Origin of the sequence: Agrobacterium sp. El2ro-1b (assembly GCF_048298475.1) — a bacterium.
GTDB lineage: Bacteria > Pseudomonadota > Alphaproteobacteria > Rhizobiales > Rhizobiaceae > Agrobacterium > Agrobacterium fabrum.
On the sequence record NZ_CP103458.1, the window covers coordinates 1526686 to 1638848 of the forward strand.

118 protein-coding genes and 1 riboswitch (2 of these 119 only partly in view) are annotated in these 112163 nt (G+C 59.6%); of the genes, 49 read left to right on the forward strand and 69 right to left on the reverse strand.

Annotated features, from left to right (window positions below):
• From sufD to NYR50_RS07650, 5 genes are all read right to left on the reverse strand, one after another.
• On the reverse strand, window positions 1-837 hold the 5' portion of the coding sequence (sufD, locus tag NYR50_RS07630) for a Fe-S cluster assembly protein SufD (RefSeq protein ID WP_418135536.1). It extends 435 nt beyond the left edge of the window; only the first 837 of its 1272 coding nucleotides appear in the window; the start codon lies at window positions 835-837; its stop codon lies beyond the left edge, outside the window.
• Window positions 838-859: 22 nt separating this feature from the next.
• A complete protein-coding gene (sufC, locus tag NYR50_RS07635; RefSeq protein WP_418135537.1) occupies window positions 860-1615 on the reverse strand; it encodes a Fe-S cluster assembly ATPase SufC in 756 nt (251 codons plus the stop codon).
• Window positions 1616-1726: 111 nt separating this feature from the next.
• On the reverse strand, window positions 1727-2068 hold the full coding sequence (locus tag NYR50_RS07640; RefSeq protein WP_418135538.1) for a GIY-YIG nuclease family protein: 342 nt from the start codon (window positions 2066-2068) through the stop codon (window positions 1727-1729).
• A 58-nt stretch (window positions 2069-2126) separates the two neighbouring features.
• Window positions 2127-3596, reverse strand: coding sequence for a Fe-S cluster assembly protein SufB (sufB, locus tag NYR50_RS07645; protein WP_003507956.1), 1470 nt, complete (start codon window positions 3594-3596; stop codon window positions 2127-2129).
• Window positions 3597-3795: 199 nt separating this feature from the next.
• Window positions 3796-4965 carry a cysteine desulfurase family protein gene (locus tag NYR50_RS07650; protein ID WP_418135539.1) on the reverse strand — a complete coding sequence of 390 codons (1170 nt, stop codon included), beginning with the start codon at window positions 4963-4965 and terminating at the stop codon, window positions 3796-3798.
• 211 nt (window positions 4966-5176) lie between these two features.
• On the opposite strand from NYR50_RS07650, the gene NYR50_RS07655 reads away from it, so the two are divergent.
• Window positions 5177-5854: an alpha/beta hydrolase gene (locus tag NYR50_RS07655; protein WP_003495402.1), complete on the forward strand. Its 678-nt coding sequence runs from the start codon at window positions 5177-5179 to the stop codon at window positions 5852-5854.
• 240 nt (window positions 5855-6094) lie between these two features.
• On the opposite strand, the gene NYR50_RS07660 is transcribed toward NYR50_RS07655, so the two are convergent.
• Window positions 6095-7216: an anhydro-N-acetylmuramic acid kinase gene (locus tag NYR50_RS07660; RefSeq protein ID WP_418135540.1), complete on the reverse strand. Its 1122-nt coding sequence runs from the start codon at window positions 7214-7216 to the stop codon at window positions 6095-6097.
• A 148-nt stretch (window positions 7217-7364) separates the two neighbouring features.
• On the opposite strand from NYR50_RS07660, the gene tyrS reads away from it, so the two are divergent.
• On the forward strand, window positions 7365-8618 hold the full coding sequence (gene tyrS / locus NYR50_RS07665; protein WP_418135541.1) for a tyrosine--tRNA ligase: 1254 nt from the start codon (window positions 7365-7367) through the stop codon (window positions 8616-8618).
• Between the two features lie 44 nt (window positions 8619-8662).
• Here the strand turns inward: tyrS and NYR50_RS07670 are convergent, their stop codons facing one another.
• Window positions 8663-12046 carry a DUF3971 domain-containing protein gene (locus NYR50_RS07670; protein ID WP_418135542.1) on the reverse strand — a complete coding sequence of 1128 codons (3384 nt, stop codon included), beginning with the start codon at window positions 12044-12046 and terminating at the stop codon, window positions 8663-8665.
• Window positions 12047-12165: 119 nt separating this feature from the next.
• Between NYR50_RS07670 and bcp the strand changes: the two genes are divergently transcribed.
• From bcp to NYR50_RS07695, 5 genes are all read left to right on the forward strand, one after another.
• Window positions 12166-12633, forward strand: a complete 468-nt coding sequence (gene bcp, locus NYR50_RS07675) for a thioredoxin-dependent thiol peroxidase (protein ID WP_418135543.1) — start codon at window positions 12166-12168, stop codon at window positions 12631-12633.
• A gap of 16 nt (window positions 12634-12649) precedes the next feature.
• A complete protein-coding gene (locus NYR50_RS07680) occupies window positions 12650-13474 on the forward strand; it encodes a ferritin-like domain-containing protein (RefSeq protein WP_418135544.1) in 825 nt (274 codons plus the stop codon).
• A gap of 89 nt (window positions 13475-13563) precedes the next feature.
• Window positions 13564-14862 carry a M23 family metallopeptidase gene (locus NYR50_RS07685; protein WP_418135545.1) on the forward strand — a complete coding sequence of 433 codons (1299 nt, stop codon included), beginning with the start codon at window positions 13564-13566 and terminating at the stop codon, window positions 14860-14862.
• A 219-nt stretch (window positions 14863-15081) separates the two neighbouring features.
• Window positions 15082-16593 (forward strand): DEAD/DEAH box helicase, encoded by a 1512-nt coding sequence (locus NYR50_RS07690; RefSeq protein ID WP_418135546.1) that lies wholly within the window; start codon window positions 15082-15084, stop codon window positions 16591-16593.
• Window positions 16594-16601: 8 nt separating this feature from the next.
• Window positions 16602-17045, forward strand: coding sequence for an NUDIX domain-containing protein (locus NYR50_RS07695; RefSeq protein WP_418135547.1), 444 nt, complete (start codon window positions 16602-16604; stop codon window positions 17043-17045).
• Between the two features lie 989 nt (window positions 17046-18034).
• On the opposite strand, the gene NYR50_RS07700 is transcribed toward NYR50_RS07695, so the two are convergent.
• The gene (locus tag NYR50_RS07700; RefSeq protein ID WP_174008714.1) at window positions 18035-18202 is read right to left on the reverse strand and encodes a hypothetical protein; all 168 of its coding nucleotides are present in this window, start codon (window positions 18200-18202) and stop codon (window positions 18035-18037) included.
• 348 nt (window positions 18203-18550) lie between these two features.
• Here NYR50_RS07700 and NYR50_RS07705 point away from each other — a divergent pair, with 348 nt between their 5' ends.
• The 10 genes from NYR50_RS07705 to NYR50_RS07750 all read left to right on the forward strand — a co-directional run bounded on the left by NYR50_RS07705 (window position 18551) and on the right by NYR50_RS07750 (window position 26116).
• On the forward strand, window positions 18551-19027 hold the full coding sequence (locus NYR50_RS07705; RefSeq protein WP_418135548.1) for a helix-turn-helix domain-containing protein: 477 nt from the start codon (window positions 18551-18553) through the stop codon (window positions 19025-19027).
• Window positions 19028-19163: 136 nt separating this feature from the next.
• The gene (locus NYR50_RS07710) at window positions 19164-20243 is read left to right on the forward strand and encodes an ABC transporter substrate-binding protein (RefSeq protein ID WP_418137272.1); all 1080 of its coding nucleotides are present in this window, start codon (window positions 19164-19166) and stop codon (window positions 20241-20243) included.
• A gap of 131 nt (window positions 20244-20374) precedes the next feature.
• Entirely contained in the window at window positions 20375-21052 is a 678-nt protein-coding gene (gene rpe, locus NYR50_RS07715) for a ribulose-phosphate 3-epimerase (RefSeq protein WP_006314101.1), read from the forward strand.
• A gap of 60 nt (window positions 21053-21112) precedes the next feature.
• Entirely contained in the window at window positions 21113-21619 is a 507-nt protein-coding gene (locus NYR50_RS07720) for a hypothetical protein (RefSeq protein ID WP_418135549.1), read from the forward strand.
• 96 nt (window positions 21620-21715) lie between these two features.
• Complete coding sequence (gene purB / locus NYR50_RS07725; RefSeq protein WP_418135550.1) at window positions 21716-23023, forward strand: adenylosuccinate lyase; 1308 nt, start codon at window positions 21716-21718, stop codon at window positions 23021-23023.
• Between the two features lie 70 nt (window positions 23024-23093).
• Window positions 23094-23657 carry an alpha/beta hydrolase gene (locus NYR50_RS07730; protein ID WP_010971907.1) on the forward strand — a complete coding sequence of 188 codons (564 nt, stop codon included), beginning with the start codon at window positions 23094-23096 and terminating at the stop codon, window positions 23655-23657.
• A gap of 203 nt (window positions 23658-23860) precedes the next feature.
• Entirely contained in the window at window positions 23861-24625 is a 765-nt protein-coding gene (gene purC, locus NYR50_RS07735) for a phosphoribosylaminoimidazolesuccinocarboxamide synthase (RefSeq protein WP_006314097.1), read from the forward strand.
• A gap of 73 nt (window positions 24626-24698) precedes the next feature.
• On the forward strand, window positions 24699-24941 hold the full coding sequence (gene purS / locus NYR50_RS07740) for a phosphoribosylformylglycinamidine synthase subunit PurS (protein ID WP_174008719.1): 243 nt from the start codon (window positions 24699-24701) through the stop codon (window positions 24939-24941).
• 19 nt (window positions 24942-24960) lie between these two features.
• Window positions 24961-25632, forward strand: coding sequence for a phosphoribosylformylglycinamidine synthase subunit PurQ (gene purQ / locus NYR50_RS07745; RefSeq protein WP_418135551.1), 672 nt, complete (start codon window positions 24961-24963; stop codon window positions 25630-25632).
• Between the two features lie 79 nt (window positions 25633-25711).
• Window positions 25712-26116, forward strand: coding sequence for a hypothetical protein (locus NYR50_RS07750; protein WP_092773276.1), 405 nt, complete (start codon window positions 25712-25714; stop codon window positions 26114-26116).
• 128 nt (window positions 26117-26244) lie between these two features.
• Here the strand turns inward: NYR50_RS07750 and NYR50_RS07755 are convergent, their stop codons facing one another.
• Window positions 26245-26550, reverse strand: a complete 306-nt coding sequence (locus tag NYR50_RS07755; protein ID WP_418135552.1) for a DUF1127 domain-containing protein — start codon at window positions 26548-26550, stop codon at window positions 26245-26247.
• A gap of 93 nt (window positions 26551-26643) precedes the next feature.
• Between NYR50_RS07755 and NYR50_RS07760 the strand changes: the two genes are divergently transcribed.
• The 4 genes from NYR50_RS07760 (at window position 26644) to NYR50_RS07775 (ending at window position 31364) form a co-directional block, all read left to right on the forward strand.
• Entirely contained in the window at window positions 26644-28062 is a 1419-nt protein-coding gene (locus NYR50_RS07760; protein WP_418135553.1) for a PLP-dependent aminotransferase family protein, read from the forward strand.
• A gap of 112 nt (window positions 28063-28174) precedes the next feature.
• Window positions 28175-28765, forward strand: a complete 591-nt coding sequence (locus NYR50_RS07765; protein WP_080808234.1) for an acyloxyacyl hydrolase — start codon at window positions 28175-28177, stop codon at window positions 28763-28765.
• A 114-nt stretch (window positions 28766-28879) separates the two neighbouring features.
• Window positions 28880-31114, forward strand: coding sequence for a phosphoribosylformylglycinamidine synthase subunit PurL (gene purL, locus NYR50_RS07770; protein WP_418135554.1), 2235 nt, complete (start codon window positions 28880-28882; stop codon window positions 31112-31114).
• A gap of 16 nt (window positions 31115-31130) precedes the next feature.
• Window positions 31131-31364 carry a BolA/IbaG family iron-sulfur metabolism protein gene (locus tag NYR50_RS07775; protein ID WP_003507909.1) on the forward strand — a complete coding sequence of 78 codons (234 nt, stop codon included), beginning with the start codon at window positions 31131-31133 and terminating at the stop codon, window positions 31362-31364.
• A 131-nt stretch (window positions 31365-31495) separates the two neighbouring features.
• On the opposite strand, the gene NYR50_RS07780 is transcribed toward NYR50_RS07775, so the two are convergent.
• Window positions 31496-32644, reverse strand: a complete 1149-nt coding sequence (locus NYR50_RS07780) for a hypothetical protein (protein WP_418135555.1) — start codon at window positions 32642-32644, stop codon at window positions 31496-31498.
• A 110-nt stretch (window positions 32645-32754) separates the two neighbouring features.
• On the opposite strand from NYR50_RS07780, the gene NYR50_RS07785 reads away from it, so the two are divergent.
• The 3 genes from NYR50_RS07785 to NYR50_RS07795 all read left to right on the forward strand — a co-directional run bounded on the left by NYR50_RS07785 (window position 32755) and on the right by NYR50_RS07795 (window position 34829).
• The gene (locus tag NYR50_RS07785) at window positions 32755-33003 is read left to right on the forward strand and encodes a hypothetical protein (RefSeq protein WP_418135557.1); all 249 of its coding nucleotides are present in this window, start codon (window positions 32755-32757) and stop codon (window positions 33001-33003) included.
• Window positions 33004-33147: 144 nt separating this feature from the next.
• Window positions 33148-33483, forward strand: a complete 336-nt coding sequence (grxD, locus tag NYR50_RS07790; protein WP_010971914.1) for a Grx4 family monothiol glutaredoxin — start codon at window positions 33148-33150, stop codon at window positions 33481-33483.
• A gap of 137 nt (window positions 33484-33620) precedes the next feature.
• On the forward strand, window positions 33621-34829 hold the full coding sequence (locus tag NYR50_RS07795) for a multidrug effflux MFS transporter (RefSeq protein ID WP_418137273.1): 1209 nt from the start codon (window positions 33621-33623) through the stop codon (window positions 34827-34829).
• A 72-nt stretch (window positions 34830-34901) separates the two neighbouring features.
• Here NYR50_RS07795 and NYR50_RS07800 read toward each other — a convergent pair whose 3' ends face one another.
• The 5 genes from NYR50_RS07800 to rpsD all read right to left on the reverse strand — a co-directional run bounded on the left by NYR50_RS07800 (window position 34902) and on the right by rpsD (window position 39220).
• Window positions 34902-35726 (reverse strand): inositol monophosphatase family protein, encoded by an 825-nt coding sequence (locus NYR50_RS07800; RefSeq protein WP_418135558.1) that lies wholly within the window; start codon window positions 35724-35726, stop codon window positions 34902-34904.
• Window positions 35727-35756: 30 nt separating this feature from the next.
• Window positions 35757-36584 (reverse strand): inositol monophosphatase family protein, encoded by an 828-nt coding sequence (locus tag NYR50_RS07805; RefSeq protein WP_418135559.1) that lies wholly within the window; start codon window positions 36582-36584, stop codon window positions 35757-35759.
• 19 nt (window positions 36585-36603) lie between these two features.
• Window positions 36604-37542, reverse strand: a complete 939-nt coding sequence (gene ttcA, locus NYR50_RS07810; RefSeq protein ID WP_418135560.1) for a tRNA 2-thiocytidine(32) synthetase TtcA — start codon at window positions 37540-37542, stop codon at window positions 36604-36606.
• 61 nt (window positions 37543-37603) lie between these two features.
• Entirely contained in the window at window positions 37604-38533 is a 930-nt protein-coding gene (locus NYR50_RS07815; RefSeq protein ID WP_418135561.1) for a glutaminase, read from the reverse strand.
• A gap of 69 nt (window positions 38534-38602) precedes the next feature.
• Window positions 38603-39220, reverse strand: coding sequence for a 30S ribosomal protein S4 (rpsD, locus tag NYR50_RS07820; RefSeq protein WP_046798221.1), 618 nt, complete (start codon window positions 39218-39220; stop codon window positions 38603-38605).
• Between the two features lie 451 nt (window positions 39221-39671).
• Between rpsD and NYR50_RS07825 the strand changes: the two genes are divergently transcribed.
• Window positions 39672-40655, forward strand: coding sequence for a TerC family protein (locus NYR50_RS07825; RefSeq protein ID WP_418135562.1), 984 nt, complete (start codon window positions 39672-39674; stop codon window positions 40653-40655).
• A 38-nt stretch (window positions 40656-40693) separates the two neighbouring features.
• On the opposite strand, the gene NYR50_RS07830 is transcribed toward NYR50_RS07825, so the two are convergent.
• The 7 genes from NYR50_RS07830 to NYR50_RS07860 all read right to left on the reverse strand — a co-directional run bounded on the left by NYR50_RS07830 (window position 40694) and on the right by NYR50_RS07860 (window position 46955).
• A complete protein-coding gene (locus NYR50_RS07830; RefSeq protein WP_418135563.1) occupies window positions 40694-42211 on the reverse strand; it encodes a helicase HerA domain-containing protein in 1518 nt (505 codons plus the stop codon).
• Window positions 42212-42339: 128 nt separating this feature from the next.
• Window positions 42340-43227 (reverse strand): EamA family transporter, encoded by an 888-nt coding sequence (locus NYR50_RS07835; RefSeq protein WP_418135564.1) that lies wholly within the window; start codon window positions 43225-43227, stop codon window positions 42340-42342.
• Between the two features lie 33 nt (window positions 43228-43260).
• Window positions 43261-43899 carry a LysE family translocator gene (locus NYR50_RS07840; protein WP_174008732.1) on the reverse strand — a complete coding sequence of 213 codons (639 nt, stop codon included), beginning with the start codon at window positions 43897-43899 and terminating at the stop codon, window positions 43261-43263.
• Between the two features lie 165 nt (window positions 43900-44064).
• Window positions 44065-44301, reverse strand: coding sequence for a hypothetical protein (locus tag NYR50_RS07845; RefSeq protein WP_418135565.1), 237 nt, complete (start codon window positions 44299-44301; stop codon window positions 44065-44067).
• Window positions 44302-44678: 377 nt separating this feature from the next.
• Window positions 44679-45500, reverse strand: coding sequence for a glutamate racemase (murI, locus tag NYR50_RS07850; RefSeq protein WP_418135566.1), 822 nt, complete (start codon window positions 45498-45500; stop codon window positions 44679-44681).
• Window positions 45484-46311, reverse strand: coding sequence for an RNA methyltransferase (locus NYR50_RS07855; protein WP_418135567.1), 828 nt, complete (start codon window positions 46309-46311; stop codon window positions 45484-45486). Before NYR50_RS07855 ends, murI begins: the two co-directional genes overlap by 17 nt.
• 113 nt (window positions 46312-46424) lie before the next feature.
• Window positions 46425-46955, reverse strand: a complete 531-nt coding sequence (locus NYR50_RS07860) for a hypothetical protein (RefSeq protein ID WP_418135568.1) — start codon at window positions 46953-46955, stop codon at window positions 46425-46427.
• 215 nt (window positions 46956-47170) lie between these two features.
• Between NYR50_RS07860 and NYR50_RS07865 the strand changes: the two genes are divergently transcribed.
• Together NYR50_RS07865 and NYR50_RS07870 are read left to right on the forward strand one after the other, a co-directional pair.
• Window positions 47171-48385, forward strand: a complete 1215-nt coding sequence (locus NYR50_RS07865) for an NADP-dependent isocitrate dehydrogenase (protein ID WP_010971927.1) — start codon at window positions 47171-47173, stop codon at window positions 48383-48385.
• 335 nt (window positions 48386-48720) lie between these two features.
• Window positions 48721-49347: a glutathione S-transferase family protein gene (locus NYR50_RS07870; protein ID WP_418135569.1), complete on the forward strand. Its 627-nt coding sequence runs from the start codon at window positions 48721-48723 to the stop codon at window positions 49345-49347.
• A 101-nt stretch (window positions 49348-49448) separates the two neighbouring features.
• Here NYR50_RS07870 and alaS read toward each other — a convergent pair whose 3' ends face one another.
• Window positions 49449-52112, reverse strand: a complete 2664-nt coding sequence (gene alaS / locus NYR50_RS07875; RefSeq protein WP_418135570.1) for an alanine--tRNA ligase — start codon at window positions 52110-52112, stop codon at window positions 49449-49451.
• 229 nt (window positions 52113-52341) lie between these two features.
• On the reverse strand, window positions 52342-53433 hold the full coding sequence (gene recA / locus NYR50_RS07880; RefSeq protein WP_174008742.1) for a recombinase RecA: 1092 nt from the start codon (window positions 53431-53433) through the stop codon (window positions 52342-52344).
• Window positions 53434-53679: 246 nt separating this feature from the next.
• On the opposite strand from recA, the gene NYR50_RS07885 reads away from it, so the two are divergent.
• Window positions 53680-54621: a carbohydrate kinase family protein gene (locus NYR50_RS07885; RefSeq protein ID WP_418135571.1), complete on the forward strand. Its 942-nt coding sequence runs from the start codon at window positions 53680-53682 to the stop codon at window positions 54619-54621.
• Window positions 54622-54649: 28 nt separating this feature from the next.
• Window positions 54650-55573 carry a pseudouridine-5'-phosphate glycosidase gene (locus NYR50_RS07890; protein WP_006314061.1) on the forward strand — a complete coding sequence of 308 codons (924 nt, stop codon included), beginning with the start codon at window positions 54650-54652 and terminating at the stop codon, window positions 55571-55573.
• A gap of 282 nt (window positions 55574-55855) precedes the next feature.
• On the opposite strand, the gene NYR50_RS07895 is transcribed toward NYR50_RS07890, so the two are convergent.
• Window positions 55856-58132, reverse strand: a complete 2277-nt coding sequence (locus tag NYR50_RS07895; protein ID WP_418135572.1) for an OmpA family protein — start codon at window positions 58130-58132, stop codon at window positions 55856-55858.
• Between the two features lie 320 nt (window positions 58133-58452).
• Here NYR50_RS07895 and NYR50_RS07900 point away from each other — a divergent pair, with 320 nt between their 5' ends.
• From NYR50_RS07900 to NYR50_RS07920, 5 genes are all read left to right on the forward strand, one after another.
• Window positions 58453-59226, forward strand: coding sequence for an ABC transporter substrate-binding protein (locus NYR50_RS07900; protein WP_269712185.1), 774 nt, complete (start codon window positions 58453-58455; stop codon window positions 59224-59226).
• Between the two features lie 112 nt (window positions 59227-59338).
• The gene (locus tag NYR50_RS07905) at window positions 59339-60142 is read left to right on the forward strand and encodes an ABC transporter permease (RefSeq protein ID WP_174008746.1); all 804 of its coding nucleotides are present in this window, start codon (window positions 59339-59341) and stop codon (window positions 60140-60142) included.
• Complete coding sequence (locus NYR50_RS07910; protein WP_418135573.1) at window positions 60139-60969, forward strand: ABC transporter permease; 831 nt, start codon at window positions 60139-60141, stop codon at window positions 60967-60969. The genes NYR50_RS07905 and NYR50_RS07910 overlap by 4 nt, the downstream gene beginning before the upstream one ends.
• A 169-nt stretch (window positions 60970-61138) precedes the next feature.
• A complete protein-coding gene (locus NYR50_RS07915; protein WP_003516070.1) occupies window positions 61139-61405 on the forward strand; it encodes an usg protein in 267 nt (88 codons plus the stop codon).
• A gap of 84 nt (window positions 61406-61489) precedes the next feature.
• Entirely contained in the window at window positions 61490-62314 is an 825-nt protein-coding gene (locus NYR50_RS07920; RefSeq protein WP_174008748.1) for a class I SAM-dependent DNA methyltransferase, read from the forward strand.
• Between the two features lie 282 nt (window positions 62315-62596).
• Here the strand turns inward: NYR50_RS07920 and NYR50_RS07925 are convergent, their stop codons facing one another.
• The 4 genes from NYR50_RS07925 to NYR50_RS07940 all read right to left on the reverse strand — a co-directional run bounded on the left by NYR50_RS07925 (window position 62597) and on the right by NYR50_RS07940 (window position 65649).
• Window positions 62597-63562, reverse strand: coding sequence for an aliphatic sulfonate ABC transporter substrate-binding protein (locus NYR50_RS07925; RefSeq protein WP_035215936.1), 966 nt, complete (start codon window positions 63560-63562; stop codon window positions 62597-62599).
• A 288-nt stretch (window positions 63563-63850) separates the two neighbouring features.
• A complete protein-coding gene (locus NYR50_RS07930) occupies window positions 63851-64339 on the reverse strand; it encodes an Lrp/AsnC family transcriptional regulator (protein ID WP_003507846.1) in 489 nt (162 codons plus the stop codon).
• Window positions 64340-64409: 70 nt separating this feature from the next.
• The gene (locus NYR50_RS07935) at window positions 64410-65063 is read right to left on the reverse strand and encodes a uracil-DNA glycosylase family protein (protein WP_418135574.1); all 654 of its coding nucleotides are present in this window, start codon (window positions 65061-65063) and stop codon (window positions 64410-64412) included.
• Entirely contained in the window at window positions 65056-65649 is a 594-nt protein-coding gene (locus NYR50_RS07940) for a thermonuclease family protein (RefSeq protein WP_418135575.1), read from the reverse strand. The genes NYR50_RS07935 and NYR50_RS07940 overlap by 8 nt, the downstream gene beginning before the upstream one ends.
• Window positions 65650-65756: 107 nt before the next feature.
• Here NYR50_RS07940 and pdhS2 point away from each other — a divergent pair, with 107 nt between their 5' ends.
• A complete protein-coding gene (gene pdhS2, locus NYR50_RS07945; protein ID WP_418135576.1) occupies window positions 65757-67292 on the forward strand; it encodes a two-component system sensor histidine kinase PdhS2 in 1536 nt (511 codons plus the stop codon).
• 24 nt (window positions 67293-67316) lie between these two features.
• Here the strand turns inward: pdhS2 and NYR50_RS07950 are convergent, their stop codons facing one another.
• Complete coding sequence (locus NYR50_RS07950) at window positions 67317-67721, reverse strand: diacylglycerol kinase (RefSeq protein ID WP_121690435.1); 405 nt, start codon at window positions 67719-67721, stop codon at window positions 67317-67319.
• An 8-nt stretch (window positions 67722-67729) separates the two neighbouring features.
• Complete coding sequence (cobT, locus tag NYR50_RS07955; RefSeq protein WP_174020484.1) at window positions 67730-68764, reverse strand: nicotinate-nucleotide--dimethylbenzimidazole phosphoribosyltransferase; 1035 nt, start codon at window positions 68762-68764, stop codon at window positions 67730-67732.
• Between the two features lie 152 nt (window positions 68765-68916).
• Here cobT and NYR50_RS07960 point away from each other — a divergent pair, with 152 nt between their 5' ends.
• The 4 genes from NYR50_RS07960 (at window position 68917) to ribB (ending at window position 71689) form a co-directional block, all read left to right on the forward strand.
• Window positions 68917-69702 (forward strand): adenosylcobinamide-GDP ribazoletransferase, encoded by a 786-nt coding sequence (locus NYR50_RS07960; protein ID WP_418135577.1) that lies wholly within the window; start codon window positions 68917-68919, stop codon window positions 69700-69702.
• 19 nt (window positions 69703-69721) lie between these two features.
• Window positions 69722-69913: a DUF1289 domain-containing protein gene (locus tag NYR50_RS07965; RefSeq protein WP_418135578.1), complete on the forward strand. Its 192-nt coding sequence runs from the start codon at window positions 69722-69724 to the stop codon at window positions 69911-69913.
• Window positions 69910-70617, forward strand: a complete 708-nt coding sequence (locus NYR50_RS07970) for a TIGR02281 family clan AA aspartic protease (protein WP_418135579.1) — start codon at window positions 69910-69912, stop codon at window positions 70615-70617. Before NYR50_RS07965 ends, NYR50_RS07970 begins: the two co-directional genes overlap by 4 nt.
• A 160-nt stretch (window positions 70618-70777) precedes the next feature.
• A riboswitch (FMN riboswitch) is annotated at window positions 70778-70927 on the forward strand.
• Window positions 70928-71047: 120 nt separating this feature from the next.
• Entirely contained in the window at window positions 71048-71689 is a 642-nt protein-coding gene (ribB, locus tag NYR50_RS07975; protein WP_418135580.1) for a 3,4-dihydroxy-2-butanone-4-phosphate synthase, read from the forward strand.
• 319 nt (window positions 71690-72008) lie between these two features.
• Here the strand turns inward: ribB and NYR50_RS07980 are convergent, their stop codons facing one another.
• The 4 genes from NYR50_RS07980 to NYR50_RS07995 form a co-directional block, all read right to left on the reverse strand.
• Complete coding sequence (locus tag NYR50_RS07980; protein ID WP_418135581.1) at window positions 72009-72797, reverse strand: SDR family oxidoreductase; 789 nt, start codon at window positions 72795-72797, stop codon at window positions 72009-72011.
• Window positions 72798-72811: 14 nt separating this feature from the next.
• Entirely contained in the window at window positions 72812-74290 is a 1479-nt protein-coding gene (locus NYR50_RS07985; RefSeq protein ID WP_418135582.1) for a sugar ABC transporter ATP-binding protein, read from the reverse strand.
• 117 nt (window positions 74291-74407) lie between these two features.
• Window positions 74408-75337 carry a sugar ABC transporter substrate-binding protein gene (locus tag NYR50_RS07990; RefSeq protein WP_418135583.1) on the reverse strand — a complete coding sequence of 310 codons (930 nt, stop codon included), beginning with the start codon at window positions 75335-75337 and terminating at the stop codon, window positions 74408-74410.
• 132 nt (window positions 75338-75469) lie between these two features.
• Complete coding sequence (locus NYR50_RS07995) at window positions 75470-76450, reverse strand: ABC transporter permease (protein WP_418135584.1); 981 nt, start codon at window positions 76448-76450, stop codon at window positions 75470-75472.
• A gap of 438 nt (window positions 76451-76888) precedes the next feature.
• Between NYR50_RS07995 and NYR50_RS08000 the strand changes: the two genes are divergently transcribed.
• The 5 genes from NYR50_RS08000 (at window position 76889) to NYR50_RS08020 (ending at window position 82034) form a co-directional block, all read left to right on the forward strand.
• Window positions 76889-77698 carry a transketolase gene (locus tag NYR50_RS08000; protein ID WP_418135585.1) on the forward strand — a complete coding sequence of 270 codons (810 nt, stop codon included), beginning with the start codon at window positions 76889-76891 and terminating at the stop codon, window positions 77696-77698.
• Complete coding sequence (locus NYR50_RS08005; RefSeq protein WP_418135586.1) at window positions 77698-78654, forward strand: transketolase family protein; 957 nt, start codon at window positions 77698-77700, stop codon at window positions 78652-78654. Before NYR50_RS08000 ends, NYR50_RS08005 begins: the two co-directional genes overlap by 1 nt.
• Window positions 78655-78775: 121 nt before the next feature.
• Entirely contained in the window at window positions 78776-80245 is a 1470-nt protein-coding gene (locus NYR50_RS08010) for an FGGY family carbohydrate kinase (RefSeq protein ID WP_418135587.1), read from the forward strand.
• Between the two features lie 20 nt (window positions 80246-80265).
• Window positions 80266-81225, forward strand: coding sequence for a sugar-binding transcriptional regulator (locus NYR50_RS08015; protein WP_174008764.1), 960 nt, complete (start codon window positions 80266-80268; stop codon window positions 81223-81225).
• 23 nt (window positions 81226-81248) lie between these two features.
• Window positions 81249-82034: an SDR family oxidoreductase gene (locus NYR50_RS08020; RefSeq protein WP_418135588.1), complete on the forward strand. Its 786-nt coding sequence runs from the start codon at window positions 81249-81251 to the stop codon at window positions 82032-82034.
• A gap of 152 nt (window positions 82035-82186) precedes the next feature.
• On the opposite strand, the gene NYR50_RS08025 is transcribed toward NYR50_RS08020, so the two are convergent.
• From NYR50_RS08025 to NYR50_RS08045, 5 genes are all read right to left on the reverse strand, one after another.
• Entirely contained in the window at window positions 82187-82948 is a 762-nt protein-coding gene (locus NYR50_RS08025) for an ABC transporter permease (protein ID WP_010971948.1), read from the reverse strand.
• Entirely contained in the window at window positions 82945-83871 is a 927-nt protein-coding gene (locus tag NYR50_RS08030) for an ABC transporter ATP-binding protein (RefSeq protein ID WP_418135589.1), read from the reverse strand. Before NYR50_RS08030 ends, NYR50_RS08025 begins: the two co-directional genes overlap by 4 nt.
• Window positions 83872-83975: 104 nt before the next feature.
• Window positions 83976-84797 (reverse strand): sulfite exporter TauE/SafE family protein, encoded by an 822-nt coding sequence (locus NYR50_RS08035; protein WP_418135590.1) that lies wholly within the window; start codon window positions 84795-84797, stop codon window positions 83976-83978.
• A 670-nt stretch (window positions 84798-85467) separates the two neighbouring features.
• Entirely contained in the window at window positions 85468-86751 is a 1284-nt protein-coding gene (locus tag NYR50_RS08040; protein ID WP_418135591.1) for an extensin family protein, read from the reverse strand.
• 349 nt (window positions 86752-87100) lie between these two features.
• A complete protein-coding gene (locus NYR50_RS08045) occupies window positions 87101-88915 on the reverse strand; it encodes a methyl-accepting chemotaxis protein (protein ID WP_418135592.1) in 1815 nt (604 codons plus the stop codon).
• A gap of 242 nt (window positions 88916-89157) precedes the next feature.
• Here NYR50_RS08045 and NYR50_RS08050 point away from each other — a divergent pair, with 242 nt between their 5' ends.
• Window positions 89158-89472, forward strand: coding sequence for a DUF1883 domain-containing protein (locus NYR50_RS08050; protein WP_174008771.1), 315 nt, complete (start codon window positions 89158-89160; stop codon window positions 89470-89472).
• A 104-nt stretch (window positions 89473-89576) separates the two neighbouring features.
• On the opposite strand, the gene NYR50_RS08055 is transcribed toward NYR50_RS08050, so the two are convergent.
• Together NYR50_RS08055 and NYR50_RS08060 are read right to left on the reverse strand one after the other, a co-directional pair.
• On the reverse strand, window positions 89577-90893 hold the full coding sequence (locus NYR50_RS08055) for a replication-associated recombination protein A (RefSeq protein WP_174008772.1): 1317 nt from the start codon (window positions 90891-90893) through the stop codon (window positions 89577-89579).
• The gene (locus NYR50_RS08060; protein WP_418135593.1) at window positions 90890-92296 is read right to left on the reverse strand and encodes a DegQ family serine endoprotease; all 1407 of its coding nucleotides are present in this window, start codon (window positions 92294-92296) and stop codon (window positions 90890-90892) included. The genes NYR50_RS08055 and NYR50_RS08060 overlap by 4 nt, the downstream gene beginning before the upstream one ends.
• 172 nt (window positions 92297-92468) lie before the next feature.
• Here NYR50_RS08060 and NYR50_RS08065 point away from each other — a divergent pair, with 172 nt between their 5' ends.
• Window positions 92469-92819, forward strand: coding sequence for a lysozyme inhibitor LprI family protein (locus NYR50_RS08065; RefSeq protein ID WP_174008774.1), 351 nt, complete (start codon window positions 92469-92471; stop codon window positions 92817-92819).
• Window positions 92820-92834: 15 nt separating this feature from the next.
• Here NYR50_RS08065 and NYR50_RS08070 read toward each other — a convergent pair whose 3' ends face one another.
• Together NYR50_RS08070 and ilvD are read right to left on the reverse strand one after the other, a co-directional pair.
• Window positions 92835-93836, reverse strand: coding sequence for a serine hydrolase domain-containing protein (locus tag NYR50_RS08070; protein WP_418137274.1), 1002 nt, complete (start codon window positions 93834-93836; stop codon window positions 92835-92837).
• A 433-nt stretch (window positions 93837-94269) separates the two neighbouring features.
• Window positions 94270-96105: a dihydroxy-acid dehydratase gene (gene ilvD, locus NYR50_RS08075; RefSeq protein ID WP_418135594.1), complete on the reverse strand. Its 1836-nt coding sequence runs from the start codon at window positions 96103-96105 to the stop codon at window positions 94270-94272.
• Between the two features lie 309 nt (window positions 96106-96414).
• On the opposite strand from ilvD, the gene msrP reads away from it, so the two are divergent.
• Both msrP and msrQ read left to right on the forward strand, forming a co-directional pair.
• Window positions 96415-97356, forward strand: coding sequence for a protein-methionine-sulfoxide reductase catalytic subunit MsrP (gene msrP / locus NYR50_RS08080; protein ID WP_418135595.1), 942 nt, complete (start codon window positions 96415-96417; stop codon window positions 97354-97356).
• 2 nt (window positions 97357-97358) lie between these two features.
• Entirely contained in the window at window positions 97359-98006 is a 648-nt protein-coding gene (gene msrQ, locus NYR50_RS08085) for a protein-methionine-sulfoxide reductase heme-binding subunit MsrQ (RefSeq protein ID WP_174008776.1), read from the forward strand.
• Here the strand turns inward: msrQ and NYR50_RS08090 are convergent.
• The gene (locus tag NYR50_RS08090; protein WP_174008777.1) at window positions 97960-98388 is read right to left on the reverse strand and encodes a DUF2809 domain-containing protein; all 429 of its coding nucleotides are present in this window, start codon (window positions 98386-98388) and stop codon (window positions 97960-97962) included. The genes msrQ and NYR50_RS08090 overlap by 47 nt on opposite strands.
• Window positions 98389-98445: 57 nt before the next feature.
• Between NYR50_RS08090 and NYR50_RS08095 the strand changes: the two genes are divergently transcribed.
• Entirely contained in the window at window positions 98446-99318 is an 873-nt protein-coding gene (locus NYR50_RS08095) for a DUF817 domain-containing protein (RefSeq protein ID WP_174008778.1), read from the forward strand.
• 153 nt (window positions 99319-99471) lie between these two features.
• Here NYR50_RS08095 and rplQ read toward each other — a convergent pair whose 3' ends face one another.
• The 24 genes from rplQ to rplB form a co-directional block, all read right to left on the reverse strand.
• Window positions 99472-99897, reverse strand: coding sequence for a 50S ribosomal protein L17 (gene rplQ / locus NYR50_RS08100; RefSeq protein WP_006313985.1), 426 nt, complete (start codon window positions 99895-99897; stop codon window positions 99472-99474).
• A 118-nt stretch (window positions 99898-100015) separates the two neighbouring features.
• On the reverse strand, window positions 100016-101026 hold the full coding sequence (locus NYR50_RS08105) for a DNA-directed RNA polymerase subunit alpha (protein WP_003516121.1): 1011 nt from the start codon (window positions 101024-101026) through the stop codon (window positions 100016-100018).
• Between the two features lie 195 nt (window positions 101027-101221).
• The gene (gene rpsK / locus NYR50_RS08110) at window positions 101222-101611 is read right to left on the reverse strand and encodes a 30S ribosomal protein S11 (RefSeq protein ID WP_003495225.1); all 390 of its coding nucleotides are present in this window, start codon (window positions 101609-101611) and stop codon (window positions 101222-101224) included.
• Between the two features lie 138 nt (window positions 101612-101749).
• Window positions 101750-102118 (reverse strand): 30S ribosomal protein S13, encoded by a 369-nt coding sequence (rpsM, locus tag NYR50_RS08115; RefSeq protein ID WP_006313984.1) that lies wholly within the window; start codon window positions 102116-102118, stop codon window positions 101750-101752.
• A 303-nt stretch (window positions 102119-102421) separates the two neighbouring features.
• Complete coding sequence (locus NYR50_RS08120; RefSeq protein WP_006313983.1) at window positions 102422-103012, reverse strand: adenylate kinase; 591 nt, start codon at window positions 103010-103012, stop codon at window positions 102422-102424.
• On the reverse strand, window positions 103009-104349 hold the full coding sequence (gene secY, locus NYR50_RS08125) for a preprotein translocase subunit SecY (protein WP_006313982.1): 1341 nt from the start codon (window positions 104347-104349) through the stop codon (window positions 103009-103011). The genes NYR50_RS08120 and secY overlap by 4 nt, the downstream gene beginning before the upstream one ends.
• On the reverse strand, window positions 104294-104461 hold the full coding sequence (locus NYR50_RS08130) for a hypothetical protein (protein ID WP_174008781.1): 168 nt from the start codon (window positions 104459-104461) through the stop codon (window positions 104294-104296). Before NYR50_RS08130 ends, secY begins: the two co-directional genes overlap by 56 nt.
• Before the next feature lie 217 nt (window positions 104462-104678).
• Window positions 104679-105158, reverse strand: coding sequence for a 50S ribosomal protein L15 (rplO, locus tag NYR50_RS08135; protein ID WP_174008782.1), 480 nt, complete (start codon window positions 105156-105158; stop codon window positions 104679-104681).
• A 16-nt stretch (window positions 105159-105174) separates the two neighbouring features.
• Window positions 105175-105381, reverse strand: a complete 207-nt coding sequence (gene rpmD / locus NYR50_RS08140) for a 50S ribosomal protein L30 (protein ID WP_003495212.1) — start codon at window positions 105379-105381, stop codon at window positions 105175-105177.
• An 11-nt stretch (window positions 105382-105392) separates the two neighbouring features.
• Complete coding sequence (gene rpsE, locus NYR50_RS08145; RefSeq protein WP_003495208.1) at window positions 105393-105962, reverse strand: 30S ribosomal protein S5; 570 nt, start codon at window positions 105960-105962, stop codon at window positions 105393-105395.
• 119 nt (window positions 105963-106081) lie between these two features.
• Complete coding sequence (rplR, locus tag NYR50_RS08150; protein ID WP_006313980.1) at window positions 106082-106444, reverse strand: 50S ribosomal protein L18; 363 nt, start codon at window positions 106442-106444, stop codon at window positions 106082-106084.
• Window positions 106445-106456: 12 nt separating this feature from the next.
• Window positions 106457-106990 (reverse strand): 50S ribosomal protein L6, encoded by a 534-nt coding sequence (gene rplF, locus NYR50_RS08155; protein WP_006313979.1) that lies wholly within the window; start codon window positions 106988-106990, stop codon window positions 106457-106459.
• Between the two features lie 43 nt (window positions 106991-107033).
• Entirely contained in the window at window positions 107034-107432 is a 399-nt protein-coding gene (rpsH, locus tag NYR50_RS08160; RefSeq protein WP_006313978.1) for a 30S ribosomal protein S8, read from the reverse strand.
• A 12-nt stretch (window positions 107433-107444) separates the two neighbouring features.
• Window positions 107445-107750, reverse strand: a complete 306-nt coding sequence (rpsN, locus tag NYR50_RS08165) for a 30S ribosomal protein S14 (protein WP_003495202.1) — start codon at window positions 107748-107750, stop codon at window positions 107445-107447.
• Window positions 107751-107783: 33 nt separating this feature from the next.
• Window positions 107784-108338 (reverse strand): 50S ribosomal protein L5, encoded by a 555-nt coding sequence (gene rplE, locus NYR50_RS08170; RefSeq protein WP_006313976.1) that lies wholly within the window; start codon window positions 108336-108338, stop codon window positions 107784-107786.
• A complete protein-coding gene (rplX, locus tag NYR50_RS08175; RefSeq protein ID WP_006313975.1) occupies window positions 108331-108639 on the reverse strand; it encodes a 50S ribosomal protein L24 in 309 nt (102 codons plus the stop codon). The genes rplE and rplX overlap by 8 nt, the downstream gene beginning before the upstream one ends.
• A 12-nt stretch (window positions 108640-108651) precedes the next feature.
• Complete coding sequence (gene rplN / locus NYR50_RS08180; protein WP_003495199.1) at window positions 108652-109020, reverse strand: 50S ribosomal protein L14; 369 nt, start codon at window positions 109018-109020, stop codon at window positions 108652-108654.
• Window positions 109021-109253: 233 nt separating this feature from the next.
• Window positions 109254-109490 (reverse strand): 30S ribosomal protein S17, encoded by a 237-nt coding sequence (rpsQ, locus tag NYR50_RS08185; RefSeq protein WP_006313974.1) that lies wholly within the window; start codon window positions 109488-109490, stop codon window positions 109254-109256.
• A gap of 11 nt (window positions 109491-109501) precedes the next feature.
• Window positions 109502-109702, reverse strand: a complete 201-nt coding sequence (rpmC, locus tag NYR50_RS08190; RefSeq protein WP_003495193.1) for a 50S ribosomal protein L29 — start codon at window positions 109700-109702, stop codon at window positions 109502-109504.
• A gap of 12 nt (window positions 109703-109714) precedes the next feature.
• Window positions 109715-110128, reverse strand: a complete 414-nt coding sequence (rplP, locus tag NYR50_RS08195; protein WP_006313973.1) for a 50S ribosomal protein L16 — start codon at window positions 110126-110128, stop codon at window positions 109715-109717.
• A 38-nt stretch (window positions 110129-110166) separates the two neighbouring features.
• Window positions 110167-110898 carry a 30S ribosomal protein S3 gene (gene rpsC / locus NYR50_RS08200; protein WP_003495188.1) on the reverse strand — a complete coding sequence of 244 codons (732 nt, stop codon included), beginning with the start codon at window positions 110896-110898 and terminating at the stop codon, window positions 110167-110169.
• A complete protein-coding gene (gene rplV / locus NYR50_RS08205; protein ID WP_006313972.1) occupies window positions 110898-111287 on the reverse strand; it encodes a 50S ribosomal protein L22 in 390 nt (129 codons plus the stop codon). Before rplV ends, rpsC begins: the two co-directional genes overlap by 1 nt.
• A gap of 2 nt (window positions 111288-111289) precedes the next feature.
• Complete coding sequence (gene rpsS / locus NYR50_RS08210; protein WP_003507772.1) at window positions 111290-111568, reverse strand: 30S ribosomal protein S19; 279 nt, start codon at window positions 111566-111568, stop codon at window positions 111290-111292.
• Window positions 111569-111583: 15 nt separating this feature from the next.
• Window positions 111584-112163: the 3' portion of a 50S ribosomal protein L2 gene (rplB, locus tag NYR50_RS08215; protein WP_003507771.1), read on the reverse strand. The gene runs 257 nt beyond the window's last position; only the last 580 of its 837 coding nucleotides appear in the window; its start codon lies off the right edge, out of view — the gene reads right to left on this strand; the stop codon is at window positions 111584-111586.

Consider the following 112163-nt stretch of genomic DNA (forward strand, 5'->3'; position numbering starts at 1 on the left):
GCCACCCAAGAGGTTGACGCCGCGGACGATGAGATCAGTGCCCTCACCTTCCACGTCGATCCGCAGTTCCTGCCGCACCAGCTTGCCACCGGCATTGATGATGAAAATGCGCACCTTGGCATCCGCGCCGATTTTCATGCGCAGCTGGCCAAGATGAATATCGGCCGCACCCTGGCTCTGCAGGATGATCCAGGTCACTTCCGCGCCGTCTTCAACGACGATGTCGCTGACGGAGGACACCAGGGCCGCATCCGAAGTCACCGAAAGGTGACGCTCGATAACGGTCGCTTTGGAACCCTTGCCGAAGCGCACCGGGAAGCGGCTGTGAACCTGACCTGCCCCATGGACGGCCTGCAATTCGATCGGCTTTTCGATCTCGGCATCGGCCGGAATGTCGAGTACCAGACCATCGCGCACGAAGCTGCCGTTGATGCGGCCGATCACGTCGTCCTTGCTCGCTTCCGCAAGGCCTGCGGCAGCCGTGCCATCAAGCAGGCTCTCGGCGAAGCTGGAAACGCTGATGTCTTCGATCTTGCCGATATTGGCCGTGCCGTGCAGCACATAGGCGACGGGCGAACCGGCGACAAGCGATGCCTGCTTGTCGATAACGGGCGCAGGCTGGTCATCCGGAATGGCGCGCAGCAGCGTTTTCAGATCGGTGTAGTGCCAAGCCTCGATGCGACGGGTCGGAAGACCGCCGGTCTTCAGATCGTCGAACAGCACGTCACGGGCGGCGACAACCGCACCATTGCCCGGCAATTCGCTAAACTTGGCGGTATAGGCGTCGATCAGCGCGGTTTCCGCTGGCGTCAGCCGGTTGGTCGTTTGAATGTTCATGGACATCACCTCCTGGCCAAACTTAGGCCGCGTCACCGATGATGTCGGCGTAACCATTGTTTTCCAGCTCCAGCGCCAGAGCCTTGTCGCCCGAACGGATGATCTTGCCCTTGTAGAGAACGTGAACGCTGTCAGGCACGATGTAATCGAGCAGGCGCTGGTAGTGGGTGATGACGACGGTGGCACGATCCGGCGACTTCAGCGCATTGACGCCATCAGCCACGATCTTCAGGGCGTCGATGTCGAGACCGCTATCGGTTTCGTCGAGAACGCAGAGTTTTGGCTCCAGGAGTGCCATCTGCAGGATTTCAGCGCGCTTCTTCTCACCGCCAGAGAAGCCGACATTCAGCGGACGCTTCAGCATCTCCATGTCGATCTTCAGATCACCGGCCGCTTCCTTGACGCGGCGGATGAAGTCCGGCGTCGTCAACTCGGACTCGCCACGCGCTTTGCGCTGCTCGTTCATCGCAACCTTGAGGAACTGCATGGTGGCAACGCCGGGAATTTCGACCGGGTACTGGAAGGCCAGGAAAATGCCCTTGGCGGCGCGCTCGGCGGCGTCCAGCTCCAGAATGCTTTCGCCGTTATAGAGAATATCACCGGAGGTGACTTCATAATCTTCGCGGCCCGACAGGATGTAGGACAGCGTCGACTTGCCGGAACCGTTCGGCCCCATGATGGCGGCGACTTCACCAGCGGCAACCTTCAGGTTGAGGCCCTTGATGATCTCGGTTTCGGTATCGGCGATCTTTGCGTGCAGGTCGATGATTTCAAGCATGTTTTAGTTCCTATCCGTATTGCGGTTTCAAGGACCGCCTCGTGGACCCCATGGGCCTGTCTCAACTTTTACATCCGTCATCCTCGGGCTTGTCCCGAGGATCTAATCACGTCAATTATAGTCGCCCCACTTCCGCGTATTCTCATGCGGCCGATAGGCGTTGGCGATTTCGTTTATGCGCTCGTAAAGGTCCATCCAGGTCGGATTTAGTTCTTCTATCAACCTGATTTTCCATTCGCGCATATAACGCTTCAAAGATTTCTCCCGCTGGATTGCCAGCACGATGTTCGGGTGGGTCTCAAACCAGACGAGGTTCTTCGCCCGGTATCTCTCTGTGTAACCCTTCCGTACCGCGTTTCGATGCTCCCATATCCGTCCACATAAATCGCCGGTGACGCCGGTGTAGATCACCCCGCGCGGTTTGTCGGACATCATGTAGACGAAGCCACCCATCCAAACATCCACCACAGCAGATCCTCGGGACAAGCCCGAGGATGACGTCGAGCAAGAGTTAACCCACAGACCCTTCCAGCGAAATGCCGATCAGCTTCTGCGCCTCGACAGCAAATTCCATCGGCAGCTGCTGGATGACATCCTTTACGAAGCCGTTGACGATCAGTGCGATCGCCGACTCCTCGGGAATGCCGCGCTGCAGGCAATAAAACAGCTGGTCTTCGGAAATCTTTGACGTCGTCGCCTCGTGCTCGAAATGAGCAGACGAGTTCTTCGCCTCGATATACGGCACGGTATGCGCGCCGCACTTGTCGCCGATCAGCAGACTGTCGCACTGCGTGAAGTTACGCGTGTTGGTCGCCTTGCGGTGGGCCGAGACCTGGCCGCGATAGACGTTTTCCGAGAAACCGGCAGCGATGCCCTTGGCGATGATGCGGCTCGAGGTATTCTTGCCGAGATGGATCATCTTGGTGCCGCTGTCGATCTGCTGATGGCCGTTAGAAACCGCGATCGAATAGAATTCGCCACGGCTGTCATCGCCACGCAGAATGCAGGACGGATATTTCCAGGTGATGGCAGAACCGGTTTCCACCTGCGTCCACGAGATCTTCGAACGGTTGCCACGGCAATCGCCGCGCTTGGTCACGAAGTTGTAGATGCCGCCCTTGCCGTCCTTGTCGCCCGGATACCAGTTCTGGACGGTGGAATATTTGATTTCGGCATCGTCAAGCGCCACAAGCTCGACAACGGCGGCGTGAAGCTGGTTCTCGTCGCGCTGCGGTGCGGTGCAGCCTTCCAGATAGGAAACGTAGGCGCCTTCTTCGGCGATGATCAGCGTGCGCTCGAACTGGCCGGTGTTCTTTTCGTTGATGCGGAAATAGGTGGAAAGCTCCATCGGGCAACGAACGCCCTTCGGCACGAACACGAAGGAACCGTCCGTAAAGACAGCCGAGTTCAGCGTCGCGTAGAAATTGTCCGTCTGCGGCACGACCGAGCCGAGATATTTCTTCACCAGATCAGGATATTCGCGCACGGCTTCGGAGATCGACATGAAGATCACGCCGGCCTTCGCCAGTTCCGCCTTGAAAGTGGTGACAACGGAGACGCTGTCGAACACCGCATCCACCGCCACACGACGGTTTTCGACGCCGGCCAGGATTTCCTGTTCCTTCAGCGGAATGCCGAGCTTCTCGTAAACCTTCAGCAGCTCCGGATCGACCTCGTCCAGCGATTTCGGGCCGGGCGTGCTTTTCGGTGCGGCATAATAATAGAGATCGTTGAAATCGATCTTGGGATAGCTGACGCGCGCCCATGTCGGCTCTTCCATCGTCAGCCAGCGCTTGTAAGCTTCAAGACGCCATTCCAGCATCCATTCCGGCTCCTGCTTCTTGGCCGAGATGAAGCGGATCACCTCTTCCGAAAGGCCCTTCGGGGCCTTGTCGACTTCGATTTCGGTTTCGAAGCCATATTTATACTGGTCCACATCGATCTGGCGAACCTGATCGATCGTTTCCTGAACCGCTGCCATGTCGTTCTCCAATCTCGCCGGAGCCAAGGTCCGGTGGCTTGTCAACGTATCAAGGCGGAAAGCCGCCTTCATCCATCTTCGGGCAAATATCCGGGCCCGCATAAACGGGGCGGAGCTTATACCCATGTAAGTGCGGGATGGCGCTTTTCACACATCCCGGCAAGCGGAAAATTGCTATTCCGCAATTCTTTGCCGCATTTTACGCGGCCTGACCGGAAAGCTTGCGCCGCCCGGCAATTTTCGTGAACGCCGCAAGCGTCCTGTTTATATCCGACTCGTCAGTCGCGTGACCGAGGGAAATCCTGAGCGCGCCGAGCTTGGGATCGTGCCCCATCGCCGTCAGCACATGGCTTTCGCCCACCTTGCCCGAGGAGCAGGCCGAACCGGCCGAGAGTGCAATGCCTTCTATGTCGAAGGCGATCTGTCCCGTTTCCGCTTTCAGGCCCGGCAGGGTGAAGAAGGTCGTATTGCCCACACGGGCCACATCCGCACCATGGATGATGACATCAGGCGCATTCACCCGCATGCCGTCCTCCAGCTTCGCCCGCAGCGCGCCAAGACGCGCCGCCTCGTCCGCCAGGTGCTCAGCCGCCACGGCAGCGGCGGCACCAAAACCGATGACCGACAGGGTATTTTCCGTGCCGGAGCGATGTCCCTTTTCCTGCCCGCCACCATGGATCAGTGGCTTCGGCATCATCACCTCACCGCGCGAGATGAGAGCGCCGGCACCCTTCGGGCCACCAAGTTTGTGGGACGAGAGAACGAGGAAATCCGCATCGAGAGCATGGATATCGAGCGGAATGCGGCCCGCCGCCTGCACGGCATCGACAACCATCAAGCCGCCGGCCGCGTGCACGAGCCGCGCGGCTTCCGCCACCGGCTGGAGAATGCCGGTCTCGTTATTGACCAGCATGCAGGCGACCATCGGCAGACCAGCGGATTTGTCATGCGACGACAGCAGCGCCTCAAGCGCGGTGAGATCGATGACGCCCGCTGACGTAACGGAAACTTCCGTAACGTCAGCCTTATCGAACCGGCCGCCTTCCCGGAACGCGGGGTGCTCGATGGCGGACACGTAAAGCCGCCCATAACGCACAGGCGCGCGCCCCATTTTGAATTCCGGCGTTAGCACCAGATTGGCAGCTTCGGTCGCCCCGCTGGTGAAGGTGACATGGGATGCCTGCGCGCCGGCAAGGGCGGCGACGTCACGGCGGGCAGCCTCCACGGCGGCGCGGGCAGCGCGCCCTTCCCGGTGCACGGAAGACGGATTGCCGGCAAGATCAAGCGCGGACACAAGGATGTCCCGCACGGCAGGCAGAAGCGGCGCCGTGGCGTTCCAGTCCATATATGTACGCGTTAAACCCGTCATAGCGGAAAAGCTTCGCTCAATCTTATATGCGCCAAAACGCATTTTTCTTGAAATTACAGTTGCGCTTGCCTTATGACACGACCCGAGTGCTTGAGCACACGCAAAGTTTCGAATTATTCTAAACTGCGTTCTAGAAAAGATGACACAGTTCGTCAAGTCTTCTCATCGGAAGAATGCGGTTCGGGAATGAAAAAACACGACCGGAGTACCAATGCCCGAAGTCATTTTTAACGGCCCTGCGGGTCGCCTCGAAGGCCGTTATCAACCCTCCAAGGAAAAGAGCGCGCCGATAGCGATCATCCTTCATCCGCACCCGCAGTTCGGCGGGACGATGAACAACCAGATCGTCTACCAGCTCTTCTATCTTTTCCAGAAGCGTGGTTTCACGACGCTCCGGTTCAACTTCCGCTCCATCGGCCGCAGCCAGGGCGAGTTCGACCATGGCGCCGGCGAGCTTTCCGACGCTGCTTCCGCTCTCGACTGGGTGCAGAGCCTGCATCCCGATTCGAAAAGCTGCTGGGTCGCCGGTTATTCCTTTGGCGCCTGGATCGGCATGCAGCTACTGATGCGCCGCCCGGAAATCGAAGGTTTCATGTCGATTGCGCCGCAGCCCAACACCTACGACTTCTCCTTCCTGGCCCCCTGCCCTTCTTCGGGCCTCATCATCAACGGCGATGCCGACAAGGTTGCGCCTGAGAAGGACGTGAATGGTCTGGTCGAAAAGCTGAAGACCCAGAAGGGCATCCTCATCACCCACCGCACGCTTCCCGGCGCCAACCACTTCTTCAACGGCAAGGTGGATGAGCTGATGGGCGAATGCGAGGACTACCTCGACCGTCGCCTGAATGGTGAGCTTGTGCCGGAACCGGCGGCGAAGCGTATTCGGTGATTGGCGGCCCGGCATCTGGGCAGGCTTGATATCCCTTCGATAGCTCCGGCGGTGTGCTTTACCCCCCTCTGCCCTGCCGGGCATCTCCCCCACAGGTGGGGAGATCGAATCGTGGCTACCTTCAGGCCATATTCAACGGTAGAATTTCAGGCGGGGAGCAGGCATCTTGCCGATCTCCCTCCTTGTGGGGGAGATGCCCGGCAGGGCAGAGGGGGGTAAGCCACACTCACCGTCCTCAAATTACGCCCGCACCAAAACCCCACCCGTCACCGGCTCCTTCACCCCCGTAGTCCCCGGATAGGTCAGCGGCAGCCCCCTCAGCGAACGGACCGCCAGATAGGCCCAAGCCTCCGCCTCCATCGCCCCGCCATCGAAACCCGCCTCTTCCGCCGCGATCACCCGCGCGCCCTGCTTTGCGGCAAGCTCGGCAAATTCCGCCATGATCACCGGATTGAGCCGCCCGCCGCCGCAGACCACATAGGTCTTCGCCGCTTCCGGCAGATAGCCCGCCGATTTGAGGATCGCCGCCCCCGTCAGATGCGCCAGCGTCCGCGCGCCATCCGCCAGCGAAACCTCACCCTTTTGCGGCGGCATGAAATCACCGCGGTCAAGCGAGCGGCGGATATTGGCCGAGAAGAACGGGCTCTCCATATAGCGCGTGACGAGCGAGGCAACGACGCTGCCACCCGCCGCCGTCCTGCCGCCCTTGTCGAACGCCTTGCCGGTATGCGCCTCGATCCACTGGTCGATCAGCATATTGCCGGGACCGCTGTCGAAGGCGGCAAGCCGCCCGCCCTCGCCGATATAGGTCAGATTGGAGATGCCGCCGATATTAACGAAGACGGCGGGCGTTTCGAACCCATCCGGCAGATTGGCTGACAGTGCCATGTGATAGGCCGGAATGAGCGGCGCACCCTGCCCGCCATGCACCATGTCATTGGCGCGCATGTCGTAAACCACGTCGATGCCGATCTCGGAGGCCAAAAGCTTGCCGTCGCCGATCTGCACGGTCAATGCCTCATCCGGCCGGTGCAGCACCGTCTGGCCATGAAAACCGATCACGTCGATATCACCGGGGGAAAGTCTATGGCGTTGGAGGAAGGATTTGACCGCCGCCGCGTGGGCAAGCGTCAGCTTGCCTTCGGCCTCCCCCAGATCGCCCGGACGTTCGCGCCGTTCGCGAATGGCTTTGGCTGTCGTGAGCGCCTTCTGCCAGATGGCCCGCAGACCCGGATCATAGGGAAAATAACCGCTCGGCCCGTGCCGGACCACGCTTTCGCCATCCGTGCGCAGAAGCGCGATATCGATGCCGTCCATCGATGTGCCGCTCATCAGCCCGATTGCCGTTTTGACCTCGCCCACGCGCCGCTCCCTTGCAATATCGAATCATGATGACGTGAATCCCGATATTCATGGCCGAAACGGGTGCACATTTCAAAAAACAATGATAAAGCCCCGGCGTTCATTGGCTTTCAATGACGGAAAAGATCAAACCAGAAAGTAAAAGGTTATGTCCAGGTTCAAGTCCGATTTCCTCCGCACGCTCGATGAGCGCGGCTTCATTCACCAGATCTCCGATGAGGCAGGTCTCGACGAACTGTTCGCCAAGGAAACCGTGACCGCCTATATCGGCTATGACCCGACGGCTTCCAGTTTGCATGTCGGCCACCTTACCCAGATCATGATGCTGCACTGGATGCAGAAGACCGGCCACCAGCCGATCTCGCTGATGGGTGGCGGCACCGGCATGGTCGGCGATCCCTCCTTCAAGGAAGAGGCCCGCAAGCTGATGACGATCGACATGATCGAGGACAACATCACCTCGCTCAAGCACGTCTTTGCCAATTACCTCGATTACGACCGCGCCGAGAACCCGGCGCTGATGATCAACAATGCCGACTGGCTGCGTGGTCTGAATTACCTCGAATTCCTGCGCGATGTCGGCCGCCATTTCTCGGTCAATCGCATGCTGTCCTTCGACAGCGTGAAGACGCGTCTCGACCGCGAGCAATCGCTGTCCTTCCTCGAATTCAACTACATGATCCTGCAGGCCTACGACTACGTGGAACTGAACCAGCGCACTGGCTGCCGGCTGCAGATGGGCGGTTCCGACCAGTGGGGCAACATCATCAACGGTATCGACCTCGGTCACCGCATGGGGACACCGCAGCTTTATGCGCTGACATCGCCGCTGCTCACCACCTCCTCGGGTGCGAAGATGGGCAAGTCCGCGTCCGGTGCCGTGTGGCTGAACAAGGACCTGCTGCCGGTCTATGATTTCTGGCAATACTGGCGCAACACCGAAGACGCGGATGTCGTGCGCTTCGCCAAGCTTTTCACCACGCTGCCGATGGATGAGATCGCACGCATCGCCGCGCTTGGCGGATCTGAGATCAACGAAGCGAAGAAAATCCTCGCGACGGAAGTGACGGCGATCCTGCATGGCCGCGCTGCCGCGGAAGAGGCCGCGGAAACGGCGCGCAAGACCTTCGAGGAAGGCGCGCTTGCCGAGAACCTGCCCTCCATCGAAGTTCCGGCATCCGAACTCGAAGCCGGCGTCGGCGTCCTCTCCCTCATCGTTCGCGCCGGCCTTGCCGGATCGAATGGCGAAGCCCGCCGCCATGTTCAGGGTGGCGCAGTGAAGATCAACGATCAGGGCGTTTCGGACGAGCGCCAGATGATCGGCACCGGTGAAGTGACCGGTGACGGCGTCATCAAGCTTTCGGTTGGCAAGAAGAAGCACGTTCTGGTTCGCCCGGCGTAAAACCAGCGTCAAACCCGCATCAAGGGCCGCGAAAGCGGCCCTTTTTATTGGAACTCGAAAATCTGCCTGAAGACACCCGGCGCAATCAGCGACAGCGGGTTGATCGTCAGCTTCGGCTGGTCCGTCTGGCCTGATAGCTTGAAGGTGATGCCGAGCAGGCCGCGGTCGCGGCCGTTGCCGAGGAAGATGCCGATGAACGGCAACTCGCCGAAGAGCCGGTTCAGCCCGTAAGCAGGCATGAAGGTGCCGGTCATCTCCATGCGGCCGCTCTGATCTTTCAATAGCCCCTGGAATGTCGCGCCGATCTGTTCACCGCGCACCACACCGTTTTCGACTGCCACCGAACCATTGACGTAAACCACCCGGGCAAAACCACGCTGGAACTTTTCCGAGCTGACATCGATATTGCGGCGCACCGCATTGTTAAGGCTTCTACCGTCCTCTCCCGTCGGCGTGGCGACAATGTCCTGCAGCTTGGCCTCGTTTACGACGGCGAAATTGCGCAGGTCGAGCGAGCCGCTCCAGTCGCTGCCATTCGAGGTCGTGAGCGCCAGATTGAGAAGACCACCGCGAATACGGCTGTAGATATTGGCAAAACGGGCAAGCGAACCGGCATCGCTGCTGGTCAGCGTGACGGTTCCAGTCGCGCCGCGATTGACGGTCTGCACAACCACCGCCTGGCCATTGCCGGTGACGCCGCGCACATCGATCGAGCGCACCTTGCCATCCCGCACGCTGACATCGGCATTGACGTTGGCAAGCACCTCGTCGTTGAAGCCATAAACCCTGTCGAACTGCGCCTTAACGGAAAGCGTGGGCTGCGAGCGGGATGCGCCGTCACCACCGCTCGAGGGGCTGCGCAGCTTCGAGATGAAGGGCCGCAGATCGGCGGATTTACCCGACGCATTGACGATATAGCCGTTCTTGGACGCAGCGACCGAAACGGCATAATTGTCGGACGGCGAGAGTTTCACGCGGCTGAGATCGGCGGAAATCAGGCCGTTCTTGCTGAAGGTGATATCACCGGCGGCGCCGAAACCGTCGCCATCGAGGGAGAAATCGCTGACCGTCGTGCGCCCGTCCGCCACTTGTATGGTGAAGGCGGCGCTGGCGGGAATGCCGATGCCCTTGCTCCAGCCAAGCCCCGGCAGGATGATCGATGCCTTGGTGAGATCGAGCTTGATGTCCTGGCTTTTCGGGTCGGCGCCGTCGATTTCGATCGCCGTCGTACCGCCAAGGACGGTGGAAAGTTCAGGCGCGAGCTTGGCGACCTGCGTCTCGTTCAAGGTGGCCTTCAGGGACAAAGTGGGAGCGACGTTGCTGTTTTTACGCACCGGCTCCGTCATCACGATATCCATCGGCACATCGTCCACCCGGCCCTTGCCCTCCAGTTTGAGCTGGTGGTCGTTCAGCGACATGAAACCGTCAAGCGCAGTCACCTTGTGGCCGGCAAAGGGTTTGGTCAGCGCAAGGTTCTTCAGGTCGAGATCGGCCGTCCACACCGGCGGCGGCGGGTTCTGACTGGAAAGCATGCCAACAGTCAGCTTCGCATTGGCCTTCACGTCGCCGGTGAAATCCTCCGGCTTGAACTGCGTATCCTTGAGCGCATTGATGGGTTTGAGCGTCGCAAGCTCCGCCACGGCATCGGCGGCACCGGACACGTTAAGCTCGAGATTTCCGAGCAGCGGCTTCTCATACACATCTGAAATGAGGAAGCGGCTGTCCTCCAGCGAAAGCGTCCGGTTGGACGGGAAATAGGATGTCGCCTGCTTGATATCGACGGCCATCTTGCCGCCGACGAGGTCGAAATGCGCATCGACGTCACGCAGCGGTGGAATATCGCCCGTCGTGTTGAGGCGCGTATCGTCGATATCGAAGCGGATCTGCATTTCGCTTTCGCCAAGCACCAGCGGGCAGCCCGGGCCGCACATCCGTCCCTGCGGAATGAAGATCGCGATTGACCCATTGGTGACGGTGCCGCCGTAGAGATTGGAGACCACCCAGTCACGCGGCTTGTGCGCCATCCAGAACGGCCAGAGCTGCTTGACGGCCGTGGCCTCCATCTTTGGAATCTGGCCGCCGAAGCTGATTTCCGGCGAACCCTCGCCAAACCGGATTTTCAGCGATCCCGCCATGTCTCCGAGCGGGCCGCTGACATAAAGCGAGGGAACATCGAGCTGCTTTGTGGCTGTCGCAAAATGCCCGTCCGCTTTCAGGTTGAAGGAAACAGGCGCCTCACCGGAGGCTTCGGAGGAAGCAACGCCGTTATCTACTCTCAGCGAAAGGCCGAATCCCTCTTCCGTATCGCTGATTTCACCGGTGACGGGAATGATCGTCCGCCCCAGCTCCACCTGCGAATTGTCGATGACCACGCTGTTTTTCGCAAAATCATAACGCGCATGCACGGTGCCAGTCGTAAAGGGCTGCGCCTCGCCGCCAATCATCAGCGTTCCATTGCCGAGACCGACCGAAACCTCCAGCCGCGGCTCCTGCGCTGCCATCGCGCGCCGGGCAACAATATTCACGCCGGTCTTGACGTTCAGGCCTTCATGGAGATTTCCGTCTGGATCGAATTTTTCGAGGAACGGGCCAATGTCGAAACCATCGATGCGGGCGTCGAAACCGTCGATCACACCACCTGCGCCGGAAGTCCTGAGCGACACGCTGGCGATTTCCCCGTTAAACAGGGTTTCTCCGTCGAGCGTATATCCGCCCTGCTGATCCGGTGTCAGCGAAAGTTCCCGCACTTCGATGGTGCGCGGCTTGCCCTGTTCGCTGGGCGGCAGGTGAACCGAAACGCTGGAAATATCGATTTCTTCGGTGCCGCTGCTCAGAAAAGCCTGCGCAAGCTTGTCGAGTTGCCCGAAGGCCGCCTGCAATTGCTGTGGCACGGCATCAAGCTTGATGCTGGCGAGATCGAAACCGTTGCCCTTCGGCAAAAGCGCCGTATCGAGTTCCATGCCGTCGGCTTCGAGGCTCTGCACCGAAACATGGCCAGCCAGAAGCGCAAGCGGATCGAGCGCCATGCCGATTGCCCGCGCCCGGCTCAGATGCTGGCCGGATTCCTTCTCGACGATATCCACGTCCTCTGCCACCAGCGCCAGCTGCAGGCCGGTGGAGAACCGGATCGCCGAGGAGCCGATCCGTGCGCTGTAATGGGGGCCGAGCGCCTTTTCCAGCGCCTGCTGCGCCTGGCTCGAAAGCGCCTTGTCGATGGAGCCGGTCTCGACCGACACGATGATGCCGCCGATGGACAGGAAAGCCAGCACGAAAAGGGCCGCAAAAATCTTGCAGAAAGCGCGCACCATGGACCGCGGCGCCGGGCAATGCACGATGATCGGGTCTTCGGCCTGAGCCGAAGGAAGCTCGTGCAGCGCAACCATATCGCGCTTGCCGAACGTAACCTTTTCACCCCTTATTTCAGCCATACGCCCGTGTTTGCCTCTAAGTAGCTTTTGTTTCGCCGCAACACTGGACGACGCGCGGTTTCGCTATATATCGAATGTGGCGACTTTCCCTCAACATCCCGGCGAAAGAAAGGTAGAATATGACAGACTTGACGATTGGCAGCCCCGCCCCCGACTTCACCTTGCCCCGTAATGGTGAAGGGACGGTGACATTGTCGAAACTGCAAGGCAAGGCCGTCATCCTCTATTTCTACCCCAAGGACGACACATCGGGCTGCACGGTCGAAGCGATCGACTTCAGTGCGCTCGGCGGCGAATTCGAGGCCGCCAATGCCGTGGTCATCGGAATTTCACCCGACAGCGTCAAAAGCCACGACAAGTTTGCGGCAAAACATTCCCTTTCCGTCATGCTCGCTTCCGACGAGGAGAGGAAGGTTCTGGAGGCCTATGGCGTCTGGAAGGAAAAAAGCATGTACGGGAAAAAGTACATGGGCGTCGAACGCACGACGGTCCTCGTTGCCCCGGATGGCAAGATCGCCGAAATCTGGAACAAGGTGAAGGTGGCGGGTCACGCACAGGCCGTTCTCGAGGCCGCCAAAAAGCTCTGAAGGCCATCCAGCCGTGATGTTCCCCGCCAAAATCATATCCCTGCGCGGCGGCGCCACGGAAGCGATCGTCAGCGCCGATCTCGACCGAAAGACCGAACTCGCGCAGGAAACCGCAACGCGCTGGTTCGAACGCCGGCTGTCGTTGCGCTCGCCGCTCGATCCGCCCCTGCCAGAGCGGCCGGGCAGGCCGGAGAAGCCGGAACTCGTTCCGCCGACCGCTGTGGAGCGGCGTTCGCTACACAGCGTCAAGGGCCGCATCGCCCTGCTGCACGCCATCGCCCATATCGAACTCAATGCCGTCGATCTCGCGCTCGATATCGTCGCCCGTTATGCCAGTGAGCCGGTGCCCCATTCCTTTTTCGATGGCTGGATGCAGGTCGCCTTCGAGGAAGCAAAGCACTTCCGGCTGGTTCGGGATCGGTTGAGAAGCCTCGGGGCTGACTATGGCGACCTGCCCGCCCATGACGGGCTGTGGCAGGCTGCGCACTCCACCCACAACGATCTGACCGCACGGCTCGCCGTCGTCCCGCTTATCCTGGAGGCGCGCGGGCTGGACGTCACGCCTTCCCTGCAGGCCAAGATGCGCGAGACCGGCGATCTCGAAAGCGCTGCGGTTCTCGACGTCATCTATAATGACGAAAAGGGTCATGTCGCCATCGGCGCCAAATGGTTCCGGTTTCTCTGCGCGCGTGAAAAGAAGGATCCGGCCGCAACCTTCAGACAACTGGTGCGCGCCAATTTCCGCGGCCCGCTGAAACCACCCTTCAACGATCTCGCCCGCGCCGAAGCCGGCCTGACACCTTCCTTTTACCGCTCACTCACATCCATCAGCCATAGCTGACGCCCAACGATACGCATCTCCGGCAAAACTTCGTTAACCTTAACGAATTATGATTTCGGTTAAGAAATCGGCCAGTCCGGAGAGAGATTGTGACTGATACGGCGGAAAATCGGGTATTTGGCAAGAAACGCGAGCCACATGTGCTCATTCTCGCGCGCGGCGAAAACGTGCGGCACATGACCATCCGGCCCTGGATGGCGGCGCTTGCCGGCTGCACGATCGGCCTGTTTTCGCTCGGTTATCTCGGTGCTACCGGCTACCTCATCTTGCGCGACGACCTGATCGGCGCGACAATGGCGCGCCAGACGCGCATGCAGAACGACTATGAAGACCGCATCGCGGCGCTGAGAGCCCAGGTGGACCGCGTCACCTCCCGGCAATTGCTCGATCAGCAGGTCGTTGAAAAGAAAGTGGAAAAACTGCTGGAACAGCAGGCCGCGCTGACCTCGCGCCACGGGCGCATGAGCGAGCTTCTGGAGCGCGCCGAAAATTCCGGCATCGCTGCGGAAGCCCCGGCCGCGCCCTCTTCCCTCTCGAATGCCATGGTTCCGGAAAAACGCGCCGACCTCTCCGGCGGCCTTTCCGCCATCGAAAAGCTGATGGCGCCGAAGCCGCAGGCGGAAAAAGCCGCCGCAGCCGACAGACGGGCCGCCTATGTGCCTGAATCCGGCGAAACACCTTCCGACCGTGCGGACCGGGTTTTCTCCAAGGTCACGCTGTCGCTGAAGGATATCGAACGCCAGCAGATATCGCGCATCGCCCGGCTGACCAGCGACGCCGAGGACAAGGCAAGCGCCATGCAGGACATCATCCGGCAGGCAGGCCTGAAGATCGAGGAAAACGGCACGGACGATGTCGGCGGTCCCTATGCCGCGCCTTTGGGCGGTGAGACCGACCCGTTCAACCTGTCGCTCACCAGTCTCGATAATGCGCTGAACCGGCTTGATGTCGTCAAGGAAAGTGCGACTGCCCTGCCCTTCGGCAACCCTGCCCCCGGCCGGGCCATCACCAGCCGATTCGGCAACCGGATGGATCCGTTTCTCGGACGTCCCGCTTTGCATACCGGCATCGATTTTCGCGCTGAAACCGGTGCGGACGTCAAATCCACCGGCGCCGGCAAGGTGACGGTGGCGGAAAACTCCGGCGGTTACGGCAATATGGTCGAGATCGATCATGGCCAGGGCGTCTCCACCCGATTCGGCCATCTCTCCGCCATCCTCGTCCGGGCTGGCGACCGGGTGGAAGCCGGCGACGTCATCGGCCGCGCCGGCAGCACCGGCCGCTCCACCGGCCCGCATGTGCATTATGAAGTGCGGCGCAACGATACACCGGTCGATCCCATGCGATACCTGATCGCCGGGGCGGAGCTGAAAACCTATCTAAAATAGCAGGCTGATTTTAACCCTTCTTTTGCTCTTTTAACGATAAATCACACAAATTGACGGTGAGGGCTTAAAAGCCCCGCCCGGAGCATCACGTTTCGCGCGCTTTTCCCGTTGTTTCCTTGACTTTCCGGCAATTTGGGCCTATCCCCGCGCCAAGTCTTTGCAAGTGCCGCAGCGGCACGCAGGTATTCTTACCGAACCAGAACGGAAAAAGTTCTTCCTTTGACAACATTCTCTGATCTTGGCCTGAGCCAAAAAGTTCTTTCCGCTATTGCAGATGCCGGCTACACGACGCCGACACCCATTCAGGCCGGCGCCATTCCGCCCGCGCTGGAAAAGCGTGATATCTGCGGTATCGCACAGACCGGCACGGGCAAAACCGCGTCCTTCGTTCTGCCGATGCTGACACTGCTCGAAAAGGGCCGTGCGCGCGCCAGAATGCCGCGCACGCTGATCCTCGAGCCGACCCGCGAACTTGCAGCGCAGGTGGCGGAAAACTTCGAGAAATACGGCAAGAATCACAAGCTGAACGTTGCCCTGCTCATCGGTGGTGTTTCCTTCGAAGACCAGGATCGCAAGCTGGAGCGTGGCGCCGACGTGCTGATCTGCACCCCCGGCCGCCTTCTCGACCATTGCGAGCGCGGCAAGCTGCTGATGACCGGCGTTGAAATCCTCGTCATCGACGAAGCCGACCGCATGCTCGACATGGGCTTCATTCCCGATATCGAGCGTATCGCCAAAATGATCCCCTTCACCCGGCAGACGCTGTTCTTCTCGGCCACCATGCCGCCGGAAATCCAGAAGCTGGCTGACCGGTTCCTGCAGAACCCGACGCGGATCGAGGTTGCCAAGCCTTCCTCTACCGCAAAGACGGTAACGCAGCGTATCGTCGCCGCGCATAATAAGGACTATGAGAAGCGCGCCGTGCTGCGCGATCTGGTCCGTGCCGAAGAAGCGGAACTCAAGAACGCCATCATCTTCTGCAATCGCAAGAAGGATGTGGCCGATCTGTTCCGTTCGCTGGATCGTCACGGCTTTTCCGTTGGCGCACTGCATGGTGACATGGATCAGCGCTCGCGCACGACGATGCTGCAGAACTTCCGGGATGGAAACCTGACGCTGCTGGTCGCTTCCGACGTTGCAGCCCGCGGGCTTGATATCCCTGATGTCAGCCACGTCTTCAACTTCGATGTTCCCATTCATGCCGAAGACTACGTCCACCGCATCGGCCGCACCGGTCGTGCCGGCCGTTCGGGCAAGGCCTTCACTCTCGTCACCAAGAGTGACGCGAAATATCTCGACGCGATCGAAAAGTTGATTGCCGAAAAGATCGAATGGCTGAGCGGCGATCTGTCCTCCCTCCCCGCGCCCATGGAAAGCTTTGAAAGCAATTCCGGCCGCCGGGGCACCAAGGAACGTGGCGGCAGAGGCCGCGACAGAAACCGTCGCGATGCACCTGCATCGCCGGTGGAAAACATCAATCAGGACACACAATCCGTAGTGGATACGGACATCGCGGCTCACGGAGAAGACAAGGTGAAGGCAGAACGCAGACCGGAAAAGACCCCGCGCAATTCCGAGCGCAACAGCCGCAACCTGAACTCGCTGCACGCCAATGACGACAACCGCGACCGTCGCCGTCATTATCGTGACCACGACGATGGCCCGACACCTGTCGGTTTCGGCGACGATATTCCGGCATTCATGCTGATCGTGGCTAACGCCAAGGCCTGACCATCGCGATGGACAATAGGACATCGACCATCAAGCCCGGCCTCGATTTTCCGGGCGTTGGCGTGGGCCTTGTCATATTGCGCGAAGGCCGCCTGCTTTTGTGCCGGCGCATGAAAGCGCCGGAAGCCGGATACTGGAGCATTCCGGGCGGCAAGGTGGATCACCTCGAGACTTGCCTCGCCGCAGCGCGACGGGAGGCCGAAGAAGAAACCGGCCTTCAGATCGGCGCTGTTGAATTTCTCTGCCACAGCGAATTTATCGATCCGCAAGACCGCCACCACTGGGTCTCGCTGATCTTCGTCACCCGCGATACGCAGGGTGAACCAGCACTAACCGAACCGGACAAGCTTTCCGCCATTGGCTGGTTCGATCCGGATAAGCTTCCCGAGCCCCTCTCCGCCTTTGCAAAAGACGCCCTGGCCGCCCTGAAACAAGGCCGCACGGGAAACTGAACCTGCGGGCGACGGCCGCTGCCAAAGCCCGTTTTCAAACAGCCACGTGGATTACGTGCCCGCGCTGGCCTTGCTCTCTCCGCGCCATATCTTTTCAGGAAAAAGGAAAATGAAAGAACGCCTTTGCGTAAGGCTATTCAAATTCAATTTTAAATTGCTTAAATTAGCTTCACATAAAAAACCGCTTCAGTTTCCCGAAGCGGTTTATACGTAATGAAAAAAATAGAATATAGAATGCAATATAGTCTGGCAGTGCTTATAATCGGAACACTTTCCGAGGCCTGATAGAGCCAATTTCAGTCGTCCCCTGAAACAACTCCATCTAAGCTAATCACTTACTTTCCGTCAAGTAAATCTTCTCGCAAATGCGAAAAAACCGTGGGGAGAAACCTTCCAACGCCATGAAGCTTTATCAATTTTGAATATATATCAGTAGCTTATGGAAGTGGAAATAAAATGTGCATTTTTGTGGGCTGCACTCTAAGAGGCACAATCAAAAACGCACACATTCCAAATCGTGTATCTACTCTACAAATATAATAGTTTTATAACGCAATACGTTCATTCCTCCAGACGGAGTTTTTTGCTCGCAGCAAGATACGCAAGCGGATTAAAGACATAGAAAATTAACGATAGAGACGCCTTCCATCATAGAGAGCCGAGTACATCTTAAAATTGAAATTCATAAAGGTGATCAATCAAGCGGCGCGGGCATTGCAAACTTTGGAATGCGGCACCCCAGACAATCCAACACGGACATGATGGGCGATCCCAATAGCTAATCCGCAGTTGGATACGCTCACAATGCCGACATAAGTAATCCGGCGCAAAAAATGATAACCGACCACATAAAAATAGAGACGACTAAAACCAGCAATAAAGACCTGCGCTTAAAGAAAATTACGATATTGTGGGCGATCTGCTCCATATTCCTCCCATGATGCACATATTTGCTGCCCCCCCTCTTTGGTCGGCTAGGAAAATTTCGTTCAATCCATCCTTTCTTCCCTTGGCTTTATTTCAGGGGAAATCACCACCATCGCCATGACGACAATCGTGAATAAGAAAAGAAGTGGATACAAAACAAGCATCGCAAGGCCCTTGGCAATCAATCCGAGCACCCTGCTCAACAATCCTGGCCTTTCAACGTGCATCATGGCCACCTTTTCGGGTATCTACGTATTCAAAAATTGTCATCGTCGCTTCAAAGTCGAACGCTCTTGACGACCGCTAACGGGCCACCACACAACGAACCACGCGACGTTTGATTTTACGCGGGAGCACGAAGCGTGCACCCTATCTTGCTGATGACTTTAACACAGTGCTAAATAACCTATTAAAACAAGTGCGTCCTGCCAGACGAGCTTCCAATTATCGATATGCGAACACAGAGAGGATTAAATTACATTTGGATTTTTGTAAACTCCATTTGTGATTTAACTTGAAAGAATTTGGCTAGGAAAGAAGTCGAGCCCAAGACAGACCTAGGAAGACGCCTCCGAGCCGTGAGGGCAGCGTTCGATATCGATGACCGGGATGTCTTCGCCAGTCGGCTGGTGATCAGCAAAAGTGGTCTGGCGCATTACGAGCGAGGCGAGCGCGTGCCCGACGCAGAACTGCTTTCCGCCTATCACCGGGAGTTCGGCGTGAACATATCCTGGCTCGTCACGGGGCAAGGAGATATGTTCGAAGGTGGGCAATCCACCAGCACAGACCATGGCTACCATCAGCTTCTGGTCGATCTGATCAATCCGCTCGGAAGGCTGATAAACAAGGTTTATCGCGACCATGACGTCAGGATAACCGACGATCAGCGCTTCGCGGAACTGACCAGATGGCACAACAATCTGACCAGTCGCGCCGGCCCTCCCTTCGCATGGAACGATCTCATGGCCCAGTTACCCTGGGTGGAGCAAAACCTTGGCGAGGAGTTGCGCTCAAAACGGGCAAGCGCTGAAAGTAACAAAAGATCGGCAAGCTGATCCTCGACAGCGAGGCCGGCACATCAGCAATGTGGTGGTTTTGCGGGAATGTCTGTGAAGCGCACGTATTTTTCCTTTGGAAAACCGGTTGTTGCCGATAAACATCAAGCCGGGACAACAGGATTTCGATCACGTCATGCTTTCACTCCGCCTGCTAACGATCATCGCCGGTTTTGCCTTTGCGGGCTCAGCAAGTGCTGCATCGATTGGCATTGTTGCTCCGCAGAATGGTCCTTACGAGCTTCTGGGGCAGCAGGTGCGGCAAGGTGCCAAGGCGGCGGCGGCCAAGCTTGGACTCGATGTCGTCGAAATCCATGAGAGCTGCGAAGATGGCAGCGGTGGCGCGATTGCCGATGGCCTGGTGGCCGCCAAGGTCAGCGCCGCGATCGGTTTTTTATGCACGGAAACGCTTCAGGGTGTCCTGCCGCCACTAAAGTCGGCGGCCATTCCCGCGATCACGCTTTCCAGCCGCGCGCCTATTCTGATGGAAGATTCCCTGAAATATGGCTGGCCGCTTTTCCGCCTCTCGCCTTCCGACAGGGCCGAATCGGACAGGATCGCCGAAATCATCCTGCGCGACTGGAAGGGACATTCCCTCGCGCTTGTGGATGATGGCACGATCTATAGCCGCGAACTTGTCGACCGCATCCGCGCGTCGCTGGAGGAAAACGGCCTCAAGCCCACCTTTGCCGATACGATGCGTCCCAACCAGGAACAGCAGGTGGCGCTGGTGCGCCGGCTGGCGCGAACCGGCATTTCCCATGTCTTCGTCGGCGCGGAGCGCAATGACGTTGCCATCATCGCCAGAGACGCCGCATCCGAAAATCTTGCTTTGATCATCATGGGCGGCGACGCCATGAATGCGGCAAACAGCCCGGTTCCCCTCACCGCCAATGTGCTGGCCGTCACGCGCCCGGCCTATGACACCCTGCCCTCGGCCCAGGCCGTTACCGGAGAGTTGCGCGCCGCCGGCATCGAGCCCGAAGGTTACGTCCTGCCGGCCTATGCGGCGACGGAACTGACGGCCGCCCTTGCGGAGGCGACACAGGCGCAATCGAAACCCGCACCGGAAATATTGGCTGGCGGCACCGTCTTCAAAACCGTCATCGGCGATCTAGGCTTCACACCGTCACACGACCTTTCCGACAACCCCTATCGCCTGCAGCGCTGGAACGGCCAGCGCTTCGAGCCGGCGGGCAGGGCGGAAAGACAATAGCCACCGCGACATCCGCGGGAATTCGTTGAAACACGGCTGAAAACCGCGGGCAAGCGCGCCGCAAGCCGTTTCAAACCCGGATACTTGATGTTAAAGGCAGCTTACGCAACGCGTCGAGAGGAGTTTGCCCCATGTCCCTGCCCATCCGCATAGCCCCGTCCATTCTGGCTGCCAATTTCGCCAAGCTGGGACAGGAAGTCGCCGATGTCACGGAAGCCGGCGCGGACTGGATCCATCTCGATGTCATGGATGGCCACTTCGTCCCCAACATCTCCTTCGGGCCTGATGTCATCAAGGCGCTGCGGCCCCACAGCATGGCTTTCTTCGATTGCCACCTGATGATCGCACCCGTCGATCCCTATCTCGAAGCCTTCGCAAAGGCCGGCTGCGACAGCATCACCGTGCATGCGGAAGCGGGACCGCACCTGCACCGCTCGCTGCAGACGATCCGCGGGCTTGGCCGGAAGGCCGGCGTGACGCTTAACCCCGCCACGCCGCTCTCCGTCATCGAGAACGTGCTTGATGACGTCGATCTTATCCTCATCATGAGCGTCAACCCGGGTTTCGGCGGTCAGAAATTCATTCCGGCCATGCTCGACAAGATTCGGGCGGCAAAGGCGATGATCGGCGACCGGCCGATCGATCTGGAAGTGGATGGCGGCGTGACGGCGGAAACCGCAGGCGCAATCATTGCCGCCGGCGCCAACGCGCTGGTGGCAGGCTCGGCTGTCTTCAAGGGTGACGGCGTTGCCGACTACCGCAAGACCGTCGCACAATTGCGCATGGCGGCGGAAGCCGGGCGGACATAACCCGCCGTCGCTGAATGCGGAAAGGCCGGGGGCGGCATAGCGGGCGTTGGGGGGATAGTCATGGAAAGCGACAGAAAGGGTTTCCGTGACACGGCTTCTGCAGCGCTGTTCCTGGCTCTCGGCGCCCTTGTCTGGGCCCTCTGCTCGGCCGCTGCCGCCACCATCGGCCTTTATCTCCGGAACCGGCTGGAAACCGACCATGCCGCCGAAATTATCACGCTTTTCTTCTGCGGCGGCCTTTTGGGCTGGCTGCTGGCGGTAGTGGCTTTGCGTTTCCTTCCCGCCTCCACTGCCCTGCCGGTGCGTTTCGCAGCGGCCTGCCTCGCCATCGCTTTCTTCACCCTTGCCGTTGCGGCGGCATTTTTTGCGTTCCAGTACCGCATCTTTTATGCGCAGTGGCACGCACCGGCCTTTTCCCGCATCTGGTTTTTCCAGCAGCTCTTCACCTCGCTCGGCGCGGTGTATCAATTCGCAGTTCTCGGTCTCGGACTTTATTTTCCCCTTGCGGCTCTTCCGCTCTTGGCCGCCGGCGCGTTCCTCTGCCGGCGTGCGCGGCAAGCGACATAGCCATGCAGCTTGATAGATTGAGATTACCGGAACACTTTGCTAAACGGGCAGCAAAATTCCTCCACTAAGAATTCCTCCACTAAGAAAGTCATTGCCATGATCCCTCGTTACTCCCGGCCGGAAATGGTCGCCATCTGGTCGCCGGAAACAAAGTTCCGCATCTGGTTCGAGATCGAGGCCCATGCCTGTGACGCGCTGGCCGAACTCGGCGTCATCCCCAAGTCCGCCGCCCAGACCATCTGGGAAAAGGGCGGCAGCGCCACCTTCGACGTCGCCCGCATCGATGAGATCGAGGCCGTCACAAAGCACGACGTCATCGCCTTCCTCACCCACCTTGCCGAATTTGTCGGTCCCGACAGCCGCTTCGTGCATCAGGGCATGACCTCGTCCGACGTGCTGGACACCACGCTCAACATCCAGCTCGTGCGCGCCGCCGATCTGCTGCTCGCAGATATGGACCGGGTGCTGGCGGCTCTCAAGACGCGTGCCTTCGAACACAAGAACACGGTGCGCATCGGCCGCAGCCATGGCATCCATGCCGAACCGACCACGATGGGCCTGACCTTCGCCCGCTTTTACGCCGAGATGCACCGCAACCGCGAGCGCCTCGTCCATGCCCGCGCCGAGATCGCCACCGGCGCAATCTCCGGCGCCGTCGGCACCTTCGCCAATATTGACCCACGCGTCGAGGAACATGTCTGCGAAAAGCTTGGCCTGACGCCGGAGCCGGTCTCCACGCAGGTCATCCCGCGGGATCGCCACGCCATGTTCTTTGCCGTTCTCGGCGTCATCGCCTCGTCGATCGAAAACGTCGCCATCGAAATCCGCCACATGCAGCGCACTGAAGTTCTGGAAGCCGAAGAGTTCTTCTCTCCCGGCCAGAAGGGCTCGTCCGCCATGCCGCACAAGCGCAACCCGGTTCTGACCGAAAACCTGACCGGTCTTGCGCGTCTGGTGCGCATGTCGGTCGTCCCGGCCATGGAAAACGTTGCCCTCTGGCACGAGCGCGACATCAGCCACTCCTCCGTGGAGCGCGCCATCGGCCCCGACACGACAGTCACGCTCGATTTCGCGCTGAACCGCCTTGCCGGCGTCATCGAAAAGCTGGTGATCTACCCGGACAACATGCTGAAGAACATGAACAAGTTCCGCGGCCTCGTGCATTCGCAGCGCGTTCTGCTGGCGCTGACACAGGCTGGTGTTTCCCGCGAAGACGCTTACCGTCTGGTACAGCGCAACGCCATGCGGGTCTGGGAACAGGGTGCCGATTTCCTGGAAGAACTGCTGGGTGACGAGGAAGTGCGCGCAGCGCTGCCTGAAGACGTGATCCGTGAAAAGTTCGACCTCGGTTATCACACCAAGCATGTCGACACGATCTTCACCCGTGTCTTCGGCAAGGCCTGATCCAGAACGCGGATAAGTTAATGCTGTCGCGGTCTTGATCGCGACGGCATCAAAGCACAGATATGGGCGCATGAAAGTTTCAGACGTAGATATCCTCATCGTACCCGGTTACACCAATTCCGGCCCCGACCACTGGCAGACCCGCTGGGAGCGCAAGCTATCCACCGCGCGCCGGGTCGAGCAGGCGGAGTGGACCAAGCCCGTGAAGGCAGACTGGGTGGCGCGGCTGGTGGAAGAGGTGAACGCCGCTACCAAGCCCGTCGTGCTGGTTGCCCATTCGCTCGGTGTGCCGACCGTGATCCATGCTTTGCCTGAGATCGCCCATAAGGTCGTCGGCGCCGTTTTTGTTGCCCCGCCCGATGTCGCCAATCCGGATATCCGGCCGAAACACCTGATGACCTTCGGCCCCTACCCGCGCGATCCGTTGCCGTTTCCGTCCATCACCATCGCCAGCCGCAACGATCCCTTCGGCACTTACGAACATGCCGACGACATTGCCAGCGCCTGGGGCTCCATGCTGGTGGATGCCGGCATGTCCGGCCACATCAACGCCGAGTCCGGCCATGGCCCGTGGCCCGAGGGTGGTATGGTGTTTGCCCAGTTCCTCAGCCGCCTGAAGACGCCCGAGACCTGACGGTGGCGGCCACGTGGACCACCTCCCCTTCGATCGGCCCCGCAGGCCGATTTTCAGGACGAAGCGGTTTCCCGGGTCTGTCACAAGAATTGAAGGGAAATATGCCAGCCGCATTGTAGAATGCAGTCTTTTCCTTTAAGGGACCGCTTCAAAGACCAAACTTAACGCCACCCGAATCGGCGTCAACCAAGAGACCTGCCATTATGAACCGTCGCCGCCGTATTTACGAAGGCAAGGCCAAGATCCTCTACGAAGGTCCGGAGCCAGGCACGCTTATCCAGTTCTTCAAGGACGATGCGACCGCCTTCAACAAGAAGAAGCACGAAGTCATCGACGGCAAGGGTGTGCTGAACAACCGCATCTGCGAATATGTCTTCACGCATCTGAACAAGATCGGTATTCCGACCCACTTCATCCGCCGCCTCAACATGCGTGAGCAGTTGATCAAGGAAGTGGAGATGATCCCGCTTGAGATCGTCGTGCGCAATGTCGCTGCCGGCTCGCTGTCCAAGCGCCTTGGCATCGAGGAAGGCGTGGTGCTGCCGCGCTCCATCATCGAGTTCTATTACAAGTCGGATGAGCTGGAAGACCCGATGGTCTCTGAAGAGCACATCACGGCTTTCGGCTGGGCCAACCCCGCCGAGCTTGACGACATCATGGCGCTTGCCATCCGCGTCAACGACTTCCTTTCCGGCCTGTTCCTCGGCGTCGGCATCCAGCTCGTCGATTTCAAGATCGAATGCGGCCGGCTTTTCGAAGGCGACATGATGCGCATCATCCTCGCTGACGAAATTTCGCCAGACAGCTGCCGTCTCTGGGACATCGAGACCCAGAAAAAGATGGACAAGGACCTGTTCCGCCGCGATTTGGGCGGGCTTGTGGAAGCCTATTCCGAAGTGGCGCGCCGTCTCGGCATCATCAATGAAAACGAACCGATCCGCGGCACCGGCCCCGTCCTCGTAAAGTGATATCGGCCTGGTAAAGTAATATCGGCCTCGTAAAGTTATATTGGCCTCGTAGGGTAAATCAGGAGAAGATCAGGTGATCAAGGCACGGGTGACTGTTACGCTGAAGAACGGCGTTCTCGATCCGCAGGGCAAGGCAATCGAAGGCGCGCTCGGCAGCCTCGGTTTTGGTGGCGTCGGCCACGTCCGTCAGGGCAAGGTCTTCGATCTGGAACTGGAAGGCGCCGACAAGGCCAAGGCCGAAACCGACCTGAAGGCAATGTGCGAAAAGCTGCTGGCCAATACGGTCATCGAAAACTACGCCATCAGCATTCTTTAAGCTCCAGGAGCCGCTGCCCATGAAATCCGCTGTCGTCCAACTTCCCGGCCTCAACCGCGACCGCGACATGATCGCGGCTCTGACGAAAATCTCCGGTCAGGCGCCCGTCACCATCTGGCAGACGGAAACGGATATTCCCGATGTCGACCTGATCGTCATTCCGGGCGGCTTCTCCTATGGTGACTATCTGCGTTGCGGCGCCATCGCCGCCCGCATGCCTGTCATGCAGGCCATTCGCGAAAAGGCCGAACAGGGCGTCAAGGTTCTCGGCGTCTGCAACGGCTTCCAGATTCTGGTCGAAGCCGGCATGCTGCCGGGCGCGCTGATGCGCAATGCCTCGCTGAAATTCGTCTGCCGTGAAGTGAAGCTCGAAGTCGCCAATAACGACACCGAATTCACCCGCGCCTATGACAAGGGCCAGATCCTGCGCTGCCCTGTCGCCCATCACGACGGCAATTATTTCCTCGATACGGATGAGCTGAAGTCCGTGGAAGACAACGGCCAGGTCGTGTTCCGTTATGCCGAGGGCACCAACCCGAACGGCTCGCTGAACGACATTGCCGGCGTCATCAACGCCCAAGGCAACGTTCTTGGCATGATGCCGCATCCGGAAAACCTCATCGAAGCCGCTCACGGCGGCAATGACGGCCGCGGCCTCTTCGCTTCGGCACTCGGTGTCATCGCAGCCTGATGGACCGGGCGGGCTTCAAGCCCGCCTTTTTTAATGCCCGCTCGCGGCTGCCGTTTCGGCCTCTCTTCTGGATGACCTGATGTCTCTTGCTTTTCGACTGAATGCCTACAAAGCTACCGGACTGATCCTCGCTGCATCAGCACTCGCCGCCTGCCAGCCGAAACCGCAGCCGGTCGCCTCCGTCTCCCGCGCGGCTTTGCCGACGATGGAGCGGATCGCGCTTGGCGCCAATGCCTGCTGGTTCAAATCGGGTGATGCGGCGTTCAAGGCCTATCGCCTCGCGCCGGAACTCAATTCTTTCTCGGGCCGCCCGCGCATCCTCCTCGTGCCGCGCAACAGCCCGGAATCGCGCCCCATGCTGGTGATCCAGGCCGAAGGCAATCCGGCAAAGCTCGATGCTTTCGGACCCGTGATGAGCGAGGCCATCTCCGGCCGCATCGCCACCGACGTCAAGCGCTGGGCGAATGGCGGCAAGGGCTGCTGATCGAGCGGAACGGCTCTAAAAACCAGCCCACATAAAAAAACCCGCCGACGCCGGTTGGGAGTGGCGTGGCGGGCTGCCGAATGGCTTGATGGCGCCGGGGAAAGAAGGCGCCGCTCTCCGACAAAAAATCAGAGGGACCGCGTCGGCCAGGAGAAAAGCTGAGATTTCGCAGCCTCCTTCAGGGCCTCATCGCGCGTTACCCCGATATCCTCCAGAAGATCGTCAGAAAGTTCCCGCAAGGCGAACCGTCCGCGCCGTTTCAGGTGCCAGTGAAACACGCCGGCAATCATGCGACCAATAAGCGTGCGGGCGATCTTGGCCGGAAACGGCGCCGGTGCGACCATGTCGCCGGCATCGCGGAACACGCGTTCCCGTTCGTAGCCATCAGGATAGAGTGTATCCGCTTTCGAGAGGTATTGATCCATCTTGCGCATATTGCACCTATTGTCTCCGTGTGCTTGATGTCGTTCAATGCAGACAATAAATACAATTGACTTGAGTACAGATACAATGCATAAATTGTCACCATGACAAATTGGCTTCCTGACATCACCGAGGGCGACGGCCCGATTTACCTTCGCCTCGCCGACAGTATCGAGAGCGCGATTTCCGACGGAATCCTGCAGGCCGGCTCGAAACTGCCACCGCAGCGCAATCTCGCTTACGATCTCGGCGTGACAATCGGCACAATCAGCCGGGCCTATGGCCTTATTCACGAACGTGGCCTCGTCAGCGGCGAAGTCGGCCGCGGCACCTATGTCAATGAACGCAAGACCCCAGCGCCCTTATCGCCCGAGGAACCGTCCGTGTCGGCATTCGGCGGCACGCGCTACGCCCTCGACACCAGCGCCGAATTCCGCCTGAACACCACCGCAGCGCCGGATGTCGGCCAGAGCGTGCTGGTCGGTAAACATGTCGAGGCCCTTGCCAGAGAACATCCGTTCGAAATTTCCAACTACACCCGCAGCTTTCCCGACAACTGGTGTATGGCGGGCGCTCGCTGGCTTTCCCAGAACGGCTGGTCGCCGAAACCGGAAAACATCGTCTCGACGCTCGGCGCCCATGCGGGGGTGATGAGCGTGGTGACCGCAATGACGGCGCCGGGTGACCGCATCGTCTTCGAGCCCGTCACCTATTCTCACATCAGCCGCAGCGCCACCCTTGCCGGGCGTCGCGTGACGCTGGTGGAAGCGGATGAAAAGGGTATCGCCCCTGATGATTTCGAGCGTGTCTGCGCCCAGCAACATCCCAAGATGATCTTCCTGATGTCGGCCGGCCAGAACCCCACCTGCGCCACCCTGCCCGAGGATCGGCGGCGGGCAATCGCCGATATCGCCCGCAGATACGGCGTATGGATCGTGGAGGACAATCTCTACGGCGCCATGACCCGCGAGCAGATCCCGCTCATTGCGGAATTCGCGCCGGATATCACCTTCGTTGTCGGTGGCCTGTCGAAATCCGTTGCCGCCGGGGTCAGGGGTGGCTGGGTTGCCTGCCCGGCGCAGTTTTCATCGAGAATACGAATTTCCCATTCGATGTTAACAGGCGGATTGCCCTTCATGCTGGCCGAACTGAATGCGCGTCTCGTCAATAGTGGCGACGCAGATGACATCCGCAAGGATTGCATCGCCGAGATCAACCAGCGCGAGGCAATGGCCAGACGTATCTTTGCCGGGCTGGAATTCAACTCCCTGCCCGATATCGCCTTCATGTGGCTGCGACTGCCCGAACCCTGGCTGTCGGGCACCTTCCGCAATGCCGCCATGAAGGAAGGCGTGCTGATCGACGACGAGGACGAGTTCAAGGCAGGCCGCTCGGAAAAGGTGTTTCACCGCGTCCGCATCAGCTTTTCCGGACCCTCCTCGCGCGAGGAACTGACACATGCCTTCGGCATCCTGCGCAATCTGCTCGACAATGGATCGGCCGGCTATGAAAGCGAGGCGTAAGCGTTGCCCGGCCGAGTCATTCCTGCAACACGATTCCTAAATCAGTAACTCATTATTTACCGCGCCGACAAATCTGCCATCCTCTCCCTACTTCGGAGCGGGGAATGATTCGATGGCAGCATTCGGTTCCACATCCATTAGGGTACTGTTCGCTCTTGCAATGGTCTTTGCAGCATTTGTGCTTGCGGATGTCACATCGGCCATCGCCGCCGACGGTACGGTATTCGACGAACTGCGGTTCGGGGTCACAACCTCTGTCACCAGCCGCGATGGCGGCGGTGAAGATGGCGCATTCCCGGCCTTTACCGCCTATTTTGATCCCTTCGCGAGCGCCTCGGCTGTCACCCTCGGCGAAAAACTCGCCCGCCCGCGTCTGCATCTGGGCGGCGAAATCGGCACCGAGGGAGAGGCAGATACCATTTACGGCGGTGTCAACTGGACCTTCGACCTCAATCCGAAGATTTTCGTCGACCTTGGCTTTGGTGGCCTGTGGCATGACGGCAGACTGAAAAACGGCCCTGGCGAAACGGGCGCGGAATTCGGTTGCCACCTGCTTTTTCATGAATATGCCGCTATCGGATATCGCTTCAACAGCAACTGGAATATTTCGACCCAGATCGAACACGCCTCCCACGCCAATCTGTGCGACGGCCCCAATGACGGGCTGACGCGTGTTGGACTTATGGTCGGCTACAAGTTCTGAATAAGCCAAGAAAGCAGCGTTTTGCCGGTAGAACTGCGCATTTTCCTGTCGCACCAATGAGCCTCTTGCGCTAAAGAACCGGAAACTTTCCTCGGCTCGAACCGCGTGAGACCTATGTCGATTTCAAACTCCATCAAGATCACCCCGGAACTCGTTGCATCCCACGGGCTGAAGCCCGACGAATACCAGCGTATCCTCGACCTGATCGGACGGGAGCCCAGCTTTACCGAGCTTGGCATCTTCTCGGCCATGTGGAACGAGCACTGCTCCTACAAGTCTTCGAAGAAGTGGCTGAAGACCCTGCCGACAACAGGTCCGCGCGTCATTCAGGGCCCCGGCGAAAACGCTGGCGTGGTGGATATCGATGATGGCGACTGCGTCGTCTTCAAGATGGAGAGTCATAACCACCCGTCCTATATCGAGCCCTATCAGGGTGCGGCAACCGGCGTCGGCGGCATCCTGCGTGACGTCTTCACCATGGGAGCCCGCCCGATCGCGGCCATGAACGCCCTGCGTTTCGGTGCGCCCGATCATCCGAAGACCCGCCACCTCGTGGCCGGCGTCGTTGCCGGTGTCGGCGGATACGGCAACTCTTTCGGTGTGCCGACCGTTGGCGGCGAAGTGGAATTCGACCCGCGTTATAACGGCAATATCCTCGTCAACGCCTTTGCCGCCGGCCTTGCCAAGTCCAATGCGATCTTCCTCTCGGAAGCCAAGGGCGTCGGCCTGCCGGTCGTTTATCTCGGTGCAAAGACCGGCCGCGACGGCGTTGGCGGCGCGACCATGGCCTCTGCCGAATTCGATGAGTCGATCGAAGAAAAGCGCCCGACGGTTCAGGTCGGCGACCCCTTCACCGAAAAGTGCCTGCTGGAAGCCTGCCTCGAACTGATGAAGACCGGTGCGGTCATCGCCATTCAGGACATGGGCGCCGCCGGCCTCACCTGCTCGGCTGTCGAAATGGGCGCAAAGGGCGATCTCGGCATCGAACTCGACTTGAACGCCGTGCCGGTGCGCGAAGAGCGCATGACGGCTTACGAAATGATGCTGTCGGAAAGCCAGGAGCGCATGCTCATGGTTCTCGAACCCTCCAAGGAAGAGGTGGCCAAGGCGATCTTCGTCAAGTGGGGTCTGGATTTCGCCATCGTCGGCAAGACCACCGACGACCTGCGCTTCCGCGTGCTGCACAATGGCGAGGAAGTTGCCAACCTGCCGATCAAGGAGCTCGGCGACGAGGCCCCCGAATACGACCGCCCGTGGACGCCAGCCAAGGTGCCCGCAGCGCTTTCGGAAACCGACATCCCTGCAGCCGACATTGCCGATGCGCTGGTGTCGCTGGTTGGTTCGGCCAACAACTCCTCGCGCCGCTGGGTTTACGAGCAGTACGACACGCTGATCCAGGGCAACTCCCTGCAGCTGCCGGGCGGCGATGCCGGCGTGGTGCGCGTCGAAGGCCATGACAAGAAGGCGCTCGCCTTTTCCTCGGACGTGACGCCACGCTACGTCGAGGCCGATGCCTTCGAAGGCGGCAAGCAGGCCGTGGCCGAATGCTGGCGCAACATTACCGCGACTGGTGCTCTGCCGCTGGCGGCCACCGACAACCTCAATTTCGGCAATCCGGAAAAGCCTGAAATCATGAGCCAGCTGGTCCATGCCATCAAGGGCATCGGCGAAGCCTGCCGCGTGCTGGAATTCCCGATCGTTTCCGGCAACGTCTCGCTCTACAACGAGACCAATGGTCAGGCGATCCTGCCCACCCCCACCATCGGCGGCGTTGGCCTGTTGAAGGACTGGGGCCGCATGGCGCGCATCCGTTTCGCGGCTGCCGACGAGGTGGTACTCTTGGTCGGCGCACCTGTCGGCCTCGGCACCCACATTGCCCAGTCGGTCTATATGCGTGACGTTCACGGCCGCACCGATGGCCCGGCGCCGCATGTCGATCTCATCGCCGAGAAGAAGAACGGCGATTTCGTCCGTGGCCTCATCACCGAAGGCCTCACCACCGCCGTTCACGATTGCTCCTCGGGCGGTCTCGCCCTTGCTGTTGCCGAAATGGCGATTTCTTCCGGCATCGGCGCAACGATCGATGCGGTTGAAGGCCATAATCCGGTTCTCACCTTCTATGGCGAAGATCAGGCCCGTTACGTCCTGACCGTCAAGAAGTCCGATCTCGACAAGGTGCAGGCGGCGGCTAAAGCGGCCGGTGTTTCCTGCCCTGTTATCGGTACTACCGGTGGTTCCACCGTAAAGCTGGGCACGGCGCGCGCAGTCGAGATTAAAGAATTGCACTTGGCCTATGAATCGTGGTTCCCTCAGTTCATGGACGGCGAAACTTTGATTGCCGCAGAATGAATTAAGGAGAAACACCATGCCCATGAAACCCGGCGACATTGAAGACATGATTAAGGCGGGAATTCCCGGGGCAAAGGTCACGATCCGCGATCTGGCCGGTGACGGCGACCATTACGCGGCGGAAGTCGTTGCGGAAGCATTCAAGGGCAAGACCCGCGTGCAGCAGCACCAGATGGTCTATGACGCGCTGAAGGGCAATATGGGCGGCGTTCTGCATGCCCTTGCCCTGCAGACCTCCGCTCCAGAATGATTGTGGCCGTGAACGTGCCCGCAAGACAGCTTCACTGTCCCGCCGACGCATAAAGGCCCCGGACTAAATCAAAGGCCCGCGTGATGCTCTCACGCGGGCCTTTTCATATCAGGCAGAAGGGAAAACGCCGCTTACAAAGCAGGCGGGCTCTGTGAATCCAGATCAGCGAAGGATGCGGCCGGCAGCGGCCCCGCTGTCAAAAGGGTGAAATCGTAACCGGATCTGCGATCCGGCCCGAGAACATATTGCCGGTGCATGCGCAGGAAATTGCGCTTGTTCTTCTTGTAGCGCTCCGATGAGAGCGAATGCTTGAAACGGATCGGCACGATCTTCGGCAGCGGCGCATCGCGGTGACCCGTCAGCGCCACCGTGTTGCAGCGATAGAGATGGATCGGATCGGTCAGGCACTGGATATCGAACCATGTCACATCAGGGTGACGCGCGATTGCACCAACGCTCTCGCGAAGCCTGTCCGCGCTCGACAGGAACGCACATTGCAGCGCGGCACCGCCCAGCGTCGCAAAAGACAGCTTGCGGCCATCCAGCGCATCCGGCTTCAGCTCCAGCACGCGGCCGATGACCGCGAGCGCGAGGCTGGCACCCATGCTGTGCGACACCACCAGAACCTCATCCGAGGGCCGTTCGAGCGCCGTCACCACAAGTGCCGCCCTCTCCTCGATCCAGTCACGGGCAATAGGTTCATCGCGTCCGACCGCGAGCGCGAAACGCCAGTCCGCATAAAGATGCAAAGTGTGAAACCGCTCCGCGAAAGGCAGGAACGCCTTCACGAAAAACACGGCGGCAGCGGGAATGCTGACCACCAGAAGCCACAGCGGCAAGCCGAAAAGCCATGGCGAGAGCGCAATGCCGGCAGCAAGCGCGCCACCGGCAAGCATCAGCAGGAACGGAAAGATGAAGAACAGCCCGAACCGCCAGGCGTGGCGCAGATAGCGTGCAGCACCGCCCTCACTGACGATGCCCGCTCCGGCCTTGAAACCCAGCCAGATCTGCCGCCACACCGAGGCATCCCGCAGCTGCGAGATGACATCGTTATGGTCATAGACGACGATATCCGAGCGCGTCCGCCAGTCGCCCGCCGAAGCCTCCACCGTGAATGCTTCGCCAGCCGGCCTGCTCTCCAGCGGCCCCACGGCATAGTTGACGTCCCACGTCTTTCCCGCCAGCGCTGCGGCGCGCTGGTAGCGCAGATGATGGGCAGCCGCATCGAGCGGATCGAAACCGGGGAAATAAAGAACAAGTCGTGACTGGACGGCCGGCATGCATAAACCTTCAGGCTGGAGACACCCGAAAGGATCGCTTGATACAGTGGGCGATGCACGTATAGTAAAAATCGCGACGGAAATATGATTTATTTAGTGGCGAGGGAATTTTGTCTGGCATCGTCGATCAGTTGCTCAATGGCGTCGTCAAGGGCGCTCTGGCTGAAGTCCTCACCAAGACCGGTATTCGCAAGACGCGCCGCGCCCGCCGGACGAAAACCACCGGCTCGCTGGCTGGCGGCATTGTCGGTTCCGTTCTGGAAGCAGCGATCAAGGCCGCCGTCAAACCCAAGCCGGCCAGGAAGCAGGTAAGCAAAAGGCGCACCGCCGCTTCCCGCAGCAGGCAGCGGTATAAATAAAAAGCAGCAGGCCGGATCTAGTCTGTCATGCCATGCCACACAGACGCATTTTTTGCGCGCCACGGGTGGAAATCGCGCCGCGACATGTTATTTAGAGGCTAACAGAAAGCAGCGGCCTTGAACCGCATGTGAAAGGATATGGCCATGAGCGGCATTCACGACATCATCGACAGCGAAGTGAAGAGCAACGACATCGTTCTTTTCTTGAAGGGAACTCCGCAATTTCCGCAGTGCGGTTTTTCCGGTCAGGTCGTACAGATTCTTGACTACCTCGGCGTCGAATACAAGGGCGTCAACGTGCTTGCCGATGCCGACATCCGTCAGGGTATCAAGGACTATTCCAACTGGCCGACCATTCCGCAGCTCTATATCAAGGGCGAATTCGTCGGTGGCTGTGATATCGTAAAAGAGATGTTCCAGTCCGGCGAGCTGCAAAGCCACTTCCAAGAACAGGGTATCAGCGTCCGCGGCGCGGCCTGATTTCGGCCGGTTCGTCCGGCCCACCCTGATTGTCAGAAATTTATGCCAGGCGTTGCTTCATGCAACGCCTTTGCCGTTCTTTTTGGGGCAATCCTGTGACAGAACTTTCACAATCCACCGCTTCGCGCGCAGGCTCGATGGGGCGCACGGAATTCATTGGGCTGGCAGCAATGCTGATGGCGCTGAATGCGCTGGCCATCGACATCATGCTGCCGGGTCTTCAGGAAATCGGCGCATCACTGGGCGTCGTCAATGAAAACCACCGCCAATACGTGATTTCGACCTATCTCCTCGGTTTCGGTATCGCCCAACTGCTCTACGGGCCGATTTCTGACCGTTTCGGTCGACGCAAGCCGATGCTCGTCGGTCTGGCCATCTACATCATCTCCGCCATTGCCGTGGTCTTCGTGCCATCATTCACCGGCCTCCTGGTCCTGCGCTTCATTCAGGGCATCGGTTCGGCGGCAACGCGTGTCATCACCATCTCGATCGTGCGTGATATCTATGGCGGCCGGCAGATGGCAGAAGTCATGTCGCTGATCATGATGGTCTTCATGGTCGTTCCGGTCATCGCGCCCGGCACCGGCCAGATCGTCCTCTTCTTCGGCGACTGGCACCTGATCTTCGCCTTCATGGCCGGCATCGCCGCCGTCGTGACGGCCTGGATGTATTTCCGCCTGCCGGAAACCCTGCATCCCGATGACGTCAGGCCTTTCACGGCGCGTTCGATCCTCGGCGGCTTCAAGATCGTGCTCACCAACCGTATCGCGCTCTGTTATACGCTTTCCAGCACCTTCATTTTCGGCGCGCTGTTCGGCTTCATCAACTCGGCTGAACAGGTTTACAAGGGCATCTACGGCCTTGGCGCATGGTTTGCGGCGGCCTTTGCCGGCGTTGCCCTGTTCATGGCCTTCTCGTCCTTCATCAATGCCAGGCTGGTCGGCCGGTTCGGCATGCGCAAGCTGTCGCACGGGTCGCTGCTCGGCTTCATCGCCATCACCTTCGTCTGGCTGGTGGTGCAGGTGCTGGGGCCGGAGCCGATGCCCTTCGCCATCTTCATCGTGTTCTTTGCGCTGGCGATGTTCCAGTTCGGCTGGATCGGCTCGAACTTCAACTCGCTCGCCATGGAACCGCTCGGCCATGTCGCCGGTACCGCCTCCTCCGTCATCGGTTTCATGGGAACCGTCGGCGGCTCGCTGATCGGCGCCGGCATCGGCCAGGCTTTCGACGGCACGGCACTGCCCATGGTGGCCGGCTTCTTCGCCGTCTCCATCATCGGCCTTATCTTCGTGCTGATCGGCGAAAAGGGCGTGTTGTTTCAGGCCCATAACAAGCCGACAAGGTAAGTTCTGACAGAAAAAAGAAAGGGCGCGGAATTCTGTTCCGCGCCCTTTTTATTGAAAACAGCTCTTGTTCGGTTAAACCGTAAAAATCTTCTCGCGCAGCAGCTCCCAGGTCTCCTGATCCGGCGCCAGCAGCAGCCCGCCATCCAAATGGCGCGGCAGGTAGGGCGAACCGTCAAGACGGGCGGCATAAGCGCCTGCTTCCTGCGAAAGCAGCGTGCCGGCCAGATGGTCCCAGGGCATCAGCTTGTTATACATCAGGAAATGCATGTGACCGCCGCAGAACAGGCGGTATTCATGCGCAGCACAACGATAGCTGGTGAACAGCCGCACATCCGCAAGGTTCATCAAGATCTTGCGGCGTGTCTCCACATCGAAATAACCTGTATTGGCGATACCGACCATCTGCGACAGGTGCGGCGCTGTCACGACAGACATCTGCGTCTGCGAGCCATCGGCGGCGCAAAGCCATGCGCCGGAGCCTTTTTCGGCAATTGCCCAGTCATTGCCCATCGGATCGAAGATCAGGCCGGCAACGGTCTCGCCCTTGGAGATGACACTCATCATCACGCCGAACAATGGCAGGCCGGAAGCGAAGTTAAAGGTGCCGTCGATCGGATCGACCACCACGGCAAGATCGGCATCGGCAAGCTTGCCGACCAGGGACGGGTCAGCCGCCACGGCCTCTTCACCGATGAACAGCGCATCAGGCATGATGTCCTGCACGCGGGCGCGGATCAACCGTTCGGCAGCCTCATCGGCCTCGGTTACGAGGTCGATAGCCTCGGACTTTATCCTGACGTCGCCTTCGCCCAGATTACGGAACCGCGGCAGGATTTCCACTGCGGCCGCCTCCTGAAGCGCATTGGCAAGAGAGGCGATGTCGAGTTCAAGAGCCATGGGCGATATCCTTCTATCTGAGCATCAATCTTATAAGGCGACGATTTCCCGCCGCAGCATCTTCCAGCTTTCCTTGTCGGGCGCCGACAGGATGCCGCCGGCCGTCTGTCCCGGCCGGTAGGGCGTATTGTCGAAACGGGCCGTGTAACCACCGGCCTCCTGATGGACGAGAACACCGGCAAGGTGATCCCACGGCATCAGCTTTTCATGGCCGATGAAATGCAGCTTGCCGGCCGAGGCAAGCCAATATTCATGTGCCGAGCAATTGATCGAAAGCGCCATCTTGATCTTCGCCATATTGGCGGCAATGACCGGACGACGATCCTCATGGCTGTGACCCCAGGAAAAGATGCCGACCATTTCCGACAATGGCGCTGGGTCCGCGACCTTGAGATTGACCTGCGAGCCGTTCTTGCGGTGGAGATAAGCCCCCTCACCTTTCAAGGCCACAATGGTATCGCCCATGACGGGATCGTGGATGATGCCCGCCACCGTCTCACCCTTGACGGTGACTGCAAGCAGCGTGCCGAAAGCGGGAAAGCCGGAAGCGTAATTGAACGTGCCGTCGATCGGATCGATCACGAAGGCAAGCGGCGCATCGGCAAGGGCTGGAATGACGGAAGGGTCCGCCTCATAGGTCTCTTCGCCGACGATATGAGCCTTCGGAAACCGCGCAAGCAGCGCGGCGGTGATCGCCTTTTCCGCCAGAACATCTGCCTCGGTGACGAGATCGATGGCGGAGGTCTTTTCGGAGATGGCGCCGGCGCTCAGGTTTCGGAAGCGGGGCATGATTTCCTGTGCGCCGGCAGCGGCGACGGTGGAAACGAGGAATTCGATATCTTTATCGGAAAAGCTCATGGCGCGGGGCACTTCTTCATCAGGGAGGGCTGGCCTCCCTACGCTCTTCAGGTGACGCGCCGGTGACAGCAAGCGCGGAAAAATCAAAAAGCTTGGGATCGAGCAGATGCGATGGGTTCACATGCGCAAGCGCCCGCAGCATCACGTCCTTGCGGCCTGGCATGCGCCGTTCGATATCCGCCAGCATCTCTTTCATCGCATTGCGCTGAAGGCCGTCCTGCGAGCCGCAGAGGTCGCAGGGAATGATCGGGAACTCCATCGCGGCTGCAAATTTTGCCATATCCTCTTCGGCACAATAGGCAAGCGGGCGCATGACCATCAGGTCGCCCTCGTCATTCATCAGCTTCGCCGGCATACCCGCGAGGCGACCGCCATGGAAAAAGTTCATGAAGAAGGTCTCGAGAATATCCTCGCGGTGATGGCCGAGCAACAATGCGTCGCAGCCCTCCTCCCGCGCGATGCGGTAGAGATTGCCGCGGCGCAGCCGCGAACAGAGCGAACAATAGGTGCCGCCGGAAGGCACCTTTTCCTTCACGATTGAATAGGTGTCGCGATATTCGATGCGATGGGGCACACCGATCTTTGCCAGATACTCCGGCAATACGTGTTTGGGGAAATTCGGCTGCCCCTGATCCAGATTGCAGGCCACCAGCTCCACCGGCAAGAGGCCGCGCCATTTCAGATCGAGCAGCAGCGCCAGCAGCCCGTAGCTGTCCTTGCCACCGGAAAGGCCGACCAGCCAGCGCTTCTGGCCGTTCAGCATGCCGAAATCTTCAAACGCCTGCCGCACATTGCGCAACAGCCGCTTGCGCAGCTTGTTGAAGGAAACCGAACGCGGAGCATTGTCGAACAGGGGATGCGAGCTGCCATTTTCTTCGGACGGGTCGTGATCTGCCCCAGCCTTGTCAGCCCCGGCCTGATCTACAAAGTCATCGATCTTGGTGAGAATGTTCATCATCAACTCGCTCCGGCACGACTGCCGTTCTTGATGCAGGCAATGCCCCCATCCGCCGGCAAGATCAAGCCCCGAATACCGACCAGCCGGTTTTCGTCGCCAGCAATTCCAGCGCCTGTGACCCGAGCGCCGAATTACCAACCTTGTTGAGACCCGGCGACCAGACCGCAATCGACGCCTTGCCCGGCGCCACCGCCATGATGCCGCCGCCGACGCCGCTCTTGCCCGGCAGGCCGACATGATAGGCGAAATCGCCCGATCCGTCATAATGGCCGCAGGTCAGCATCAGCGCGTTGATGCGCCGCGCCCGACGGTCCGAGACGACGGTATGGCCGGAGAGCGGATTGCGGCCGCGATTGGCGAGGAAAAGCCCGGCACGGGAAAGCTGGGCGCAGGTCATCGACAGCGCGCACTGATGGAAATAAACGCCGAGCGTATGTTCCACGGGATGATGCAGATTGCCGAAGGAACGCATGAAATTGGCAAGCGCGAAATTGCGGAAACCCGTCGCCTGCTCGGATTTCGCCACCGTGTCGTCAATGCTGATCGTGTCATCGTCAGCGAGGTAACGTACGAACCGCAGAAGCTCGCCTATCGCCTCACGCGGCTGGTGGCCGGAAAGAACGATATCGGTCACCACGATCGCACCGGCGTTCACGAAGGGATTGCGGGGAATGCCGTGCTCATGTTCCAGCTGAACGATGGAATTGAAAGACGACCCCGATGGTTCGCGCCCTACCCGGTTCCATACCGTTTCTCCAGCCTTGCCGAGCGCCAGCGTCAGCATGAAGACCTTGGAGATACTCTGGATCGAAAACGGCACAAGCGCATTGCCGGCCGTATAGGTCGTCCCATCGACGGTGGTGATGGCGATGCCGAGCTGGTTGGGATCGACCTTGGCGAGTTCGGGAATGTAATCCGCAACCTTCCCCTCGCCCAGTCTCGGCAGCATGCTGTCATAGATGGAATCGACGATCGCCTGAATATCCTGCATGCAAAGCCTTCCCCAGCAAACAAAAAAGCCGCCCCAAGGGGCGGCTTTCTCAATACTGAAACGCGTCGATTAACGCGAGTAGAATTCGACGACCAGATGCGGTTCCATGACGACCGGGTACGGAACGTCGGAAAGCGACGGAACGCGGGCGTATGTCGCAACCATTTTGTTGTGATCAACTTCGATGTAGTCAGGAACGTCGCGCTCAGCGAGCTGAACGGCTTCGAGAACCGTCACCAGCTGCTTGGACTTCTGACGAACTTCGATTACGTCGCCAGCCTTGCAACGGTAAGAACCGATGTTGACGCGAACGCCGTTAACCGTGACGTGGCCATGGTTGATGAACTGGCGCGATGCGAAAACGGTCGGAACGAACTTGGCGCGGTAGACGATGGCGTCCAGACGCGACTCGAGCAGGCCGATCAGGTTCTCGGAGGTGTCACCCTTGCGACGGTTTGCTTCGTCGAAAGTGGCGCGGAACTGCTTTTCGCGCAGTTCGCCGTAGTAGCCCTTGAGCTTCTGCTTGGCGCGCAGCTGCGTGCCGAAGTCGCTCATCTTGCCCTTGCGGCGCTGGCCGTGCTGGCCCGGGCCGTATTCGCGGCGGTTAACCGGGGACTTCGGACGGCCCCAGATGTTTTCGCCCATGCGGCGGTCGATTTTATACTTGGCCGATTCGCGCTTGCTCATCGTATTTCCTTCTCAAAAGGTTATGCCGGTCTGTTGCCAAACCGGTTTAAGGAAACACGCCCTCCTCTGAGGCCCGTTTCAGGGCCTCTGACAGGCTTCTCACATGCAAATGGAGAAACCACGGGACATGTCGGTGATATTGACTGCCAAACGTCAGCACTTAAACTGCAAGGCAATCAACAAAACACACCGGACATTACTGCCCGGCGTTGGGGCGGCTTCTAAACACGTTTTACAAATTTGTCAAACAAAGCCCGCCGCTTTTTTCTTGTGACCGCCCTTGAAAAGCCCGAGGGCCCACCCATCTTTCCATCGTGATCAGAACTCGGGCCCCTCTGACGTGTTACCGGACAACACGTGATGTCGAGTTTGTTAAGGTTGGGGCCCACGTATATTCTTGACACACGTCCCCCACCCGCAAAGCCAACCTCGTCCGGCTAAAGGTTGACTGATGGAGTTCCTCCTCAACGATTTTCTCGGTACCCCCACATGGATGTGGGCTGTCTTCATTTCTCTCGTCCTTGGCCTCCTGGCGCTCGATCTCGGCGTGCTGCACAAGAATTACAAGGAAATCGGCATTCGTGAAAGCCTGCTGATGTCAGGCTTCTACATCGCCATCGGCTTGGCCTTCGGCGGCTGGATCTGGTACCAGTCCGGCCAGCAGTCGGCGATGGAATATGTCACCGGCTTCGTGGTCGAAAAAAGCCTGGCGATGGACAATATCTTCATCATCGCCATGATCTTCTCCTATTTCGCCATTCCCCGCCAATATCAGCACCGTGTGCTGCTGTGGGGTATCCTCGGCGTCATCGTCCTGCGCGGCATCATGATTGCCGGCGGTGCAGCCATCGTCGAAAACTTCCACTGGGTGCTGTATCTCTTTGCGGCCTTCCTCGTCTTCACCGGCCTCAAGATGCTGTTTTCGTCCGACCATGACGAGAACGATATCGGCAATAACCGCATCCTGAAATTCCTGCGCAGCCGCCTGCCGGTGACGGAAAAGCTTCACGGTGAAAAGTTCTTCGTCAAGGAGACCGATGCGACCACCGGCAAGCTGAAGACCTTTGTGACGCCGCTTTTCCTGGCGCTCATCATGGTCGAAATCGCCGACCTGATCTTCGCGGTCGATTCGATCCCGGCAATCTTCGCGATCACCACCGATCCGTTTATCGTCTACACCTCGAACATCTTCGCGATCCTTGGCCTGCGCGCCCTCTACTTCGCACTCGCCGCCCTGATCCACCGCTTCGCTTATCTGAAATATGCGCTGGCTGCGGTTCTGGTCTTTGTCGGTTCGAAGATTTTCGTCGCCGACATGCTGGGCATCGCCAAGATCCCGCCGGCCGTTTCGCTCGGCGTGACAGTTGCCATCCTCGCAACCGGCATCATCGGTTCGCTGATCGCGACACGGAAAGAAGTGAAGGCTATCGAGTAAGGCTTAAACGGTAAGCGGCAGGGAAACCTGCCGCAACCTCACTCCGCCGCCAGCCTCGCATCATCCTCAGCCGCATCCGCATCGCCGGGTGCGGTTTTTGCATCGAGATCGGGGAACGCCACGATGCGCTTGCCGGAGAAATCGGCATGCACCACCACAAGCTCCTTCTCCTCGAAATAACCGAGAAGACGCCGCGCGCGGCGGGCGGAATGGGTGCCGTAGGCGCGGGCGATGCGGGCATCTGACGGGCAAGGCTCTTCACCAAGTGCGGCCTTGACGAGCAGCAGGAAAACCCCCTGCAGATCATCGGAAACCGACATCGACAATTGCAGCGCCTTCTCCCAGCCTTCGCTGGCCGCCATCACCGCATCCACGCCGGAGCGGGCAATCGCCACCTGTCGCCGGAAATCGGCAAGCGTCATCGGCGTGCCCGGAATGCGACGCATGCGGGCGCGCACCAGAAAATCCTGATAGAGCACGGCATCCGTGCGATAGGCAGACTGCGGATCGTCGAGAATTTCAACCAGAACCGCACCAATCTTTTCCTCACGCTCCTCCGGCGTCAGTTCCGGCTGGCCTGCACGCGGCGACTGCTCCGATGAAGGGCCAACGGCGGCGGGCGTGGAACGGGAGAGTTCTGCCAGAATATCGGTGGTCGGACGCGGCGCCGGCGGCGGGCGGCGCACGGCGGCGCGCGTGAACTCTTCCGGATCCGGCGTGAAGATCAGGTCTTCGACATCCTGCGGTGCATCCGGCAAAGGCATCAGCTTCGGCGAAGACGAGCGCGCCGAGGTTTCCACCGCCCCGATGACGATCGGCAACGGGCGACGCGACAGCGCCGGGCCGAGCGCCACGAAATTACCGCGCTGCAGATCGCGGAACATTTCCGCCTGCCGCCGGTCCATGCCGAGCAGATCGGCCGCGCGCGCCATATCGATATCGAGGAAGGTCCGGCCCATCAGAAAGTTCGAGGCTTCCGCCGCCACGTTCTTGGCAAGCTTGGCCAGCCGCTGCGTGGCGATGACGCCGGCAAGACCGCGTTTACGGCCACGGCACATCAGGTTGGTCATGGCGCCAAGCGACGCCTTGCGCGCATCTTCCGTCACCTCGCCGGCGACGGAGGGCGCAAACATCTGCGCCTCATCCACAACGACAAGCACGGGATACCAGAATTCACGATCGGCATCGAACAGGCCGTTGAGGAAGGCGGCGGCGGCCCGCATCTGCTGTTCGACATCAAGGCCTTCCAGCGTCAGCACGCAGGAAACGCGGTGCTGGCGAATGCGGTTGGCGATGCCGGCAAGCTCGGCTTCCGTCCGCTCGCCATCCACCACCACATGACCGAACTTGTCGGACAGCGTAACAAAATCGCCCTCGGGATCGATGATGACCTGCTGCACCCATTGGGCCGATTGCTCCAGCAGCCGGCGCAGCAGATGCGACTTGCCGGAACCGGAATTGCCCTGCACCAGCAAACGCGTCGCAAGCAATTCCTCGATATCGAGCTTGGCCTGCTGCCCGCCCGATAGGGTCCCCATGTCGATGCCGACCTGCAATGTTCAATTCCTCGTACTGCATCTGATACGACCGATTCCCTCAGGCGCGGCCGAACATGCTCTTTACCAAAAAATCGCCGGTTGCGTCTGCCCCATGCCGATAATGCACAGGCAATTGCGTGTTGCGCCTATGCGGGCCGGGTCCACAACCGCGACAGGGCGATGCGCCGCCCGAATACGTTCAGCACCAGCCCCAGAATGACCAGCCCGGCACCCAGCACTTCGAATATGGTAATATGCTCCGCAAAAGCGAGATAGGCGCTGATGAAACCGACCACCGGCACCAGCAGCGAAAACGGCGCCACGGTTCCAGCCGGATACCGTAAAAGCAGATAGCTCCAGATGCCCGCGCCGACAATCGTCGCCCCATAAGCCATATAAATGACCACAAGAGCCGTCGTCGCCGTCGCATTGGCAAGTCCCTCGGCAATCGCCCCCGGTCCTTCCACGACAAGCGAAAGCGCAAGCAGCGGCAGAACAGGCACAAGGCTCGTCCACGCCACGAAAGAGATCGCATTCACCTGGCCAATACGCCGGTTGACGATATTGCCGACAGCCCAGGCGATGGCCGAGCCGATGCCCATCAACAGCGGTATAAAGGCCGCCATCGTCATCCGCTCTACCCCAATCACCGCGAGCCCGCCAAAAGCGATGACCGCGCCGATGATTTGCGAAGGCAACGGCCGTTCACCGAGAAAAACCACGGCAAGCGCCAGCGTGAAAAAGGCCTGCGACTGCATGACCAAAGAGGCGAGCCCGGCGGGCAGGCCGAGCTTGATCGCCGGGTAAAGCAGGCCGAACTGAAAAAAGCCCATCGCCATGCCGTAAACGATCATATGCCGCCACGGCACATTCGGTTTCGGCAGGAAGAAAACCAACGGCACGGCCGCACAGAGATAACGCAAGCCCGTCAGGAACAAAGGCGGCATGTCGGTGACGCCGATCTTGATGGCGACGAAGTTGAAGCCCCACAAAAACACGGTGATCAGGGCGAGAAGTATATGCGGCAATGCCATGTTGTATGTCCGGTATTGGCTCTCACGAAGCCTTTACGGTGCAGCGGTCCTCTTCCACGCGAAGGCGACAAGACCGGCACCAATCAGGAGACCGCCGCCCGTGCGGTTGACGATGCGCTGAACCTTCGGTTTGCGGATCGTGTTGCGGGCGGCACTTGCCAGCAGTCCATAAAGCGCCGCATTCACCGTGGCAAGCACCAGGAACGTCGCTTCGAAAATCAGCACCTGCGGCCAGAACGGCAATGTCGGCACCAGAAACTGCGGCAGGAACGCGACGAAAAAGACGATGCTCTTGGGGTTCAGCGCCGTGACGATATAGGCATGCAGGAAGATTTTAAGTGGCCGTTCACGGCCCGTCACACCTTGGCCATCAGCGCCTTCGCCACCAACCGGCGAACGCCACAGCTTGATGCCGAGATAGATGAGGTAAGCAGCGCCGATCCATTTCAGACCGGTGAAAAGTGCGGCCGACGTGGCAAGCAGTGCGCCAAGCCCCAGCATCGAGGCCGTCATGGCGGTGAAATCACCAAGCGCCACACCCGTCACCGTCGCCGTGCTCGCTTTGCGGCCGTGGCCCAGCGCATAAGAAATCACCAGCAGGATCGTCGGTCCCGGAATGGCGAGCATGATGGCAGATGCGGCCACGAAGGCCAGCCAGTTCTCCAGCGGCATGATTTGAGTCTCCCTTGTCCAATTTGCCGAGCAAGCCACCAAAATCAGGAGGTATCAAGCTCAATCTTCGAGGATCAAGCCGCCCTGTCATCCAGCGGACGAACGGGTGGCTGCTCGTAGCGGTGCGACCTCCCCGACATACTTTGTCGAAGAGGCCGCCACTGCTCAAAACCGCGGCGCCCACGGTACCGACCAGTCCCGTCGCCGCTTCACTTGCGACGGCACAAAGCCGATATCGACCAGCAAACGGTCCGGCAGATCGGCAAGATCGGTCGGCGGCGGGCGTGGCACTATGGCCGCGACGACCACTGCTTTCAGGGTTTTCCAGACGCCGAATGTGACGAACAGACGGTCCACCGCATCCGGCAGCGCATATGCTACCAATGGTTGATCATTTTGCATGGGAAATCCATCCCGGCGCGGCAAGCGGCCAGGTCCTTTATCGATGGAAAACGACATGCCGAAACGACGGGCGCAGCACGCATGCCACGCGGACGCGCAAGTCACATGTCGGACGAAGTGAAAATGCCAAACGGCTGGGGAATCAGGCCATAAGCCTTATCGGAGGGAGATGCCTCGCATCACATAACCGCCCACAATCACGCCAAAAAGGCCTGACATGCCATTAAGGCGCATATTAATGTCATTGCTCATTCCACGCCTCCATTTAGTGCGGTTATAGACAAAATATATCTTGCATAGGAAAGCCGGCGCGACAAGAGGTCGCAATCTCGAATTGCAAAAGACGAGCAAAGGCGATGCAAAAATGCAACAGGCTTTTAACTGGCAGAAACGCTGAGGCCGAAACCCTGCATCAACCGCCGGGTGGCGAAATCCGGTTTGCCAGACGTGAAGACGGCAAAGTCGAAACCGTCAGGATGCTCCGCATCTTGCGGCAGCGGCACCAGATGGCGGGCACGCCGGGCAATCGCTTCGGCCGGATCGAGCCAGTCCACCGGCCAAGGGGCAAGCCGGCGAAACACATTGGCCATGAAGGGATAGTGGGTGCAGGCGAGAACGACGATATCGGTGCGCTTGCCGTCGCTGTCGATGAAGCACGGTTCGATTTCGGCCAGCACCGCTTCGTCGGATACCGGCTCACCCCTGATCCAGCTTTCCGCCATGCGCGCCAGATTTTCAGAGCCCACGAGACGAACATGGCATTGCGTGGCGAAGGACTGGATGAGATCGCGCGTATAGGCCCGCTTGACGGTGCCGGGCGTTGCGAGCACGGAAACGAGGCCGGAGCGAGTGCGCTCAGCGGCAGGCTTGATGGCCGGAACGGTGCCGACGAAGGTCATGTCGGGAAACCGCGCCCGAAGATCGGCTCCGGCCAGCGTGAAGGCGGTGTTGCAGGCAATGATGCAGACTTCCGGGCTGTAATCCTGCAGCAGCGTTTCGAAGAGTGAAAGAATACGCGCCCGCAGCGCCTCCTCCTCCCAGCCGCCATAGGGAAAACCGGCATCGTCGGCCACATAGATGAAACCGCGCTCGGGCATCAGCACGCGCGCCTCGCGCAGCACGGTCAGCCCGCCAATGCCGGAATCGAACACCAGCACCGGTTTCAGCACATCGGCCGCTGCCTCACTCGTCTTCAGCATTCTCCCCCATCTCCTGTGCCGGTTCTACCCTTCCGGTCTGTTTCGACCAGCGACGGGGAAAACGGTCAAGCGTATTCAATACACCACGGAAAACGCTGATTTCCTGTTCGGAAAACCCGCGCCTCGACATCACGGCGCGCAGATTGTCGACCATTCTGGGCTTTTTTTCGGGCGGATGGAAATAGCCGCGCGCATCCAGCACTTCCTCAAGATGTTCGAACAGGCCGAAAACCTGCTCCTTGGTGGAAGGCCGCTGCTCGACGGACTGGAAAAGCGTCTCGTCCAGATCGTCCATACCTGATTTCATCCACTCATAGGACATCAACAGCACGGCCTGCGCGATGTTGAGCGAGGCGAAGGCGGGATTGACCGGAAATGTCACGATCTCATCAGCCAGCGCCACTTCCTCGTTGGACAGCCCCCAGCGCTCACGCCCGAACAGGATGCCGGTCTTTTCGCCCGCACTGAATTTTGTCCGCAGCGTCGCGGCGGCGGTCACGGGCGCGCGCACCGGCTTGAAACCATAACGCTCCCGCGCCGTCGTGGCATAAACGAAATTGAGATCCTTGATCGCCTCTTCCAGCGTCTCGAACACTTTTGTGCCGTCGATGACATGGTCGGCCTTGGAAGCGGCAGCGCGCGCCTTCTCGCTTGGCCAGCCATCACGCGGATTGACCAGACGCAATTCGGAAAGGCCGAAATTGGCCATCGCCCGCGCCACCATGCCGATATTTTCGCCGAGCTGCGGTTCGACCAGAATGATCGCCGGGCCTTCCGCCACAAGTTCAAGCTCGCTGTTAGTGCCTGCCATCGTCGTTTGTCCGTGTTTGAAGCGCGGCATCGATTTTTCAACGATGCCCTAAAGCGCGCCTCACTGGCACAGATCAGCGCGAAAATCAAAGCCGGAGAGGTATAAGGCCGCCCTCACTCCCCCTTGATGATATTCGCCATCTCTTCGCGCAGCGAATCCCTGCCCTCGTCACCCACCCGGTGAATATCGCTGATGACAGGCCGGCCGTCTTCCTCGATGACATCGAAATGCACCTCGTCGACGGTCGCCTTTATCTCGGCCTCGTCCATGCAGGCCCAAAGCTTGAATTTCGCCGTCACGTCAGTCACGCCGTCCTTCACCGCACCCGGGGTCACCGAAACTTCCTGCAGCGGACAACCATCCTGGGAGTTGGTCACGACGTCATAACCGAAAGGATCGCCCTTTTCCCCGCTTTCGGCTTCGTAAGCCGGCTTCTTGGATGCTTCGCGATATTGCGTCACGAAGTCCTTGCTGAACAGGCTCGTCAGCATGTCCTCGTCGAAAATATACTTCCAGTTCTCGGCATCGCCCGACCAGTTCTTGACGGTAATATCCATCACCTTCTGAACGGGATCGGCAGGCCCGGCCGCAAGGGCACTGTGCGAAAAGAGGACGGCGGCAGTCAGAAGCAGAAATTTCCGCATGATGTGATCCCGGGATAGGCCCGACACGCGGGCGAAGCGATTCGCCTGACTGTATTCCGGCATTGTGGTTTGGCAATGCGCAAAGCGTTATTGCGCTGCGCCAAAAAAGCGCCCCCCATGGCTTTGCCTCAGACGCTCGCGATGCTATAGCCCGACCGGATATTTTTCCGACTATTAGCGTCAACAGGCGCCACAGCTTCGAAGGTGAGGAATTCATGGCAAAGATCAAGGTAGCCAATCCAGTCGTCGATCTCGACGGCGACGAAATGACCCGTATCATCTGGCAGCTCATCAAGGACAAGCTGATCCTGCCATACCTCGATCTCGACATCGAATATTACGACCTCTCGGTTGAAAACCGCGACGCCACCAACGACCAGGTCACGGTCGATGCAGCGCACGCCATCAAGAAGCACGGCGTCGGCATCAAGTGCGCGACGATCACGCCGGACGAACAGCGCGTCGAGGAATTCGGCCTGAAGCAGATGTGGAAGAGCCCGAACGGCACCATCCGCAACATTCTGGGCGGCGTCATCTTCCGCGAGCCGATCATCTGCAAGAACGTTCCGCGCCTCGTTCCGGGCTGGACCAAGCCGATCGTCGTCGGCCGTCACGCCTTTGGCGACCAGTACAAGGCAACCGATTTCAAGTTCCCCGGCAAGGGCAAGCTGACAATCAAGTTCGTCGGTGAAGACGGCACGGTCATCGAGAAGGACGTCTTCGACGCCCCGAGCGCCGGCGTTGCACTCGCCATGTACAACCTCGACGAATCCATCCGCGAATTCGCCCGCGCCTCGATGATGTACGGCCTGATGCGCAAGTGGCCGGTTTACCTGTCCACCAAGAACACCATCCTCAAGGCCTATGACGGCCGCTTCAAGGATATCTTCGAAGAAGTCTACCAGACCGAGTTCAAGGCGAAGTTCGACGAAGTCGGCATCACCTACGAACACCGCCTGATCGACGACATGGTTGCCTCGGCGCTGAAGTGGTCCGGCGGCTACGTCTGGGCCTGCAAGAACTACGATGGCGACGTGCAGTCCGACACGGTTGCACAGGGCTTCGGCTCGCTCGGCCTGATGACCTCGGTTCTCCTGTCGCCGGATGGCCGCACTGTAGAAGCCGAAGCGGCCCACGGCACAGTCACGCGCCACTACCGCCAGCACCAGAAGGGTCAGGAAACCTCTACCAACTCGATCGCCTCGATCTTCGCCTGGACCCGTGGCCTCGCCCACCGCGCCAAGCTGGACGACAATGCGGAACTGGCAAAGTTCGCAACGACGCTCGAGACCGTCTGCGTCGATACCGTCGAAAGCGGCTTCATGACCAAGGATCTGGCCCTGCTCATCGGCCCGGACCAGCCCTGGCTCTCTACCACCGCCTTCCTCGACAAGATCGACGAAAACCTCAAGACGGCGATGGCGGCCTGAAATCAGGAGGGCAATGCCCGTCTGAAATGGTGAAATAGGAAAACCCGGCGGCAACGCCGGGTTTCTTTTTTGTTCACAGTATCTTGATTAGCCATTGCACTAGGCGCAGAATTCGCTTCCACGTGCCACGGCCAGTACAACAATAAGACAAAACAAAAACAGCATCTAATTGCATATAAATTGCCCGGCACAGTCAAACATTTATCGCAGCATCACCGCGATCTTCAATAAGACGCTGATGATGCTGCGTATCGTGAAGAACTCGAAGCGCAGGCGCGAAATCCGTTCCGGTTTTCCCAAGATGCTTCGGCGATTTTGCTTGGGGAGGCAAAAGCATGAGTGAATTGATCTTTTATACCAACCCGATGTCGCGCGGGCGCATCGCGCGATGGATGCTCGAGGAAGTGGGCGTTCCCTATAAAACGGAAATACTGGGTTTCGAGACCTCGATGAAATCGCCGGCCTACCGGCTGATTAACCCGATGGCGAAGGTGCCGGCGATCAAGCACGGCGATACCATCGTCACCGAGGCGGCAGCGATCTGCGCCTATCTCGCCGATGCATTTCCCGGCGCAAATCTTGCGCCCACACCGAAGGCGCGTGGGCTCTATTACCGCTGGATGTTCTTCGCAGCAGGCCCGCTGGAAATGGCGGCAAGCATGAAGGCGATGGGTTTTGAAGTGCCCAAGGAGAAACTGCGCATGGCCGGCTGCGGCAGCTATGCCGATGTGATGAACACGCTGGAGCGCGCCGTCAGCGAAAACCGCTTTATCGCTGGTGATCTCTTTACCGCCGCGGATGTCTATGTCGGCGCCCATGTCGGCTGGGGCCTACACTTCGGCACCATCGAAAAGAGGCCGGCCTTTACCGCTTACATGGCGCATCTGACCGACCGGCCGGCCTTCAAACGGGCCGCCCAGCTTGACGAGGAAGCGGCAAAGGAAATGAACGCGACGAACTGATGGACTAAACTCTCCGCAGCAGCCACGGTCGTCAAACCATCCGTAAATGGAAATCCGGAATATAAAAGGCGGGGAAACCCCGCCTTCTCAATTCTTGCCGATCAAGCCGCCAGTGCCGCGGCCACCGCTTCGATGGCTTCTTTCGCCTTGGCGCCGTCAGGGCCGCCTGCCTGCGCCATATCCGGGCGACCGCCGCCACCCTTGCCGCCAAGTGCTGCCGAAGCGGTACGGACGATATCGACGGCGCTGAAACGGCCAGTCAGATCTTCGGTCACGGCGGCCACGGCGCTTGCCTTGCCGTCTTCGGAAACCGCAATCAGCAACACAACGCCGGAGCCGAGATTGGCCTTGGCCTCGTCGGCAAGACCCTTCAGGTCCTTGGCATCGATGCCGGAGAGCGATTTCGCCAGGAAATTGACGCCAGCAACCTGCTGAACGTCGTTTGCGCCGGCATCCGACGAACCGCCGCCCATGGCGAGCTTCTTGCGGGCATCCGCAAGCTCACGCTCCAGCTTCTTGCGCTCATCAAGCAATCCTTCGACACGCGACAGCACGTCACCCGGCTGAACCTTCAGCGACGACGCCAGCGCCTTCACACGCTCGTCCTGCTCGGCCAGATAGGCAAGCGCACCCTGACCGGTGACGGCCTCAAGACGGCGCACACCTGAACCGACGGCGCTTTCACCGAGAATGCGGATAAGGCCGATCTGGCCGGTGGCGGCCACATGGGTACCACCGCAGAGTTCGACGGAATAAGGACGGTTGGCTTTTGCGCCATGAAGGCCGGTGCCCATGGAGACAACGCGGACCTCATCGCCATATTTCTCGCCGAACAGCGCCATGGCGCCCTCGGCAATGGCGTCGTCGACGCTCATCAGGCGGGTGACAACAGGCGAATTCTGCAGCACGATTTCGTTTGCCATATCCTCAACGACCTTCAGCTCCTCAGCCGACATCGGCTTCGGATGCGAAACGTCGAAGCGCAGGCGCTCGGGCGCGACCAGCGAACCCTTCTGGGCGACGTGGGTGCCGAGCACTTCGCGCAGCGCCTCGTGCAGCAGGTGGGTGGCTGAGTGATTGGCGCGCAGGCGCGAACGGCGATCATGATCGACCGTCAGTTGCACGGCCTCATTGACCTTCAACCCGCCCTTGGAGACGGTGCCGGAATGCACGAACAGGCCTTCGCCTTTTTTCTGGGTGCCGGAAACGTCAAAGGCGCCGTTATCGCCAACGATCACGCCGGTATCGCCCATCTGGCCGCCAGACTCACCATAAAAAGGTGTCTGGTTGACGACGATATGAACCGTCTCGCCCTCGGCAGCGCTTTCTACCTCTTTGCCATCCCTGACGATTGCCTGAATGACGCCCTCGGCGCTTTCGGTGTCATATCCCAGGAATTCGGTCGCGCCGAATTTTTCCTTCAGCTCGAACCACACGGTTTCGGTCGCCTTGTCGCCGGAGCCGGCCCAATGCGAGCGGGCTTCCGCCTTCTGGCGTTGCATGGCATCGGTGAAGCCGGAAATATCGACGCCGATTTCGCGGGCGCGCAGCGCGTCCTGCGTCAGATCGAGCGGGAAGCCGTAGGTGTCGTAAAGCTTGAAGGCAGTTTCACCATCCAGCATGTCACCCTTGTGCAGGGTCGAAGTGGCATCGGACAGCAGCGACAGGCCGCGCTCCAGCGTTTTGCGGAAACGGGTTTCCTCGAGTTTCAGCGTTTCCGAGATCAGCGCCTCGGCGCGAACCAGTTCCGGATAGGCGCGGCCCATCTGCTGGATGAGCGCCGGCAGCAGCCTGTAGATCAGCGGATCGCGCGAGCCCAGAAGCTCCGCATGGCGCATGGCGCGGCGCATGATACGGCGCAGAACATAACCGCGACCTTCGCTCGACGGCAGAACACCATCGGCAATCAGGAAGGCGGATGAACGCAGATGATCGGCGATGACCCGGTGGCTGGCGCGATGCTCGCCCTCGGCCGGAACGCCGGTCGCCTCGACGGAGGCGGCAATCAGCGCCCGGAACAGGTCCGTATCGTAATTATCATGTTTGCCCTGAAGCAGCGCCGAAATGCGCTCCAGCCCCATGCCGGTATCGATCGACGGACGCGGCAGGTCGATGCGCTCTTCCTTCGTCAGCTGCTCATATTGCATGAAGACGAGGTTCCAGATTTCGATGAACCGGTCGCCATCCTCTTCCGGCGAACCGGGCGGTCCACCCCAGATATGATCGCCATGATCATAGAAGATTTCCGAACAGGGACCGCAGGGACCGGTATCGCCCATCGCCCAGAAATTGTCGCTGGTGGGAATGCGGATGATGCGGTCGTCGGAAAAATCGGCGATCTTCTTCCAGAGATTAAAGGCCTCGTCGTCGGTATGATAGACCGTGACCAGCAGGCGGTTGCGGTCGATGCCGAATTCCTTGGTGATCAGGTTCCAGGCATGGGTGATCGCTTCTTCCTTGAAATAATCGCCGAAGGAGAAGTTACCGAGCATTTCGAAGAAGGTATGGTGGCGGGCGGTATAACCGACATTGTCGAGGTCGTTATGCTTGCCGCCGGCGCGCACGCATTTCTGCGCAGATGCCGCCGTGGAATAGGGACGGCTTTCAAGACCGGTGAAGACGTTCTTGAACTGCACCATGCCGGCATTGGTGAACATCAGTGTCGGATCGTTGCGCGGCACCAGCGGGCTGGAGGGCACGATCTCGTGTCCGTTCTTCTTGAAGTAGTCGAGAAAGGTCGACCGAATTTCATTCACACCGCTCATGCCCACACACCGCTCACAGCTGGAGTCCATCACCGCCACCGCAAAGGATGGCTATATTGCAAAATCAATGGCTTTTATCGTCCACATCCGGCCCTGTCCAGCCATGGAGGCGAAGCAAGACATATAGGCAAGGAAAAAGGGCCGCACGAAGAAAAATCGCACGACCCTTTTGATCCATATCAGCTGCGCAAAGCCTCCGGGCGTTGATGCCCGGACCTTTGCGGAACGATCAGCCCTCGTCGCTGCCGTCGTCGCCGTCGCCGGCGTCCGGGCCACCATTCTGCAGGAAGCGGTCGGCAATCAGACCGGCATTCTGGCGCAGCGCCAGTTCGATCTCATTGGCCGTATCCGGATTGTCACGCAGGAAGGTCTTGGCGTTTTCACGCCCCTGCCCCAGACGCTGACTATTATAGGAGAACCAGGCGCCGGACTTCTCGACGATACCGGCCTTTACGCCAAGATCGACCAGCTCACCGGTCTTGGAAACGCCTTCACCATACATGATGTCGAATTCAACCTGCTTGAAGGGCGGCGCCATCTTGTTCTTGACGACCTTGACGCGCGTCTGGTTGCCGACAACCTCTTCGCGCTCCTTGACGGCGCCGATACGGCGGATATCGAGGCGGACGGAGGCGTAGAACTTCAGCGCGTTACCGCCCGTCGTCGTTTCCGGCGAACCGAACATGACGCCGATCTTCATGCGGATCTGGTTGATGAAGATCACCATGCACTTCGACTTGGAGATCGAGGCGGTCAGCTTGCGCAGCGCCTGGCTCATCAGACGGGCCTGAAGACCCGGCAGGCTATCGCCCATTTCGCCTTCGATTTCCGCCCGCGGCGTCAAGGCCGCAACCGAATCGATGACAAGAACGTCAACCGCACCGGAACGCACCAGCGTATCGGTGATCTCAAGCGCCTGCTCGCCGGTATCCGGCTGCGAGATCAGAAGGCTCTGCAAATCCACACCGAGCTTGCGGGCATAAACAGGATCGAGCGCGTGTTCGGCATCCACGAAGGCGCAGATGCCGCCCTTCTTCTGGGCTTCCGCGATCGTCTGCAACGCCAGCGTCGTTTTACCGGAGCTTTCCGGGCCGTAAATCTCAATGATACGCCCCTTCGGCAAGCCGCCGATGCCGAGCGCGATGTCCAGGCTGAGCGAGCCCGTCGAAACGGTTTCCACTTCAACCACATTTTCATTGGAACCGAGCTTCATGATCGATCCCTTGCCGAACGACCGTTCGATCTGGGAGAGCGCCGCTTCCAGTGCCTTGCTTTTATCCACCGATTTATCCTCTACGAGACGCAAAGAATTTTGTGCCATCCGAACCACCTTTAGGTTATTGAAGCCGCACAGGCAACGAAGCAGTATGGAAACGGTATGTACTCTATTTGTTCTAATTTCGCAAGGCTGAGCCAGCATATTGAAAACAAATAACGATAAGTAGTTTGTTCTGCTTTCGTTTTTCCGTGCCCGGCCCATCGCCGCAAACCGGATGCGAGGTCAGGAAGACGTCAGTTTAGGCCGAATCGTCCGACTTTTCCATGCGCCAGAGAGGGAAACGCAAGCGTGAAGAAAATACTCGTTCTGGGCGGCGCGCATATCGACAGGCGCGGTATGATCGAGACCGAGACGGCGCCCGGCGCCAGCAATCCGGGCTCCTGGATGGAAGAGGCTGGCGGCGGCGGTTTCAACGCCGCGCGCAATCTTTCCCGCCTCGGTTTTGAAGTCCGCATCATCGCCCCGCGCGGCGGCGACGTGACCGGCGAAGTGGTGGCGGAAGCAGCAAGGCAGGCAGGGGTGGAAGACACGCCCTTCACCTTCCTCGACCGCCGCACGCCGAGCTACACCGCCATTCTGGAGCGTGACGGCAATCTGGTGATCGCGCTGGCCGACATGGACCTCTACAAGCTCTTTACCCCGCGCCGCCTGAAGGTACGCGCGGTGCGCGAGGCGATTACGGCGAGCGACTTTCTACTTTGCGACGCCAATCTGCCCGAGGATACGCTGACGGCGCTTGGCCTCATTGCCCGCGCCTGCGAAAAGCCGCTCGCCGCCATCGCCATTTCGCCGGCCAAGGCGGTGAAGCTGAAAGCGGCGCTCGACGATATCGACATCCTCTTCATGAACGAGGCGGAAGCCCGCGCGCTCACCGGCGAGACGGCGGAAAATGTTCGTGACTGGCCGGATATCCTACGCAAGGCCGGACTTTCCGGGGGCGTCGTCACCCGCGGCGCAAGCGAAGTCGTGGCCTTCAACGGGACGGAAAAAGCGATCCTCCACCCGCCCCTCATCCGCGAGGTGAAGGATGTCACCGGCGCCGGCGATGCCATGGCGTCGGGTTATCTCGCCGCGATTGCCGCGGGAAAAACAATCAGGGAGGCCCTGAGACAGGGGGCGGCGGCAGCGGCCATTACCGTGCAGTCACCCTTCGCCACCTCCCAGGACCTATCAAAAGACAGTGTCGAAGCCATGTTGGGGCTTGTTCCCCAAGCCGAAATGCTGGCATGAACCGCTTTTAAAAACTGGAACAGATGAAATGACCCGCCCCATCTCCCCGCTCCTGCCCATCGTCTATTCTCAGGAAGTCGCCGCCGCCAAGCAGCGCGGTGCGCCGATCGTCGCGCTCGAATCGACCATCATCACCCACGGCATGCCCTATCCCGGCAATATCGAGATGGCGGAAAGCGTCGAACAGATCATCCGCGATCAGGGTGCGGTTCCGGCCACCATCGCCGTCATTCACGGCACGCTGCATATCGGCCTTGAGAAAGACCAGCTCGAGGCGCTCGCGCAGACCACTGACGCCATGAAGGTCTCGCGCGCCGATATCGCCTTTGCGATTGCCGAGCGCCGCACGGGTGCCACCACGGTCGCCGCCACCATGATCGCCGCCGCCCGCGCCGGAATCCGCGTTTTCGCCACCGGTGGCATCGGCGGCGTGCACAAGGGCGCGGAAGAAACCTTCGATATCTCCGCCGACCTGACCGAGCTTGCCAAGACCGGCGTGATCGTCGTCTGCGCCGGCGCCAAGGCGATCCTCGATATTCCAAAGACACTCGAGGTTCTCGAAACCAATGGCGTGCCTGTCGTTACCTTCGGCTCCGAAGAATTCCCGGCCTTCTGGTCGCGCTCCTCCGGCTTGGCGAGCCCACTCTCGCTCAACAGCCCGGCGGCAATCGCCAATTTCCAGGCGACCCGCGAACAGCTCGGCATCGATGGCGGCATGCTGGTGGCCAATCCCGTGCCGGAAGAAGACGAAATTCCGCGCGAGGAGATGGAGATCTACATCAACCGCGCCATCTCCCATGCAGAACGCGACGAAGTCACCGGCAAGGCGGTCACGCCTTACTTGCTCGGCGATATCTTCCGCCTGACGGATGGCAGGAGCCTCGAGACCAACATCGCGCTGGTTCGCAACAATGCGCAGCTGGCTGCGGAAATCGCCGTGGCGTTGAGCTGAGGTCATACCTGCCCTCTTCGTTCCGTTCGACAACAGATAGGCTTCGTCAAAATAAAGAAGAGCCGCGAGCTTTTGACTTCCCAGAAGTGGGAGGTCGCAAACTTCTCCTCCGTCATGCTCGGGCCTGTCCCAAGCATCTGCGACGCCTCGCCCAGTGAGACGTGATTGGATCTTCAGGACGAGCCCGAGGATGACGTCGAGTTACAGGAAAACCCGTCACCGACAATAAAAAGGCCCGGAGAGCTTGCGCTTCCGGGCCTTTGTTTTTCTTCCAGAACCCAATCAGTTCTGCGCGATCGGCTTCACCAGCGGCGTCACGCGGCGGATGGTCACGCGGCGGTTCTGCTGTTCCGGGCCGAGCGTCTGAACCTTGAGGTAACGCTCGCCATAACCCTGCGTCGCGAGATTTTCCGGCGGGATGCCGTAAACATCGGTCAGCACATTGGCGACGGAAGCGGCGCGTTCATCGGAAAGCACGAGGTTGCTTTCATCCGAACCGACGGCATCGGTGTGGCCTTCGATCAGGAAGGTTTCCGCCGGGTTCTTTTGCAGCGCCTTGTTGATCGCGTCGGCGACCTTGCGCAGCGAACGGGCCTGCGCCATCGGGATGTCGGCGCTGCCAGTGGCGAAAGTGATCGTATCGAGGTCGATACGGCGCACCTTGTCGCGGATACGGGCCGAATAACGCACTTCATCCAGCGAGTAGACACGCTCCACCGGCTCGACCGGCGGCTGCTCCAGGAAGCGATAATAATCGCGGTCGGGATCGCTTGACGTGTCGATGATGTAGTCCGTCACGGGGATGCGCAGGCGCATCGGCGGCAGGTCGAGACCCGGATCGCGATAGACGTAATCACGATCAGGATCATCCATCAGTTCCGGTGCGTAGAACAGTACGTATTCACGACCGCGATCGTCGATGCGCGAGCGCTGCATCACATCGCCGTAACGGTTGCGGATCGTCACTACCTGCGTGCCGTCGCGACGTTCCACGGTTTCGCGGACGCGACCGCCCGGCAAACGCTCATAATAGGGCTCGCCGCCATCGCGGATGAAGCGCTGATTGTCATCGCCACGCACCACGACACGGTCGCCGAATTGCAGGATGATCGGCGCATCCATGTCCCGGTCGCGCGGGCGGCCTTCGCGCGGCTGCCATTCGCGCACGCCGTCCGGCCGCTCATATTGCGGACGACGGTCGATGCGCTCGCCCTGCTGGGAGGTGATCGCCTCCAGCTTCACGGGCGGCGGCGGAGCCTTGCCTTCGGCGGCACCGGCGCGCTGCGCCTCGGCATCGGAGGTCGGGACCTTGACGTCACCGGCCTGCTCGCGCTCGCGGCGACGTTCCTCGCGGGTCTGGCGGTTGCCGGAGCGTTCCACTTCCTTGTCGCTGTCGAGAACGGCAGCACCCTTGTCGACCGGCAGGATGACGGTGTCGGCGGTCTTGGACGGGTCCTTGGCGATTGCCTTGGCCTTATCAAGCTCTTCCTTCGTCGTCGGCGGTGCTTCCGTCTGCGGAACGGCGACCTGACTGGGCACGGCTTCGCCAGCCGGAGCCTGTCCGGTCGTTGCACCGCTCGGCGGCGGCGTCGGGGCACCGGGAAGCGGCGCTGCGGGTTCGGACTTCACCGGCGGCTGTTCGGAAGGCTGCCGGCCGGGTGCAGGGTTGGGCTGTGCTTCGGGAGCCGGCGGACGCGCGGGCGTCGGTGCTTCGGTCGGAACCGGTGCTTCCTTTGCGGCGGGCTCGGGGGCTGCCGGCTTTTTCTCCGGAACGGGTTTTTCAGCCGGTTCGGCTTTCTGTTCCGGGGCTTTTTCCTCTACCGGGGGCTTCTTCGAGGGTGCCGGTTCTCGCGGCTTGGCGGGCTGCTCGGCATTTTCCGGACGCGCGGCGGGCTGCTGTTCGGCAGCGGGCTCCTTCTCCTTGCGGGGACGTTCCGGGCGCTGCTCGCCTTCGCCGGCCGGCTGTTCCGCTTTTTGAGGCTTGCGGGGACGTTCCTGCGGCTGCTGTTCGGCAGGCGCTGCTTCCGGTGCAGCTTCCCGCTGGCGTGCCGGGCGCTGTTCGCCCTCGCCCTGCGGCTCCTGCGCCCGTTCGGGTTTGCGCGGACGCTCCTGCGGCTGTTCGGCGGGTGCCGGCGCGGGTTCCGGGCGGGCTTCGCGCTGCTGGGGCTCGGGCGCAGCTTCGCGCTTGGGTTCGGGTGGAGCTTCGTGTTTGGGTTCAGGGCGAGGTTCGGCGGGAGCCGCCTCACGCTTGGGCTCCAGTTCGCGCTGCGGCTCAGGCGCGCGTTCCTCACGTTTTGGCTCGGCCTGCGGCTGCGCCTCTTCTGCCTGCTTGCGCTTCTTGCGCAGCTCTTCTTCGGGGTTTTCCGCTGCCGGTTCCGCCTGCGCCAGGATCACCTGGCCGGGAAGTGTCTGGGAGATCGGCGCCTGTGCGCGGGCTGCGCCGGCAAAGCCCGCGGCTGCTGGCTCAACCGCAATCGCGAGAGACATGAGCGGAAAAACCACCCCGGTCAGCAATGTGTTCTTCTTCTTCAGCATCAGTGCTTCCTCATCTGCCGTCATTTATGGGTCGCAAATGATGCGACATCGTGGGCCCGGCTTGGCCGCAGGCGCTGTTCAACGCCTTACACACGCTCCGGTTCCCATGATGACCAAAGCCTTGTGTACCGGAAATGAACAGATCAAGGCCTTTTCGTGGAAGCTCTGCGGCGCAAACGCGATCACTAATATTGCAGTTGCATTTTTTGACCAACCGGATGAATAATCTGATCCGCGCTGAAGGCCACAGGCGGTATCCTCCGTTCTGCCGCGCCCAGCGCCTATGGCATCCGCACTGAAAATAACAACAGACTGCGGATGAACGACCAACAGAGAGGATCGAAATGCCTATTTCCACCCGTCTGCTCGCAGCCGTATCGATTGCCGCCATCTCGCTGTTTTCAGGCGCAGCCCTTGCGCAGGACAAAATCGTCATCGGCACCGAAGGCGCCTACCCGCCCTTCAACAATCTCGAAGCCGACGGCACGCTGACCGGCTTCGACATCGACATCGCCAAGGCGCTGTGCGAACAAATGAAGGCCGAATGCACCTTCGTCACCAATGACTGGGACGGCATCATTCCCGCCCTTCAGGCCAAGAAGTTCGACGCCATCATCGCGTCCATGTCGATCACGCCGGAACGCCTCCAGAAGGTCGATTTCTCCAAGAAATATTACAACACACCGCCGGCAATCGCCGTGCCGAAGGATTCGCCGATCAAGTCCATCGACGATCTCAAGGGCAAGTCGCTCGGCGCGCAGGGTTCCACCACACACTCCAACTATGCCGAAAAGCATTTCCCGGATGCCGACGTGAAGATGTATCCGACCGCCGACGAATATAAGCTCGACATCGCCAATGGCCGCATCGACGCCGTCATCGACGATATCGTCGTGCTGTCGGAGTGGCTGAAGACCGACGCCGGCAAGTGCTGCAAGATCCTGACGCCGCTCAAGGTCGATCCCGAGATCAACGGCAATGGCGCAGGCATTGCCGTGCGCAAGGGCGACACGGCGCTGGCCGACAAGTTCACGGCCGCAATCGCCGGTATCCGCGCCAGCGGCAAGTATCAGGAGATCAACAAAAAATACTTCGATTTCGACGTTTACGGCGATTAAGCCGGTTCGATCTGTTGAAATCTCGTGGCGGAAGGCTTGCCCTTCCGCCATTTTTGTTTGAAAACGTCACTATAACAATCACGGCGGCTTAAGACCGCAGGGGAAAACTGGCATGAGCGGAGCATTTTCCGCCATAGGTGCGTTCTGGACCTATGTCTCGACACTTCTCGATCCCTTCTGCGGACCGGTCGGTCTCTTCTCGCTTTTCGGAAACGGCACTCTGGTCGCCTGCGGCGATGCGGGCTGGGGCGATGAAATCGCCTTCGGCGTCAAGGTCACGATCTCGCTGGCGCTCGCCACCCTGCCCGTCGGGCTGCTGATCGGCTTCCTCATCGCGCTTGCCGCGCAATCGGAGGAAAAGTCGCTGCGGCTGGCCGCCGGCATCTACACCACCATCTTCCGCGGCCTGCCGGAACTGCTGACGCTCTTCATCGTCTATTACGGCGTCCAGATGCTGCTGCAATCGGTGGCCGGTTATGTCGGTTTTAGCGGCCCTATCGAAATCAATGCCTTCGTGGCCGGCATGCTGGCCCTCTCAGTGGTGTTTTCGTCCTATGCGTCGGAAGTGCTGCTGTCCGCCTTCAAGGCCATACCCAAAGGCCAATATGAGGCCGGTGACGCGCTCGGCCTTTCCCGCAGCCGCACCATGGTGCTCATCATTATTCCGCAGCTTGTGCGGATCGCCCTGCCCGGCATGACCAATCTCTGGGTGATCCTCCTGAAGGACACGTCCTACGTCTCGATCATCGGCCTTGCCGATATCATCCGCCAAACCGGCATTGCCGCCCGCGTCAGCAAGGAAGCCTTCTTCTTCTACGGCATTGCCTGCCTGCTTTATCTCATTCTCGCACTCATCTCGTCGGTCGGCATCGGTTTCATTGACCGCTGGTCTCGCAAATCGGAGGCCGGACGATGAGCCATATCCAGGAACTCATTCCGCCGCAGCCCGCCCCCGTTGTCGCCGACAAGCCGATCAATCTTTCCCGAGTCTTCGGCATTGCCGTCATCACGCTGTGGCTGCTGCTCGCCGCCGGGCTGATCTTCGCGATGATCGAAGGCTGGGACTGGGACAAATTCCAGCGGTATGGCCCGCGCTACATCGACGGTCTCATCACCACCATCACGCTGGTCGGCAGCTCGATCATTCTCGGCGCGATCCTGTCGGTGCCGATCGCCTTTGCCCGCATGTCGGAAAACCGCGTCATCGGTGCGCTCGCTTATGCCTATGTCTATGTGTTCCGCAGCACGCCGCTTCTGGCGCAGCTTTTCCTGATCTACTACGGCCTCGGCAGCTTCCGCCCGGCGCTGGAAGCCGTCGATCTGTGGTGGTTCTTCCGCGAAGCCTGGTATTGCGGCCTCCTGTCGCTAACGCTCAATACCGCCGCCTATCAGGCCGAGATCCTGCGCGGCGCCATCCGGAGCGTGCCGCGCGGCCAGCATGAGGGGGCCGCCTCCCTCGGCATCTCGAAATTCATCACCTTCCGCAAGGTCATCCTGCCGCAGGCGCTGATCGTGGCACTGCGTCCCTATGGCAACGAGATCATCCTGATGATCAAGGGCTCGGCAGTCGTTTCGATCGTCACGGTCTTCGACCTGATGGGACAGACCCGTTACGCCTTCTCCCGCACCTTCGACTATCAGGCCTATCTCTGGGCCGCGATCTTCTACCTGACGATCGTCGAAACGCTGCGGCATATCTGGGCGTGGCTGGAAGCCCGCCTGACGCGACACCTCAAGCGCTGAACGGCAAGGTTGGCAGCACTCATCAACGGAGGCTGCCAACGTTTTGAAAAATATAACAAATTTGTGACGGGTCCGCGCCTTTGGCAAGCTTGGATTAACCCTGTCGTGTTCCCATGTCAGATACAGCGGCAATGCTGTAATCGCAATCATGGATACGGGAACCGCCGTCATGAACAAGGAAATGGAAATGATGCTCAGAGGCTACGGCCTCACCACCGCCCAGATATTCTATCGTATGCCGGACCATCCGCTGGTTCTCCAGACCTATGTCTGGCAGGACTATGATCTCGCCCCGGACTTCCCCGAAATGCATGGTTTCCTCAAATTCTGGCAGGAAAAGCTCGACGGTCCCCTGCATTCCGTCCGCTACGTGCACCGACAGGTGATCTCCGCACAGGAATGGCGCGCGCTGAAGGGAGAGTTCATCCTCCACTGATGCATCTGGCCACATAAGCATTGCGCCCGCCACCGTTGCGGCTTACAGCAAACGTCAACTGATGACGCTGACGGATACCGCACGATGACGAAAAACCAGAAGATTGACGAAGAGGCGCTTGCCGAGGCCTATAACCGTGCGCTGGCGCTCGAAAAGGCCGGAGATGTGGATGCAGCGGTGAAGGCCTATGAGGAAGTTCTCGCCATCGATCCTGACGATCACGGCGGCGCGGCCGTGCGCATTGCCGCCATGGGGCGTGGCGAACAGCCGTCGAAAGCGCCCGACGCTTACGTCGAAACCCTGTTCGACCAACATGCTGAAGCCTTCGAGGATATTCTTGTCGAGCAGCTGGGTTACGCCGTGCCGATGATGGTGCGCCAGCGGCTGCAGACACTGAACCTTGGTCCTTTCAAGCGCCTGCTCGATCTCGGCTGCGGCACCGGCCTCACCGGTGAGGCGCTTCGCGATATGGCCGACGATATCACCGGCATCGACATTTCCGAAAACATGGTCGAGATCGCCCATGAGAAGGACCTCTACGAGACGCTCTACGTCGCCGAAGCCGAGGATTTTCTCGAGGACAATGACGACGAGCCCTTCGACATCATCACCGCCACCGATGTGCTGCCCTATCTCGGCGCGCTGGAACCGCTGTTTTTCGGCGCCGCCGAAAATCTCAACGCCGGCGGCCTGCTGATCTTTTCCTCGGAAACCCTGCCCGCAGACATCATGGCCGGACGCCCCTATATGGTCGGCCCGCACCAGCGTTTCGCCCATGCCGAAACCTACGTGCGGGACCGGCTGGCCGCCACCGGTTTTGAGGTCATCGAAGTCACCGACATCAACGTTCGCATGCAGGACGGCAATCCGACGCCCGGCCATCTGGTGATTGCGAAGCTCAAGGCCTGATGTCGCTTCGGCATTGCATCATTAAAACGGCAATGGCTTGTCGCAGACGTCGCGGCAGATTTCTTCTCCCCGCCGGGGAGAAGGTGGCCCGAAGGGTCGGATGAAGGGGCAAGCTCTCGGTTTATCCTGACCCTTGCCCCCTCATCCCGCTGCCGCGGACTTCTCCCCGGCGGGGAGAAGAAACAAGGGGCATCGGCTCGCCCCACTTTTTAGAAACATGCCTGAATCAACCTCTCAACAACATCCGCCAGCCAGTTGAAGAGATTCAGCTTTCCGACACCATCAACTGGCCTTCGGCCGCCAGACGATATCCGTCACCTTGAGCTTCTTCGGCACGATCTTCAGATCGTAGAATTCATCCGCCAGCGCCTGCTGGTAAGCGATGGCTTCATCCGGAACCAGCGACACCCGCCCGAGATCGGCGCCCGGCCGTGTCAGCGAAACCCTCGTGACGTCCTCCGGAACACCGGTGATCGCCGCCAGAGACTTTGCGGTCGCATCGATATTGGCCTGTGCCTTGGCGCCGACATTTGCGAGTTCCTTCAGGATCAGCGGCACGAGATCGGGATTGGCCTCGACGAAATCGCCATTGGCGAGAAAATAGCTCCAGGGATCGACGATGCCTTCGGCGGTGGAAAGAACCCGCGTCGTCGGCTCTTTTTCCGCCACGGCAAAATAGGGATCCCAGATCGACCAGGCATCGATGCTGCCGCTACGGAAGGCGGCGGCGGCATCCGGAGGCGCAAGATCAACCGGCGTGATGTCGCTCAACGTCAACCCCGCCTTTCGCAGCGCCTTGACGGTAACATTATGGGCGCTGGAGCCGCGCTTGAAGGCGACCTTCTTGCCTTTCAGGTCTTCCAGCGTCTTCAGCGGCGAATCCTTCTGCACGAGGATGGCCGATCCGCCGGCCGCTGCCTTGTAAGTGCCGACGTAGCGCAGATTGCCACCGGCGGCCTGCGCGAAAAGCGGCGGCACATCGCCGGTCGGCCCGATATCCAGCGCACCCGCGCCCAGCGCTTCGAGAAGCGGTGGCCCCGAGGAAAACTCCGACCATTTGACCTCGATGCCGCGATCCTTCAACAGCGCTTCCAGCGCCCCCTGGCTTTTCGCCAGCGCGATCACGCCATTCTTCTGCCAGCCGATCCGCAATGTGGTCGTTGCAGCCCCAGCCCGGCGGATATGCGGCAGGAACACCGCCCCCGTCGCACCTGCAAGCAGTCCCAATGTTCCGCGTCGTGTGATCATATCGATATCCCTCGCTGTTGCCATCATCAGATATTAAAAGCGTAGATATTCGAGAGATTTTATCAAATTCCCATGTTGCGCGGAGACGGCGTGGAGAGAATTGAATGTGCGAGTTTGCCCGATAGGGCGGAATAAGATTGTCGTGCCTTGGCCGTGCATACCGGATGGACCTTCCGGCAGGGTCATCCCCTGACGGGCTAGATCGATGGGGAGAGGCAATCCCACAAATAAAAATGCCCTCCCCGGCGGCCGGAAAGGGCATTGCTCAAAGACAGGATGGACGGCGGATCACTCTTCGCCGGATTTGGGATTATCCAGCAGCATGTAATCGAGCGGCAGTTCCGTCGTATATTTGATCTGTTCCATCGCGAAGGCGGAGGATACGTCGCGAATTTCGATCTTGGCGATCATCCGCTTGTAGAAGGCGTCATAGGCCGCGATATCAGGCACGACGACGCGCAGCAGATAATCGACATCGCCGCTCATGCGGTAGAACTCCACAACCTCAGGAAACTCGGAAACCACTTCCGAGAAACGCTTCAGCCATTCGATCGAATGCGAGGCGGTGCGGATGGAGACGAAAACCGTGACCTTGGTGTTGACCTTGACCGGATCGAGCAACGCCACACGCCGGCGGATAACGCCGTCTTCCTCCATCTTCTGGATACGCCGCCAACAGGGCGTCGTGGAAAGGCCGACCTTTTTCGCCAGATCGGCAACGGCCAGCGTGGAATCCTCTTGCAGAATGCGCAAAATCTTACGGTCTAGGCGATCCAATGCGTCTATCCTCCTGAATTAATTTCCTTTCAATACACTAATTTCCGCAGAAAAACAGAAAATTGTTTCACTAAATCCGCATTTCCACATGTTGTCGCAGAACCGGAAGCAGTTCCTCCGTGAACCACGCGTTCTTTTTCAGCCACCCCGTATTGCGCCAGCTTGGATGCGGAAGGGGCAAAATGCCGGGGCCGGAATTGGCAGGGAGGTAGCTGCGCCAGTTCTCTACCGTTTCGGTCATGGTTTTGTGGCGCCTTTCACCGAGGTGAAAAGCCTGCGCACATTGGCCGACCGCGAGGATCAGCTCCACCTGCGGCATCGCCGCCATCACCCGCTCACGCCACAAAGGCGCGCATTCCCGCCGTGGCGGCAGATCGCTGCCCTTGTCGTCATAACCGGGAAAACAGAACCCCATGGGCACGATGGCGAAACGCTCAGGGTCGTAAAACGTCTGCCGGTCGACATCGAGCCATTGCCGCAGCCTGTCGCCGGAGGCATCGTTGAAGGGTATGCCGGTGTCGTGCACACGCAGCCCCGGTGCCTGCCCGGCGATCAGAATCCTCGCCTTGGTCGAGATCACGACCACCGGCCGCGGTTCATACGGCAGGCGATCGGTCACTCCCTTCAGCGGCGCATCACGACAGAGACGACAGCGGGCGATCTCGCCGCGCAGCTCATCCAACCCGTCATCCCGCAACCACGGGGATCGCTCCGCTTCAGCCATGATCCCACCCGAGAAAATGACGGATGACGGTCAAAAAGCCCGTAGCCGGCGTTTCCAGATCCGCTGCCCGGTGCTCACGACGCCACTCGGAGGGCTTTTCGAATTCTCCCGCCCAAATACCCCGCTCCTCCCGCCGTGCCCTCGCCTGCTCGGCGGAAAACTGGAAATAACCTGATGCGACGGCAAACCCCGCCGACACCATTTCCGAGGACACATCCTTGCCATCCGCCGTGCAATAGACGAGTTGTCGCCCGTAACGGTCCCTCGAGCTGCCGGAGCAGGAAAAATCCCGCGCCGTCACCAGGCGTTGCAGCGCTCCGCGCGCCTCCAGCCCGCACGGCCAGCTCTCACTGCTGCGCAGGCATGTCTGCGCAAGCTCCGGCGCGTCGATCCCGAGCAGCCGGAAGCGTTCGTCTCCCTTGGAAAGCGTATCGCCATCAATGACGAAGAAGCGACCGACATGGGTCTCGCTGTTGATCTGGTCGAGCTTGGCGGCAATGAGAATGCCGAGAAAAACCGTGGCGAGAAAAAGCCCGCCATCGCGCATTGCCGAAAAACGCCCGCGCCTGCCTCCATTTCGTCTCATGTCACAACAAACCCTTGTCAGAAATGGCAAACAAATCCTTTCACGGCAGCATCTTCTTAAGATTTTGGGCGTAGCCTGCAAGGGTTCATGTCACCTGCGTTGTAACAATGAGTAAAAGCGTCAGCACGTCCACAGACAAGATCATCGTCGACCGATCGAAGAAACACCGCAACAAGGCGGTTTTCGACACGGTGAAGACGACGCGTGAACGCCTGCAGCAGGGTGCCGGCGGAAACGAAGCCTATGAACGCGAAATGCTGACCATGCACATCGCCGAAGCCCTTCAGGGCGCGATGATCATGCCACTTTTCATCGTGCTTGCCTCCATCATCGGCCTTTACATCACCGGCGATATCAGCCTGATCATCTGGTCGCTGATTGCGCTGAGTTTTCACGCCATGTCGCTGGTGCTGGCAAAACGAGCCGCCAAACAGGCGATCACCGACGACAATCTCCAGCATTGGAAAAACATCTTTCTCGGCATGCAGATCCTTATCGGCTGCGCCTGGGCCATGTTCGCACTGGCCGAACCGGTGCGCAACGACCCGACGCTCGTTCTTTTCTTCAAGGGATCGACGCTGCTGATCGCCCTTTCGCTGACCGCCATGGCCAACTTCATGCTGCGGCGGGCAACCTTCATGACCTTCCTGCCGGTGCTGGCGGCGCTGTGCATGACTTCGGCGATTTCGCGCGATCCCTTCGATGTCGGTCTGGCGCTGATGTTCGGCATGGCGATCCTCTTCTGTCATCGCATCACCAGCCGGCTTTACCAGACCAGCATCAAGCTCCTGTCCTCGCAGACGGAAAAGGACGACCTGATCGCCGAACTCGAGGTCGCCAATTCTGTGTCCGACGAGGCACGACGGCGCGCCGAAGAGGCCAATCTGGCGAAATCGCGTTTTCTCGCCTCCATGTCGCACGAGCTCAGAACCCCGCTCAACGCCATTCTCGGCTTTTCCGAGGTCATGTCGTCAGAGGTGCTCGGCCCCCTCAACAATCCGCTCTACAAGGAATATTCCGGCGATATCCATCGCTCCGGCCAGCATCTGCTCGATCTCATCAACGAAATCCTCGACCTGTCGCGCATCGAGGCCGGCCGTTACGATCTTAACGAGGAATCCATCTCCATGCTGGAAATCGCCGAGGATTGCATCGGCATGATCCAGCTGCGCGCCCGCGCCAAGAACATCAGGATTTCCCAGCAGTTCGAAGCCAGTCTGCCGCAAGTCTGGGCCGATGAGAAATCCATCCGCCAGGTCATACTCAACCTGCTCTCCAATGCCGTGAAATTCACCCCGCAGGGCGGCGAGATTCTGGTGAAGGCGGGCTGGACGGCGGGCGGTGGGCAATATGTGTCGATCAGGGATAACGGCCCCGGCATTCCGGAAGATGAAATCCCCGTGGTGCTGTCGGCCTTCGGCCAAGGGTCGATCGCGATCAAGAGCGCGGAACAGGGAACGGGCCTTGGCCTGCCCATCGTTCAGGCCATTCTCGCCAAGCACGACGGCCAGTTCATCCTGAAATCGAAGTTGCGCGAAGGCACCGAAGGCATCGCCATCCTGCCGGCAAAACGCGTGCTGCAAAGCCTGCCGGCGGTGGAAGAAACCCACGCCATCCAGCCGCGCCGGCGGTCCTTCGCCTAGAGCATTTTCAGGAAACTGGAGACCTCAGAAGAACAGCGTCGTCACCAGCGAATACAGCACGAAAAATCCGTTCGCCAGCAACAGGCAGAAGACGGCAAAGGAGCCGAGATCCTTCGCATGCCGTCCGACCGAGGAAATTTCCGGCGAAATGCGATCCACCAGCTCCTCGATCGCCGTATTCAGCGCCTCAACCGAAAACAGGAGCAGCATCAGCACCGTGAAAACGAGAAGATGCGCAAAGGGTGCACCGACCACCAGAAGCAGGGCGAGCCCTACTCCGAAGGCGAGAACCTCATGGCGGAACGCCGCTTCCTGCCACAGCCGGCCAAGTCCCTGCACGGAATAACGCGCGGCGGCGAAAAGATGCCGCCAGCCCTTTTCCTTGCGGAATGCAGGCTCGGGTTGCTTCTTTTGCGGCGTCGCGTCCATCTTTGACCTCAATGCTCGGTGCGCGGGCTGATGTGGGTGTCGACACCCGCCGCCTCGAACGTCGCCATGCCGGAATGGCAGGCGGCAGCGGCCTTGACGATGCCGGCGGCAAGCGCTGCACCTGTGCCCTCACCCAATCGCATGCCGAGCGCTAGAAGCGGCGTCTTGCCAAGCTTTTCGACGGCAGCCAGATGGCCCGGCTCGCCTGAGACATGGCCGATCAGGCAATGGTCGAGCGCCGAAGAATTGGCGGCCTTCAACAGAGCGGCAGCGGCCGTTGCTACATAACCGTCGATCAGCACGGGAATGCGCTGCACGCGGGCAGCGAGGATGGCGCCGGCAATTGCCGCGATCTCGCGGCCGCCGAGGCGGCGCATGATTTCCAGCGGATCGGACAGGTGATCCTTGTGGAACTCCACCGCAGCCTTCACCGCCGCGATCTTGCGGGCCATGACTTCGCCTTCCGAACCGGTGCCGGGACCGGTCCACTCTTCCGCCGTGCCGCCATAGAGCGCCAGATTGATCGCTGCAGCAATCGTGGTGTTGCCGATGCCCATTTCGCCGACGCAGAGAAGATCGGTGCCACCGGCAATCGCCTCCATGCCGAAGGCCATGGTAGCGGCGCAGTCCCGCTCCGAAAGCGCCGGTTCGCAGGTGATGTCGCCGGTCGGATAATCAAGCGCCAGATCGAAGATTTTCAGGCCGAGATCATTGGCCACACAGATCTGGTTGATGGCAGCACCGCCGGCTGCAAAATTCTCCACCATCTGCTGGGTCACGGATGTCGGATAAGGGGTAACGCCATGCCGGGTGACGCCGTGGTTGCCGGCAAAGATCGCCACCAGCGGACGCGTGACGGCGGGCGAACGGCCGGACCATGCGGCCAGCCACATGGCGATCTCTTCCAGACGACCGAGCGAGCCGGCAGGCTTGGTCAGCTGCGCATTGCGCTCCTTGGCCGCCACCAGCGCATGCGTATCCGGGCCGGGAAGCTCACGCAACAGCGCGCGAAAATCGTCGAAGGGCAATCCGCTCATGCTCATGGTGTCGGTCTCTTTCGTAGCCGGGTTGGCTGTCGCATCGGCTCATGCGTCCGGAACTTGTGTTTTCCGGCAAATCGGTCTTTGTTGCGCCTCTCATAATCGCGGAAGCGCCGCGGAACAACCGGAAATGCAAGTGCAGCAACGGAGAGAGCATGAAGGCCGGGGATTTTATAACAGATGTCATGCATTCCGTTGCCTTTCTCAGCCGCCTGCCGGTTCCCTCGCGGTTTTTCGACAATGCCGACGGCATGTCGATGCGCCGCACCGCCCGCGCCTTTCCCGCCGCCGGCCTGCTGATCGCCCTGCCCGCCGCTTTTCTAGTTGTGATTTTCGCCACCTTCGATGCATCGCCGCAGCTCACGGGCTGGCTCACCATCGCCCTCACGGCGCTCATCACGGGCGCATTGCATGAGGACGGGCTGGCCGACATGGCCGACGGTTTCGGCAGCGGCAAGGACAAAGCCCGTATGCTTGAGATCATGAAGGACAGCCGCATCGGCAGCTATGGCACCATCGCCATGGTTCTTTCCTTCGCGCTGCGCGCCACGGCGCTCGCATCGCTGATCGAGACCCTGCCCGGAAAAACCGCCGCCGCCTGCCTGATTGCCGCGCTTGTCATGAGCCGCGCCCTGATGGTGTGGCACTGGCAGGCCCTGCCCGCTGCCAAAACCTCCGGCATTGCCGCCGGCGCGGGCCAGCCCGGAGAAAGCGAACGCAACATCGCACTGGTGACGGGTTTGCTGGTCTTCATCCTCTTCACGCTGCACGCTTTGCCCATCCTGTCGATTGCACTTGTGATGGCGGCAGCCATTCTGGCGACGGTGCTGTTCGGCCGGCTCTGCGACAGGAAGATCGGCGGCCACACCGGCGATACCATTGGCGCCTGCCAGCAGATCACGGAGATCGTTACTCTCGTCGCACTTGCTCTTGCGGCATGACGGCCTGATATAGATCATCATGGAAACACCCTGCATCCATATCTGTCGCCTCGATGTGACCCATAGCCTCTGCATCGGCTGCGGACGCACGCTGGATGAAATCGGCGGCTGGGCAGATTATAGCGACGAGAAGCGCCGCACGATCATGCGGGCGCTGCCGCAGAGACTGGCAAATTTGAGCGAGACCGCCAAGGAGACGCATACCGCATGAACAGGCTGACCATCGTTCTCCTTATCCTTGCCGTGGGCCTCGGCTTGCTTCTCATCAATCACGATGGTGGCCGCACGCTCGGCATCGATAATGATCAATTCGCACAGGCTCTCTATCTGGTACCCATTGCCGGCCTCCTGTCGGTCGGCATCCTCGCCGGAAGACGTGGCGGCTTCGGCACCGTCATCCGCCAGCTCGCCGTCTGGCTGGTCATCATCCTCGGCCTCGTCTCGCTCTATCTCTATCACTACGACCTGCAATCCTTCGGCGACCGGCTGCTGAGCGGCCTCATGCCCGGCCGCGCCGTGGTGGTGACGACGGCTGGCGGCGAACAGGAAATTGTCCTGCACAAATCGATGAGCGGCCATTTCGAGGCGAATGTCGGCGTCGATGGCAAGACCATCCATATGCTGGTCGATACCGGCGCAAGCTCCGTGGTGCTCGCCAATGCCGACGCCGCCGAAATCGGTATCGACACGGGCAGCCTGCGCTATACCGTACCGGTCATGACCGCAAACGGCCGCACGGCAGCCGCCCCCGTCACCCTGTCGGAAATCGGCATCGGCCCGATCGTGCGCCGCAACATCCCCGCCCTCGTCGCCCAGGATGGCCAATTGGGCCAGAGCCTGCTCGGCATGAGCTTCCTGTCGACGCTCGGTTCGCTGCAGATGCAGACGGATGAATTGCGATTGCGGGATCGATAAGCCGGAGGCATCAAGGGCTACGGCTCGACACTCCGTATTCGTCATCGGCCGCGGAAAGGAAATACCCGGTTTCGAACACAATCAGAATGTTCTTTTCGCACTGCCCAGTCGCGACAGAGCATTCCCCCTTGATTCCTTCCCATTTGATAATTTATGTTGGTGCTGTTCTCAGGGCGGGGTGTAATTCCCCACCGGCGGTATCGGGATTTTCCCGGAGCCCGCGAGCGCTTCCGGTCTCCAACGCCGGAAGGTCAGCAGATCCGGTGAGAGGCCGGAGCCGACGGTATAGTCCGGATGGAAGAGGACAAGGCATAAAGACGCCCGCACTCTGTGGGCTTCGCATTGCATTGTTCGCCCAAGGGATATTTGGCGCTTCTTGAAGCGCGAAAATGCCGCAAACCGGCATAACCCTTGAAAGGCTTGAAATAAAATGACTATTGCTAAAATTGAAGACGCCATCGACGCCATTTCCCGTGGTGAAATGGTGATTGTGGTTGACGACGAAGACCGCGAAAATGAAGGCGATATCATCGCCGCCTCCGACAGCATTACCCCACAGCAGATCGCTTTCATGATGAACCATGCGCGCGGGCTGGTGTGCGTCGCCATGCCGGGCGAGCGTCTGGATGCGCTCGACATTCCGCTGATGGTGTCGCGCAATACCGAATCCCTCAAGACGGCCTTCACCGTGTCGGTAGACTATATTCCGGGCACCACGACAGGCATTTCCGCCGCCGACCGGGCAAAGACCGTGCGTGCGCTGGTGTCCGAGGATTCCCGCCCGGAAGATTTCGCCCGTCCCGGCCATGTCTTCCCGCTCCGCGCCAATCCAGAAGGCGTTCTCGGCCGCACCGGCCACACGGAAGCAGCCGTCGATCTCTGCCGCCTTGCAGGAAAATTCCCGTCCGGCACCATCTGCGAAGTCGCCAATGACGATGGCACCATGGCCCGCCTGCCCCAGCTCGAAGTCTTCGCCGAACGCCACGGCCTGCTGGTCGTGACGATCAAGGACCTCGTCTCTTATCTCAAGGGCGAGGTTGTCGAGGAAGTGGTGCAGAAGCAGGTGGCTTGAACTGCGCAAACCTGTGGTGCAAATACCAAAACGCCCGGCGTAGGCCGGGCGTGAATTTGGAGGCAGACATTACTTCTTATGCGACATCGTCCTCAGACTCTACTGCTGCCTCGTTTGGATTTTCATGGAATTTGCTGTCGCCTCGAAGTAAGTGGCAAAGGACGCACATCCCCTCGACGTCATCCTCGGCCCTGTCCCGAGGATCTAAACACGTCGAATGAAATCAATACGTTGCAGATCCTCGGGACAAGCCCGAGGATGATGGCCGTGAACTTTTCAGACTTCATCAGTCGTTGAAGCTGGGCGACCATGCCAAGTCCTACCAGCAGCAGAAACCGCCATCCACCAGCAGGTCCACGCCCGTCACAAAACTCGCCGCATCTGATAGCAGGAAGATCGCAGGGCCGACCATCTCGTCCACGCCCGCCATGCGCTGCATCGGTGTCTGCTCTTCGAACAGCTTGGTCTGGTGCACCATTTCCGGCCGCGTGTTCATCGGCGTCGCCGTATAACCCGGCGAGATGGTGTTGACGCGGATGCCGCGGCCGACCCATTCCATCGCCATGGATTTCGACATGTGGATGACGCCAGCCTTCGAGGCATTGTAGTGGCACTGCATCAGGCCGCGATTGACGATGACGCCGGACATGGAGGCGATGTTGACGATCGCGCCACGGCCGTTCTTCAGCATGGCGTTGGCTTCCGCCTGGCAGGACAGGAAAACGCCCTTCAGGTTGATGTCCATCATCGTCTGGAACTGGCTTTCCTCCATCTCCTCGGCCGGATTGGCGTTGGCGATGCCGGCAGCATTGACGGCGAGCGACAACGCACCGAGTTCAGCCTCCGTGCGGGCCACGGCTTCAGTCAAAGCCTGCTTGCTGGTGACGTCGGCGGCAATCTGGATCGACTTGCGGCCGGCTCTGGCGATGAAATCGGCCGTCTGCGCCAGGCCGTCATCGGTGCGGCGGTCAAGCAGCGCGACATTGGCGCCGGACTGGGCAAGCCCCATGGCGATGCGCTGGCCGATGCCGGAACCGGCACCGGTGACGAGCGCCACCTGACCGGCAAGATCGAACAGTTTCGGCGCGTTGAGGGTGATGGTGGACATCGCTATTTCCTTCTTCAGATGGTTGCCAGTTCCATGACCGAAACGTCGTTGGCCTCGTCTCGGTTGAGGATGCCGGCCTGTTTTCCCTGCGCAAGCACGAGGATGCGGTTCGATACGCCCAGCACTTCCTCGAGATCGGAGCTGACGACGATGACGGCCACACCGTCTTTCGCCAGACCGACGATAATATCGTAGATGCCCGCACGCGCGCCGACATCGATGCCGCGCGTCGGCTCGTCCAGCACCACCACACGCGGATTGCGGGCCAGCCATTTGGCAATGACCACCTTCTGCTGGTTGCCACCGGAAAGATCCGAGGCCGGCTGTTCGCTGCGGCCCTTGACGCCGAATTTTGCGATGGCTTCCCTGGTAAAGGCACGCTTGATGCGCGGGGTTATCCAGCCGGTGCCGACACGGTCAAGATTGGCATAGATCAGGTTTTCACCGATCTCGTGCTCCACCACCAGACCCTGCAGCTTGCGGTCTTCCGGCACCATGACGATGCCTTTCTCTATCGCATCCGCAGGACTTTTCAGCGTCAGCACCTTGCCATCCAGCAACACCTCACCCGCACTTGTCGGATCGGCACCGGAAATGGCGCGCACCAGCTCGGTGCGTCCCGCGCCGATAAGACCGGCGATGCCGAGAATTTCACCGGCGCGAACGCCGAAGCTGATGTCGCGGAAAGCATTGTTAGCACCCGTCAGCCCCTTGACCTCCAACACCACCTTGTCCTGCGGTTCGGGCAGCGCCGGGAACAGGCGCTCCAGCGAGCGGCCAACCATGCTTTCGACGATGGTGCGCACCGGCGTCGCGCTGTCGGCGAACTCATGCACCCGCTCGCCGTCGCGCAACACGACGATGCGGTCGGTGATCTGTCTGATTTCTTCCATACGGTGGGAAATATAGACGATGCCCACGCCCTCGGCGCGCAGCTTGCGCACCTGCTCGAACAGCGCCTGCGTTTCCGCGCCGCCAAGTGCGGCCGTCGGTTCGTCGAGGATCAGCAACTTGGCGTCCAGCGCCAACGCCTTGGCGATTTCAATCAGCTGCTGGTTCGCGGTCGAAAGGCCACCCACCTTGCGGGTCGCGGGAATGTGGAGATTGAGGCGCGCCAGTTGCTGCTGGGCTCTGCGCACCATCTCGGCGTTGTCGACAACACCGTTCTTCATTAGCCAGCGGCCGATAAAGACGTTTTCAGCAATCGAAAGCTCCGGCAGAAGCTTCAGTTCCTGATGGATGAGCACGATTCCCTTGTCGATCGCCTCACGCGGAGAAGACGGCGCATAAGGCTGCCCAAGCCACGTCATTTTGCCTTCAGACGGCTCACGCGAACCGGCGATAATGCCCGATAGCGTAGACTTGCCCGCACCGTTTTCACCCAGCAACGCCACCACTTCGCCCGGATAGACGTCAAGATCGACGGCTTTGAGAACTTCAAGCGGACCGTAACGTTTGCTGATGCCACGGAGCGAAAGAACCGGCTCGCGCATGACGGGACCTCCCAGGGAGCATTCACAGCGGAATAGGCCGCAGCTTTGCGTCCGAATTGCGTAAAGACAAAACAATGATACCCCCGCGCATCCGACGGACGCGCGGGGGTAGAGATATTACGGATGGTTGGCGATGAAGCCTTCGACATTTTCCTTTGTCGTCAGCGTCGCATCGGAGAGCTGAACGGCGGGAACCTTCTCGCCGCCGACGATCTTGACGGCCATTTCGACAGCCATGCGGCCCATCTTCTGGGTCTGCTGCGTCGCGGTCACGTCGAAGACGCCGTTCTTCAGCGCTTCAAGCGCCGCCGTATCGCCATCGAAACCGCCAACGACGATCTTCTGCGAAGGGTTGGCAACCTTGATTGCCTGTGCCGTGCCAAGCGCCAGACCATCGGCCTGTGCAAAGACAATGGAAACATCCGGGTTGGCCTGCAGCAGGTTCTGCATGATCTGGAAGCCTTCGTCCTGGCTCCACATGTTGGACCACTGTTCGGCAACAACCTTCACGCCGGAATTGGCCTTGACCGATTCCATGCAGCCCTTGGTACGGTCAACTTCCGGCGTCGTGCCCTTCTGGCCGTGGATGATGACCATCTTGCCGGCACCACCGGCCTGTTTGATGATGTAGTCGCAAACCGACTTGGCGGAAGCGACGGAATCGGTGGCAAGGAAGGTATCACCCGGCGCGCCATCGGCATTGCGGTCGATGTTGATGACCGGCACGCCTGCGGCTTTCGCCAACTTCACCGGAACGGTGGCGGCAGCGGCGCCAGCAGGAATATAGATCAGCGCGTCGATGTTCTGGGTCAGAAGATCCTGGATCTGGTTGACCTGCGTTGGGCCATCGCCCTTGGCATCCACGGTGACGACGGCAATGCCACGCGTCTTGGCTTCGGCTTCGACGGCCTGCTTGATCTGGTTGAAGAAGTTCGCCTGCAGATTGGCGACAGCAAGGCCGATCTTCTTGACTTCGGCGGCGTTGGCCTGGCCGAGCGACAGGGCGAGAAGGGCGGCGGATGTCAGCAGAATGCGTGAAAATTTCATGATTATTCCTCCATTTGTTGATTTTTGACCCTCGGGCAGATCGAACCTCCTCCCCTCCGGTCGTTTTTCACGCCTCCCGTATCGGGAGGGTCGTTTATTGCGCGGACGGCTCATCCCCGTCCGCAGGCAAATTCAGCTTCTGCGGCGGCGCAGCGTTTCAGCGCCCACGGCCAGCACGATGACGACACCGATGATGACCTGCTGCAAAAAGGGAGAGACGTTGAGAAGATTGAGACCGTTGCGCAGCACGCCGATGATCAGCACGCCGATCAGCGTTCCGCCGATGCCGCCCGCACCACCCGAAAGCGAGGTTCCGCCGATGACGACGGCCGCAATCGTATCCAGCTCGTAACCGAAGCCGCTGGAGGGCTGCACCGAGTCGAGACGCGCCGCGAGAACAATGCCCGCCAGACCGGCCAGAACCGCACAGGCGATATACACACAGATCGTCACCAGCGGCACGTTGATGCCGGCAAGACGCGCCACTTCCGGGTTGCCACCCACCGCATAGACTGTGCGGCCTTCGGAGCGGAAACGCAGGAAAAGCCAGGCAACAAGTACCACAACCAGCATCAGCAACACGGTTGCCGTCAACACGCCGAAATGGCGCTCAATCGCCAGCATCATGAACCAGTCGGGAAAACCGACGATCTGCTGGCCATCGGTAATCATATTGGCGAGACCGCGCGCGACCGACATCATCGCAAGCGTGGCGATAAACGCTGGCACCCGGAAGGCGGTAACGAGAATACCGACGACAAGACCGCAAGCGGCAGAGGCGATCAGCGCCAGCACGATGGCCATGCCCATCGGCATGCCGGCGACATTGGCCGTCCAGCCCATGATCATCATCGACAACGCCAGAACCGAACCGACCGAAAGATCGATACCGCCGAGCAGGATCACGAAGGTCATGCCAACGGCCATGATGCCGAGCACGGTGATCTGGTCGAGAATGTTCAGGCCGTTTCGAAGCGACAGGAAGTTTTCGCTGGTGAAGGTCAGAAACACACACAGTAGCAACAGGCCCAAAAGAGGTCCGGTCGCACCGCTTAACCAGGCAAGCGGGCTTTTGGTGTGCGTGACCCCCTCATTGCGTTCAAGCGCGGACATGGCTCCTCCCGATGACTGTCTTGTCTTTTTTAAACCGATTAGAATAATTATTCATCATCGGTGAAACATGCATAAGCCAGTTAGGAGAAGCTTGTCAATAGGGCGTTAACCGCAAGGCCGTTGGCGAACGAAGACTGGAGGCGCTCGATCTTCAGCCTCCCCTCATTCCTGTGCTCGTCACAGGAATCCAGCCGACGCGCGTCTGCGCGGCGAAAAATCTCCTCTAGCCCAAGGACTTGGGCTGACTGGATTCCTGTGACAAGCACAGGAATGAGGGAGGTGGGGATGCTCTTCCGCGTGAATGCGGATTGAGCGACAGAGGGAACCCGCACGGGCCGAAACAGGAGAATTCGTAATTCGACCTTGACAGAAACGCCAAGTCTGCAATTATATAAACAGCTGTATAAATATTCACACGCATGTTTTGAAGAGGATCCCATGCAGCCCACAGAGCTAGAGCGCATTGCGCGCCAGATCCGCCTGCGCGACCTGCAGGCTGTTTTCGAAGCGGGCGCCGGCCATATCGGCGGCGAATTGTCGGCCATCGACATCATGACCGCCCTTTATTTCCGCGTCCTGCGCATCTGGCCGGATGAACCGAAGAACCCTGCCCGCGACCGTTTCGTGCTTTCCAAGGGCCATACGGCCTGCGCGCTGTATGTGACGCTTGCCAAGCGCGGTTTCATCCCGGAAGAGGAAATCTCGACCTTCCTGCAGCCGAATTCGCGCCTCAACGGCCATCCGAACTGTAACAAGGTGCCGGGTGTCGAAACCAATACCGGCCCGCTCGGCCACGGGCTGCCGGTTGCCGTCGGCATGGCCAAGGCGGCCAAGCTTTCCGGCGCGGACTACCACACCTATGTCATGACCGGCGACGGCGAGATGCAGGAAGGCTCCAACTGGGAAGCCATCATGTCCGCCGCGCAATTCAAGCTGAACAATCTGACGCTGATCATCGACCACAACCGCTTTCAGCAGGGCGCCGCCATTGCCGACACCAATGATGTCGCGCCGCTTCGCCCCAAGCTTGAGGCTTTCGGCTGGGAAGTGAGCGAGATCAACGGCAACGCCATGGCGGAAGTCGTTCCGGCGCTGGAGCATCGCGGCGATCGCCCGCATTGCATCGTCGCCCACACCAACAAGGGTCACGGCATTTCCTTCATGCAGGACCGTGTCGACTGGCATCACAAGGTTCCGAGCAAGGAACAATACGAGATTGCCGTCAAAGAACTTTCGGAGGCATTGTAATGAACGCGCCCGTAATCGCCGCCAAACTTTATGACTGCCGCGACGCCTTCGCCGAAACGCTGGAAGCGCTGGCCGCCGCCAATGACAAGGTCGTCGCCGTCTGCAACGATTCTGTCGGCTCCTCGAAGCTCGGTGGCTTCAAATCGAAATTCCCCGAGCGCCTCGTCAATGTCGGCATTGCCGAACAGAACATGGTAGGCGTCGGTGCCGGTCTTGCCAATGGCGGCCAGCTGCCCTTCGTCTGCGGCGCTTCCTGCTTCCTCACCGGCCGCGCGCTGGAACAGATCAAGGCCGACCTTGCCTATTCCAACGCCAATGTGAAGCTGATCGGCATATCCTCCGGCATGGCCTATGGCGAACTCGGTCCGACGCACCATTCCATCGAGGATTTCGCCTGGACCCGCGTTCTGCCAAACCTGCCGGTCATCGCCCCCTGCGACCGCATCGAGACGGCAGCCGCCGTCAAATGGGCGGCGGACTATGCCGGCCCATGCTTCCTGCGCCTGTCGCGCGTCGGCGTTCCGGATCTGCTGCCGGAAGGCCACGTCTTCGAACTCGGCCGCGCCAACCTGCTGCGTGAAGGTTCCGACCTGACGCTGATCGCTAATGGCACGCTGACCCACCGCATCGTCAAGGCCGCCGATATTCTGTTGAGCCGGGGCGTCAAGGCGCGCGTGCTGAATATGGCAACCGTTCGCCCCGTCGATGAAGCCGCCATCGTCGCGGCAGCCAAGGAAACCGGCGCGATCCTGACGGCTGAAGAACATTCGATCTTCGGCGGCCTCGGTTCGGCCATCGCCGAAGTCGTGGTCGACCATTCGCCAGTGCCGATGAAGCGCCTCGGCGTTCCCGGTGTCTTCGCCCATACCGGTTCCGCCGAATGGCTGCTGGATGAATTCGGCATGGCACCGGCGGCCATTGCGGATGCGGCTGAAGCGCTGATCAAGAGAAAATAAGGTCTCCTCCCAGGGTCGTCGCGTGTCTTCGGATGCGCGGCGACTTCTTTTAGTACGCACGCAGCTTCTTAAACAAAGAACACCGTGTGAAAATGACCGCCGCAGACGAGAGAACACAGTGATGCGCGCTATTCTGTCCATCGATCAGGGCACCACCAATTCCAAGGCCATACTCGTCTCGGAAACCGGAGAGTTGCTCGCGCGCGGTTCATCGCCGGTCGGCATTACCTATCCGCAGCCCGGCTGGGTGGAACAGGACCCGAACCGCATCTGGGCCTCGGTCCGTGAAGCGATCTCCGCCTGCCTCGCAGCCGCGCCCTCTGACATCGATGTCGCCGCCATCGCCATTTCCAACCAGCGCGAATCCGTGACCATCTGGGACGGCGAAACCGGCGAGCCGCTTGGCCCGGTCCTCAGCTGGCAATGCCGCCGCACCGCAAAGGACTGTGCCGACCTGATCGACAGGGGCCATTCCGAGCGCGTCATGGCGCTGACCGGCCTGCCGATCGACCCGATGTTTCCCGGCGCAAAAATGCGCTGGCTTTTGGAGCGCGCGCCGAAGGGCCGCAGGCTCCGCCTCGGCACCATCGATAGCTGGCTCATCCATTGCTTCACCGGCGGCAAGGTCCATGCCTGCGATGCCTCCAATGCTGCCCGCAGCCAGGTGCTCGATCTCAACCGGCAAGTCTGGAGCGAGGAGCTTTGTGACCTCTTCGGCATCGATATCAACGCCTTGCCTGATCTGCGCGACAGCAGCGGCGATTTCGGCGTGACATCAGGCGTTCCTGGCATCAAGGACGGCACACCGATCCTCGCGGCCATCGGCGACAGCCACGCCGCCCTTTTCGGCCATGGCGCGTTCAACCCCGGCGACGGCAAGGTGACTTTCGGCACTGGCTCGTCAGTCATGACGACGCTGCCGCATTTCATCGCGCCTGAGCGCGGCATCACCACGACGGTCGCATGGCGGCTCGGCGGCAAACCAACCTTCGCCTTTGAAGGCAATATTCTCGTTTCGGCGGCCTCCCTGCCATGGATGACGGAGATTCTCGGCCTGCCGGATGTCGCGGCCCTCGTGGAGCTTGCCGCCACCGCCGAGCCTGATGGCCCCGGTTTCGTCCCCGCCTTCGTTGGTCTCGGTGCACCCTATTGGGATACGCATGCCCGCGCATTGTTCTCCCAGATCAATTTCAGCACCACCCGCGCCCAGATGGCCCGGGCCGTCACCGATTCCATCGCCTTTCAGGTCCACGATGTCTTCGCCGCCATGCGCGCGCAGTCGCCTTCCGGCTTTGGACGCCTATTCGTGGATGGCGGGCCGAGCCAGAACCCTTTCCTGATGCAATGCGTCGCCGATATGCTGGAACACCCCGTCATTCAGCGAGACGCGCCGGAAGCTTCCGCGCTGGGTGCTGCCTATCTCGCCGGCCTGGCCCTCGGTGTCTGGAGCGATCTTAATGCCATCGCGGCGTTGAATAGCAACGGCAACACCATTGCGCCTGCAAACGGTGAAAGCCGTCAGCGGCTCGGCATCTGGCGCGACGCGATTGCCCGCTCGACCTTGCCCGTAACCTCGGGTAATGGTGAATAAAAATTCACCATGGAGGGCTTATGGGCAGGATCAACGAACTTCGGATGATATCCCGCGTGGCGCAGATGTATTTCAGCGAACACAAACGGCAGGCGGAAATTGCGCAGCATCTCAACCTGTCGCAGGCCACCGTTTCGCGCATGCTGAAACGTGCGGAGGCGGAAGGCATCGTCCGCACCAGCATCATTCCACCACCGGGCACCTATAGCGATCTGGAAGCGCAGTTGCGCGAGCGATTCGACCTGCCGGAAGCCATCGTCGTTGATTGCAGCGAGGATCGCGACGGTGCGATCATGGCCCGCATCGGCGAAGCGGCAGCGCATTTTCTCGAAGTGACGCTGTCGCAGAACGAGATCATCGGCGTATCCAGCTGGAGCCAGACGATCTTCAAGATGGTGGAAAACATCCATCCGCTGAAGGGAGCCAAGGCGCGTTACATCGTCCAGACACTGGGCGGCATGGGCGATCCTTCCGTGCAGACGCATGCCACCCAGATCACCACCCGGCTGGCGCGGCTCACAGAGGCCGAACCGAAGCTGCTGCCGGTGCCGGGCGTCTCCACATCACGCGAGGCCAAGCTTCTGATGCTGGCCGACCCGTTCGTGCGCGAAACCATCGATCTCTTCGGCTCCATTACGCTCGCCATCGTCGGCGTCGGCGCAGTCGAACCGTCAGAGCTTCTCGCCCGGTCCGGCAACATCTTCTCTGCCAAAGAGCTTGCCGATCTCGCCCAGGCGGGTGCGGTTGGCGACATATCGCTGCGCTTCTTCGACAAGGACGGCAAGCCGGTCAAGACGCCGCTCGACGACCGGGTCATCGGCCTGCCGCTGGAAAATCTCTCGAATGTCGACCGCGTCATTGCGCTGGCCGGCGGCTCGAAAAAGACCGAGGCGATTGCCGGTGCGCTCAGAACCGGTGTGATCGACGTGCTCGTCACCGATAAATTCACCGCCGAACGACTGGTCGGCCAGGAAACATAGCCAAAACCCATAAAGGAGGAGACATGAGGCGCTTTGAAGGTCAATCCGTATTCGTGACCGGAGGCAACAAGGGCATCGGTTACGGCATCGCCCGCCGTTTTGCCGAGGAAGGCGCAAAAGTCGCCATCGCCTCTGTCGACAAGGACACACATGACGCCGCTAAAAAACTGGCGGACGAAACCGGCACCGCCACCCACGGCGTCATCCTCGATGTGCGGGATGCGGCAGCGGTGCGCGACGCCTATGGCGCTGCGGAAGAGGCAATAGGCCCGCTTTCCATCTCCGTCCAGAACGCCGGCGTCATCACTATCTCAAAGATCGAGGATCTGACGCAGGAACAGTGGGATTTGAACCTCGACGTCAACACCAAGGGCGCGTTCCTCTGCTGCCAGGAGGCTATCCGTCGCTTCCGCGCAAGCGGCACGAAAGGCCGCCTCGTCAACACCGCTTCCGGTCAGGCACGGCAGGGTTTCATCTACACACCGCATTATGCCGCGTCCAAATTCGGCGTAATCGGTCTGACGCAAAGCCTTGCAAAGGAACTGGCGCCTGAGGGCATCACCGTCAACGCCATTTGCCCGGGCATCATCCATACCGAAATGTGGGATTATAACGACCGCGTCTGGGGCCAGATGCTGGGCGATTACAAACCCGGTGAACTGATGGCCGAATGGGTGCGCAACATCCCCATGCGTCGCGCCGGAACGCCGGCGGAAGTGGCCGCGCTGGTGGCGTTTCTGGCATCAGAGGATGCCGCCTATATCACCGGCCAGACGATAAATGTCGATGGCGGGTTGATCATGTCTTGAGGGCTTATTAGCCTCTCCTTCGTCATCCTCGGGCTTGTCCCGAGGATACAATCACGTTCAATTAAATCAATCGGTTGCAGATCCTCGGGACAAGCCCGAGGATGACGTCGCGTATGAGGAAAGCTTCCCGCGATCTCTGACGATTTGAGCCGTCAGTTGCGCAGCCGATACCCCGTCTTGAACATCCAGGCGACAACACCGAGGCAAACCGCCAGAAACAGCGTGATCATCGCAAGGCTGATCACCGGATTGACGTCGGCGATCTCATAAAAACTCCAGCGGAAACCGCTGATGAGATAAAGCACCGGATTGAAGTGGCTGACCGTCTGCCAGAACGGCGGCAGCATGTCGATGGAATAGAAGCTGCCGCCAAGGAACGTCAACGGCGGCACCACCAGCATGGGGATGAGGTTCAGCTGTTCGAAATTCGTCGCCCAGATGCCGATGATGAAGCCGAACAGGCTGAAACTGACAGCCGTCAGCACGAAGAACAGCACCATCATGAACGGATGGGCAATGGTGATATCCACGAAGAATGACGCGGTTATCAGAATGATCGTGCCGATCATCAGCCCCTTGGTCGCCGCAGCGCCAACATAACCCGCAACGATTTCCGTCATCGACACGGGCGCCGACAATATCTCGTAGACCGTGCCGGTGAATTTGGGGAAATAAATGCCGAAGGAGCCGTTGCTGATACATTGCGTCAGAAGCGTCAGCATGATGAGGCCGGGCGTTATGAACGCACCGTAGGAAACGCCGCCAACTTCCTGAATCCGCGAACCGATTGCCGTTCCGAACACGATGAAATAAAGCGATGTGGAAATGACGGGCGACACCACGCTCTGCAGCAGGGTGCGGCGGGTGCGCGCCATTTCGAAGAGGTAGATGGACTTGATGGCTTCGAAATTCATTTCTGGCCTCCCACCAGCGAAACGAAGATATCCTCGAGCGAGCTTTGCCGCGTCGAAATATCCTTGAAATGGATGTTGGCGGCGGAAAGAGCGCCCAGGAGATCGGCGATGCGTCCCTGCTCGCCATTCCCCTCGATTTCGTAGGTGAGCGTGCTGCGGTCGTCCGAAAGCGTCAGGGCAAAGGGGGCGAGAGTGTCAGGCAACCGTTCCACCGGCTGCGCCAGTTCAAGGAAAAGCTGTTTGCGGCCGAGCTTCTTCATAAGCGCGGTCTTCTCTTCCACCAGCAGCAATTCGCCGCCGTTGATGACACCCACCCGGTCGGCTATTTCTTCCGCCTCCTCGATGTAGTGCGTCGTCAGAATGATGGTGACGCCCTTGGCGCGCAGCTCGGAAACGACATTCCACATGTCGCGGCGCAAGGTCACATCCACGCCGGCGGTCGGCTCGTCCAGAAAAAGCACCTTAGGCTCATGCGCAAGCGCCTTGGCGATCAGCACACGACGCTTCATGCCGCCGGAAAGCTCCCGCAGCATGTTGTCTTTCTTGTCCCACAACGACAGGGACTTCAGAATGCTTTCGATCAGCGCCGGGTTCTTCTTCTGCCCGTGCAGGCCGCGCGAGAAACTGACCGTGTTCCACACGGTCTCGAACATGTCCGTCGTCAGTTCCTGAGGCACGAGGCCGATGAGTGCGCGGGTCTGCCGGAAATCCTTCACCACATTGTGGCCGCCGACAAGCACCGAACCTTCACCCGGATTGACGAGGCCGCAGACGATGGAAATCAGCGTCGTCTTGCCGGCACCGTTCGGGCCGAGAAGGGCAAGGATTTCCCCCTCTTTAATATCGAGGCTGACGCCTTTGAGCGCCTGAAAGCCATTTGCGTAGGATTTTGTCAGATTCCGTATGGAAACAATGGCATTCATGACGAACTCTTTTGGAAATCGAGTGAGATGAACGCCATATAGGCCGCAGAGGTTGCAAAAGCCAGCCCGGTGGACTGAACACTGCGTTCGGCATAGACGGAAAATCAGCCGTAAACGCTATAGAAAAACTGCGCGGCGACGAAGACCAGAAACACGCCGAAGGCCCTCTCCAGTTGCTTCTTGCTGAGCGCATGGGCAAGCCGCGCGCCATAGGGAGCGACGAGAAGCGTGATGGGGATGAGCAGCACCACGGCGATCCAGTTGATGAAACCGGTCGAAAACGGTGGCAGACCCGCATCGCCCCAGCCGGCCCAGATATAGCCTAGAAGGCCCGGCAGCGAGATCAGCACACCGACGCCGGAGGAGGTGGCGACGGCCTGATGGATCGTTCGCCCGTAAAGCGTCATGAAGGTATTGTTCATCACCCCGCCACCCACACCCATCAGGCCGGACAGAAGGCCGATGCCTGTGCCGACCAGAAACCGGGCCGGGTTTTTCGGCAGGTCGGAGCCGAGTTGCCAGCTCGCCCGGTTGACGATCATCCGGAAGGCGAGCGCGAGTGCGATGAAGGCGAAGATCAGCCGCAACGCGACGCTGGAAGCATGGGCCGCCACAACGGAGGCGAGGATGGTGCCGAGCGGCACGGCGATAATCCACCCCTTCAGCAGATCGATATCGACCGCGCCCTTCTGGCGATGCGTCAGGAACGAACGGATGGAGGTCGGCACGATGATGGCAAGCGAAGTGCCGAGCGAAAGATGCATGCGCACCGCCTCCGGCACGTCCAGAAGCCCGAAGACATGATAGAAGACCGGCACCAGCACCGCACCACCGCCAATGCCGAACAGCCCTGCCAGAAGTCCGGCCACCACACCCGCGGCCGCTAGGGCGGCGGCAAAGACCAGTATCTCTGAAACAGGGGGCATGAAAGCGGTCTCCGAGGGCCGTTGTCACAAACATGTGACGCTCATAGCGTATCAGAAAAGCGCGGCAAGCCATGTTGGCCGCAGGTCAGTACGGCGCGATGTCTTTTGCCGCATATCCGCGCCGGATGGACCACTCTGTGGGATCGTTTTCCCACTGCATGCCCTTGCAAAGACGCCGATATCCCCCCGATAAGGCAGTCTTCTTCACCGGCCTTCGGGCCGGTCTTTTTTTGTGCATGTGACAGGGGCATATGTGTTGGGAGATGGATGCCAACGCCCTCCCTCCGTCATTGCGGCTCATCCTCGGGCTTCGGGGACGGGAATGACGGTCCATTGGGGTCGAGCGTGGGTGTAGTTTACCCCCCTCTGCCCTGCCGGGCATCTCCCCCTCAAGGGGGGAGATAGGCAGGAGGCGCTACCGCTACTTCATTCTCAAACGTTGAGATGGGCAAGACCTTGCCGCAGATCGATCTCCCCCCTTGAGGGGGAGATGCCCGGCAGGGCAGAGGGGGGAAGCCTCACGCACCTCCGGTTCGTTGCCAACGGACAACCTACTGAAAGCTCACACCTGGAGCACCGGAGCGAAAACTGTATTGCGGTTTTCGGAAAGTCCGATGCTCAAACAAGAACTGAGAGCAGCGGGACCGATTTCGGTTTATCTATCGCCGCTCTAATCACAATGCCTGTAACCGGACTTGCGCGTGCGCAGGTCGAAGTGAAAATGGTTCCAGTGATTGGGATCGCTGCCCGGCCCGAGAACGGTGGAGAAATATTTGCAGCTGTCGGATCTCACTGCCTTCAAAAGTGCCTTTTCGCGGAAGGCAAAGAAGCTCTTGCTGCGGACGTCGATCTCCTTGCCGTTCTTCAGCGTGATGGTGCCGATATCGATGGCATTGCCGCGCGCATGTTCGGACCACGGATTGCTGGAACGCGAATTCATCTTGCGGCAGGAATAACCGCCCATCGGCGTGATGCGGCCAACGCCGGAGAGGTAGCGGAAGCGCGAGGACGGCACGAGCTCGAACTTCACCCATTTGGCGAAGGCAAGCGTGACCTGGCAATTGAGCTTCACCGCCGGACGAATTGCAACGCCGCTGGCAAGACCGCTGAGTTCAATCGGATAATCGATGCCGCAGGTCGGGCCGTCGGCAATACGCGCGACGTCACGGAAGGCGACGCCGAGGCGGCGCAATTCGCTGCGGCAGGCAACTTCGGAAGATGGCATGACGCCTGGCGGCATCGACCGGTTGCTCTGCATCGGGCCACCCGCCATCGGATCGTTTGGCATCAGCATTGCGACTTCCTCCACCGGCTGGCGGCGGGAAGAGGAGCCAACTGGCGGCGGCGGTATCAGCCGCGATTGACTGGTGCTCTGTTGCCGGCGAGGAGGAGAGACGGCAACTGGATTATCGGTGCCGATGCCATCGACCACCGGCTGCGCCGAAGCGCCTTCGGCAATATCGGCATCCTGTTCTTCGGCAAGTCCGCGAACCGGCTCCACGCCCAGCATGGAATCCATGTTCACGCCGCCCTCGCCTTCGGCGTTCTGGTTGCTGGCCAACTGCTGCCCGGGCATGGTCTGGGCTTGCATGGGTTGCGCCGGCATGTTGGTATGACCGCTGGCCGCCATGCGCGCCTGATGCTGAGAATCGAGTGTGGAATACCCCTGCCCGGCCTGCGGCGATTGCAGCAGCGGATCCTGCGAGGCGTAAGGTTCCGGCATCGGCTGCGACATGGTGGAGGGATAATCGGCACCCTGCCCGGCCCGTTCGACCTGATTGACCGCGCCCGCCGGCGCGCTGTAACCCTGCTGCCGCGACGAGCGAATGGCGCTGACGCGCGTGGTGCCGTCCACCTCGGCCGGAGGCACGAGACCCTCCGCCGAACACGACACCATGACCGTGGAAATCATCAGCAACGTCACAAGACGACGCGGAAGGGAAACATACGCCATACGAGAACCTGTACCTTCAGCGGCCGCAATCGCGGCAATACAGGACAAATTTTAAAGAAATGAGGTAAATGAAACCTTATTGGTTGCGGGAAATAACGAATGGCTAGTTTTGCGGTCCATCTGATGCAAAAGCCCGGCCCAGCCGCATCCGTGGGGAGGAGAAAGTTCGAAGACCTCCCCGCCGTCATGCTCGGGCCTGTTCCGAGCATCTGCAACCGATTGATTTTACGAGCCGTGGTTGGATCCTCGGCACGAGCCCGAGGATGACGTCGAGTGTGGGTGAAGGTCCATCAACACGCAAAGGGCGCAGCCAAAGCCGCGCCCTCCACTTATTGAAAAACGGATCAAATCAAGCCGCCCGCGAAACCGCGCGTCCTGCGCCCTGCCCCAGTTCGAAGCGTGAAAGCAGCGCCCGCAGCTGCTGGCTTTCCGCGGCGAGCGTCTGGCTGGCCGCGGTCGTTTCTTCCACCATGGCGGCGTTCTGCTGGGTCATCTGGTCCATGTGGTTGACGGAGGTGTTGATCTCCTGCAGGCCGGTCGCCTGTTCCCGCGCCGCTGTGGCGATGGAGTTCACATGGCCATCGACGCGGTTGACCAGCGCCACGATCTCGTCCAGCGCATCGCCGGTGGAACGCACCAGCGCGACGCCACCGCCCACTTCCTCCGCCGAGCGGTTGATAAGCGTCTTGATCTCCTTGGCGGCATTGGCGGAGCGTTGCGCCAGTTCCCGCACCTCCTGCGCCACCACGGCAAAACCGCGACCCGCCTCGCCGGCACGCGCCGCCTCGACACCGGCATTCAGCGCCAGAAGGTTGGTCTGGAAAGCGATTTCGTCGATGACCGAGATGATCTGCCCGATGCGTTTCGAGGAATCCTCGATACGTCCCATGGCATCGACTGCGTTGCGGACGATCTCACCCGAACGGCCGGCGCTGGTTTTTGTGTCCTGCACCATCTGCCGGGCTTCATTGGCGCGCTCGGAGGCGGTGCGTACCGTCGCGGTGATCTCATCGAGAGCGGCCGCCGTTTCCTCCAGCGCTGCCGCCTGCTGTTCGGTGCGGCGGGAAAGATTGCCGGTCGCGCCGCTGATGTCGGAGGCGCTGTCATTGACGACGTGGCCGGTTCTCGCAATCGCCTCGATCGCGCCATGCAGCGCGCCGACGGCACGATTGAAATCCACACGCAGTTTTTCATAGTCCGAGCCGATATCGGCAAGTTCGACCGTCAGATCGCCATTGGCAAGCGTCTCAAGCGCATGCCCCAGCCGCTCCATGGCATGGGCCTGACGCTCGGATGCGGAACGCAGAACCATCTCGTTGCCGTGCCGCGCCTCCTCCAGCGCCCGCTGCTGATCGGCCTCGCGGGCCTGCAGCGCGCTGCGTTCATTGACACTGTCACGCAATACCAGAAGCGTTTTGGCAATCGCACCGATTTCATCGCCGCGGTCGGCAAACTGGATTTCGGCCGCGCCGTCACCATCGGCGATCCGCTTCATGCTCTGGCGGATAAGATCGATCGGCCGTGTCACGCTACGCACCACGAAGGCGGCGACGCCAACGACCAGAAGGCCCACCACGACACAAAGGCCGCCGTTAAAATAGGCGTCGCGCCAGAATACGGCCTCGAGATCATCGACATAAACGCCGGTGCCGACAATCCAGCCCCAGGGGGCGAAGCCAGCGACATGGGAAAATTTCTCGACCGGATCCGGTGCACCGGGCTTCGGCCAGTAATAATCGACAAAACCCTGACCGCCCGCCTTCACCGTATTCACGAATTCCACGAACAGCGCCTTGCCGTTCGGATCCTTGTTGGCGGTGAGGTCCGTGCCACTCATTTCAGGCTTGATCGGGTGCATCACCATGGTGGGATGCATGTCATTAATCCAGAAATAACCGCTACCATTGCCATAACGCATCGCCGCGATCGTTGTTTTCGCCTGCTGTTGCGCCGCCTCCCGCGTCAGGCTTCCGCCCTGCTCCAGCTGGTAATATTGCTTGATAATGGCGACGGCCGTTTCGTTCATCGCTGCCAGCCCGGCTTTGCGCTCGCGCTCCATCTCGCGATAACTTTCAAACAGGCTGAATGTGAGAGCCGCAGCCAGTATTGCCAGAAACAATGCGACGAGCGCATAAAGGCGCATAGAGATTGTTACGTTTTTCATGTTCCCCCCAACATCGCCGAATGCACTTCGACCAGGCGATGTTAACGGCAAGAAATTTATTATTATTAAATACGAATATTATACGATGGTCTTATTCCAGGGCTCGATGAAAACATCATTGCATCGTTCCGAATTACGACATCAGGCGTGAAATTTCGGACCCGCCACCGTCATTTAAAGACAGCGTTAACCGTGCCGCCCCTATCCTTCCTGTCCGAAATGGCTCTACAGGGAGGCGCGCGATGGTCCGGCCGAATTTCCGCTATACGCATTATGACCTGAAGGAATTGCGGGCTGGCACCACGCTTGAAATATCGTTGTCGTCCGTCAACAATGTCCGGCTGATGACGGGTGCGAATTTCCAGCGTTTCACTGAATTGCTCGACTTCAAATACCTCGGCGGCGTCGCCAAAAAATCACCGATCCGCATCGCCGTTCCGGAAACCATGCACTGGCACCTGATCATCGATGCCGAGGGCCATACCGGTCTGGCAGAATCCTCCGTCAAGATGCTACCCGCGCAGCCGCAGGCAACGCTCCATCGCAAGGCATCCTGATTTCTTTTAAAAACAGTGGGTTGCCGCGATTTCGCGACTCACTTTGCCAGCCGCTTGATTCTCTTTCTCAAGATCACAGGGAATGTACCCCGGCCGCATGGAGACTAGCGCGACCCGCGCTCGCGGCGCAGCTTCGCCCACCAGTCGAGCCGTTTGCGGATTTCCCGCTCGAAACCCCTGTCCGGCGGATCGTAAAAGGTCGTGCGCCCCATTTTCTCCGGGAAATAATCCTGCCCGGAAAAGGCGTCGGGTTCGTCATGGTCATAACGGTAACCGTCGCCATACCCTTCGCCCTTCATGAGCTTGGTCGGTGCGTTGAGAATATGTTTCGGCGGCACCAGCGAGCCGTTCTCCTTAGCCGCCCGCATCGCAGCCTTGAAGGCGGTATAAACGGCGTTGGATTTCGGCGCGGTGGCGAGATAAACGCATGCCTGCGCCAGCGCGAGTTCCCCTTCCGGCGAGCCTAGATAATCATAGGCATCCTTGGCCGCATTGCAGACCGCTAGCGCCTGTGGGTCGGCAAGGCCGATATCCTCTACCGCCATGCGCACCAGCCTCCGCCCGAGATAAAGCGGGTCTTCACCGGCATCGAACATACGGGCGAGATAATAAAGTGCCGCATCCGGGTCGGAACCGCGCACGGACTTATGCAGCGCGGAAATGAGATTGTAGTGGCCGTCCTGGCCCTTGTCGTAAACCGGAGCGCGGCGCTGCACGATGCGGGTCAGCCCTTCGGTATCGAAGGTCTCATCCTTGCGCGCCGCCCGCCAGACCTCTTCGGCAAGCGTCAGCACGGCGCGGCCATCGCCATCGGCCATGCGGATGAGGCTTGCGCGCGCCTCTTCCGTCAGCGGCAAGGGTTTACCCTCGGCCTCCTCGGCGCGCTTCAGAAGTTCGCTCAGGCTATCCTCGTCGTGCGAACCGAATGTCAGGACACGCGCGCGCGACAAAAGAGCGGCGTTTAGCTCGAAGGACGGGTTTTCGGTGGTGGCGCCCACGAGAATGATGGTGCCGTCTTCCATGACCGGCAGGAAACTATCCTGCTGGGCGCGGTTGAAACGATGGATTTCGTCAACAAAAAGCAGCGTCTGCCGGCCATTCATTCGGCGCGTGCGCGCTGCCTCGAAAACCTTCTTGAGATCGGCAACACCGGAAAAGATCGCCGATATCTGCTCGAAGGCCAGCCCCGCCTCGCCAGACAGCAGGCGGGCAACCGTGGTCTTGCCGGTTCCTGGCGGCCCCCAGAAGATCATTGATCCGAGTGAGCCGCTGTCGATCATGCGGCGCAGAACGCCCTCTTCGCCCGTCAGATGTGGCTGCCCGCTCACCTCCGCCAGCGTTTTCGGACGCAGACGATCGGCAAGAGGCCGCCGGTTGGCGACCTCGACAGGCACTTGCGGGGCGAAGAGGTCGTCGCTCATCGCAGGAACTGCCGGATACGCTGCCCGTCGCGCAGGATTTCCACACGCCAGAAGCCGGGATTGTCGTCCAGCGCCTTTTCAACCGCAGCGGTGGAGCCGATATCCGCACCGTTCAGCGACAGGATGACATCCTTCGGCTGGAAACCGACGCGATAGGCCGGTGAGCCACGCTTCACATCGGTGATGACGACACCGGTCACCTGCGAAGGCATGCGCAATTCATCCGCAAGCTTCGGCGAGAGGTTGGCGACGGTAGCACCTGCGAAGGGATTGCGGCCTTCGAGCAGCCGCTCATCACGCGGCGCGGTTTCGGGTGCCGTATTGAGAGCGATGGTCAGCTTCTTTTCTTTGCCCTTTTCCACCACCGTCAATTCGGCCGACTTGCCGATGCCGGCCGTCGTCAGGCGATAACCCAGCGCATCAGGATGCTCCACTTCCAGGCCATTGACGGCTGTCACCACCTGTCCGGGCTCGATACCAGCCTTCTCCGCCGGACCACCCTTGGTGACGCCGACGACGAGCGCGCCGCGGGCGCGATGCAGGCCGAGCGCTTCCGCGACATCTGATGTTACCGGATCGAAAGTCGCACCGATATAGGGCCTCTGGAAGTTCGCGTCGCCACGCTCCGCGGCCGCTACGAACACCCGAACCAGATTGGCGGGGATGGCAAAACCGATGCCGTTCGACCCGCCGCCCTTGGAAAAGATCGCGGTATTGATGCCGATCAGCTCACCCGCCATGTTCATCAGCGCGCCGCCGGAATTGCCGGGGTTGATGGAAGCGTCAGTCTGGATGAAGAAGCCGAAATCACCCTGCGTCACCTGGTTGCGCGCAAGACCGGAGACGATACCGCTCGTCACCGTCTGCCCTACCCCGAAGGGGTTGCCGATGGCGAGCACCAGATCGCCCACCTCGATCTTGTCGGAATCGCCGAGCGACAGCACGGGGAACTGCTCCTTGGCATCGATCTGCAACACAGCGAGATCAACCCGGTCGTCCTTCATCAGCACCTTGGAGGAAAACTCGCGACCATCCGCCAGCGCCACCTTGATGTCATCAGCGCCGTCGATGACGTGATTGTTCGTCACCACAAGGCCGCCCGCCGTCACGATCACGCCAGAGCCGAGCGATGACTGCTTTTCCGTGCGGTTCGGCATCTGCTGGCCGAAAAACTGCTCGAAGAAGGGATCACCGGCAAAAGGGGAAACACGCCGCTGCACGACGCGCTCGGCATAGACATTCACCACAGCACCTGCCGTGCGCTTCACCAGCGGCGCGAAGGAGAGCTGCATTTCCGTGTGGCTTGCCGGCACGGTCTTGTTGTCCTGCGCCGCAGCACCCACGGGCAGGAGAACGAGCGCGGCGAGAAAGCCGGTGGACAGATACTTCAACACGCTTCGCATGTGATTCCTCATCGTCATCAGTATGATGGAGTTATAACGCCAAAGCCTGTAAAGCAAAGAGCGGCAAGATGATGGCCGCAATTATCCCGGCAGAGATCGGCCGGCGCAATTGGAACCAACAGCACCCATTTTTGGTTTCAGCCGACAAGACTGTCCTTAGAAGAGACGATCCATGCATCTGAAACCCACCCTCCTCGCCTCCGGCATCCTTCTCGCCTCCTCCCTCGTTTCACCGGCCAGCGCCGCAAGCTTCGATTGCACCAAGACCGATCTGGCGGCCGATGAAAAAGCGATCTGCGATAACCGCGCGCTGAACGACCAGGATGTGAAGATGGCCACCACCTTCGACATCCTCACCCAGCTAATGGCGATGGGCGCGCGCGATACCTTGCGCGACGAACAGAGCAAATGGCTGAAGAAACGCCAGGAATGCGCAGCCGATGTCGCCTGCCTGACGGGCGCCTATGAGGAACGCATGAAGCGCCTCGGCGAAGCGTTCCAGAGCATCAACCGTCCGCTCTGAGCGTTATCGCCTGCCTCACACTGCACGGATGATGTTTTCCATGAGGCCATGCAGCTGGTCGCGATACCCGGTTCTGGCCGAAGGCGCATCCTCACGCGAGGTCATGACCACGGACAGCCGTCTGGCGGGCACGATATAGAGCATCTGCCCGCCGTAACCCCAGGCGTAATACACCGTCTCCCCCGCCATTTCCTTGATGAACCAGCAATAACCGTAACCATCGCCGTTGAAGACGGAATTGGTGCGCTGCTGCCAGGACTGGCTGATCCATTCCTGCGAGATAAGCCGCTCACCATCGGGCGTTACGCCGCCAAGACGATAGAGCTCACCAAAGGCCAGCAGGGAACGCGCCGTCATCGCCATCTGGTTGCCACCGAGATAGATGCCCTGCGGATCGCGTTCCCAGCCGCCAATGGCGAACCCTTCAAGCGGCCGGAACCAGTCTCGGGCAAGAGAAAGCGTCGAGCGGCCCGACGCTTTCGTTAATATCGCCGAAAGCAGATGTGTGGAGGCCGTGGAATAAAGCATGGCGCCGCCAGGCTCTCCCGCGAAACCGGACCCCAGCGCCATTCTCACCCAGTTGCGGCTGGCAACCCAGCGGCCATAATTCGGGCCGGACATGCGCTCCAGACCGGATTGCATGGAAAGAAGATTGCCCACGGTAATCCGCTCCAGCCGCGGATCGGGGTTAGGCGGAAAATCACCGCGCAGGATGGTCGCGATCGGCTGATCTGCGCCCTCAATGATCTTGCGATCGATCGCCATGCCCACCAGCGCCGAAATGACCGACTTCGAGGCCGACTTGATATTGGTGGAGCCGTTGAGGCTGGCGCCATGATAGGCGCGGCTCGCAACATCCTCGCCATCGATGCTGACGATCACCGCCTTGAGGCTGGAAAGTGCATCCGCCTGCCTCAGCAACGGATCGAAACGGATGTTGTTGCCGGCGCTTTGCGCGCGGGCCAGCGGAGCAAAAGGCAGCGAGGCGATGAGGGCGAGTGCGGTTCGTCTTTTCATGGTGATGAAGTTAGGCATCGCCGCGTTCTGAAAAAGGGTCGCTGGACGAACATCACTCCAATGTGACTGCTGGATAGGAAGCAGCCTGTAAGTAGTTTCGTATTTACGATGGAAAAACAGGATGTTAAAGGCGGCAGAAGAATCACCCTGTGAGGCAATTGAATCTGTTTATGAGCTGGGCTTCACACCAAATTCAGACAGCAAAAAGCCGCCCCGAAGGGCGGCTGATCGAACAATTGCAGATCGCACATCACTCTCGACGTCATCCTCGGGCCTGTCCCAAGGATCTATCCACGTCGCGTAGTATCGGTCGGTTGCAGATGCTCGGGACAAGCCCGAGCATGACGGATGAGAGCTTTCCGGTCCTAGTCAGCGAGCTCCAGCCACCGCGCAACGGGACGGTTAATTAACTCCCGCCCCACTCTGCGACAGCTTACTCCGGCAGAATCCGCACAGCACCCTTGTCCGCGCTCGACGCAAAGGCCGCATAGGCCTTCAGTGCTGTCGTGACATTACGCTTGCGCGGCGCTTCCGGCTTCCAGCCCTTTTCTTCCTGCTCGGCCCGGCGCGCGGCCAGTTCCGCATCCGAAACCTTGAGGTTGATGGTGCGGTTCGGAATGTCGATCTCGATCAGGTCGCCCTGACGCACGAGGCCGATGGCGCCGCCCTGTGCCGCTTCCGGCGAGGCATGGCCGATGGACAGGCCTGACGTGCCACCGGAGAAGCGACCATCGGTGATGAGCGCGCAGGCTTTGCCGAGGCCCTTGGACTTGAGGTAGCTGGTCGGATAGAGCATTTCCTGCATGCCCGGCCCGCCCTTCGGCCCTTCGTAGCGGATGACGACGACGTCGCCCGCCTTGACCTCGTTGCCGAGAATGCCCTTCACGGCCGCGTCCTGACTTTCGTAAACGACTGCCGATCCGTTGAATTTCAGGATGGATTCATCAACGCCCGCCGTCTTCACGATGCAGCCATCGAGTGCGATGTTGCCGTAAAGCACAGCGAGACCACCATCCTTGGAGAAAGGCTTCTCGACCGAGCGGATAACGCCATTGTCGCTGTCGGTGTCCAGATCATCCCAGCGCGAGGACTGGCTGAAGGCAACCTGGGTCGGCACGCCGCCGGGGGCCGCCTTGAAGAATTCGCGCACCGTTTCGCTGTTGGTGCGGGTGATATCCCAGCGGTCGATGGCATCGCCAAGCGTCGCCTCGTGCACGGTATAGGTATCGCGGTTGATGAGACCGCCGCGTTCCAGCTCGCCGAGAATGCGCATGATGCCGCCGGCGCGATGAACGTCTTCCATATGCACGTCCTGTTTGGCCGGCGCGACCTTGGAAAGGCAGGGAACCTTGCGGGAAAGACGGTCGATATCCTCCATGCCGAAATCTACGCCGCCCTCGTGGGCTGCCGCCAGAATATGCAGAACCGTATTGGTGGAGCCACCCATGGCAATATCCAGCGACATGGCGTTTTCAAATGCCGCCTTGTTGGCGATGGTGCGCGGCAGAACGGTCTCGTCGTCCTGCTCGTAATAACGGCGGGCCAGATCGACGATCAGGTGGCCGGCTTCGACGAACAGGCGCTTGCGATCCGAGTGGGTGGCAAGCGTCGAGCCGTTGCCGGGCAAGGACAGGCCGAGCGCCTCGGTCAGACAGTTCATGGAGTTGGCCGTGAACATGCCGGAACAGGAACCGCAGGTCGGGCAGGCGGAACGTTCGATGATCTTGACATCCTCATCGGAAATCTTGTCGTCGGCAGCAGCCACCATCGCATCGACCAGATCGAGCGCAACCGTCTTGCCGTGCAGAACCACCTTGCCCGCTTCCATCGGACCACCGGACACGAAAACGGCGGGAATGTTGAGGCGCATCGCCGCATTCAGCATGCCGGGCGTGATCTTGTCGCAGTTGGAAATACAGACCATCGCATCGGCGCAATGGGCATTGACCATATATTCGACCGAGTCAGCGATGATCTCGCGCGACGGCAGCGAATAGAGCATGCCGTCATGGCCCATGGCGATGCCGTCATCAACCGCAATCGTGTTGAATTCCTTGGCAACACCGCCGGCCGCCTCGATTTCGCGGGCAACCAGCTGGCCGAGATCCTTCAGATGCACATGGCCCGGCACAAACTGCGTAAATGAATTGACCACCGCGATGATCGGCTTGCCGAAATCGCTGTCCTTCATGCCGGTGGCGCGCCAAAGGCCGCGCGCGCCCGCCATGTTGCGGCCGTGGGTTGTCGTTCTGGAGCGATAGGCTGGCATGGTGTTTTCCTCGATCTCTCGGCGAAGGCGTTTGTCCACAACACAGACAAACCGCCCTCACCCCATTTTGCAGTTTTTCTAGCGCAAACCGCACACGCTGTCACTGTCACCTTCAGGCAAAACAGTACGGTTCGGTACGGTACGCTTTCTATTCAGCGCCATCTTCAAAGGACACGCCATCACAAATGCGCGATTATCACCCGTTCATCGTTGTTTTTCCGCAGAGTGCTGAAACATATCTGTGCAGCGACCGTATTGGCTATCATAATCGATTTATCGCCGATGCACCCGGCTTTTGTGGAGGTTTTTATGCCCGCTTATCGTCCGCCTCATATCGCGTCTTCAGAGATAACGCCCAAATCCTTTTACCTGTCCCGGCGCAACTTCCTCGGAACGGCGGCAGGCCTTGCTGCCGTAGGGTTGACTGGCCGCGAGGCCATTGCCGCACCGCTCTCCGCCAAGCCCGGTGCCTATAAGCTGGATGAGAAACTCACCCCGCTCGACGCCGTCACCAGCTACAATAATTTCTACGAATTCGGTGTCGGCAAGTCCGACCCGAAGGAAAATTCAGGCAAGTTCAAGCCAACGCCCTGGACGGTAAAGGTGGATGGCCTCGTTTCCAAGCCGCAGGAATTCGGCATCGAAGAGCTGATGAAATATCCGCTGGAGGAGCGCACCTATCGCATGCGCTGCGTTGAAGGCTGGTCAATGGTCATTCCCTGGATCGGTTTTCCGCTGTCTGCCCTGCTCGACAAGGTGGAGCCGCTGGGCAGCGCGAAATACGTGTCCTTCGAGACGGTCGTGCGCCCGGAGGAAATGCCCGGCCAGAGCGGCTTGTTCCAGCCTCTGTCCTGGCCCTATGTCGAAGGCCTGCGTCTCGATGAAGCGCGTCATCCGCTCACCATCCTCGCCGTCGGCCTCTACGGCGAAACATTGCCCAATCAGAACGGCGCACCGATCCGGCTTGTCGTGCCGTGGAAATACGGTTTCAAAGGCATCAAATCCATCGTGCGGATTTCGCTTGTGGAAAAACAGCCGGAAACGACGTGGAAGAACTCCAACGCCCGCGAATACGGCTTCTATTCCAACGTCAATCCGCATGTGGACCATCCGCGCTGGAGCCAGGCGACGGAACAGCGCATCGGCGAAGGCGGCTTTTTCGGCACGCAAAACCGCCCTACCCTGATGTTCAACGGTTATGACGACGTCGCGAGCCTCTATACCGGGCTGGATCTGAAAGCGAATTACTGACCATGGCCCTCGCCTTTTCGCTTCCCTCCCTGCCGAAGCGTTACCAGCCGGCAGCCATCTGGTCGCTTTATGTGCTCGGCCTCTGCCCTGGTCTCTGGTATTTTTACCTCGCTGCAACCGGCGGCCTCGGCTTTAACCCCGTCAAGGATTTCGAGCACCTGCTCGGCATCTGGGCGCTGCGTTTCCTTTGCGTCGGCTTGCTGGTGACACCGCTGCGCGATCTCTTCAACGTCAATCTTATTGCCTATCGCCGGGCGCTGGGCCTGATCGCCTTTTATTATGTGCTCGCCCATTTTACCGTCTATCTGGTGTTGGACCGCGGGCTGATACTCGGCTCCATTGCCGGCGACATTCTCAAACGCCCCTACATCATGCTCGGCATGGCGGGGCTCATCATGCTCATTCCGCTGGCGCTCACCTCCAACCGCTGGTCGATCCGCCGTCTCGGCAGCCGCTGGAACACACTGCACAAGCTCGTATATCTCGTCCTCATCGTCGGCGTGCTGCATTTCGTGCTGGCCCGGAAATCAATCACGCTGGAGCCGGTATTTTATATCAGCACCATGGTTGCCTTGCTGGGCTATCGGCTGGTGCGGCCCTCGATCATGACGATGAAGAGGAATAAGCGCGCAAGGCCCGTCCGGACGTAAAGGACGCCACCGCGATCCCGCCGATATAACAGACAATATTCCACACGGAAAAAACGCGGCCGAGCAGCAAAGCTCCGGCCGCCGTTGCGCGAAACGCGTCCAGCGCCGGGAAATGAACGAGCCGGATCAATTCCACGACGACAACGACGATGACGGCGATGTGAACCTCATAGCCGTGCCAGCGGGACGGAAGGATGGCCGCAAGCAGCAGATAAACCATCGCCCCCCAGAGCACGGATCCGCCATATTTTACCACCACGAACGGCAATCCCACCTCATAGCCGAACGCCCGCAAGCAAAGACCGCCAATGATCACCATCACGGCCGCCGCCAAAAGCCGGATGCGGGCAAAATAAGGCGGGGAAAGGCGCGACGGACCCATGCGAGTTCCTTCCGGTTTTCGTATGAAAATTTAACGGATGCAAATCGAGGCGCGAACATGAGCACAGCAACAGGTCCAGCCGCAACCCGCCTCTCGGTTTTGGACGATCTTCTGTGCGATACCTATCCCTGGGGCGAACTCAAGGGCATCAGGCGCTTCATCGTCGAATTTCTCTATTTCGGCATCAAGGAAGCCCGTGCCTGCCTGTTTGCGGGACTGTTCTTCATCTCCATCTTCGTGGTGCCGCATGGTGGGCTATTTGGCATTCCGCGTTATGACGTGCTGCTGATCATCGCGCTCGGCATCCAGTTCTTCATGATCTGGAGCAGGCTGGAAACGCTTGACGAGGCCAAGGCCATCCTGCTGTTCCATATCGTCGGTTTCGCGCTTGAAGTGTTCAAGACGTCAAGCGCCATCCAGTCCTGGTCCTACCCCGATTTCGCCTATAGCAAGGTCCTCGGCGTGCCGCTCTTTTCCGGTTTCATGTACGCCGCCGTCGGCAGTTACATCATCCAGGCATGGCGCCTGCTGGATGTGCGCATTCGCCATTATCCCACCTATTGGATGGCAACGCTGATCGGCATCGCTATCTACGCCAACTTCTTCACCCACCATTTTATCGGCGATTACCGCTGGTACATCGCCGCCTGCGCCATCGGCCTCTATTCCCGCGCAACGGTGGTCTACCGCCCCTATGATCGGGATCGAAAGATGCCGCTGCTTCTCTCATTCGTCCTGATAGGGTTTTTCGTCTGGTTGGCAGAAAACATCTCGACATTCTTCGGTATCTGGAAATATCCCGATCAGATCGGCGCCTGGTCCGTGGTGCATATCGGTAAGTGGAGTTCGTGGTCGCTGCTGGTCATCATGACGTTTACGATTGTCGCGCAACTCAAGCACATCAAGGCTCGTATTCACGTTCCGGAGTGAGAGAAGTAGAACTTCAGCCGAGCGTCTGGCAGGCACGCCAAAGGATTTGCTGAGGTAGCACCTCGCCTGCTCAATTTCCCAATACCCAAACGCAAAAAACCGGGCGATCTCTCACCCGGCTTTTTAACTCATGACGCCTGAAGGCGTCAGACCTTATGCGGCTTCGGCAGCAGCTGCTTCAGCGGCAACGCGAGCCTTGTCGGCTGCGCCCTTGGCGTCAACGTCGCGCTCGACGAATTCAACGACGGCGAGAGCCGCGTTGTCGCCCTGGCGGTAGCCGGCCTTCATGATACGCAGGTAGCCGCCATTGCGGGTTGCGTAACGCGAAGCGATCGCGTCGAACAGCTTGCGAACGGCGTCCTGATCCTTGATCTGCGAGATCGCCTGACGACGAGCGTGCAGGTCGCCGCGCTTGCCCAGCGTCACGAGACGCTCGACGATCGGACGGATTTCCTTCGCCTTCGGAAGGGTGGTGACGATCTGCTCATGAGTGATGAGCGAAGCAGCCATGTTGGCAAACATTGCCTTGCGGTGGCTGGCGGTTCTATTGAGCTTGCGGCCTGAATTACCGTGGCGCATTGCTATTCTCCTTCTACGCAGGTGCCTTCTTTAAGGCCTGCCGTTTCCTGGCACATGCAGATGACTTATCTGCTGTTTGACGGGGAAAGGCAGTCTTTAAGGTCTGCCTTCTTGTTTGTTAGTATTGGTCTTCGTAACGCTTGGCGAGATCTTCGATGTTCTCAGGCGGCCATGCCGGCACTTCCATGCCGAGGTGCAGCCCCATGGAAGCGAGAACTTCCTTGATTTCGTTCAGCGACTTGCGACCAAAGTTCGGCGTGCGGAGCATTTCGGCTTCGGTTTTCTGGATCAGGTCGCCGATATAAACGATGTTGTCGTTCTTCAGGCAGTTTGCCGAACGAACGGACAGTTCGAGCTCGTCGACCTTCTTGAGAAGCGCCGGGTTGAACGCGAGTTCGGTAACCGATTCTTCTTCTGCTTCCTTCTGCGGCTCGTCGAAGTTGACGAAGACGCCCAGCTGGTCCTGAAGAATGCGAGCGGCGAAGGCAACGGCGTCTTCGCCGGAAACCGAACCGTTGGTCTCGATCGTCATGATCAGCTTGTCATAGTCGAGAACCTGGCCTTCACGGGTGTTTTCCACCTTGTAGGACACTTTCTTGACCGGAGAATAGAGGCTGTCCACCGGAATGAGGCCGATCGGGGCATCTTCCGCGCGGTTGCGCTCAGCCGGTACGTAACCCTTGCCGTTGTTGACGGTGAATTCCATGCGGATTTCAGCGCCTTCGTCGAGCGTGCAGATTACGTGGTCGGGGTTCAGAATCTCGATGTCGCCAACCGTCTGGATGTCACCAGCGGTTACCGAACCCGGACCCTGCTTGCGCACGACCATGCGCTTGGAATCATCACCATCCATCTTGATGGCGATTTCCTTGATGTTGAGCACGATATCCGTCACATCTTCCCGAACGCCGGGGATGGAGGAGAATTCGTGCAGGACACCGTCGATCTGCACGGCCGTTACAGCGGCACCACGCAGAGAAGACAACAGAACGCGACGCAGCGCGTTGCCGAGGGTAAGACCGAAACCACGCTCCAGCGGCTCGGCAACCAGAGTTGCCTTGGTGCGGCTGGACGAGGTGAACTCGACCTTGTTCGGCTTGATAAGTTCCTGCCAGTTCTTCTGAATCATCTTTAAACCTTCCGTTCGCCGCCACCATCCAATCGTGACGGACCGAGCATGAAAACACCGAGAGGAACCTAATTCACTGGTTCATCAGTGGGTTCTTGAGCGCAAGTCCGTCGATCGAAATCGACGCGCACACGCCAGATACACGAAAATTCCGCCAGACCGAAGGAAAGGCGGAATTTCCGAACCACGGTCGCGTCAGACGCGGCGCTTCTTGCGCGGACGGCAACCGTTGTGCGGGATCGGCGTCACGTCGCGAATGGAAGTGATCATGAAACCGGCAGCCTGCAGAGCGCGAAGTGCCGATTCACGGCCGGAACCCGGACCGCAAACTTCAACTTCAAGCGACTTCATGCCGTGTTCCTGAGCCTTCTTCGCGCAATCTTCAGCAGCGATCTGGGCAGCGAACGGGGTCGACTTGCGCGAACCCTTGAAGCCCTTGGCACCAGCGGACGACCAGGCAATAGCATTGCCCTGTGCGTCGGTAATGGTGATCATCGTGTTGTTGAAGGTCGAGTTGACGTGCGCGACGCCAGACGTGATATTTTTGCGTTCGCGACGACGGACGCGTGCGGCTTCCTTGGCCATTTTATACCTTTCATTGATCTCTTCACCGCCGTAACACCAGCGGCTACACCGGCGATCAGCCCGTAGCCGAGCTTTTCGCCAAACTCAGAAAGGCTGGCGCGGACTGCACCAGCCTCCCCTTTCCGGAAAACCGGAAAATTACTTCTTCTTACCGGCGATAGCCTTCGCCGGACCCTTGCGGGTGCGGGCGTTGGTGTGCGTGCGCTGACCGCGGACCGGAAGGCCACGACGGTGACGCAGGCCGCGGTAGCAGCCGAGGTCCATCAGACGCTTGATGTTCATCGAGGTCTCACGACGCAGGTCACCTTCGACCTGATAGTCGCGGTCGATGGCTTCGCGGATCTGAAGAACTTCAGCATCCGTCAGCTGATGAACGCGCTTTTCAGCCGGAATACCGACCTTGTCCATGATTTCCTGCGCGAATTTCGGACCAATCCCGTGAATATAGGTCAGCGCAATAACAACGCGCTTTGCAGTCGGGATGTTGACGCCAGCGATACGTGCCACGTCTTTTCTCCTTGGTTCCAGTTGCCATCCGGCAAGTGGTGATTCCATTCGAGCGGCCAACAAGACCGCCAGTTCAAATTGATGTCCGTGACAAGTCAAAACGACTGAACCCGGATCTCCCTCCCTTTAGGGAAATCCGCGCCAGTCGCTTGGGATGTCGCGAGTTGGCGCGGTGTTTAACGGAATCAGCGCAAAAAAGCAACCGGCTCCGCCAAGATTCTTTTACGATCCAGAGGACCAACCGTCATGCAGAAGCGAGATATAGGCAAGAACGCAACAGCGCTTGCCCATCCGTTCCATCGATCAGGCAGAGGCTTTCTCGAGAACGCGCTCAATGGCCTCGGTGACGGCATCGACATCAGCCATGCCATCCAGCGTCACCAGCTCGCCCTGTTCGCTGTAATAGGCAGACAGCGGCGCGGTCTTTTCGCGATATTCCGTCAGGCGTTTGCGGAAAGCTTCCGGATTGTCATCCGAGCGAACCGTGCCGCCGGCGGCAATGGTTTCAGCCACGCGGTTTTCGATTCGGCGAATCAACGCCTCTTCATCCACCTTCAGTTCGATGACGGCATCCAGGACCTGATTCTTCTTGCGCATGTTGTCGGCAAGCGCCTTGGCCTGCGGAACGGTGCGCGGGTAGCCGTCGAGAATAAAGCCCTTGGCACAGTCAGGTGCTTCGATGCGTTCGGAAACGATCTGATTGACGATATCGTCGGAAACGAGCCCGCCGGCGTCCATGACGGCCTTGGCGCGCTTGCCGATTTCGGTGCCCGCGCTGACCGCAGCGCGAAGCATGTCACCGGTGGAAAGCTGCGGGATCCCGTACTTGTCAGTCAGCCGCTTGGCCTGGGTTCCCTTGCCCGCACCCGGCGGACCCAAAAATATCAGTCTCATCGTCCCCTCTTTCCTCCACGCAACTTCGACTTCTTGATCAGACCTTCATATTGCTGGGCGATCAGGTGACCCTGAATCTGCGCAACCGTATCCAGAGTTACACTGACAACGATCAAAAGCGAAGTACCACCAAGGGCTAACGGAATGCCCGTACGTGCGATAAGTGTCTCAGGAAGGATACACACGAAGACCAGATAAATCGCGCCGACCACGGTAATGCGGGTCAGGACGTAATCGATGTACTCCGCGGTGCGCTCGCCCGGACGGATACCCGGAATGAAGCCACCATGCTTCTTGAGATTGTCAGCCGTATCCTTCGGATTGAACACGATTGCCGTGTAGAAGAACGCGAAGAACGCGATCAGCAGGCCGTAAAGCGCCATGAACAACGGCTGGCCATGCTGCAGCGACGCGATGATCGAGGTCGCCCAGGTCGGTAGGTTGGTGTTACCGGCAAAACCTGCAGCCGTTGCCGGCAGGAGCAGCAGCGACGATGCGAAGATCGCGGGAATGACGCCGGCCGTGTTGAGCTTCAGCGGCAGGTGCGAGGTATCGCCCTGGAACATCCGGTTGCCGACCTGTCGCTTCGGATATTGTATGAGGAGACGGCGCTGGGCGCGCTCCACGAAGACGATGAGGGCAATGACGCCGATGGCCACGATGACAACCATCAGGATGAGCGGGGTCGACAGCGCGCCGGTGCGGCCAAGTTCAAGCGTGCCAGCCAGAGCCTTCGGCAGGCCTGCGGCAATGCCCGCAAAGATGATCAGCGAAATACCATTGCCGATACCGCGCGAGGTGATCTGCTCGCCGAGCCACATCAGGAACATCGTGCCGCCGAGCAGCGTGATGACGGTGGAAACGCGGAAGAACATGCCCGGATCAACCACGAGACCGTTGCCGCTTTCAAGGCCGACCGCGATGCCATAGGCCTGCAGCGTGCCGAGCAGCACCGTGCCGTAGCGGGTGTACTGGTTGATGATCTTGCGGCCGGCTTCGCCTTCCTTCTTCAACGCTTCGAGCGAGGGCACGACCGAGGTCATGAGCTGCACGATGATCGAAGCGGAGATGTAAGGCATGATGCCGAGGGCGAAGATCGCCATGCGCTCGACGGCGCCACCCGCAAACATGTTGAAAAGACCGAGAATACCGTTGGCCTGGCCACGGAAGGCCTGCGCATAGGCTTCTGGGTTCAGACCCGGAAGCGGAATGTGGGTGCCGAGACGGTAGACGAGAAGTGCGGCAAGAGTAAACCAGAGACGCTTTTTCAGATCCTCCGCCTTAGCGAAGGTCGAAAAATTCAGGTTCGAAGCCAGTTGTTCCGCTGCTGAAGCCATAAATTTCTCCGAATGACCCTTGCCAGCCAGCAATACCGGCCAATGCGGAAAGGTCTAAAAAATACCGGTCAAAACCGGGCTTCGGACGAATGCGGCTCTCGACCGCCATCATGCCTCACCCTGTTTTTTATGTCCTATCCCCTCCCCTACGGAAGTTCAAGAACTGTGAGGCTCTCCCTGCAGCACTTTCTGCCGCAAGCGGGGCCGTGAAAGCACACCGCGAAGAGATTGCCCTGATGCCTCTACAAATCGATTTAGATCGAAAGCACCAGTGGCCAGGAAGCGCAAACGCCCGGGGCGACGTGCCCCGGGCGTCTGAAGTCTATATATTACTCGGAGGCTTCTGCTGCAACTGCGAGAAGCTTGATCGAGCTGCCAGACTTTTCGATCTTTTCGAGTGCGGGCTTGGAAGCACCGGCAACTTCGAAAGCGACCTTGGCCTTCAGCTCGCCATCGGCGAGAATGCGTACGCCGTCCTTGACGCGACGGATGACGCCAGCAGCCTTGAGAGCAGCAGCATCGATCGTTGCGGAAGCATCAAGCTTCTTGGCGTCGATGGCAGTCTGAATGCGGCCGAGCGACACAACAGCAAATTCGGAACCGAAAATGTTGTTAAAGCCACGCTTCGGCAGGCGGCGGTAGATAGGCATCTGACCGCCTTCAAAACCGTTGATGGCGACGCCCGAACGAGCCTTCTGACCCTTCACACCGCGACCACCGGTCTTGCCCTTGCCGGAACCGATACCGCGACCTACGCGGATACGGTCCTTGGAGGAGCCTTCGTTGTCTCTGATTTCATTGAGTTTCATGATAGGTTACTCCGTCTCACTTCTCGTCAACGACGCGAACGAGATGCTGGACCGCACGGATCATGCCGCGAACCGCCGGAGTATCTTCCAGGGTGCGCTGACGATGCATCTTGTTGAGACCCAGACCGACCAGCGTCTGACGCTGGATTGCCGGGCGGCGAATAGGGCTGCCGATCTGTTCGACCGTGACAGTCTTCTTGGCTTCAGTAGTTTTCTTGGCCATGATCCAGCTCCTTATTCTTCAGAAGCGTTGCCGGAAGCGGCACGGCGAGCCTGAAGGGTCGCATACTTCAGACCACGCTGTGCAGCGATGTCCTTCGGATGAACCTGATGCTTCAGAGCGTCGAACGTGGCGCGAACCATGTTGTACGGGTTCGACGAACCGGTCGACTTCGCAACAACGTCATGAACGCCGAGCGTTTCGAAAACGGCGCGCATCGGACCACCGGCGATGATACCGGTACCGGCCTTGGCCGAACGCAGCAGCACCTTGCCTGCGCCGTGACGGCCATTGACGTCGTGATGCAGCGTGCGGCCATCGCGCAGCGGAACGAAGATCAGATCGCGCTTTGCGCTTTCCGTTGCCTTGCGGATAGCTTCCGGAACTTCACGAGCCTTGCCGTGACCGAAGCCAACGCGGCCCTTCTGGTCGCCAACGACGACGAGAGCGGCGAAGCCGAAGCGACGGCCACCCTTAACAACCTTTGCAACGCGGTTGATCGCGACCAGCTTGTCGACGAATTCGCTATCGCGCTCTTCACGGTTCTGGCGATCGTCGCGAGAACCTCTTTTTTCCTGTGCCATTGTCCTTGTCCTTTTTCTTTTACGGGTGGAACGGCAAACGAAAAGACCAGCGGCCTCGATGAAGAGATCCGCATGGCCCGGTGAAATTCCGCCCGGATCATTGTCCGGGCGGAAAAAGATCAGAAGTTCAGACCGCCTTCGCGGGCAGCTTCAGCCACGGCCTTGATACGGCCATGATAGATGAACGCGCCACGGTCGAAAACGACATCCTTGACGCCAGCCTTGACGCCACGCTCGGCAACCAGCTTGCCGACAACAGCTGCTGCTGCAACGTCGGCGCCGGTCTTGAGCGAGCTGCGCAGATCGGCTTCGAGCGTGGAGGCAGACGCAAGCGTCTTGCCAGCAACGTCATCGATGATCTGGGCGTAGATGTTCTTCGACGAGCGATGAACCGACAGGCGCGGACGGCCGTTGGCAACCGCCTTGATCTGGCGGCGCACACGGCTCGCGCGACGTGCAAGTGCTTCTTTCCTGCTAGCCATTTCGCGTGATCCTTACTTCTTCTTGCCTTCTTTGCGGACAATACGCTCTTCAGCGTACTTCACGCCCTTACCCTTGTAGGGCTCGGGACCGCGGTATTCGCGGATTTCCGCGGCTACCTGGCCAACCTGCTGCTTGTTGATGCCGGAAACGATGATTTCCGTCGGCTTCGGCACGGCAATGGTGATGCCGACCGGAGGCTCGTAAACAACGTCATGGCTGAAACCGAGAGCCAGCTGCAGGTTCTTGCCCTGCAGGGCGGCACGGTAACCAACGCCGTTGATTTCGAGCTTACGCTCATAGCCGTCCTTAACACCCTTGAAGATGTTCTCGATCATCGTGCGGGACATGCCCCACTTCGAACGAGCTTCCTTGGTGCCGTTAGCCGGCGTTACGGAAACGCCGTTATCTTCCAGCTTCAGCTGAATGTCGTCATTGGCGACGAAAAACAGTTCACCCTTCGGGCCCTTAGCAGTAACCTTCTGGCCGTCGACATTGGCCGTCACACCTGCTGGAACCGGAACGGGCTTTTTACCGATACGAGACATTGTTCAATCCTGTCTGTTCGTTATGGAGATCCTTGCTCGGGTCTTAGAAGACCGAGCAAAGAACCTCGCCACCAACGTTCTGTTCGCGAGCCTGGTGATCGGCCATCACACCCTTCGGAGTCGAAAGGATGGTGATGCCGAGGCCGTTCGCGACCTGCGGAATGGACTTTACCGAGACATAAACCCGGCGGCCCGGCTTGGACACGCGGCCGATCTCACGGATCACCGACGCGCCTTCGTAGTACTTCAGCTCGATCGTGAATTCGGCCTTGCCGTTTTCGAAATCGACCTTGGAATAACCGCGGATGTAGCCTTCAGACTGCAGCACGTCGAGAACGCGTGCGCGCAGGCTGGAAGCAGGGGTGCTTACCGACGACTTGCGGCGAGCAGCACCATTGCGGATGCGGGTGAGCATATCACCCAAAGGATCAGTCATGGTCATGTGCCCGTCTCCTTACCAGCTCGACTTGACAATGCCCGGCACCTTGCCGGAATTGCCCAGCTCACGAAGCGCGATACGCGACATCTTGAGCTTGCGATAGAACGCGCGCGGACGGCCCGTTACTTCGCAGCGGTTGCGGATACGCGTCTTCGAGCCGTCACGCGGCAGCGAAGCGAGCTTCAGAGTGGCCTTGAACCGGTCTTCGATCGGAAGGGACTGGTTCATCACGATCGCCTTGAGTGCAGCACGCTTGGTAGCCTGCTGGGCGACCGACTTGCGGCGGCGCTTGTTCTTTTCAACTGCGCTTGTTTTCGCCATATCGGAGTTCCTTTTCTACGCTCGTCGTTACGGTTAGTGACGGAACGGGAAGTTGAACTCTGTAAGCAGAGCCCGAGCTTCGTCGTCCGACGTCGCCGTCGTGCAAACGATGATGTCCATGCCCCACATCTGATCAACCTTGTCGTAGTTGATCTCAGGGAACACAATGTGTTCCTTGATGCCCATGGCGAAGTTGCCACGGCCGTCAAAGCTCTTGGGGTTCAGACCCCGGAAGTCGCGAACGCGCGGCAGCGCGATGTTGATCAGACGATCAAGGAATTCGTACATGCGCTCGCCACGAAGGGTAACCTTCGCGCCGATTGGCATGTGTTCACGAACCTTGAAGCCGGCGATCGAATTGCGAGCCTTGGTGATGACAGGCTTCTGGCCGGCAATTGCCGCCAGATCGCCAGCAGCAATCGTTGGCTTCTTCGAATCGGCGGTTGCTTCGCCAACGCCCATATTGATGACGATCTTGTCCAGCTTGGGGATCATCATGACGTTGGCGTAGGAGAACTTCTCCTGCATGGCGCCGCGGATACGGGAAACGTATTCCGTCTTGAGACGCGGCTCGTACTTATCAGCCATCGATCACTTCTCCCGAACGCTTGGCCACGCGGACCTTCTTGCCATCCACAACAGAGAAGCCAACGCGGGTCGGCTTGCCATCCTTGTCGACGATGGCGATGTTGGAGATGTGCAAGGATGCTTCCTTGTTGATGATGCCGGCTTCCTGGGCCTGGGTCTGGCGCTGGTGACGCTTCACCATGTTTACGCCACGCACAACGGCACGGTCTTCTTTCGGCATCACCTGGATTACTTCGCCGGTACGGCCCTTGTCCTTACCGGTCAATACGACAACATTGTCGCCTTTACGAATTTTCTGCATCGCATACGCTCCTTACAGTACTTCCGGAGCCAGCGAGATGATCTTCATGTGGTTCTTGGCGCGAAGTTCGCGCGGAACCGGTCCGAAGATACGGGTGCCGATGGGCTCTTTCTTGTTGTCGATAAGAACGGCTGCGTTGTTATCGAAACGGATGACGCTGCCGTCAGCGCGGCGGATGTCCTTGGCGGTGCGCACGACAACCGCCTTCATCACATCGCCCTTCTTGACGCGGCCGCGCGGAATAGCTTCCTTGATGGAAACGACAATAATGTCGCCAACAGAAGCATATTTGCGCTTCGAGCCGCCCAGCACCTTGATGCACATGACACGACGTGCGCCGGAATTATCCGCCACGTCGAGGTTTGTTTGCATCTGAATCATGTCAGGTCGCCTTCTTGTTGTTACTGGGACGGTTGGGCAAACTCTCTCGAGAGAGCCCCCTGCCCCAGCTTATGAATATATCTTTTTTTGCGCGGAAATGTCGTGACAGGGTGGTTTCCTAAAGGACCTTCCGTGCGCATAAAGCAAAAGACGCTCGGGTCACGAGCGTCCTTGCGCTGCTTCATACAGGATTCCGCGCCAAGTACAAGAGACCTGGCGCGATTCTGATGAAATTAAGCCTGGGCGGCAACAACCGTCCAGCGCTTGTCCTTGGAAATCGGTGCGCATTCCTCGATGGAAACGACGTCGCCGACCTTATACTGATTGTTCTCGTCGTGTGCCTTGTACTTCTTCGAACGACGAACGGTCTTTTGCATGAGCGGGTGAGCGAATCGACGCTCAACCCGGACCACGACAGTCTTCTCGTTCTTGTCGGACACTACGACGCCCTGCAGAATGCGTTTCGGCATATTATTTTTCCTTAGGCCTTGGCTTCTGCCGCCTTCTGGCGGGCAATGGTTTTAACGCGGGCGATGTCCTTGCGGACTTCGTTGATGCGCGAGGACTTCTCCAGCTGGCCAGTCGCCTTCTGGAAGCGCAGGTTAAACTGCTCCTTCTTCAGATCGGCGAGCTTGTCCTTGAGCTGGTCGGCGCTGAGGCCGCGAACTTCATCGGCTTTCATGTGCCTTGCTCCTTACTCTGCGATGCGCTGTACGAAGCGCGTCTTGACCGAGAGCTTGGCAGCGCCGAGACGAAGCGCCTCACGGGCGATCTCCTCGGTAACACCGTCGATCTCGAACATCATACGACCGGGCTTGACCTTGCATGCCCAGTATTCGACCGAACCCTTGCCCTTACCCATACGAACTTCGGTCGGCTTTGCCGTCACCGGAACGTCAGGGAATACGCGGATCCACACACGACCTGCGCGCTTCATGTAACGCGTGATCGCGCGGCGGGCCGCTTCGATCTCGCGTGCATTCACGCGGTTCGGTTCCTGCGACTTCAAGCCGAATTCACCGAATGCCAGGTCAAAGCCGCCCTTGGCGACGCCCTTGATGCGTCCCTTGAACTGCTTACGGTACTTAGTACGCTTTGGCTGCAACATTTTCTTACTTCTCCGAGCTTATCTTTCGCCAGCGTCAATCAAGCGTTTTCGCGACGACGATCGGGACGATCGCCACGCTCACGGCTTGCAGGGCCCTGTGCGTCGCCTTCGAGACCGCGACGCTCAGAAGCCATCGGATCGTGTTCAAGGATTTCGCCCTTGAAGATCCAGACCTTGATGCCGCAGATGCCGAATGCGGTTTCAGCTTCGGCCGTGCCGTAGTCGATGTCCGCACGCAGCGTGTGCAGCGGAACGCGACCTTCGCGGTACCATTCGGTACGAGCGATTTCAGCACCACCAAGACGGCCGCCGCAGGTGATCTTGATGCCTTCGGCGCCAAGACGCATTGCGGACTGAACAGCGCGCTTCATCGCACGGCGGAAAGCCACGCGGCGCTCGAGCTGCTGGGCGATCGACTGAGCTACCAGAGTAGCGTCGATTTCCGGCTTGCGCACTTCAACGATGTTGAGGTGCGTTTCGGAGTTGGTCATCTCGGAAAGCTTCTTGCGAAGCTTCTCGATGTCTGCACCCTTCTTGCCGATGATCAGACCCGGACGAGCCGAGTGGATCGTGACGCGGCACTTCTTGTGCGGACGCTCAATGACGACCTTGGCGATGCCAGCCTGCTTGAGTTCCTTGATCAGGTATGCCCGGATCTTCAGGTCTTCATGCAGAAGCTTGCCGTATTCAGCGGTGTCAGCGTACCAGCGGCTATCCCAGGTACGGTTGATGCCGAGGCGGAAGCCGATTGGATTGATTTTCTGACCCATTATGCGGCCTCCCCTTTTTCCTCAACTTCACGAACAACGATCGTGAGGTGAGCGAACGGCTTTTCAATGCGGGAAGCACGACCACGGCCACGAGCGTGGAAACGCTTCATGGTGATGGACTTGCCAACATAGGCCTCGGCGACGACGAGAGCGTCGACGTCGAGGTCATGGTTGTTTTCCGCATTGGCAATTGCAGATTCGAGCGTCTTCTTGACGGTGCCTGCAATGCGCTTGCGGGAGAATTCGAGCTCGGCGAGAGCGCGATCAACCTTCTTGCCACGGATAAGAGCGGCAACCAGGTTCAGTTTCTGGGGGCTGACGCGGAGCGTACGGGCAATGGCCTGAGCCTCATTGTCCTTCAGCCGGCGTTCGGTCTTAGCCTTCGCCATGATTACTTCCTCTTTGCCTTCTTGTCCGCGCCGTGACCGTAATAGGTACGGGTCGGAGAGAATTCACCGAACTTGTGTCCGACCATGTCTTCGTTGACCGAGACGGGCACATGCTTGCTGCCGTTGTAGACGCCAAACGTCAGACCAACGAACTGCGGCAGGATCGTGGAGCGACGGCTCCAGATCTTGATTACTTCGTTACGTCCGCTCTCGCGCACCTTCTCAGCCTTGGTGAGAAGATAGCCGTCAACAAACGGACCTTTCCATACTGAACGAGCCATTAGTGACTACCTCTCTTACTTCTTACGCTGATGGCGCGAGCGCATGATGAACTTGTCGGTCGACTTGTTCGAACGGGTGCGCTTGCCCTTCGTGGGCTTGCCCCACGGAGTAACCGGGTGGCGACCACCCGACGTGCGACCTTCACCACCACCGTGCGGGTGGTCGACCGGGTTCATGACGACGCCGCGAACGTGCGGACGCTTGCCGCGCCAACGGGAACGACCGGCCTTGCCGTCGTTGATGTTGCCGTGGTCCGAGTTCGAAACAGCGCCGATCGATGCCAGGCACGAGCCGTGCACCAGACGCTGTTCGCCCGAGTTGAGACGCAGGATGGCCATACCGGCATCGCGGCCGACGAGCTGGACATACGTACCGGCGGAGCGGGCAATCTGACCGCCTTTACCAGGCTTCATCTCGACGTTGTGGATGATCGAACCGACCGGAATGTACTGAAGCGGCATGGTGTTGCCGGGCTTCACGTCCACTGCCTTGTCGGAGGCGATCACCTTGTCACCGGCAGCGAGACGCTGTGGCGCGAGAATGTAAGCCTGTTCGCCGTCGGTATACGTAACCAGCGCGATGAACGCGGTGCGG

Coding starts and splice junctions, on each gene's coding strand:
- NYR50_RS08025 (WP_010971948.1), bottom strand. CDS start 82,948: ATGAATTTCGAAGCCATCAAGTCCATCTACCTCTTCGAAATGGCGCGC.
- NYR50_RS08070 (WP_418137274.1), bottom strand. CDS start 93,836: ATGAAAAGACGAACCGCACTCGCCCTCATCGCCTCGCTGCCTTTTGCT.
- tyrS (WP_418135541.1), top strand. CDS start 7,365: ATGTCCAGGTTCAAGTCCGATTTCCTCCGCACGCTCGATGAGCGCGGC.
- NYR50_RS08050 (WP_174008771.1), top strand. CDS start 89,158: ATGGTCCGGCCGAATTTCCGCTATACGCATTATGACCTGAAGGAATTG.
- NYR50_RS08020 (WP_418135588.1), top strand. CDS start 81,249: ATGAGGCGCTTTGAAGGTCAATCCGTATTCGTGACCGGAGGCAACAAG.
- NYR50_RS07680 (WP_418135544.1), top strand. CDS start 12,650: ATGTTCCCCGCCAAAATCATATCCCTGCGCGGCGGCGCCACGGAAGCG.
- NYR50_RS08040 (WP_418135591.1), bottom strand. CDS start 86,751: ATGGCGTATGTTTCCCTTCCGCGTCGTCTTGTGACGTTGCTGATGATT.
- NYR50_RS07655 (WP_003495402.1), top strand. CDS start 5,177: ATGCCCGAAGTCATTTTTAACGGCCCTGCGGGTCGCCTCGAAGGCCGT.
- ttcA (WP_418135560.1), bottom strand. CDS start 37,542: ATGATGAACATTCTCACCAAGATCGATGACTTTGTAGATCAGGCCGGG.
- rplE (WP_006313976.1), bottom strand. CDS start 108,338: ATGGCTGATAAGTACGAGCCGCGTCTCAAGACGGAATACGTTTCCCGT.
- rpe (WP_006314101.1), top strand. CDS start 20,375: ATGTCCCTGCCCATCCGCATAGCCCCGTCCATTCTGGCTGCCAATTTC.
- rplO (WP_174008782.1), bottom strand. CDS start 105,158: ATGAAACTCAATGAAATCAGAGACAACGAAGGCTCCTCCAAGGACCGT.
- cobT (WP_174020484.1), bottom strand. CDS start 68,764: ATGAGCATGAGCGGATTGCCCTTCGACGATTTTCGCGCGCTGTTGCGT.
- msrP (WP_418135595.1), top strand. CDS start 96,415: ATGCCCGCTTATCGTCCGCCTCATATCGCGTCTTCAGAGATAACGCCC.
- NYR50_RS07755 (WP_418135552.1), bottom strand. CDS start 26,550: ATGCGCAAGATGGATCAATACCTCTCGAAAGCGGATACACTCTATCCT.
- purQ (WP_418135551.1), top strand. CDS start 24,961: ATGAAATCCGCTGTCGTCCAACTTCCCGGCCTCAACCGCGACCGCGAC.
- purC (WP_006314097.1), top strand. CDS start 23,861: ATGAACCGTCGCCGCCGTATTTACGAAGGCAAGGCCAAGATCCTCTAC.
- alaS (WP_418135570.1), bottom strand. CDS start 52,112: ATGAGCGGTGTGAATGAAATTCGGTCGACCTTTCTCGACTACTTCAAG.
- NYR50_RS07950 (WP_121690435.1), bottom strand. CDS start 67,721: ATGGACGCGACGCCGCAAAAGAAGCAACCCGAGCCTGCATTCCGCAAG.
- NYR50_RS07795 (WP_418137273.1), top strand. CDS start 33,621: ATGGGGCGCACGGAATTCATTGGGCTGGCAGCAATGCTGATGGCGCTG.
- murI (WP_418135566.1), bottom strand. CDS start 45,500: ATGCTGAAGACGAGTGAGGCAGCGGCCGATGTGCTGAAACCGGTGCTG.
- rpsK (WP_003495225.1), bottom strand. CDS start 101,611: ATGGCCAAGGAAGCCGCACGCGTCCGTCGTCGCGAACGCAAAAATATC.
- NYR50_RS07780 (WP_418135555.1), bottom strand. CDS start 32,644: ATGCCGGCCGTCCAGTCACGACTTGTTCTTTATTTCCCCGGTTTCGAT.
- NYR50_RS07845 (WP_418135565.1), bottom strand. CDS start 44,301: ATGCAAAATGATCAACCATTGGTAGCATATGCGCTGCCGGATGCGGTG.
- NYR50_RS08005 (WP_418135586.1), top strand. CDS start 77,698: ATGAACGCGCCCGTAATCGCCGCCAAACTTTATGACTGCCGCGACGCC.
- NYR50_RS07870 (WP_418135569.1), top strand. CDS start 48,721: ATGAGTGAATTGATCTTTTATACCAACCCGATGTCGCGCGGGCGCATC.
- NYR50_RS07765 (WP_080808234.1), top strand. CDS start 28,175: ATGGCAGCATTCGGTTCCACATCCATTAGGGTACTGTTCGCTCTTGCA.
- NYR50_RS07990 (WP_418135583.1), bottom strand. CDS start 75,337: ATGAAATTTTCACGCATTCTGCTGACATCCGCCGCCCTTCTCGCCCTG.
- NYR50_RS08000 (WP_418135585.1), top strand. CDS start 76,889: ATGCAGCCCACAGAGCTAGAGCGCATTGCGCGCCAGATCCGCCTGCGC.
- pdhS2 (WP_418135576.1), top strand. CDS start 65,757: ATGAGTAAAAGCGTCAGCACGTCCACAGACAAGATCATCGTCGACCGA.
- purB (WP_418135550.1), top strand. CDS start 21,716: ATGATCCCTCGTTACTCCCGGCCGGAAATGGTCGCCATCTGGTCGCCG.
- rplV (WP_006313972.1), bottom strand. CDS start 111,287: ATGGCGAAGGCTAAGACCGAACGCCGGCTGAAGGACAATGAGGCTCAG.
- recA (WP_174008742.1), bottom strand. CDS start 53,433: ATGGCACAAAATTCTTTGCGTCTCGTAGAGGATAAATCGGTGGATAAA.
- NYR50_RS08060 (WP_418135593.1), bottom strand. CDS start 92,296: ATGCGAAGCGTGTTGAAGTATCTGTCCACCGGCTTTCTCGCCGCGCTC.
- purL (WP_418135554.1), top strand. CDS start 28,880: ATGTCGATTTCAAACTCCATCAAGATCACCCCGGAACTCGTTGCATCC.
- NYR50_RS08065 (WP_174008774.1), top strand. CDS start 92,469: ATGCATCTGAAACCCACCCTCCTCGCCTCCGGCATCCTTCTCGCCTCC.
- sufC (WP_418135537.1), bottom strand. CDS start 1,615: ATGCTTGAAATCATCGACCTGCACGCAAAGATCGCCGATACCGAAACC.
- NYR50_RS08030 (WP_418135589.1), bottom strand. CDS start 83,871: ATGAATGCCATTGTTTCCATACGGAATCTGACAAAATCCTACGCAAAT.
- NYR50_RS07995 (WP_418135584.1), bottom strand. CDS start 76,450: ATGTCCGCGCTTGAACGCAATGAGGGGGTCACGCACACCAAAAGCCCG.
- rpsH (WP_006313978.1), bottom strand. CDS start 107,432: ATGACCATGACTGATCCTTTGGGTGATATGCTCACCCGCATCCGCAAT.
- NYR50_RS07760 (WP_418135553.1), top strand. CDS start 26,644: ATGACAAATTGGCTTCCTGACATCACCGAGGGCGACGGCCCGATTTAC.
- rplN (WP_003495199.1), bottom strand. CDS start 109,020: ATGATTCAGATGCAAACAAACCTCGACGTGGCGGATAATTCCGGCGCA.
- NYR50_RS08010 (WP_418135587.1), top strand. CDS start 78,776: ATGCGCGCTATTCTGTCCATCGATCAGGGCACCACCAATTCCAAGGCC.
- NYR50_RS07910 (WP_418135573.1), top strand. CDS start 60,139: ATGAGCCATATCCAGGAACTCATTCCGCCGCAGCCCGCCCCCGTTGTC.
- NYR50_RS07840 (WP_174008732.1), bottom strand. CDS start 43,899: ATGCCGCTGGAGAACTGGCTGGCCTTCGTGGCCGCATCTGCCATCATG.
- secY (WP_006313982.1), bottom strand. CDS start 104,349: ATGGCTTCAGCAGCGGAACAACTGGCTTCGAACCTGAATTTTTCGACC.
- NYR50_RS07695 (WP_418135547.1), top strand. CDS start 16,602: ATGGACAATAGGACATCGACCATCAAGCCCGGCCTCGATTTTCCGGGC.
- rplQ (WP_006313985.1), bottom strand. CDS start 99,897: ATGCGCCACGGTAATTCAGGCCGCAAGCTCAATAGAACCGCCAGCCAC.
- NYR50_RS07750 (WP_092773276.1), top strand. CDS start 25,712: ATGTCTCTTGCTTTTCGACTGAATGCCTACAAAGCTACCGGACTGATC.
- rplF (WP_006313979.1), bottom strand. CDS start 106,990: ATGTCTCGTATCGGTAAAAAGCCCGTTCCGGTTCCAGCAGGTGTGACG.
- rpsC (WP_003495188.1), bottom strand. CDS start 110,898: ATGGGTCAGAAAATCAATCCAATCGGCTTCCGCCTCGGCATCAACCGT.
- NYR50_RS08105 (WP_003516121.1), bottom strand. CDS start 101,026: ATGATTCAGAAGAACTGGCAGGAACTTATCAAGCCGAACAAGGTCGAG.
- NYR50_RS07980 (WP_418135581.1), bottom strand. CDS start 72,797: ATGTCCACCATCACCCTCAACGCGCCGAAACTGTTCGATCTTGCCGGT.
- NYR50_RS07965 (WP_418135578.1), top strand. CDS start 69,722: ATGGAAACACCCTGCATCCATATCTGTCGCCTCGATGTGACCCATAGC.
- NYR50_RS07960 (WP_418135577.1), top strand. CDS start 68,917: ATGAAGGCCGGGGATTTTATAACAGATGTCATGCATTCCGTTGCCTTT.
- NYR50_RS08120 (WP_006313983.1), bottom strand. CDS start 103,012: ATGAGACTGATATTTTTGGGTCCGCCGGGTGCGGGCAAGGGAACCCAG.
- NYR50_RS07670 (WP_418135542.1), bottom strand. CDS start 12,046: ATGGCTGAAATAAGGGGTGAAAAGGTTACGTTCGGCAAGCGCGATATG.
- NYR50_RS08055 (WP_174008772.1), bottom strand. CDS start 90,893: ATGAGCGACGACCTCTTCGCCCCGCAAGTGCCTGTCGAGGTCGCCAAC.
- NYR50_RS07730 (WP_010971907.1), top strand. CDS start 23,094: ATGAAAGTTTCAGACGTAGATATCCTCATCGTACCCGGTTACACCAAT.
- NYR50_RS08015 (WP_174008764.1), top strand. CDS start 80,266: ATGGGCAGGATCAACGAACTTCGGATGATATCCCGCGTGGCGCAGATG.
- msrQ (WP_174008776.1), top strand. CDS start 97,359: ATGGCCCTCGCCTTTTCGCTTCCCTCCCTGCCGAAGCGTTACCAGCCG.
- rpsD (WP_046798221.1), bottom strand. CDS start 39,220: ATGAGCAAGCGCGAATCGGCCAAGTATAAAATCGACCGCCGCATGGGC.
- NYR50_RS07640 (WP_418135538.1), bottom strand. CDS start 2,068: ATGGGTGGCTTCGTCTACATGATGTCCGACAAACCGCGCGGGGTGATC.
- rpmC (WP_003495193.1), bottom strand. CDS start 109,702: ATGAAAGCCGATGAAGTTCGCGGCCTCAGCGCCGACCAGCTCAAGGAC.
- NYR50_RS07855 (WP_418135567.1), bottom strand. CDS start 46,311: ATGGCAGGCACTAACAGCGAGCTTGAACTTGTGGCGGAAGGCCCGGCG.
- NYR50_RS08090 (WP_174008777.1), bottom strand. CDS start 98,388: ATGGGTCCGTCGCGCCTTTCCCCGCCTTATTTTGCCCGCATCCGGCTT.
- NYR50_RS07700 (WP_174008714.1), bottom strand. CDS start 18,202: ATGATGCACGTTGAAAGGCCAGGATTGTTGAGCAGGGTGCTCGGATTG.
- NYR50_RS07650 (WP_418135539.1), bottom strand. CDS start 4,965: ATGACGGGTTTAACGCGTACATATATGGACTGGAACGCCACGGCGCCG.
- NYR50_RS08130 (WP_174008781.1), bottom strand. CDS start 104,461: ATGATGGCGGTCGAGAGCCGCATTCGTCCGAAGCCCGGTTTTGACCGG.
- NYR50_RS07860 (WP_418135568.1), bottom strand. CDS start 46,955: ATGCGGAAATTTCTGCTTCTGACTGCCGCCGTCCTCTTTTCGCACAGT.
- rplX (WP_006313975.1), bottom strand. CDS start 108,639: ATGCAGAAAATTCGTAAAGGCGACAATGTTGTCGTATTGACCGGTAAG.
- NYR50_RS07865 (WP_010971927.1), top strand. CDS start 47,171: ATGGCAAAGATCAAGGTAGCCAATCCAGTCGTCGATCTCGACGGCGAC.
- NYR50_RS07825 (WP_418135562.1), top strand. CDS start 39,672: ATGGAGTTCCTCCTCAACGATTTTCTCGGTACCCCCACATGGATGTGG.
- NYR50_RS07710 (WP_418137272.1), top strand. CDS start 19,164: ATGCTTTCACTCCGCCTGCTAACGATCATCGCCGGTTTTGCCTTTGCG.
- sufB (WP_003507956.1), bottom strand. CDS start 3,596: ATGGCAGCGGTTCAGGAAACGATCGATCAGGTTCGCCAGATCGATGTG.
- NYR50_RS07805 (WP_418135559.1), bottom strand. CDS start 36,584: ATGAGCTTTTCCGATAAAGATATCGAATTCCTCGTTTCCACCGTCGCC.
- rplR (WP_006313980.1), bottom strand. CDS start 106,444: ATGGCTAGCAGGAAAGAAGCACTTGCACGTCGCGCGAGCCGTGTGCGC.
- NYR50_RS07905 (WP_174008746.1), top strand. CDS start 59,339: ATGAGCGGAGCATTTTCCGCCATAGGTGCGTTCTGGACCTATGTCTCG.
- rplP (WP_006313973.1), bottom strand. CDS start 110,128: ATGTTGCAGCCAAAGCGTACTAAGTACCGTAAGCAGTTCAAGGGACGC.
- NYR50_RS08045 (WP_418135592.1), bottom strand. CDS start 88,915: ATGAAAAACGTAACAATCTCTATGCGCCTTTATGCGCTCGTCGCATTG.
- NYR50_RS07940 (WP_418135575.1), bottom strand. CDS start 65,649: ATGAGACGAAATGGAGGCAGGCGCGGGCGTTTTTCGGCAATGCGCGAT.
- NYR50_RS08095 (WP_174008778.1), top strand. CDS start 98,446: ATGAGCACAGCAACAGGTCCAGCCGCAACCCGCCTCTCGGTTTTGGAC.
- NYR50_RS07815 (WP_418135561.1), bottom strand. CDS start 38,533: ATGCAGGATATTCAGGCGATCGTCGATTCCATCTATGACAGCATGCTG.
- bcp (WP_418135543.1), top strand. CDS start 12,166: ATGACAGACTTGACGATTGGCAGCCCCGCCCCCGACTTCACCTTGCCC.
- NYR50_RS07915 (WP_003516070.1), top strand. CDS start 61,139: ATGAACAAGGAAATGGAAATGATGCTCAGAGGCTACGGCCTCACCACC.
- NYR50_RS07925 (WP_035215936.1), bottom strand. CDS start 63,562: ATGATCACACGACGCGGAACATTGGGACTGCTTGCAGGTGCGACGGGG.
- NYR50_RS07720 (WP_418135549.1), top strand. CDS start 21,113: ATGGAAAGCGACAGAAAGGGTTTCCGTGACACGGCTTCTGCAGCGCTG.
- NYR50_RS07900 (WP_269712185.1), top strand. CDS start 58,453: ATGCCTATTTCCACCCGTCTGCTCGCAGCCGTATCGATTGCCGCCATC.
- rpsE (WP_003495208.1), bottom strand. CDS start 105,962: ATGGCACAGGAAAAAAGAGGTTCTCGCGACGATCGCCAGAACCGTGAA.
- NYR50_RS07920 (WP_174008748.1), top strand. CDS start 61,490: ATGACGAAAAACCAGAAGATTGACGAAGAGGCGCTTGCCGAGGCCTAT.
- NYR50_RS07775 (WP_003507909.1), top strand. CDS start 31,131: ATGCCCATGAAACCCGGCGACATTGAAGACATGATTAAGGCGGGAATT.
- rpsQ (WP_006313974.1), bottom strand. CDS start 109,490: ATGCCGAAACGCATTCTGCAGGGCGTCGTAGTGTCCGACAAGAACGAG.
- NYR50_RS07970 (WP_418135579.1), top strand. CDS start 69,910: ATGAACAGGCTGACCATCGTTCTCCTTATCCTTGCCGTGGGCCTCGGC.
- NYR50_RS07935 (WP_418135574.1), bottom strand. CDS start 65,063: ATGGCTGAAGCGGAGCGATCCCCGTGGTTGCGGGATGACGGGTTGGAT.
- NYR50_RS07835 (WP_418135564.1), bottom strand. CDS start 43,227: ATGGCATTGCCGCATATACTTCTCGCCCTGATCACCGTGTTTTTGTGG.
- ilvD (WP_418135594.1), bottom strand. CDS start 96,105: ATGCCAGCCTATCGCTCCAGAACGACAACCCACGGCCGCAACATGGCG.
- NYR50_RS07895 (WP_418135572.1), bottom strand. CDS start 58,132: ATGACGGCAGATGAGGAAGCACTGATGCTGAAGAAGAAGAACACATTG.
- NYR50_RS08035 (WP_418135590.1), bottom strand. CDS start 84,797: ATGCCCCCTGTTTCAGAGATACTGGTCTTTGCCGCCGCCCTAGCGGCC.
- NYR50_RS07890 (WP_006314061.1), top strand. CDS start 54,650: ATGACCCGCCCCATCTCCCCGCTCCTGCCCATCGTCTATTCTCAGGAA.
- NYR50_RS07985 (WP_418135582.1), bottom strand. CDS start 74,290: ATGCGCGAGCCGGTTCTTTCGCTCCGTGGCATCAGCAAACGTTACGGT.
- NYR50_RS07800 (WP_418135558.1), bottom strand. CDS start 35,726: ATGGCTCTTGAACTCGACATCGCCTCTCTTGCCAATGCGCTTCAGGAG.
- grxD (WP_010971914.1), top strand. CDS start 33,148: ATGAGCGGCATTCACGACATCATCGACAGCGAAGTGAAGAGCAACGAC.
- ribB (WP_418135580.1), top strand. CDS start 71,048: ATGACTATTGCTAAAATTGAAGACGCCATCGACGCCATTTCCCGTGGT.
- rpsN (WP_003495202.1), bottom strand. CDS start 107,750: ATGGCGAAAACAAGCGCAGTTGAAAAGAACAAGCGCCGCCGCAAGTCG.
- rpmD (WP_003495212.1), bottom strand. CDS start 105,381: ATGGCCAAGAAAACTACTGAAGCCAAGAAGACTGTCACGGTCGAACAG.
- rpsS (WP_003507772.1), bottom strand. CDS start 111,568: ATGGCTCGTTCAGTATGGAAAGGTCCGTTTGTTGACGGCTATCTTCTC.